Below are 115,343 nucleotides of genomic sequence, written 5' to 3' on the forward strand. Positions count from 1 at the left end.
CGGAATCCCGGCATCATGACCGGCACTGACCGTCTGTTTGATCATCCTCAGCACCGCCGGCTGGAAAGGATCGGGCAAGCTGGCAACATTCGGGTTACCGCGATCGGCCGCCATCACATATTGGGCGAGATCGTTGGTCCCGATGCTGAAAAAATCCGCGGCGGCGGCCAATTGATCGGCGCTGGCGACGGCGGCCGGAACTTCGATCATCACCCCGACCGAGATGGCTTCGTTAAAGGCGATCCCCTGAGAGCGCAGCTGTGCCTTGGCTTCATCCAGTACAGCTACGGCCTCCTGAAACTCGGCAAGGGTACTGATCATCGGAAACATGATCTTGATCCCGCTGCCGACGCTGGCACGCAGGATCGCCCGCAACTGGCGCAGAAACAGCTCTGGGTTGGCCAGGGTCAGGCGAATACCCCGCAGCCCCAGGAAAGGGTTCTCTTCCGGATCGCTGAAAACATAGGGGACCGGTTTGTCGCCGCCGATATCGAGGGTGCGGATAATCACCGGACGCTCCCCCATTTCCTCGGCAACGCGGCGATAGATGGCGCATTGCTCATCCTCATCCGGTTCGTCATTACGGTCCAGAAACAGGAATTCGGTCCGAAACAGCCCAACCCCTTCAGCGCCATTATCCAGCGCCGACTGCAGGTCCGCGGTTCCACCGATATTGGCCTCAATCCCGATGCGGACCCCGTCCGCGGTGACGGCCGGTTCCTGGCTGGTTTGCCGCTGGCGTTCCTGGATCCGCAACCAGTCGGCCTGTTTGTTCCGGTAGGTGGCCAGGACTGCACCGTCCGGGGCGGTCAGAATCCGCCCGGCTTCGCCATCCAGAATGACCAGCTGCCCGTCTTTGACCGCAGCCAGCGCCCCTTTGACTCCGACCACTGCCGGAATACCGCGGGCGGCTGCGATAATCGCCGCATGGGAGGTTCCCCCGCCGGTCGCCAGGCAGAGTCCCAGGACCTTGTCCCGGGGGAGGTCCGCCACTGCGGAGGGGGATAATTCCCGGGCAAAGACAATGACCGGTTCAGCAGGTGCAAAATGGGAACTGACTCCAGCGCCAAGCCGGAGCAGGACCGCTTGCTGAATATCGTAAACATCGGCAGCCCGAGCTCTCAGATAGTCATCGTTAACCGCTGCATAACTCTCGGCCACGGCATCGGTGACAGTTTTCCAGGCGTATTCGGCGCACTGCTGTTGCTCGCTGATCATTGCGATGGCCTTGTTAACAGTTTCTTCGTCCTGCAGCAAAAGCTTGTGGAATTCAAAGATCTCGGCCTGCTCCTTGCCGGCGCTGGCTTTGGTCTGGATCCGTAGCTGCTCGCTGTTTTTGACCGCGGCCTGCAGGGCGTCTTTGAACCGGTCGGTTTCCGCTGCGCTGTCGGCAACGGTCCGGGGTGTCACCTCAACGACGGTCGAAAGATAGGTCTGAACGGGACCGATGGCAATTCCCCTGGCCACTGGCACGCCGCTGAGGACACCTGCTTCGTCCCCCCCGGCAACGCTTTTCTCCGTGACCGGGACCGGGGCTGTTTGGCTTTCGGTTTCACCAAAGTTATCCGCATGCAGTGCTGCAACGGCCTGCTGTGCCGCCGCGGCATCCGCCCCGGCAAAGGTCAGGACCACCCGATCCCCTTTGCGGATTCCCAGGGTGGCGACCTGGTTGATACTTTTAGCGTTGGCCCGCGTGCCGTTTTTTTGAATCCAGATTTTCGCCGCGAACGAACCGGCACAGGTCACCAGGCGCGCCGCAGGGCGGGCATGGAGGCCGTTGGCATTCTGGATGACCAGTTCCAGTTCCAAGGTATCCCCGCTGGGCTCCTCGCCACTGGCGGCGCTTGAATCCGGACCGGTCTCCCCCAATTGCTGAATTTTGACCGTCAGTGCACTCTCCGCTTCCGCCGCCACCATCTCCAGATCAGCCCCCATGGAGGCCTGAATGGCGGCAGAGAGCGTTCCTTCCACCAGCGGTGCAGAACTCAGTCGCACTCGCTCCCGCGGCAGTTCCTCGAGAAAATCGAGGGCGGTTTCAGCACTGAGCAAAGCGCTGCCCAAATCCATCAGGACCAGGACACCGTCCGCTCCGCCCACCTGGTTGATCGCCTGAAGAACCTGCATGGGGTCGGTCCCGATCGGGTTTTCCGGATCGCCGGTCCCGCCGACATAAACGATATTACTCATTTCCGGAACCATCTGGGCAACCAGATCCTGCAGCCCGGCAACCAGGCTGTGACTATGCGAAACAACCACAATTCCGACCATACTTAACTGTCCTTCCACCTGCAAAAAAGCTGACCACTCGTATTCGTCAAGCGTCCAGCGTCTCCCACAACGCTTTCAGAATAAGATAGGAAGATGTTGCTCCCGGATCCTGATGCCCGATGCTTCTTTCCCCGAGATAACTGGCCCGACCTTTTTTGGCCAGCATGGGGATCGTCGCTTTCATAGCCGCTTCGGCTTCCTCAACACAGGCACTCAGGGTGGCCGCCAGATCCTGATCGTTCTCCTGGCTGGTGGTCTCGAAACAGGCGATGACCGGAGCCCAGACGTCATACATGGTCTTGTCGCCAAGATTCGGTTTGCCGCGCTGCAGAATACCTTCGCTACCGGCTTTAAACAGGGCCAGGACATCTTTGCAGTCGAGCTCTTCCTTGGCTGCCAGGGCCATGCCGCAACGCATGAAGAAGGTCCCGTAAAGCGGGCCGCTGGCGCCCCCGACACTCGACATCAGGGTCATCCCGGTGGTCTTCAGAATCGTTCCGATATCCCCCTGGGACAGTTCCGGCAGTTTTTCCTGCACCTTGCTGAAACCGCGGCTCATATTGATCCCGTGGTCAGCATCGCCGATGGCGGAATCGAGTTCGATGAGATACTCCCGGTTTTCTTTCATAACCATGGCAATCCGATCCAGCCAGGCGATAATCTGTTTTTTTGTGACAACCATCAACTCCTCCACAGCCGACGGATGGGACTGCCACCCGCCGGCGCTCGTTAAATTCTCTGTGACGTTACATTCCCCAGCGCAATCCCGGGGTGTTCACCGGGGCATCCCAGAACTTCAATATCTCGGCATCCGCTTTTAACAGGGTGATGGAGAAGCCCTGCATTTCCAACGAAGTGATGTAGGGACCGATCAGGTTGCGGACGATCTTGATGTTCTTTGCCGCACACAGCTGGTCCAGTTTACGATAGACCGCATACAGTTCCGACAGCGGAGTTCCGCCCATACTGTTGACAAAAGCGATCATTTCATCGCCCGGCGCAAAATCCTCATCCACCAGTTTTTTCTCTTCCCACTGGCTTGAATTGTTATCCCATTCCCGCACGGTCCGGCTGTAACCCTGGTCTTCAATGATCTGGGTAAAGAGGGTCTCGGTAATTTCATCGGCGGTTTGCATGGCGGCCTTCCGGATGCCGGGTTCACCATGAATCCCGATGCCGATTTCGATTTCATTGTCGCCCAGCTCAAAATTCGGTTTCCCTGCCGCAGGCACGGTGCAGGCGGTCAGGGCCATGCCCATGGAACGCCCGTTGAGGTTGACCTTTCTGGCCAGGTCCGCGCAAGCTTCCAGGGAATAGCCGGCTTCCGCGGCGGCGCCGACGATTTTCTCCATCAGCACGGTCAGCCCGACACCGCGCCGCCCGGCGGTATACAGGCTGTCTTTCACCGCCACATCGTCATCCACCAGGATGCTCTGAATCGGCATCCCTTCCGCGGCAACCAGTTCCGCTGCCGTTTCGAAATTCATCACGTCGCCGGTATAGTTCTTAACCAGGAAAAGAACGCCCTTGTCACTGCCCACAGCCTTGGCGCATTCATACATCTGGTCGGGAGTCGGTGAGGTAAAGACTTCGCCCGGGCAGGCCCCGTCCAGCATCCCGAAGCCGACAAAACCGCCGTGCATGGGTTCGTGACCGCTGCCACCGCCGGAAATAACCGCCACCTTGTCCCCTTTTTTCGCCCGGCAGATATAGTGCGGGGCGATATTCACCTGCAGTTCCGGGTGGGCAGCGGCCATCCCCTGTAATTGCTCAACTACAACCTGGTCGACATCGTTGATCAGTTTTTTCATAACGAATCCTCCTGTGGTGTGAAAGCGATGCGAAACGTCTTCCTTATAAACTTAACGAGATTATGACCAGGCCGGCAACTCCCCCTCCGAGGAGCGGACCGACCACTGGAATCCAGCCATACCCCCAATCCGATTCCCCCTTGCCGCTGATGGGCAGTAATTGATGAGCGATCCGTGGGCCGAGATCGCGGGCGGGGTTGATGGCGTAGCCGGTGGTACCTCCCAGCGACAAGCCGATCCCCCACACCAGCACGCCGACCAGAAACGGTCCCACTGCCGGTGCTACCGCTCCTTTGAAGATGGCCGCCACCCCGATCACCAGGACGATGGTACCAATGATTTCGCTGATCAGGTTGGGCCCGGTTTTGCGAATGGCAGGGCCGGTGGAAAAGACCGCCAGCTTCAGGCCCTGGCCTTCCGTCTCCTGCCAGTGGGGCAGATAATGGAGCCAGACGATGACCCCGGCGACGAAGGCACCGAGGACCTGAGCGAACAGATACATGGGAACCTGCGCCCAAGGAAACTTCCCGGCCACCGCCATGGCCACGGTCACCGCCGGGTTAATATGCCCGGGGCTGCCCAGGGCTACGGCCAGGAACACCCCGACCATGACGGCAAACGCCCAGCCGGAGGTAATCACCATCCAGCCCGCATTCTCGGCTTTGGAATTCTTCAGCAGAACCCCGCCGACCACTCCATCGCCAAGGATAACCAACATCATTGTTCCCAAAAATTCGCCTAGAAACCCATCCATAGCAGACCTCCCGTATGTTGGTGACACGCAGTTGGCAGGGCCTAACGGAATAATCGGTAAGCCAGGATCCCGCCCTCCTCCACGTGCACAGGTATCTACTAGCGGTACGGCGAAAAGGTTCTTTTTGCAAAAAAAAATCTTATTTTGTTTCACAAAAGAACAAAAAAAGCGCTAACGTTTCAAATCGAAACATTAGCGCTTGCGAAACTGCTCCAGTTCCAGGTTCATGTCTTTCAGACGCCGCCATAGGGTGGTCCTGCTGATTCCCAGCATATCGGCCATAGCTCCGGCGCGTCCCCCGGTCACCCAGGCTGCGCGCTTGATAGCTTCGCGCTGGGCTTGCACGGCAGAGAGGACCTGGTGGGCTGAGGTGGGGAGTTCGAAGACCCGCCCGGAACAAATAGCGTCCGGTAGGTCCTCGGGCCGAATCAGGCCATGGGAGCACTGTCCGGCGGCCTGTTCCATGGCATTCTCCAGTTCACGGGAATTGCCCGGCCAATGGTAGCGTTCCAGAACTTTTAAAGCCTCCTCGTCAATACTCAATTGCCGCTGCCGACTCTCCGCGAGCCGGGCAACACAACGCTGGGCCGAATAACGGATATCTTCCGGGCGCTCCCGCAAGGCCGGCACCACAATACTGAAAATGAAAAAAGCGTAGTAGAGGCGCCGGTTGAAGGAGCCATCCGCAACCTTTTTCTCCAGATCGCTCGAGGTCAGCGCAATGATCCGCACATCGACCGGAATCGGCTGATGGCTTTGCAGCCGCATCACGGTGCCGCTTTCGATCAGGTGAACCAGTGCTGACTGCATCTCCATCGAAAGGGTTTCCACCCGATCCAGCAACAGCGTACCACCGTCGGCCAGCTCGAATTTACTGGGCCGGCCCGGCAGCCCCTTGCCGCTGCCGACACCGAGGAATTCCGTTGCCATCAGCCCCACCGGAATGGCATTGCAGTTGATAGCCAGAAAGGGCTTCCCGGCCCTGGGCCCCTCGTTATGAATGGCCTGGGCCAGCTGGATCCGCCCGGTGCCATCATCGCCGCGGATCAGCACGGGAGCGCTGCTATGGGCCGCGGAGCGAGCCTGCTTCACGACCCGCATCATCGCCGGGGAATTGACCGACAAATCCTCAAAACGAAGCCGGGCCTGGGTTCCGGCCTGACGATTGACCAGCCGCCGGACGTCGGCAATATCCCTCAGCACCAACAGGAACCCCATGCCCCGGGAACTGTCGGCCCGGTACGGCAGCAGGCTGGCAAGAGCGGAAACATGCTGCTCTCCCACACCGAAGGTGGTCTCCACATCCTTGATGGCGCGCCCCTGCTCCCAGGCCTCTTTCAGCACCTCGGGCAAGCGGAGAATGGAGCCGATCCATTCTCCCTGCACCGAAGGGATGGCCAGCTGCAGCATATCCGCGGCAGTGGTATTGATATGGGTCACAATCCCGGATCCGTCCCAGACCAGGATACCGTCGGCGATGGAACTTAAAACGGCATTCATCTCGATCAGCCGGGAATTGGCTTCGCGCAGGCAATACTGGACCTGCATGCTGTTCTCTATGGCCCGGGAGACGGTCATGGTCATGGATAAGGCGTGGGGGGTGGCATCCTGAACCGGGGTCATCAGGGCGACAACCGCGATGATCCGTCCGCCGACATCATGGACCGGTGCGGCCGTGGTGGCCAGGCTGTGCATGCTGCTGAAAAAATGCTCGGCGCCGATCACCTGGGTCGGTGCGGCACTCTCCAGGCAGAGTGCGATCGCGTTGGTTCCGGCCACCGCCTCATCCCAGCAACTGCCGACCTTCCCGCCCAGCTGCGCGACATGGGCAAGCATGTCATGGTTGCCGATCACGTGGAGAAAATGGGCATCGCTGAAGGAAAGTGCCAGCACGCTTTTAGTCCCTTCCAGGTACTGGTGGCAATCTTCGAGGTGGGACAGGGCATCATTGAGCAAAAACTCTTTGTCAGGGGGGGGAATATTGATGGCCGCTGCGGAAGAGCTATGGTTTGCCGGACCGGATTCCGCAACCCGCCGCCCCAGGCAGCGCTGCCAGGAACGCAGCACAGCCGGATCGACACCGGAACATTGGGCCACGCTGCCCCCTTCACGCACCACGAGCTTCCAGCTCTCATACAGGTGATTGAGGTCGAAAGGATATCCGTTTGGCAGCATCTAACCACCCCCAGGTGTAGAGAAGAGAGGAACGGATCCGGGCTTTTTCAAATCAAGTCGGGCGTTTCCGGACAAAATCTCATGACATCTTCAGTTTACTCTTGAAGACATTTTTTTCATGCTTTCCGGAGCAAAAAACCACATGACCAGCGCAAAGCAGGATGCGACACCGCCCAGCACCACGGAACTCACCCCGAGGCCGACCAGCCCCATCAACCCGGTTACAAAGAGCGGGCCGCCGGTAAAACCGAGATCACAAACAAATCGCCAAACCCCCAGGAATTGCCCCCGGCATTCGGGCGGAGCCAGATCGGAACCAATGGACATGATCACCCCGGTGGCCAGGCCGTTGCCGAAAGCCATCAGCAATGTCCCGGCGATATAACCGGGGAGCGTGGGGAACAGAGCCAGGATCAGCAGGCTGGCCGCCATGAAGAAGGTCCCCGGAATCAGTGTGAACTTACGCCCCCATTTGTCCATGATATGGCCGGCCGGTAAAAACATGACGAATTCGAGGATGGTCGTTAACGAGGCGAAAAAACCAATCTGGGCCGCGGTCAACGCCAGGGCGCTACCGAACAGAGTGACCAGCAAAGGGCTGGCCCCGCGCAGGCTCATCAGCCCGAGGGTGCCAATACCGGAGGTCAGAAAAATTGTCCGGTTGGCGTTCAGGATGCTGACAAACGCATGGGGCTGGGGAGCGTTCGCCCGGTCCGGCGCGGTGCTGTCGCAACAGACCTGGCTGATAACAGCTGCCACCAGGGTCATTCCGGCAAGGGTAAGCAGGGCCGGGACATAGCCGAAATAGGTTGCAATGAAGCCGCCCCCGATCGGACCGATGATCCCCCCGACCCGCTGCAATCCGGCCATAAAGGCGATCACCCGGCCGCGCTCCTGCAATTCGCACTTTTCCCCGACGTAAGACAGCCTGGCCAGCATCATCACCGAAAAAGCCGCCCCGGACAGCAGCGCACTGCAAACATATATGACCGGCTGATCAAAAACCGCAAACAGCAGCAAGGACAGCGCGGCAGCGATGTTCCCCAGGACAATGCCCCCCTTGTCGCCGAGCCGTGCCACCAGAAACCCGGCGGGCACGTCCATGAAGAGCATGCCGATTCCGCGGATACTGATGATAAAGGCGGCAAAAGCCGGATCGTAGCCCCGCTCCAGCACATACAGCGGCAACAGGATCAAAGAGGCTCTCAGGCTTAAGAAGGCACAGAAAGTCGGTAAAAATATGGGCCAGAGCAATTGCTGAAATGTTTTTCGGATAGACATCGTTGTTCAACTTGGTCGGTATGAGTTAAAAGACAAGGTGTACCGAATGGCGCTAGTTTAAGAGTCGCTGGCAGCAAAACCGGGACTGTCCCCGCACGGGGGCTGTCCCAGGTCTTTGCGGTGTTAACCGCTACAGTTCCATGCCTCGCAAACTCTTGGGACAGCCCCCGATGCCCCTGGGGACAGTCTCGAGTTTGCTACGAAAGTGCTTAAACTAGCGCCATTCCAAGGACCACCCCGAACTGACCGGCAGCATCCCTGGCCAGCACCCCGAAAATCTCCACAGGATCTGCAAGAACTGACCGCACTGGACACTGACCTGGACAATATCGGGATATTGACCTGTTCACCATCATCGGGAAGGGACACGATGAACAGAGGGGGTGTATGCGCGCACTTGAAGCAAACCTGGCCGTTATTATAGCGCTTTTTAGCGGTCTTTGTCTGCCATTGATTTCCCCTGAAGAGCTGAGTTCAAAACCAGAACAGGACCCGGAGCAGGAAAGAAAAAGCGATGCAGAGTAGACCCGGGGAATGATAATATCATATGGTACTAAGTCAGATCGCATTCAATGGCTGAGCCCGACCTGTGCCACCACCGGGATCAGTCCGAGGTAGGCAAGATCACTCACAAGGAGTCCAACGTGAAGAAGCAAGAGATTTTCCGTTCCTGTCATGTCTATGAAACCTTTATGCCCCTGCAAAGCAATGAGAACATGATGGTCGATACCATGGAGGGATTGAGTGCCCTCAACTATTACCAGGCCGTTGAGACCGGTTTCTTCTTCGAGCCGGCAAACATCCGCCGGGTCCGCGACTATTGCCGGCAGAACAACTGGGAACTCACCATGTGGGCGACACCAACGCTGCTGGCCGAAAACCTCAACCTGAGCACCCTGGATGCCCAGTTGCGGGAAAAATCAGTGAAACGCACCATCGAACTGCTCAACTACGCCATTGAATGCGGAGCCGACAAGATCGGCCTGCCGAGCGGCAGCGACCCGGGCGAGGGGGAGCGGGAAGAAGCCAAAAAAGTTTTCTTTGATTCCATGTGCCGGATTGCCGACCACCTGGCCAGCGACCCGGAAAAACAGGTCCTGGTGGAACCGCTCGACCGCCATGCCCACAAGAAACAGCTGATCGGGCCGATCAGGGAAGCGGTGGAGTGGTTTGCGCCCCTCCATCAGCAATGCCCCAACACCTTTATCCACTGGGACAGCGCCCATGAAGCGCTGGGAGGAATCGATCTGATCGAATCGTTGCGCGTGGCCAAACCGTTCCTGTCCCAGTTGCACCTCTGTAACGCAGTGACCGATCCCAGCCACCCCATGTACGGCGACTGGCATATGGATATGGGGCAGGCGCCCGAATTCAAGAGCCCGGGGTATATGACTCCGGAACTGGGTGCGGCGATCCTTAAAGAGATCGCGTCCTGGCCGGTGACCGACGGCTGCAAAGCCACCTTCGTAGCCGTCGAGATGCGTTCCCATATGGGCGACGACATGTGGCACAAGGAACAGACCGCGCGGCGTTTCCTTGACCGCTGCCTGGAACTGGCGGCCTGACCCGGTACTGCGGAAGCTCAGCCGGACAACAGCGGCCTCCCAGCCTTTTCCGGCGGAGAATTCCTTCCATTGTCTCGAATGGCGCTCGTTTAAGCAACTTCGCAGTAAACTCGGGACTGTCCCCAGGATCATCGGGGGCTGTCCCAAGAGTTTGCGAGCCATGAAACTGTAGGGGTTAGCACCGCAAAGACCTGGGACAGCCCCCGTGCGGGGACAGTCCCGGTTTTGCTGCCATCTGCTCTTAAACGAGCGACATTCTCCATTGTCCCCGAGAAAAAGCCCTGCCATCATTGCAGGGCTTTTTCTCATCCATTCAGCTGTATCCTTATGCTATTTTAGCAATAGCAAATTCGATAGTTTCAACATCTATTTTCAGCCGGCCTGCGCCACTTAATTTCTTGTCCCGACCAGGAGGGAACCATGAAAAAGATTCTGCTTGTTATCTGTTGCTGCAGTCTGTTTGCCTGCGCCCCCTATGCTCCAACTCCGGCGCCGCTGAAAGATGGCATGATCACCCCTTTTCAGGCTGACGCTGCCATCAAGATCGTCAACAGTCAGAGCAAAGACGATTTCCGGATCACACGTTACGGTGGAGTGCCGGTCAACCTTAAGGAGACCACGGCGACGACCATCGCTTTTCTCCAGGCAGAGTTTGCCAAAAACGGCGTCCAGGTCAGCCCTGTTGCCGCCAAAGAGATCAAACTGTCGGTGGATGAGCTGTATCAGGTCCCCTATTCTCCGCCCATGACGGAAATCTGCCGGGTCAGCTGTACCCTGGAAACCGGGAGCGGCCTGAAAAAGCAATTCCGGGAGAATAATGTCTCCGGGCTGGATATCTTTCACGCCTGCAATTTCGCCCTGACCAAGGTTGTTGCGGCGATCGTCAATGATGAAGAGGTCAGACGCTTTATCGATCCACGGCTTGAGCGCTAAGCACTCCAAAAACAGTACAGCCCGGGCTCGCAGAGGCCCGGGCTGTACTGAAGTTTGGCAAGGATGACGGCTTCAGTTCATCCGGTCACCGAAGACCGGGGTCTCCATAAAGGCCTTGACTGCGGGCAGAGTGTCACAATTTCCCAGCGCCCACATCAGCTTCATCACCAACGCTTCGCTGGTCATGTCGCCGGCATAGATCACATCGTATTGGGCCAGATTCTGGCCGACCTCATAGACGTCCAAGTCCACCCCTTCTTCCAGGCACTGGGTACCGATGACCACGGCGATGCCGGCCTTGATCAGGTCCTCTATGGCGGACAGCAGGGTACCGGGGATACCACCAATCCCGAACCCCTCGATGACCACCCCCCGGCAGTTCTGTTTAAGGGGAGCCAAAAAGTCCGCTTTGATACAGGGGGAGATCTTCAACAGGAAGACATCGTCGCAGAAGGAGTTCCGCAAGTCGAAGGGGGCCGGTGAGCAGCTGTTCAGGGTGGCCGCATAGCCGTCCAGGGCCAAGACATTGTTGTAAATGACGCGGCCCAGCTTGATTTCGGCGACCAGGGGAAAATTAACGCTGGCAAAGGCATCCATGCTTTGGGTCTTGATCTTCTTGGCCCGGGTGCCGTTGATGATTTTACCGTCGAAAGCGACAAAGATCCCTGGCTTTCCTTCCAGCGCAAAACGGATGGCATCGCTGATATTCACTTTGGCATCGGTATAGCGGGCCTCGATGGCCAGCTGCGACCCGGTCACCACCACCGGTTTGCCGATATTCGGCAACATGTAGGTCAGGGCCGCCGAGGTGTAACCCAGGGTATCGGTGCCGTGGGTGACGATAAACCCGTCGTAGTCCTGGTAGTTCTGAAAAATCGTCTCGGCAATCCGGGCCATCCGCTCAGGGGTCATGTCGGTGCTATCGATGGCCATCAGTGAACAACTATCGATTTGGCATAGAGTATGGATATCGGGAAGATGCGAGAGTAACTGATCGGCACAAAAAACCGGGCTCAGCCCATCATCCGCTGCTGAGCAGGCGATGGTGCCGCCGGTGGCAATGAGCAATAACTTTTTCACGGGCAGGTCCTCGAAATGAAAAATTGAAAAACCTGCCGCAGCCGGCAACCCAGGGCTCCGGCTGCGACACAACGGGTAAATCAGGCGGCGTCCCGGTATTCTTCGACCTCCAGCGGGGTGCTCGTTTCAGTCCGCCACATGAACTTGTCGGTAAAGCCGAAGGCAATGGTCACGGCGATACAGGCGAAGGACAGCCACATATAGGGGAGATAATCGAGGGTGGCGACGCCAAGGATTCCGGCCATATAGATACCGTTATCGCTCCAGGGGACCATCCCCGAGGTCAGGGTGCCGCCGAACTCGGTATTCCGCGACAGCACCCGGCGGTGGTAACCGAGCTCGTCATATTTTTCGGCCATGATTTTGGGCGTCAGGATCAGGGAAACATACATGGCGCTGCCGAACAGGTTGCCGAGAAAGCCGACGATCACGGTGGTGATGGTCAGTGAACCGCCACTCTTAATCCCTTTTTCGATTTTATTGGCAAGCACCTTCAGGACGCCGATTTTGTCGAGCAAACCGCCGAAACCAAGGCCGAAGATGATGATCCCCACCGACCAGAGCATGGAGTTCATCCCGCCGCGGCTGAGAATGTTATCGATAAAGACCAGGCCGGTATCCTTGGGGATCTGGGTCCAGGCGGTACTGATGGCTTCCACCGGGGACAGCCCCTGAAAAATAATCCCCCAGACGATCCCGAGCACGGCACCGAAAGTAATGACCGGAATCGATGGCTTGCGCATGGCCAGCAGCACCACGACCAGGACCATCGGCAGCAGACAGAACACGCTGACGTTGAACATGTTGTCGATGGCCCCCATAACCGCATCGATCTGCCCCAGGTCCGCGTGGCCGCTGCCAACGGTGAAACCGGCCACAGTAAAGGCCGCCGCAGCCAGCAGATAACCGATGATGGAACCCGGCAACATCCCCTTGATGTGATCCATGACATCGATGCCGGACATGGAGGCGGTCAGGATAGTGCTGTCGGACAGCGGCGACAGCTTATCTCCAAAATACGCCCCGGACAGCACCGCACCAGCGGTCAGAGGCGCGGGAATCCCCAGTCCGGCCCCGATCCCCATCATGGCGATACCGGCGGTCCCGGCGGTTCCCCAGGAAGTCCCGGTGGCAATGGACGTCAGGGAACAGATGATCAAGGTGGCGAGCAGGAAGATGGACGGATGGATCACTTTGAGCCCGAAGTAGATCAGGCTGGGGACAATCCCCCCGGAAATCCAGGTGCCGACCAGGGCACCGACCGCCAGCAGGATGATGACGGCATCCATGCCGTTGCTGATCCCGCCGGTCAGGGCTTTTTCCAGATCCTGGTACTTGTAACCGACCTGTTTACCGACGGCAAAGGCCAGGAACCAGCCGGAGAAGATGGCCAGATGAATTTCGATGCCGAGGCTGGTAAAGGTAAAAGCCAGGGCCAAAAAGCCCCCAAGAACAAATAAAACCTGTAGCAGGCTCGGCAGTCGCGGTGTTTGCTGGTCAACGGTTGCGGATGTTTCCATGTTTTTCCTCCCGGATTTCGAGTGCGTGAAACTGATTGAAAGAACGGCTTCGGCCTGCGACAACCGGGCTGAAGCCTGCTAAGCATCCCGTGCGGCTGATTCACCACACGGGACACCAGGTCAGGAATGCATCATGTTTTCGGCTGAAAGCAGGAAATCGAGTTGTTCTTTGGAGAGCAGGTTTTTCTCCAGCACCAGGTCGTAGACCGAGCGATCGGTTTCCAGTGCCTCTTTGGCGACGGCCGTCGAATTTTCGTAACCGATGCTGGGATTGAGCGCCGTCACGATACCGATACTCCGCTCCACCATTTCCCGGCAGCGATCCCGGTTGGCGCTGATGCCGACCACACATTTTTGCGCCAGGACATCGCAAGCCCGGCCCAGCAGAGAGATCGACTGGAAGAGGTTGTAGGCGATCACCGGCTCCATGACGTTGAGCTCCAGCTGGCCGTTTTCCGAGGCCATGGTAATGGTGAGGTCGGCGCCGACCACCTGATAGGCAATCTGATTGACCACTTCGGGAATCACCGGATTGACCTTGCCCGGCATGATGGATGAACCGGGCTGCATTTTCGGCAGGTTGATCTCATTGAAGCCGGCCCGCGGCCCTGAAGAGAGCAGACGCAGGTCACTGCAGATTTTGGACAGCTTGACCGCAAACCGCTTGAGCACGCCGGAGATCTGCATGTAGGCCCCGGTATCCCAGGTTGCTTCCACCAGGTTCGCGGATGTCACCAGGGGAATCCCGGTGATTTCGCGCAGTTTCTCCGTAACCAGCCGGGTGTAGCCGGGCGGGGTATTGATCCCGGTGCCGATGGCGGTTGCGCCGAGGTTGATTTCGTGAATCAGGTTATGCACCTCGAAAACCCGCTCGATATCCTCACCGATGGTGGTTGCGTAAGCGGAAAACTCCTGCCCCAGGGACATCGGTACCGCATCCTGCAACTGGGTCCGGCCCATCTTGAGGACATCGACGAACTCCAGGCCTTTGCCGGCGAAAGCGTCCTGCAGGACTCCCATTTGCGTCATCAGCTGTTTCAGATCGGCATGCAGGGCCAGCCGGAAAGCAGTCGGATAGGCATCATTTGTGGACTGGGAACAGTTGACATGGTTATTGGGGTGGCAATAGGCATACTCCCCTTTGCTACGGCCAAGCAGCTCCAGGGCGCGGTTGGCGATAACCTCGTTGGCGTTCATGTTGGTCGAAGTCCCGGCGCCCCCCTGGAACACGTCGACCACAAAATGTTCATGCAAGCGGCCGCCAATCACTTCATCGCAGGCGCTGCCGATCGCCGCGGCAATTTCGGCCGGCAGCAGGCCCAGCTCCTCATTGGCCAGGGCCGCCGCTTTTTTCACCATGGCCAGGGCTCTGATCAGCTCCGGGTTTTTGGAAATCGGAGTTCCCGTAATCGGGAAGTTCTCCAGCGCGCGCAGGGTCTGAATGCCGTAATAACAGTCCGCGGGGACCTCTTTTTCGCCAATCAGATCATGCTCCAGTCGTGTCGTTTCTTTCATAAGCTCTCTCCTCGGTAACCTGGCCCTGGCAGCAGAACAACGGACTGTCGGGTCGACTTGATATCCAGCCATATCCATAACGGTGTTTGTGGACATGACGGATCCAACAGAGAGCAAAGGCGGTGCCAAACCGAAAAGATCGGCCCAACACATTGATATCTAAGGGCTTTTCAACAGAAAACCTGACCGCGGCCAGGTCCACAGGGGGGTATAACCAAACCGGGGAAAGAACCTTACTGGAAGGATCTTTCCCCGGTTTTACAGTTAGTTAGAAGTTACAACGAAGGGTTATAGGAGCCCGGCAGGTTATAAGGGCCTGCCCGCATGCGAAGTCATTCCTGCCCAGCGAGTTTTTTCAGGCGCTTGCTCAGCGCCGGCTGAGAAATCCCGAGCAGTCGACAAGCGATGGACTGGTTGCCGGCGGCCCGTTTCATGGCCTCCGCCACCAGCAGATCGGCAACTTCGTGGAGCTGCGGTAACTGAGTGACCGCGGCGAAGGGGCTCTCCTGCTGACACAGGGACTCATCATCCAGCCCGATATCCATGGCCCGTTTGAATACCCGCATGGAGAGCATCATCTCTTTGTGGACGCTCATGGCATCGTAAACCATGGCTTTCAGCTCGCGAATGTTGCCGGGGAAGGCATAGTTGGCGAGGAGCACCGGCAGTTCATTGGGAACGGTCGGGATTTTTTTCTCGAACTCGGCAGCGGCCTCTTCCAGAAAATGGCGAAACAGCAGCGGAATATCCTCCTTGCGCTCGCGGAGCGGCGGGATATGGATGTGATGGGTACGCAACCGATAGAAGAGGTCTTTACGGAACTCGCCGGCGGCATGCTTGGCGGCAAGGTCCTGATGGGTGGCAATCACAATTCGCGCCCGCAGCCGTTTCGGCCGGTCGCTGCCCAGGGGAAAATATTCACCTTCCTGCAGCAACCGCAGCAGTTTGATCTGCGAGGCGATACTCAGGTCACCGATTTCATCCAGGAACAGGGTCCCTTCGGCAGCCTGTTCGATCATCCCTTTGCGAACTTCGGCGGCACCGGTAAAGGCGCCCCGGGCGTGACCGAACAGGGTATCGGCAAAGACATTGTCGTCCAGCCCAGCCACATTGACGGACACCAGCGGCCCTTGCCGGCGACTGAGCTGATGGGCGGCCCGTGCGAACAGCTCCTTGCCAACCCCGCTTTCGCCGGTGATCAGGATGGGCAGATTGCTGCGCGACACCGCTTCGAGATATTGAAAGACCGAGCGCATCCCCTTGTTACGGGTCACAATGGCGCTGAACGCCTCCGGGTTTTCCAGCCGGTCCTGCAGAAACTGCTCGCGAATCTGCTGGTTCTCTCGTTGCAGTTCAAGCATGCGGATGGCTCTTTCCACGCCGCTGACCAGGCGGTCCGTTTCCACGGTTTTGACAAAATAATCGAAAGCGCCCTGTTTCAGGCAGGCCACCGCGGTTTCGACCTGATTGAGTCCGCTGACGATAATCACCACCACCTCCGGATGCTCTTCGACAATCAGCGGCAGCAGCTTCTCTCCGGACAGGTAAGGCATCGTCAAATCGAGCAGCACCAACCCGACATCCCGGGTCGCGAGGATCTCCATGACCTGCCGACTGTCCTCGCAGCGCAGCAGGTTGTTGATCCGCCCGGTCCGCTCCAGGGTCAGGCTCATGCTGCGCAAAAACGAAGGTTCATCATCGACCAGCAGTACGCTGAAGGACGGGGCGAGGGTCTTTTCCATCAGATCTCTCCTTGGTGGGCAACAGCCAGGCCGAGCAACACGCAGGTTCCCTCCCCCGGCACCGATGCAAAATCGAGGGAGCCGCCATGCTGTTCAACAATCGTCGCAGAGACCGACAGCCCCAGGCCGGTGCCGCCGGTCTCCCGTTTGGTGGTAAAGAACGGGTCAGTCACATGAGCCAGCTGATCCGGCTCGATACCGCAGCCTTCATCTCGCACCTCGATCAGGACCATGCCGGCGTCCCGGTCATGCCGGGTGGAGATGGAGATGGCCTGATCCGGGTCCTGCAGCGCCTGACAGGCGTTCAGCAGCAGGTTCACCACCACCTGCTCGATCCGCTGGGAGTTCCCGTTGACCAGGGGCAGTTCGGTGGCATAACTTTGACTGAAGTTCTGAGTCGCTTTATGGATTGAATTCTCCACCAGTCTGACCGCGGTCTTGACCAGGGCATTGATATCCAAGGTCTGGATGCAGATCGGCCCTTCCGGGCGGACAAAATCCTTCAGATCGTCGACGATCCGTTTGATCCTTTTCGCGCCGTCAAACATCTCCGTCAGCATCTGCGGCAATTCATCCCGCATGCGCGAATAATTGATGCCGGCCATGTTGAAATCATCGTTGTGTCGATAATACTCGTCCAGGATATCGCGGCTGTCTTCATGGGCCGCGATCACGATCGGCATATTCAGCAGGGCCAGGCTGTTGGGATTGTTGATTTCATGGGCCACCCCGGAAACCAGGATCCCCAACGAAGCCATCTTGTCGGCCTGGATCAATTGCTGCTGATGCTGCTGCAGTTCCCTGGCGCGACGGGCAACCTCCCGTTTGAGCATCCGGTTCCAAACCATGATGCTGAACAGGATCACCCCCAATATGCCCAGGGCTCCGCCCAAAATCGGCGCTATTTTTTTCCAGGGAATGCCGCGCGGCTCCAACGGACCGAGCCATTTATCGTAAAGCTGCTGGTGCTTACCGGTATTCTTGAGAATGGCCAGCCCTTCGCTGAAAATCGCCAACAGGTCTTCATTCCCTTTGACGACCGCATAGCCGTAGCGTTCGCCGGCGGTCACTTTTCCCACCGGTTCGATATTGGAAAGGCCCAGCTCCTTGCCCAGATACAGCCCCGGCAGATTGCCGACCAAGGCATAGTCATGCTCCCCGGAGGCCAGCAGGCGCAGTGCGGCGGCATGGGTATCGACAAAAAAGAATTTTGCGTCCAGTTTATGTTCGAGCAGATAATCGTACATAAAGCCGCTCTTCTGTACGATCAATTCTTTTCCGCTGAGTTGGTCCAGGGAACTGATGGAATACACGCCACGCTCAGTCTTACCGCGCCGCGCGAAAACCGACTCATGCAGGATGTTATGGGGCGGAGAAAAAGCATATTTCTGACTCCGCGACCTGGTGAAGACAATCCCCTGCAGCACATCGATCTGACCGGCATCAAAATCCCGCCGGATCTCCCCCCAGGGTCCCAATCGAAACTCGACTTCGACTCCCATCACCTCGGCGATGGCACGGGTCAGTTCGACATTGAATCCGGTCGGACGGCCGCCTTCGTCAAGATATTCATAGGGTGGATAATAACGATCCCCGCCAACAATAATTTTTGAGCCCGGCTGATGCCGATGCAGTCCTTCAGCGGCCTGGCCGAAAGAAGAGCAAACCATCAGGAGCACAAACCCCAGGCAGAGCTGAGCGAAAAAACGATAAGGAAACGAACAACTCAATGTTTGCACTCCTTTGGGCAAAATCGAGGATTCCCGGCAGCTGCGGATCACGACTGAGGCAATCGGCAGGGCTCGGCCAGATTGCCGCCGGGGCTCCGCCAAAACAGCTGAAGTCTATGCTAATCATTCAGCGACGGCAAGAGGCCGTCGCAAGCTATTCATGGATAACATTCATGAGCAGAGCCGAACCTCGCTGAATCTTTACCCGATCTTTAAGGTCGCTTGATCCCTGCGTTACAATAAAAAGGTATCCTTCGAACATGGGGTCGAACCCGACGGCGGACAAACCGAATGTTAACAAAGGATGGAGGTTTTTATGTATAGACTTAAACTAACCATTTTGATCTTGAGCTTGCTCATGGCAGGTTGTGCTCAGGAGCAGAACAAAGGGATGGCCGACAATATGGGGCAATCTATGGCGAATGATCATATGGAAATGTCAAACAATGACAGCATGAACATGCCGGCAGAGCAAATGCAAGAGCAGCCGGGCATGACCGACACAATGCCAATGGACAGAACCTATCAGATCCCCAGCAAGGAGCAATTGCGCCGGCAGCTCACTCCGCTGCAATACCGGGTCACCCAGGAAGAAGGCACCGAACCAGCATTTAATAATCAATATTGGGATAATAAACAAGCGGGGATTTATGTCGATATCGTTTCCGGAGAACCGCTGTTCAGTTCCCTCGACAAATATAAATCCGGAACCGGTTGGCCGAGCTTCACCAGACCGCTTGAACCGGACAATATCGTTACCAAAGAAGACCGCGGCTTCTTCACAACCCGGACCGAAGTGCGCAGCAAGCACGCCGATTCGCACCTTGGCCATGTTTTCGAGGACGGGCCGCCCCCGACCGGGTTACGCTACTGCATGAATTCTGCAGCACTGCGGTTTATTCCGCTGGCCGATCTGAAGAAGGAAGGCTACGGAGAATACCTGAAGCTGTTTCAAAAATAACCGCGCGGAAGAGCAAACGAACGTTTCGTGACGACAGCTTCAGCAAACAACGCCGGGGATGGCTGTGTCCCCGGCGTTGTTGGTTGTCTAAAGATTGCTGATGATCATGATCAACCACCAGGCATTCGGTCATCCCGCCACCCTACCCCCCCAGGGTCTGGTTGTTTTTGCGGGCGTTGGGACGGCCGGACACAGCAACTGCGGCATTGTGCAGGGTAGAACCGGGGTGTCCACTCCAGCTCTGACCGGAACGGGAATTGTCTATAAACGGTAGGCCGCTTTTGCCAGTTTGTAAGCCAGTTCATGGGCCAGAGTCAGCGCTTCAGTTTCATCCAGTTGATGTTCGCAGACCAACTCGGCCAGATAGCCGCAGTCGATGCGCCGGGCCATATCGTGACGGGCCGGAATGGTTAAAAAGGCGCGGGTGTCGTCGTTGAAGCCGACGGTGTTGTAGAAGCCGGCTGTTTCGGTGACCGAGCGGCGATAGAAGCGCATCCCTTCCGGGCTGTCGAAGAACCACCAGGCTGGCCCCAGCTTCAGCAGCGGATAGTGCCCGGCCAGGGGCGCCAGCTCGCGCGCCAGGGTGGTGCTGTCAAGAGTGAACAGGATCACGCTTAAATTGGTTTCATTGCCGAAGCGGTCGAGCAGCGGCTTGAGCGCTTTAACGTACTCGGTCGGCAAAGGGATGTCGGCCCCCTTGTCGAGTCCGAACTTTGCCAAAACCTGTCGGTTGTGATTGCGCGAAGCGCCCGGGTGAATCTGCACCACCAGGCCATCGTCCAAGCTCATGCGCACCATCTCGGTCAGCATCTGGCCGCGAAAATCTTCCGCTTCAGCCGGACTGAAATTGCCCTTCAGGATCTTGTTGAACAGCTTCTCGCAGCTGCTGCGATCAAAATCGCGGGTGGCTGCTGTGGGGTGGCCGTGGTCTGTTGCGGTGGCTCCCAGTCCGACAAAGAAGGCGCGGCGCTGGGCCAGGGCGTTCAGGTAGCCACTCCAGGTCTGACTGTCTTCGCTGGTTATTTCGCCCAGGCGTTCGACATTTTTGACAAAGCTTGGGTGCTCGGGATCGACCACCGGATCAGGACGAAAACAGGGGACGATTTTACCGTGCCAGCCGCTCTGCCGTAAAGACTGATGGGCGGCCAGATCATCCAGCGGCGAATCGGTTGTTGAAATGGCCTCAATGTTGAAGCGGTCGTAGAGAGCGCGCACCTTGAACTCAGGTGTTTTCAGCAGGGCATCAAGTTGGTCGTAAAGGCGGTCGGCATTGTCCGGACACAGCCGCTCATTGATGCCGAACAGATTACTCTGGACGGTTTCAAACCACATCCGCGACGGCGTACCGCGAAACAGGTGATAGTTCTCGGCAAAGATGCGCCAGATCTTGCGTGGGTCGTTTTCAGTCTGGCCGCCGTCGACTCTGGGTATGCCAAAGCTCTCCAGCTTAACGCCCTGGCTGTGGAGCATGCGAAAAACGTAGTGGTCCGGAATCAGAAACAGCTGGGCCGGGTCGGGAAAGTTGATGTCGTCGGCATACCAGCGCGGATCGGTGTGGCCGTGGGGGCTGATGATCGGCAGATCTTTCACTTCGTTATAAAGACTGCGCGCGACGGAGCGCACGCCAGGGTCAGCAGGTAGCAGACGATCAGGGTGCAGGTTGATTTCAGAGTGAGGCTGCGTCATGGGTTTGTGCTCCGTTTCTATGAGATGGGTCTTTGTTCAATCATTTGCTTCAGTGAACTCAGCCAGGATGGCTGAATCAATTTTCTCAGGTTCTGCTGGTGATTTTTTCCGACAAAAAGGCGGACAGGCTTTTGCCCCGGCCTGCCAAGAGCTGCTTGTCCAGAATGAAACTCTGCTTCGACTGCGTATAGATAATCAGCATTTTGAACAGGCTGATTACGGCTTTGATTTCCGTGTAATCGACCCGCGAACTTTTGCTGGCGTTGGCAATTTCAAAGCCGGTCTGCTGAAAAGTCATCTGCAGATCGTCCGGCATCTGGCCGACAATCTTGCGGCTGCGCAGGTAAATCACCAGCGGTTGCAGCACAGGGAACAGGCAGAGTCCGGCCAGCATCAGGATTCTGTAGACAACGCCGGCATCTGGCCAAAAGCGGTAAATCAAACCGGCCATGGAGATGGTGAAAATGATATTGATCACAGCCATCATGGATCTGTAGATATTGACCAGCGTCAGGATCCAGAGACTGACCGGCTTAACTCTGTAGCGAAACTTGAATTCCATGGCCCTGGGATGATCACATGAACACTGACGGCAGATACAGGCTGATCGCAGGGATAAACGTCAGTAACAGCAGAGTGATGATCATCAGCAGGTAAAAGGGTAAGATTGCTTTCACCAGTCTTTCGATCGAGACCTCTCCGACGGCCGATCCGATAAAGAGAACCGACCCGACAGGGGGCGTCAAGAGCCCTATGCCGCAGTTCAAAATCATCATGATGCCGAACTGAATGGGTGAAATCCCGATGCTTGTGGCAATGGGCAGCAGGATGGGGGTCGCAATCAGGATGATCGGCGCCATGTCCATGATGACGCCCAGAACCAGCAGAATCAGGTTCAGCAATAGAGCTAAAATAATCGTGTTGTCTGTCAGACCGAGAATGGCCTTTGCCGCCAGGCTCGGAACGTTCAGGCGGGTCAGCAGAAAACCGAAAATGCTGGACGTGGAAATCAGAATCAGGACGATCGACAAGGTGTTCACGCATTGATCCAGAACCTTCCAGACCCCCTTCCAGGTCATCCCCCGATAAATAAACACACTGACGATCAAACTGTAGAAGACGGCAATCGCGGCGGATTCCGTCGCTGTGAAGACACCGCCGACAACACCGACAACAACAATAAGCACGGCGGCAAGAGCCCAGAAGGAATGAGCGATCTGCTTAAACAAGTTCAAAAGATTGAACTTGTCTCCTTTGGGATAGTTGCGCTTGATCGAAATGATGTAGGAACCGACCATCAGGGTTCCCGCAAGAATAGCGGCGGGCAGATAGCCAGCCAGAAAGAGACTGCCGATGGAAACCCCGCCAGCGGTCGTCGCGTAGATAACCATGTTGTGGCTGGGGGGAACGAGCAGACCCTCGCAGGAACTGGTCACGGTTACGGCGGTCGCGAAGTCATCGTCATAGCCCTGCTCGACCATCATCGGAATCATGATGCTGCCCAGGGATGCCGTGTCAGCGGCTGCAGAGCCTGAAATGCCGCCGAAGAAATAGGAAGACACGATGTTCACCATGGCCATGCCGCCGCGCATCCAGCCGACACAGGCATTGGCCAACGCGATCAGCTTTTCGGAAATACCGCCTGACCCCATCAGGTAGCCCATGGTGATGAAAAAAGGCACGGCCATCAGGCTGAAGGAGCTGATTCCTTTCACCATCTGCTGCGCGACTGTCGTCAGAGGCAGGCCCTGATACAGCAGGCAAAGAATGGACGACAGTGCGACCGCGTAGGCAATAGGGAAGCGGATCAGGATAAAAACAAAAAAACTTCCCAGCAGGACAAAAATCGCCATACTACTTTCAATCATGCCTTAAGCTTCCTCCCCGAGAACCAGTTTTTTGATCCGGTTATAGATCATTTCCAATTCAAAAATGACCATGGCAACCCCGGCCAGCGGCACCGGGAAGTACATCCAGAACCTGGAGAGACTGGGCATGCTGACATAAAACCCTCTGGAACCCAGTCTTTGAGCGTAGCTCCAGCCAACAACGATCATGACGAATCCCAGCGCCAATATGGCGATATCGGCAAGCAGATCAAGGGCAACAAGGACCTTGGGGGGAAGATAGCGGTCAAAAGCAGTCATGCGGATATGGGAATTACGCCTGATTGCCAGTGCGGCAGAGAGGACCGCCATGTAGGCCATGCAGGAGAGGACCACCTCTTCGCTCCAGGCAGGGTCCGGAACAAAGGAAACGTATCGTCCGGTAACGGCCATGGCTGTAATGACAATATCTGTGATCAGAAGGATTTTGCAGATAAAAAGGACCAGTTTGTCGACATAGTCAAAAAACGGTTTAATTTTATCGACAGTATTAAACACCGCCTTCATTGAAACTCCGTCGTTCATAACAATGAGGCACTCGAAAGCTGGAACTTCGGTGCCGGATAATGTCAAGGACAGGATCCCCCTGGCCAGCGGATTGATGAGAATTCAGCCGGACAGGGGGATGGAACAGGGAGTCCTACTGCATATCAAGAATCTTCTGGTACAGGGCAGCGTTTTGGGCACTGGCTTCTTTGATGACTCCGGCGCAGGCTTTCTGCCAGGGGCCTTTGTCGGCAACAGGAACAACGGTTGCCCCTGCGGCGGCCAGTTCTTTCAGTACCTTCTGCTCGGCACCTTCAGACAGCTCTCTGTTGAAGGCGGAAGCAAGCTTGCCGGCTTCAACCAGAGCGTTCTGCTGGTTTGCAGACAGCTTGTTCCATGCTTCGTCGGTGATGATAACCTGAATTGCGCCCAGGGTATGGCCGTCGAGGATCATGTAGGGAGCAACTTCGTTGAAGGCTTTTGACTTGTAGTTGGCAATCGGCTGCTCGGCAGCGTCAACCACACCGGTCTGGAGCGCGGAGTAAAGTTCGTTGTAGTTAACAACGGTCGGAGAAGCGTCGAGTGCTTTGACCAGGCCACGCATAACGGGGTCGTTGGAGACGCGGATTTTCATGCCGGCCAGATCGGCCATTTTGTTGAGGGGCTTGGTCCCGAAGAAATGTCTGAAGCCTTCTTCTCCGTAGAACAGACCGCGAATGCCGGTACCGTTTTCATGGGGCTCGAGAAGGAACTCGGGAGCCAGATCGCTGGCGGCAAACTTCCAGAAATGATCTCTGCTGGTAAAGGTGTAGGGGATGGACAGCAGTTTGGATTTCTGCCCGCCGTAACTGGTCAGGGCAAAGGCCGAAATTCTGGACATGTCGATAGTTCCGCCGCCGCCGAGCATGGCGTCAAGGACATCCTGCTCAGCGCCGAGCACGCCGTTGGCCTTGATATCAAGAAGGACGGTGCCGCCGGACAGGCGCTCAACTTCCTCTTTGAACTTCTGGCCGGTCTGGCCGACGATGGAATCCATGGGGTTAACCTCGGCATAGACAAGCGTAACTGTCTTGTCAGCGGCCTGTGCCTGACCAGCAAATGTGCCTGATACGGCCAGCGCCATAACCATCAGCAGTAAGAGAGTTTTCTTCATGCAGTGTTCCTCCATTAGTTGATATGTGGTTATTTTCAAAGGTCGCCGGAAAGTCGGCTCCCCACGCCAAAACATCCTGGTTAACACAGAAAAACGATACCCCAGGTATTGGGGTTCAGCAAGTTCTCCCAGTATTTTAGCGCCATTTCTGACTGGACACCATCTTTATTCAGTGATTGAATTAAGCGGATAATAACGGCAGTTTATTTCAATGTCAATCTGATAAATTGTAATTTTTTACATTAATCCAATATGTTATGCATTCAGAATTTCATATGTCGATTATTTTTAACAACAAAATAAAGACTATTTCAGGAAGCCTTTAATACCGTGTAGCCAGCTTTTTAAGCTACGAAAGAGTTTCGTCATAAACACGCTGGACGAATCGACCGTCCGTGCCCTGAATCGTTACAAGGTGTGGTGCGCAGTCCGCAGCCATAGGCTTATCAATTTCTTTTGCCTGCAGGAGAAGCAGCCACCCCCCAGAATTCCTCGAAGAAGGCCGCCGAAAACTGAATCCATTCCAATAATCACATCTCAACCATCATCAAAAATGGGACTGCTATCCGAAAATACACTGAGTGAAGATATACAACTAATTACAAAACAATATCTTTTAATATTTTCATAGAATTAATTCTTTGACTAAAGTATTGTTTTTTGTCAGTAATCACCACTAGAGTTATCATCATTCAATTTACTTGCCAACACCAACGGAGTCGCTGCTGTGAGCATCATCAATAAAATCCCCTCTCTTGATAAAGCGAAGATGCGTTCAATCAACCGCATCAAGGTTCTCTGCACCATTCGCGATATGCAGCCGATTTCCCGCACCGCGATTGCCAAGGAGACGGGCCTGAGCCCTGCGGCCATCTCGGGGATCACCGGCGAACTGATCGAGGAAAACCTCCTGCTGGAAAAAGAGAACGGGGAATCGATCGGCGGCAGAAAACCTGTCCTCCTCACACTCAACCCGGAGGGGGCCTATACAATCGGCGTTTTTGTCTCAGTTCAGCGGATCACGGTTGTCATCGTCAACCTCCAGGCCCACATCGTCGCCGAGCATATGATGAATCATGAGGAGAAGGACACCACCCCGGAAGGGGTGGCGGAACAGATTGTCCAGGCCGTCCATCACTGCATGTGGAAAACGGAACTGACCAAAAGCCAGATATCAGGCATCGGCCTGGCCATTCCCGGACTGGTCACATATCCGGACAGGATGATCAAGTTCGCACTCAATTACAGCTGGCGTAACGTCAATTTCAAAGAGATTCTCGTGCGCAAGCTCGCCCTCCCCACCTATATCGAAAACAGCGTCCGCTGCATTTCACTGGCGGAGCAACGCTTCGGCGCCGGCAAAAATGTCGATAATTTCATTGTCGTCAGTCTGGCGCAGGGTGTGGCGATCGGCATTATTATCAATGGCCAGCCTTATATCGGCCATTCCGGCTGCGCCGGTGAGTTCGGCCACACCACGATCGACCCATCCGGCCCGCTTTGCCGCTGCGGCAAACGGGGCTGTTTTGAAACTTACTGTGGCAACCACGCTATTCTGGAAAAAGCGAAGCAACTCGCCCGGGAAAAGCGCTGGACTCCGGCTGTCGCGCTGGAAGAATTGACCATTGAAGATGTGATGGAAAAAGCCAGGGACGGAGAGCCTGCCTTGGTAGAACTTTATAGAGAGGCTGGAAAGGGGCTAGGAATCGGCATCGCTAATCTCATTGAGATCTTTAACCCGGAGAAAATTATTCTCTCCGGCAAGGGCGCACTCGCCGGAGATCTGCTCATCAAACCGATGCGAGAAACGATTCCTCAGTATCTGACCGCTAACAGCGACAGTTTAGTCGATGTCGTTGTGCGTCATTGGCAACACAGCGATGCAGCCAGAGGTGCCGGTGTGATGGTACTACAGGAAACATATCAGTTGACTCCGCAAGTCAATGCGTCGACAGCATCCGCGAACTCCCCGGCAGGTTGACATATCAAAAGGTGTAAATTCCCGTACTTGAAAAAATCCACGGAGGGACTTTTTCAACGACTTTTTTGCATCCCCTTTCAAAAGCCTGGTTTCGCTTCACTCACAACATTGAGCATGGCCCATCCTGCGCACGGACTAGGCTGACTCCTCGTCCGCAGACTCCTTGCGGATAATCACGCAGATATCTCTTTCGAAGGGATCGATCTTAAAACAGCGCCGGGTGGCATCGATGGAATTTTCATCAAACACCGAGCCTTTCTTGAGCAACAACACCCCGGTCCCGCTGTACAGATCGGTTTTCAACTGCATGCCGGGCTTCAGCTCCTTCGGTGAGACCATTTTTTCAGAGACTTCCGAAACCAGATTCAGGCTGGCGTAGATTTCCCGGGCTCCCTCTTCCAGCGCGGTCCGCAAGGCCGGATCAAGAACCGGCCCCCATTCGCCTTTGAGGTCAGCCAGGGCTTCGTCAAGGGCTTCGGACTGGGGATACTTGAGGAGCTTGTGCTCAAACAGGTTGGCCGCGCAGATCATCCTGGAACCGAGGGGGATGGCCTCCCCTTTGAGACCGTCGGGAAAGCCCTTGCCGTCAAACCGTTCATGGTGATGACGGACCATCTCGCCGATATCCCGTAACTCCGGCACCCGGTCAATGGCCGCCTGCCCCCGAATGACATGGGTTTTATATTCCTTGTATTCCTGGGGTGTCATATCGGCGACCGACTTGCCTAGAATCCGGTCGTTGATGCCGATCTTACCAATATCATGCAGCAATCCGGCGGAAATAATTTTTTTCTGTTGCAGGTCATCAAGCTTAAGGCGGCGCGCCATGACCTTCAGCAACTCGGAAATGTTTCGGCTGTGTCCCGGCGCCCGCTTGTGATGCAATTCGATCAGCCCGGCCAGGGCCTCAATGATTGCGGAAAAACTTTCCTTCAGCCGGGAATTGCTCTCGGCCAATTCGTCGCTTTTAGCCCGGATTTGTGAAGTCTGGTCCAGAACCCGCTGTTTGAGTCGCTTATTCCACTCCTCCAGTTCCTCTTTCTGCTTTCGAACCAGGGCATTAAGGCGCTTGTTTTCCTGGATCAGGGTAAAGTTTGCAGCAGCTTCGGCAACGGCCTGCAGCAGCGCGTCATCATCCCAGGGCTTGGTCAGGTAGCGAAAAATTCCGCCGCGATTGATGGCCGCGATGGACGCCTCGATATCCGCGTAGCCGGTCAACAGCATCCTCACCGCTTCAGGGGAGAGGTCCCGAGCCTGACGCAAAAACTCGACCCCGCTCATTCCCGGCATGCGTTGATCCGAAATAATCACGCCGCAATCCTGGTTTTCGCGCAGCAACAGCAAGGCGTCCTGCCCCGAATTCGCCGTCAACACCTGATAATGTTCGACGTCATTGAACAGACGCAGCAACGCTCTGGTGATATTGACTTCATCGTCAACCAACAGAATTTTAATATCCGCCTGCGGCGTCTGGTTTTCACTCATAGGTCACACCATGACTAAAGGATCAATGTTCTGCACTGAGTACAACGACGCACCCTTGCGACAATGTTTCATGCAGCCTTCTGACCTGGCAACGAAAAGGTCTCTCCCGGATCGTCACAATGGAGTTCGGGCAGAATCCGTCACTGAGCTGGTCAATCAGCTGATTGACCTCAGCGGAGAGGACGCTGCTGCGATCATGACCGAGGGGGCCCATCTCCGCGCTGGGAAACAAATCACAAGCCGCCTGGTTGCAATGGACAATCATGTCATCCGGGTCGATCCCGAGTACCGCAACCGGCAACACATCCAGAATAGCTTGGGAAATTTGCAGCACACGGTGACGAATTTCCAATTCTTCGGTTCTCAGTTCAACCAGGTCTTCCAAACGTTCGTTCACCGATTGCAGTTCGGCATTGACCTGTTTCAATTCTGCGTTCCTGATCTTCAGTTCCTGACTGAGTTTATTGTTTTCCCAGCGGAGCGACTGATGATCAAGGGCCGAGCCGATAGTCGAGAGCAGGTCCTCATCATTCCAGGGTTTGGGCAGGAATTTATAAATCTGCCCCAGGTTGATGGCTTCGACGACCGCAGCCGTATCGGCAAATCCCGAAAGAACAATCCGGATCGTTTCCGGCCAGCGCTCATTGACCTGGCGCAAAAACTCGACCCCGTTCATTTCCGGCATCCGATAATCGGAAATAATCAGCCTGATATCCTCCTCCTCTTCCAGTACGGCAAGCCCTTCCTGACCTGATTCAGCCAGCAGGATCTCATAGCTATCTTCTTCCATGAACAAGCGCCGCAACGCCTTGAGAACATTCTTTTCATCATCGACGCAAAGAATTTTTATCTCACCCGCCATACCCTGTACCTGTCCTCCATCTGCTGTAAAAAACCCCTCCGCCCCGGACGGAGAAAGTCCTGCGTTCAAGCATCGCTTCCGCTGATCGGCAAACGGATATGGAAAACCGTCCCTTGGCCTGGTTCCGTCTCAAAGCTGATGTCTCCGCCATGTTTCTTGATAATTTCATAGCTGATGCTCATCCCCAACCCGGTCCCCTGCCCCACGGGCTTGGTGGTAAAAAACGGCTCAAAGATCCTCGGCCGGTCTTCTTCCCTGATTCCGCAACCATTGTCGGAGATGCTGACCATAATGGCATCGTCTTCATGCCAGCTGCGGATCTTGATCAGCCCGTCTTTCTCAATGGCCTGGGCAGCATTGACCAGGATATTGGTAAAAACCTGGGTCAGTTCCTGGGAATTGCACTCCAGCTGAGGCAAGTCACCAAGGTCTTTGTCCAGCTGCGATTTATATTTGATTTCGTTCCACACGATGGACACTGTGCTTTCCAGGCATTCATTCAGATCGACCAACTGGGTGCCGGTCTGGTCAACCCGGGAAAAGGTCTTCAGATTCTGCACAATTTTCCGGACCCGCTCGGCACCGTCAAGGGATTCAGCGACAAGGTCCTTGCTGTCTTCGATCAGATAATCGATTTTCGCCCGTTTTCTGAGCGGTTCGAGTTCCTGCCAGGCTGGGCTGGAATGCTGCTGCAGCGCGGTTTCGAGCGTTTGCAGATAATCCGTGAATTTTTCAAGATATTTTTCCAGGCTGCGCAGGTTACTGGAGACAAAGCCGATGGGGTTGTTGATTTCATGGGCGACTCCGGCGGCCAACTGGCCAATGGAGGCCATTTTTTCCCGCTTCAACATTTGTGACTGCGTATTCTTCAACTCTGCATTCAAATATTCGAGATGCACGGCCATTTGGGTCGACTCCGCCACAGACCGTTCAAGTTCCTCCGCAATTTCTTTCTGCTGGGTGATATCTTCCTTGATGATAAGATAGTGGGTCGTGGTTTTATTGAGATGATCCTGAATGGGCGAAATAGCGACCCTCTCCCAGAAAAGCTCCCCGCTTTTTCGCCTGGAGTGAATATCTCCCCGCCATTCACGCCCAGCCCGCAGGGTCGCCCACATCGCGTCGAAATCAATAAGCTCGTTGCCCGCAGTGAAGACCTGGGGCACATGCCCCAACGCCTCTTTCCGGGAGTATCCCATACTCTCCGTATACTTTTGGTTCACATAGATAATTTCCCGGTCCGGGCTGGTAATCAGGATCGACGAAGGGCTCTGCTCAACAGCCAGCATCAGCAGCGCGGGATCGATGCTCTCAATAGCGCGCAACAGGGGATTGTTTTGCGTTGATTCAATCATCGCCACGCCTCCGGCAAGACATTATCACGGCAATCAGTTGGGAGGGGAAGCGTTTCAATCAGCAGAAGAGATCTCCCCCGGTCGGCGGTGAAGTCGCCCGGAGAATTGTGCGACAACGCAGCATACGGTCCGTTCAGGCCAGATGCATCATGTAACGCCGGGGGGACGCCGTTGGGTGGAGCAAAGATATTCCAGATAACAGTGGTCATCATGACTCCTGTTTATCAAAAAGAATGCCAGCCTTTCTTATTTTTTTTACATTAAGCCACTCTACTACAACTGTAACGGGAACACAAAATTTTATTCACAAGGTTTCGCCCATACAGAAGAGCCTCCTGTATAGCCCTCTTTGCAAAACGTCCAGATAGGCACCACGGTCAATGAACAGCCGCACCATATCCCCAGCTGCCAGCCCGCGCGACGCCGCATCCCGCGGATTCATTCTGCAGCCCTCAGTCCCGGGCCGTTTTTCCCGAACACCGTCGTCGGCGAAATCCCGGTAGGTGTTGACGGAGCGCACGTAACCATCCATGACACTATTCAGAAACCGGAGAATCTGGCTGGCTCTGGGCATACTGAAAGCGGTCGGCACGGAGCCAGCCATACGAGCCGCCGAACACGGCAGTTGGAGCATACAGCTGAATGACGATTGCCTCTATCACCCACCACTTAAAGAAGACAACCGCCCGCAAAAACCGGTTTCTTCTGGACAGAGCAAGAGATTCGTTTATGATTCCAGGGTGCTTGCAACTTTGAGAGGGCTGCTTATGTTTACCAAAACATCCGACCGGGATTATCTGCAACCGGCCGACAAAATCCGGATGAAAACCCTGGTCTATGGCGAGAAGACCCTGATGAGCGAGTTTCGTTTGGAACAAGGGGCACAACTGACTCGCCACAGCCACCCCCATGAACAGACCGGCTACCTGGTCAGCGGCGCATTGCGCCTGACCATCGGCACGGATCATTATGAGGTCAGTCCGGGAGACAGCTGGTGTATCCCGGCGGATGTTGAGCATCAGGCCGAAGCCGTGGAACAAGCTGTGGTCATTGAAGTATTCGCACCGCTAAGAAAGGACTATCTGCCCTGAGTCAGCACCGTCACGCCGGGATGCCCCGTCTGGTCGTTCTCGGCAGTCTATCCGCTCTGTTCTTCAGCAGTACCTTTATTTTCAACCGCGCCATCAGCCTGGCCGGCGGCCATTGGTTCTGGACGGCCAGCCTGCGTTATGTCTGGATGCTGGCGCTGCTCATGCTCTGGTATCTGTGCTCCGGCAAAATGAATTTGCTCGGGCAAATCTTCGGCCTGTTCAAGCGCAACTGGATTTTCTGGTGTCTGACCGGCAGCATCGGTTTCGGAATCTTTTATTCCCTGATCGCCTTCAGTTCCGGGTTTGCCCCGGGCTGGGTGGTTGCCACCACCTGGCAGATGACCATTCTGGCTTCACCGCTGGTCCTGCTGCTGTTTGGCAAAAAGGTCCCACTCAGGGCCCTGCTCTATACTTTGCTGATCTTTTGCGGCATCCTCCTGGTCAACCTGGGCCAATCAGAGACCGTTGCCTGGCAGGACCTGCTCTGGGGCGGGCTGCCGGTGCTGGTTGCGGCCTTCGCCTACCCTCTCGGTAACCAGATGCTCTGGGAAGCGCAACGTCAGGGCACCCGACGGATTCCGCATATCAAAGATCAGGTTCTGGAAGACCCCTTTGCCAGAATCATGTTATTGACCCTGGGGACAATCCCGTTTTGGGTCCTGCTTTACCTGCTGATGAGTCCGCCGCCGCCAGCGGCCGGACAATGGACCAGCACCTTTCTGGTGGCGCTGTTGTCCGGAGTGGTTGCGACGAGCTTGTTTCTCTATGCCCGCAATCTGGCGGGTGATTCCTATGAGATCGCCGCTATTGATTCCCTGCAATCGGGAGAAGTGTTATTTTCACTGGCGGGAGAGATTCTCTTCCTGAACGGAAGTTTCCCGGCAACCGGTGGTACGGTCGGGGTGATCCTGACCGTTGTCGGCCTGGGCCTGTACATGAGGGCACAGGTCGACCAAAACTGAACAGTTTAAAAGGAGTCGAGCATGCCGAAAATCTACCGTCACCGCATCACAGTCCCCGCCGATTCCATCGACGCCAACGGCCATGTCAATAATGTGGTTTACATTCAATGGATGCAGGATGTTGCGACCAGTCATTCCGATGCCCAGGGGTGTACCAGGTCGCTGTATGAACAACTCGGGAGCAGCTGGGTCGTTCGCGCCCACCGCATTGAGTACCTGAAACCGGCCTTTGCCGGACAGGAGATCGAGATCCTGACCTGGGTCAGCAATCTGCAACGGACCCGGTCGTTACGCCGTTACCGGTTCCAGAATGACGAAGGAACGGTCCTCGCCCGGGCGGAAACCGACTGGGTCTATATCAACGCAGCCAGCGGTCGCCCCTGCAGCGTTGCCCCGGAGGTCAGCCAGGCCTTTGAGCTGGTCCCGGAGGAGGAAGAACCCAGGGAATAAAAGCACTGTCGTCAAGGTTCACGCGCAGGTTAAAAAGACCAGGAGCGACCGTTCTGGGCGGAAAGGTCCGCAGCAAAAGCTAAAACACTCAGAAAAATGATATCCTTAGCACTGAAATCGTTTCGTCGACAGCCTGGCCGAGGCGGATCTGGTAACCGTTTCTATCTTGCAGAGGGTGGTTATGAGCAAACTGTTTAGCCCGTTGAAGATACGGGGACTGACTATTCCCAACCGGGTTTTTCTGTCCCCCATGTGTCAATACTCAACTCCGGACGGCAAGGCCGGCAGCTGGCATCAGGTGCACCTGGGAACGCGTGCCGTGGGCGGCTGCGGGCTGGTCATGACGGAAGCGACCGCCGTCAGTCCTGAGGGGAGAATCAGTCCTGACGATCTGGGCATCTGGAATGATGAACAGATGGCAGCGCTCATTCCAGTGGTGGATTTCATTCGCCGGCACGGTGCCGTCGCCGGTATCCAGCTGGCTCATGCCGGCAGAAAAGCCTCCACCGACGCCCCCTGGCGGGGCGGCAAACCGCTCTCAGAAGCTCAGCGCGGCTGGCAACCGCTGGCCCCAAGCCCGCTCCCTTTTGCGCCCGGCTCTGCGCTACCAAGAGAGCTGTCAGACGCCGATCTCGACAGCATTGAAGAAGCGTTTGTCTGCGCCGCCCGGCGCGCGCTGCAGGCCGGGTTTCAGGTTATCGAGCTGCACAGCGCCCACGGCTATCTGCTGCACCAGTTTCTGTCCCCGCTGAGCAATCACAGAACGGACGAGTTCGGCGGAACCTTGCAAAACCGAATGCGTTTTCCGTTGCGGGTCGCGGCCGCAGTCCGGGCGGAGTTGCCGGCTGAGATCCCCCTGTTTGTCCGCCTTTCGGCCAGCGATTGGGTGGCCGGCGGCTGGGATTTGAACCAGTCCCTGGAATTCTGCGCCGCCCTCAAACAGCAGGGGATAGACCTGATCGACTGTTCTTCGGGAGGCCTGGTCGCCACCGCCAAGATTCCGGCCGGACCGGGCTTTCAGGTTCCGTTTGCCGCAGCTATCAAAGCCAGGGCTGGCATGGCCACCGGAGCGGTCGGCCTGATCACCGAGCCGGCCCAGGCCGAGCAGATTGTTGCCACCGCCCAGGCCGATGCGGTCTTTCTCGGGCGGGAGCTGCTGCGCGACCCCTATTGGCCGCTACGGGCGGCTCGGGAGCTTGCCGTCGATGCGGTCTGGCCCGAGCAGTACTTGAGAGCCAAATGATCATGCCCCTAACACAGCGCCGGCCGCCCCGAAGATGCCCCGGCGTGCCGTTCAATCAACTGCGCAGAATCGCTGCTGCGGAAAAGCTATCACCATGAAAAAATGCCCCTTTTGCGCCGAAGAGATCCAGGACGCCGCCATTAAATGCAAACATTGCGGCGAGTTCCTGGCGCAACGCTCTCCTCTCGCCACCCCAGCCGGAGAGGAAAAGCTGCCCTGGTATTTCAAGACCACCTTTATCGTTATCGCCCTGGCCAGTGTCGGCCCCCTGGCTTTGCCGCTGATCTGGCTGCGCCCGCGGCTGTCCCGGAGCTGGAAAATCGGCTTGACCATCGCCATTCTGCTGCTCAGCTGGTTGTTGTTTGAAATAACCCTGAAATCGATTCAGAGCCTGGAAGAGTATTATCGCCTGTTGGACAGTCTGTAGTTCATGACCACGCCCCAGCGCGAAAAACCCCTTTGGGCAACATGAATTCTTGCAAAAAAAAAGCGCCTGGGGAAAATCCAGGCGCTTTTTTCAATCTGACTGCCAAAAAACTCAGACCGGCATGACCGTACGTCCGTAGACCTCGTTAATGACCTGGGCCAGAGCCGCATAAATCGCTGCCCCCCCACAAATAATCCCTTCATAGCCGGCAATATGCTTGATGGTCTCACTTTCCAGCAGATCGCCCAGCGCCAGCAGGAAAAAGAGGATGGTCAAAGACGCAAAAACAAACTGCAGCGCGCGACCGAGCTTGAGGGTGCCGACAAACAGGACCGCAGTAAAGATGCCCCACATGGCCAGATAAAAGACCATGGCCAAAGGATCAGGCTGTTCGACCAGGCCAAATTTCGGCAGGACAATCAGCACCACCAGAGACAGCCAGAAAAACCCGTACGAGGTAAATGCGGTCGTGCCGAAGGTGTTCCCCTTTTTCCACTCCATCATACCGGCCAGCACCTGGGCCAAGCCGCCGTAGCAGATGCCCATGGCCAGAATCATTGAGTTGAGGGAGAAGATTCCGGCATTATGGAGATTCAGCAGAACGGTGGTCATGCCGAACCCCATCAGCCCCAGCGGCGCCGGATTGGCCGTGATATCCGCCAGATTGATCCGAGACGTCTGCAGATCGCTATCTGCATGATTCAACACATTGCTCATCATTTTACCTTCTTTTCAAAACAGAGATTAAAGAAACGGCTCCGTCAGCTACAAATTCATGCAATTGCAGTTCGATCCTGATAAAAGCCGAGAGAAAATAACAAGTGGGGTGTATCCGCAAGGGGAAATAGCAGTCTGCGGTTAAAATGAGAGCGAAGGATATAGATAAGCTGATTTTTTTGCAACCAAAGAAGCGCTTTTTTTCACAAAAATCTCATTTATTCGAGACGGCCGGCAAGCGACGAGCCACTGCCACTGCCAGCTGGTCTTTTAGGCACAGGGAGGCTTGCTGTTCGACTCAACGGAAAGCGCCAGGCGCCCTCTCCGGGAAGAGGGCGTTCTCAGCTGCGGACCTGCTGTCACAACTCAGCGGGGTGAGTGTTGCAGAAAGACGGTCAGGTCGCGATGCAACTTTAGCAACAGCGGTCTGATCGCGTCCATATCCCGGCGCGACCAGACCGGCGCGACCATGCCGTGGCTGAAGTCTGCCCCCCCGGAGGCAGGCGGCGAGGCCAGTTGCAGATCGCGGAACGACGTATTGATCAGGCCGGGTTGCGCTGTCACCTTCATAGAGAAGAGGACTTTCCAGTTTGACTTGGTGAGGCAGCTTAACCAGGAGCAGGGATAATCGAGCTGCCCGTTGCCGATCACCGTCCCTTCCTGAATATCTTCAAAGGCGATCGGGCCTTTTTCCGAAGTAAAGTTCTCTTCCATCCAATCCTTGGTCGCACCGAACAATTGAAGCTGGTTCTTCCCCTTGATGTCGGAGCTGGCTTGAATGGTTTTCTCAGAATCCGGGATGCGGGTCAACTCACCTGCGCAACCGCTCAGCAGGAGAATCATTAACACGAAAGGGAGGTATTTCAACATGCGCAACTCCTTGGGAGAAATTCGGTAAAATTCAAAAAAGCGGAATTATTTTAAGTATAACCTGCTCCCGCTGCGCTGTCGTCAAAGAAAATGTTACAAAAAAATCAACCCGGAAAAAATGGGGTTGCAGAGTTTCAACGGGGCGTAGCAGTCCGTCCTAAGGCAGTCCGTCCTAAGGCAGTCCGTCCTAAGGCGGTCCGTCCGCCGAGCTACATGCGTTCAGACCAGCGGCCACCCGGTCAATGTTTTTGCCGATCAGCACCACAAACCGTTCGCCGTTATCGGCGCCGACCAAAGGGGAAAGCGTCTGCTCGCCAGGGACATACTGGTACACTTGCGGCTCAGCGTCTTCAGCAAACTGGACAATCCCTTTGGCGCGCAACAGCTCCGCTGGAAAAGAAGCCGTTGCGGCCAAAAATCGCTGTTTCGAGGGGCATTGTTCAAACAGCACCAGAGCGCTCCCGATCTCATCATCCTGATGGGTTCTTCCGCAACCGGAGCGATGCTCCAAATCCTGCGGAAAATTCATCTGTCCGGCAAAATTGACGCCATACAGCAGCGCCGGAGAGAAGTCGCCATGGTCAGCCCGATGAAGGGCGGCAAAGGGGTTCAACTGCTGCAGGTAGCGCTCCAACTCGACAAGTTGCGGTGCGGCAAGCCGGGACGCTTTGTTGACCAGCAGGACATCGGCCAAGGCCACCTGGTCCCTTGCCACTTGGTAATCCCTGAACGGGGCAAGGTGTCGGGCAGCATCGACAACGGTTGTCACTGAACAGAACTCCAGCCGGTCGCTCAGTTCACAGACTTCGCTCAGAAAATTAGCCGGGTTGGCCAGTCCGGTTGTCTCGATCACCACAAAGTCCGGCTGATACCCGGCGAGGATCTCCCCCAACGCCAGTTTCAGATTGCCGGCCAGGGTGCAGCAGACACAGCCTTCATCCATATCCGTGACCGCATAATGCTGCCCCACCATTCTGCTGTCGAGCCCTCTGGCGCCGATTTCATTCTGAATAATGGCGACAAAAGCGTTGCGGCTGGCCTGGTATTCAATGAAATGGTTCAGGAAACTGGTCTTCCCGGCGCCGAGGAAACCGGTCAGGACCAGCAGTTTCGGCTTTTCACTGATCCCCATGGTGATCTTATCGATACTGAATCCGGCCCCTGGAACCTGGGCATTCCACCAGGGCTCGGCCGCATAAGCGGCGGGAAGCGGCGCCCCCTGGCACCACTGGAGCTCGGGCTGGTCATGGAACCCGGCTGCGGCCGCGGAAATTTTGTCCCCACCCCAGCCAAGCGTCAAAAACCATTCATGGCTCCCGGGCAGCAAGGATTCCGCATACGCGCCAGACTGACTGTAGACCGCTTTTTTGCCGGCCCGCTGCCAGCGCAGCAACTGCTCCGGTCCGCTCCGTAGACAGAAACTGAAGGATGCCGCCAGCACCCGAAAAAACTCCAGCGCGATCGTCCAGGTCGGCAGATCCTGATCCGCAGCGCCGGCAGCGACCACCTCCCGAGCCCCGCTTTGCCCGCACATCCGGATCCCGTCCGCGCTGATCAGCAGTTGCCGTTCGGCCGCCGCCAGCCCCAGGTTGATCTGCCCGGAACGCGGCTCAATCTCAAGCAGCACCCGGCCGATTCCAAACAGTTCCAGCAGCTGCGGATGGGCAGTAAATTCCCGGACCTGATCGAGAAAATCATCCTGCAGCGCGACCTGACAGGCAGCAATGGAAAAGGCTTCAAGCAATTCCTCCGCCGGATCCGGAAAATAGTAGAGGCCGAACGCCGCGTATCCCCGGGACTCATTACCAGACGCATGCTCCCGCGCCAACCCGAACACCCCGCTTCGGCCCGCAACCTTGGCGGTGAGGCCGCCGCTCGTCAAGGAGCACTGGCGGAGCCCGCGCCAGCCGAGCCGTTGCCTGACCCCGGGGATAAAATTGACCCGCATCAGCACCGCCCAAGGCAACTCTGCGGCAGTGCGTTCGGCATTTTCAAGCACGGCGGGCGGTAGCAACTGCTCTAGTTCAGCGTTCATCAGGGTCTCCCTGTCACGGGCTCCCCTTTGGGGAAGCCCGTAATTTATTGCGACCGCTTCAACCAGCATCCGACCCAATTCTGCCCCTGGCCGCCGGTTGCCGATCGACGCAAATATCCGCTAACCAAAAGTAATCACGTCACCATTGCCAAGATAGGCCTTATCTTTGGAACGATGCCGGGCGCTCCCTTCAACCACCGGATATCCGGCGGAAATGAACTTTTTAGCACAGAGCACCCCAGTGCAGTGATTGCAGCCGATGTGATCGAAGTTGTAATTACGCAGGGAGATCACCAGGTCGTCATATTTGGGGTCCCAGTCATCAAAGGGGGAAATATGCAGTCCGCCGTAAATGCCGTGGAAGCTGTCGTTTTCATATTTCACTTCTTTGTAAGCGGTTTCCGCAAACTGGATGATCCCCTGATGGCAGCAGCCCGTCACACTGACCAGCCCCTTGCCGGCCACGTTGAAATAGAGCGACTGCTCGCCATAGACCCGGCAGATGATCGGAATCGGGAACACATAGCTGGCCATTCCCGGGATATAGGGTGTCAATCCGTTCTTCACGGTCACAACCCGCCCTTGATGCCCTGAATCCTTGAGGTACTGCAGCCCTTCCGGATAAAAACCTTCCGGAATATAGATGGTGATTCCCGGGTTGTACTTCAGGGTAACCGGCAAGCCCCAGAAATGATCGAAATGCTCATGGGAGATAATCAAGGCTTCGATTGCCCCAGCAGCCAGCATTTTATCGATCCCTTCCCGTTTGAAACTCTGCTGGATCCAGTCATAGCTCCAACCGCTGTCGAGCAGGAACTTCCGCTGCCGGCCGGACATTTCCTCCACTTCGATCAGGGCGGCAAAGCCACCGGCATTTTCCGGGTGGACGCTGTTCTTCAGGCAGATCTCCCAGGCCTCTTCCACCCGGTGCGGCAGCAAGTGTTTGATCTGTTCGATCCCTGCGGCATAGCTGCCTTTGCCAAGTCCCTGGCCGTTACCGAACGGAGGCCAGTTGTAATCGTACTGGTTGACCAGCAAGCCGCCGGCCCCTTTGATATCCCCCATCAGCACAGCATTTTCAAACCAGCTGGTTTCACTGATATTGGTCACCTTGACCTTACGGCAGACCCCGATATCGGTCATTTTCCGGGCCACTTCCGGAAAATGCCGCTTCCGCGCTGGAGAATAGGAATAAAAGCCCATGGCGGCAAGCACCCCCAGGCCGACCCCGGTCGTTGCCCCTTTAATAAAATCGCGGCGTTTCATATTGTCGGACATACGCTCCTCCCCTGCGTCATTATTTGATCAGATCGATACTGGCGTAGAAAAATGGCAGTGCCCAGACCGTGACAAAGTAAAACACCACACCCATCACGGCCCCGGCCCCAAGCCCGATACCGAAACGGCGGTTGGGCCGGATCTCCTCAATCCGGGCCTGCCGGTCCGCCTGATCCGCGGCGATCTCGTCAGCCGTTTTGGGCACCATTCTCCAGCCGGGCCAGTTATCCATGAACCAGTGGTGGACCAGCATCAGATTGACCAGCCAGATGGTCGGAATCATGGGGAACTGCTGCGGATGGGAGAGCCCTTTCTGGGTCCCTAGGAACAGGTGCGACGTCCGATAATAGAAGATGTAGAGCAGGATGCTGGCGAGCAGCACCAGCGCGGTGCGAATCGCAATATTGACCGGCATGCTGAATTTGCGCGGCCAGTTGCCACAATAAAAATTGAGGAACAGGGCCGGAACCAGAACAAAAATTGCCATCTCTCCAACGTGCAGCCAGCGCCAGTCCGGGGCGAAGTCGCGGCGCGTCCCGCGAATCGCTTCACCGAAGGTCAGCTCCTGGACAAAATAGAAGAAAAAGTGCATGGCCAAAGCGATCAGAATGATCCCGAAGAACGTTGCCAAGCGCCGCCCCCAGTCATGGCGGATCAGATTGAAGGGATAGCGTTCCCAGATGGTTTCCACCAGCCAGACCACGACGGTACAGCACATGATCCAGCCGATATGGAAATTGCCCGAAACCGTATCAGCAAAACGCTCCCAATACGGCGGGGCAATCGAAGTGAAATACTGCCAGGGATCGGATAGAATGCCCATGTGGGGATGCATGGTTACAAAATAAATCAGGGTCGACAGAAAAAAGGTGACCATCAGGATGGAAAAGCCTTTGGCCGGTTGAGACAGTTTCTGCCAGGGGGCTTCCTCAAATGCGACCACCCAGGCCGGAGACAGCCAGGACGCGATGGCGGCAAACATGAGAATGGCCAGCGAAGCATACTCGACGGCAAAAAAGTCGGTAATCCCGGGGATCTTCTGCAGCTGTCCAGGGTTAAAATAGGCCAGTCCGAAATTCCCCAGGAAACCCTGGAAGAAAACCTTGACCAGCACCAGCAGGATAGCGACGGAAACAAGGGTCAGTACAGCCCCTTTGTAGAGCGGGTGTGCCCTCTCCAACCAGTCTCTTTTAAAAGGCCAGTAGTTGAAAATATAAACCATCCAGATCATCATGATCAGCCACCAGCGACAATACATATACCCGACATACGGGGTATACATGCGCAGGTAACCGCGTGGATCCTGGAAAATCCACCAACTGACATAAAAAACCGTCAGCAGCAGGACCAGGCTGACCAAAGCCGGGGCAGGTCCTCCCCAACGCTTGGTCAGCTTCCGCTCCTCCAGGAACCCTGCTCCATATCTTTCCATAGCTGCCTCCTTTTCGGGAAATCTCCCCTCCACCAAACAGATGTTGCAGGCCGGATAACGTTTATCGGGGTTGTCGTTTCAGGTCTCGACTGAGCAAGGCCAAGACCTCCTCTCTGTTATGTGGATCAAGCCCGCGCCGGCGGGCTTCAAAAATCAGCAGATCCTGAGGCAGATCAGCGAGCAGGACGGAAACGGGTTCTTGGGGTGGAGTGTCTCCGGAGGAGGAGCAGGATTCGAGGAATACGCGGATCGGACGCACTGAGCGGCGAATGAAGAGATGAAGAAAATCCTGGCGGGTCAACTTGTCAGCCATGTTATCCCCCGTCGTTCACTTTTACGTTATGAAGCCGGCCAGCAAAGTGAAAGCAGCAGTAACCAACAAACTAACAGTTTGGAGCCCTGAATATACCGATAACCACATCTATTGATTATTTAGTAGAAATATACCCGGTGTTTTATCGTTGTCAATTCTAAGCTATTCAACGATATTTTATTGGTGAATTATCAACAGCCGGTTTCCACGCAAGACCTGTCCGCAGCAGGAATGAACGCTTGAATTCACGGGCAGACCCTTGTAAGATTCGGGCTGATTATTCAAATGTTAAGAGAATCAGGGAGTTCAACATGACTTTATCGCTTCGCAGCGCCTTTATCAGCTTGTCTTTGTTGCTTATCGCAACTGCCGGCTTTGCCGAAACCCGCTATATTTCAGATGTTCTGGTGGTGACAGTCAGAAGCAACACGGGAAATAATTATCAGACCGTCGACAACCTGAAAACCGCCACCCCGGTCGAAGTTCTGAGCGAGGACCAGACCTATGTCAAGGTTCGTACCCCGGAAGGCAAAGAAGGCTATATCCTCAGACAGTATGTCACCAAGGAACTACCGAAAGCGGTCCAGATCGATCGGCTCGAAAAAGAGACCGCTGCCCTCAAGGAACAGCTGCAGCAACAACAACAGAGTAGTGCCGATAAACTGGCCAATGCCGACGCCAACCTGGCCAAGATTGCAGAGTTGCAAAAACAGCTGCAGGTTGCCAACGACAACCTTGACAAGGTCAAAAATGAGTACGACAGCCTGCTGCAGAATTCGCAGAACGTCGTCAGCCTGAGTACCGAGAACGAAGATCTGATTGAACAGAATAAACAACTCAACAATGAACTGGTGGTGCTCCGTGAGGAAAATCGGAATTTCCATCGTTCCAATATGATCCAGTGGTTCCTGGCCGGTGGCGGAGTCTTTTTCGGCGGCTGGATTATCGGCAAGATCTCACGCAAAAAGCAACGCGGGTTTTCCCGATTGTAAAAGCAGCCAACGACCAACCAAGGCCATCTTGACCGTGGCTTAGCACCGTTTTGCGGCAGTACGGTTGGTCCTTCGCCTGGATTTTTTAGTCATACCTGCTTCAGGACGGGAAGGGGCCTTCCCCTCCCCGTCCTGAAGCAGGCAAATCGACCAGCCATGCCATTCCGAGTCAGCCCCCAACTCGCCAATACCATTCAAAAATCAATTCATCGTTCTTCTTTTTTTTAAAAAAAACCTTGATATCAGATATTTATCAGGTATTAATTTATGCATTGATTTATTCAGTCCGGTTCGCAGTCACGAGATAAGCGGAGCCCGAGCACCCTTAACGGCGAGCGCATCTCTTCTGCCAAGACAGCAAAGGAGGCCTCCATGCGTGGCCAACACCGGGAGCAATTGCGCTCACTGCTGGGAACCCGGGTACATAACTCGCGTGAGCTGACCCAGTTGCTGAGTATCAGTCAACCGACCTTGTCACGCCTGATCAACGACATGGGACAGGAGCTGGTCAGTATGGGCAAAGGCCGGGCGACCTGCTACGGCCTGCCGCGTAAAATTCATGACCAGGACAGCCGTTTTCCGGTCTACCGCATCGATCCGCGCGGTGACGCTCACCACTTCGGCACCCTGCTGGCCCTGCAGGGCGGGCAATACTGGTGGGAAGATGCCAACGAAGCGGGGGAGCTGTTCCCTCACCTGCCCTGGTTTCTTCTCGATCTGCAGATGTCCGGTTTCGGGGCCAGGATCTTTGCCTATCGCCATAGCGACAGTCTCAACCTGCCGCGAAAAATCAGCGACTGGAACAGCTCCGACCGGCTGTTTGCCATCAGCCGTTGCGGAGAGGACCGTAGCGGCAACCTGATTATCGGCGAACAATCCCTGGCTCGGTACTTTGAACAAGCCCGCCACGAACCGCAACTCATCGATATCGGCACCAAGTCCTGGGTCTATCCGCAGCTGGCCCAACAGGCGCTGTCCGGGGAACTCAATGCCGCCCAGGTCGGCGGTGAACAGCCGAAGTTCACCATCTGCATCAATGATCAGGGGACTCCTTGCCAGACCCTGGTTAAATTTTCACCTGCCGTCGACAGCAACGAGGCCCGCCGTTATGCCGACCTGCTGGTTTGTGAACACCTGGCCCTGGAGACCATTCGCCTGGCCGGCCGCTCGGCCGCGCGCTCACGCCTGATCACCGCAGGTCACCAGGTCTTTCTTTGCTTGAAACGCTTCGACCGGCGCGGCGCCATCGGCCGGTTGCCGCTGGTCTCCCTGCGTGCCCTGCATGAAAAGCTGCAGACCCCCTGCGATACCTGGGTCGATGCCGCCACCCGCCTGCACCACCACAAATTGATCAGTGCCGGCGATGCGGAAAAGATCCTCTGGCTGGCCCTGTTCAGCGACCTGATCGGTAACAGCAACCAGCATTTTGCCAATATCTCCCTGATTCCACACCAACAGGATTCTTTTTTGCTGGCCCCGGCCTACGGCATCCGCCCCACTCTTTACGAACCCGTGGCCGGCGAATTACCGGCCAGCCTGTTCACTCCGCCCGCAGTCCGCAACGAAGCCTCTGCACAATTGTCCAGCGCCCTGGATGCGGCCATCCTATTCTGGAAAAGTGCTGCGGTTGATGAACGCATCTCAGGCAATTTCCGCCAGATCTGCTATGAAAATTGCGAGCTGCTCAAACTGCAAAAACGGGGGCCCCAGCTGATTATCCCCAACCAGAAAAATTAAGTATCTGTTAACTTTTCTTCCAATCTGTGCCATACTCAGTCTGTTTCAGCCGGTTGCCAGGCACCGCCGGAGCCTCCTTGGGCAGACGATAGCCATCACTTCGTGTCGTCTGCGCGGTTGTTTTCAACCAAGCCGGAAGCAACAGGTTTCGGGGGTGATTCCGATCCCCGGATAAAAGCACCAACCAGTTTGACTCAGCAGGGCGGTCCGGCAGCGCAGCAGGGTCCGCACTGAACAGGACGTTATGGCATGAACAGAGATTTTCCCAGTATTCTTTTTGTTGATCCCCACCCTTCAACCCGCGCCGCTCTCAACCAACTACTCCATGATGAACCCTGGCACTGCCGCTTCGTGTCCACCACAAAAGAGGCCCTTGCAACACTCGAGACTGCGGTCATCGATCTGGTCGTTGCCGAAGTCGGCCTGGACGATAATGACGGAATCCAGCTATTTCAAAGAATTCAGCATAATTATCCCCACATCATCCGGATTTTCCTGACCGCCGGCAACGATCAAGAGGAGGTCATCAGTGCCCTGACCCATGGCCAGGCGCAACAACTGATCCCGAAGCCCTGGATCGACCAGGAGTGCAAAGAAATTCTTCGCAGCGCCTTGCGCCAGGCCAAACAGCAGAAAAAGCACAGCTTGGAATTTCAGCGCCTGATCAATTCGATCCCATTGCTCCCGGCCCTACCCACCAGTTACGCCAATATCCGCTCCTGTATACAACAGGACGATGTCGACATCGACCAAATGGCTGAATATATCAGCCAGGACGTTGCCCTTGCGGCGACGGTCCTGCGTTGGGCCAATTCGGCACTGTTCGGTCAGCGGTTCCAGGTCGACAGCATAAAAAAAGCCATCATCGTCCTCGGCACGGATATTGTCGAAAGCCTGGTCCTGACGGAAGCGGTCAACCGAACCGTGGCCGGTAAGATTCCGCTTATCAAAGGCTTTGATTTCAAAAAATTCCAGAAACATTCCATGGCCTCCGCCAGTATCAGCAGGCTGCTGATCAGAACCCTTTTCCCCGTCGACAGTGTTCGCCAGGACCGTGCCTTTATTGCCGGGCTGCTGCACGATCTGGGAAAACTCGTCGCCGCGAGCTTTTACTCCCAACAGTTTGCCCGGGCCATCCAGCTGGCGCGAAAAAAAGCGCTCTCGCTGAGCGAAGCGGAACGTGAGATTTATCAGTCCGACCATACCGAGCTGGGCAGTTTTTTAGCGGAATGGTGGGCACTGCCCCCCTTCATTGTCAATGCGATCAAGTTCCATCATAATCCTCAGAGCACGCCCCTTGATCCGGATATCATCATTGCGGCCTATTCGGCCAACCTGCTCAGCTACCAGTTCGGGTACGGCTCCAACGGAGACACCCTGCCACGGGAGCTTCCTGAAAATTACCGGGGAAAATTTTTCCTGACCGATGAGTCTATCGAAATTCTGCGGGCGGGTACGGACAAGGTGATTCGTTCTCTGCTGAACTAATGCCGGGCGGGTTGAACACGGCAGGACAGAATACGCTTAAAAATACCAGCGCAGCAACATTGCGCCGCTGTTTCCCACTGCCCCGAATTCACTGCGCACCAGAGCTTGCCCGGTATCGCCAGAAATCCTGGTCCGGTCACCGATGCCCCAGCCCCAGAACAGGTCGAGCTGCAGGTTGTCGGCCAGGGACAGGGTCAGCTGGGGACGCAACAGCAGGGAATCATCATCGAGATTCCAAATCACCAGTCCGTTTAAGGTGACCAGAGGATGTAGATCGTAAGAGGGGCCAAACAACAGATAGTTCCGTCCGCTCAGGAAACTGAGCCCTTCCCGGTACGGCGCGGAGGCCTGAATCAACGGATATTCCTGCGGGCGGTCTCCGCCGCTGCCATTGCGCAGATATTCGGCCAGCAGCACCAGGCCGTTGTCAAACCGATACCAGCTTTCCAAAGCGGCAATGGTGAAGCTACCATACAGGTCTCCCCAGGGCTGCCCGACCGCGGTCCCGCGATAGCGGGCCAATTCCCCTTTCAGGCCGACGTTGCCGAGTTCACCGGCCAGCCCGATCCCGGCCATGGGCCGACCGCGTAACCTTCCCGCCAGCAGCAGCACATCCACCCCGGCAATATTCTCCCCGAAGGTCAGCAGATAGCTATTGTGACGACGCTCATCGCCCAGCACCAGGGTTCCGCCGAGTTGACCGGCCAGACCGAAATAGCGCACCCCCCGGAACGCATCAACCCCGGGCCGGACCTCGGCATCCAGTACATCAGGGGCAAAGGGGGCAATCACATCAAGGGGGGAAAACAGGCTGATCCGCCCAAAACCAATCGCCTGCCGGCCGAGGGTCCACTGTACTCCCAGCGCTTCGGTATGCAAATTGAGCCGATCCAGCTGCAACAGACCGCCGGAACGTTCCCCTTCCCCCCAGGATTTATCCAGATCGAAGCGCCGATTGGCGGGAGAACCCCCGCTGATCGAGAGCCCGCGGCGGTTCGACCACAGCTGTTGCTGATCGACCGCCAGTTCCAGCAGCACAGCGGCCGGCAAGGTTGCCTGCAGATCGAGCCGGGCATGTTCGACCAGCAAGCCGCCGTCCGTATCGGGTCCGGCATAATTTTCACTGTAGAGATTCAGATTTTTGATGGATCCGTTGAGACGGACAGTCTCCCTCCAGTCGCCGGCACTGGCCACCCCCCAGCTGCTCAGCAACAGCGAAAAACACAGCAGGCCGAGCTTCACTGCGCCGTCTCCAAATGACCGTCAACCAGCTTGATCAGCCGGCTGGCATGGGCCATCACCAGAGGGTCATGAGAACTGACGATAAAGGTCACCCCGGACTCCCGATTCAGACGTTCCATCAGGGCGAGCAACTCCTCACTGGTCTGGGAATCGATACTGGCCGTCGGCTCATCCGCCAGGATAACGGCTGGATCAGACGCCAGCGCCCGGGCAATGGCGACCCGTTGCTGCTGGCCGCCGGACAGATCAGAGGGCTTCCGGTCTTCCAGCCCGGCCAGTCCCAGCTCGGCAAACAGTTCCTCGACCCTACGCCGCCGGGAGACCTTGTCGAGCCCTTGCAGCATCAGGGTGAATTCGGCGTTTTCCGCAGCGGTCAAGACCGGGATCAGGTTATAGGCCTGGAACACGAAACCGATCTTATGCAGGCGCAGGGCGGCCAGCTCCTTGCGCGCGGCGTGCCCCACTTCCTGCCCCTGCAGCCGGATTTCACCGCTGGTCGGCTGATCCAGACAGCCAATCAGGTTGAGCAGGGTGGTTTTCCCGCTGCCGGACGGCCCGGCCAGAACACAGAACTCGCCGGCCTCGATCTGCAGGGTAAAATTGTTAACCGCAACCACCTGTTGGCTGCCGAGGGGGTAGATCTTGGTGACGTCCGTCAATTCGATCAACGCCATAGCCCCGCTCCTTTCAATGATGCCGCATAGCATCGACAGGATTGATCCGGCCTGCTTTGATGGCGGGATACAGGGCCGCACCGAGCGTCAGGAACAACAGATAAACAGCGACCTGGAACATCCATGTCAGATCCCACTGCGCGCGCAGCACCGGATCGAACACCACCCCGCCGAACTCCAGACTCTGGTCGATAAAACTGCGCATATCGATCCCGACATCCTGCAGATACCAGGTGGCCAGGGAACCGAGGATGCTGCCGAACAGCATCGAAATCACCCCCAACAGCAGTGCCTCGAACAAAACCAGTGTTCGCAGCCGCATGGCGCTGGCACCGACAGCTAGAATAATACCGAACTCGTGAAAACGCTCCATCACCGACATCAACAGGGTGTTGACCACCCCGATAGTGACAATCAGCAGCATGATCACAAAGATGAATTTCTGGCTGGCATAATCGAGGCGAATCGCATTGAACAGGTTGGGCATGGCCCGCTCCCAACTGACCGCTTCGAGGCCGGGGAATTGGCTGATCAGCGCCTGCAGACGGGGATAAACCGTTGCTTCGGCATCCGGATTGTTAAGGATGATGGCCAGTTCGTGAATTTCATGACCGATTCCGGCCAGGGCCGCAGCGCGCTCACGACCAACCAGCAGCAGGGTGCTGTCAACATTCTTGATGCCGGTCTCGACCACGCCATGGACCCGGAACATCTCGCTGACCAGATCACCGGAGCGATGCTGCAGGGTAACGACAAACTTGTTGCCGGGTTTCAGCTGCAGTTCTTTGAGGAGCCTGCTGCCCAGAATCGCTTCGCGGCCGTTCAGCGAGGTCAGCATTTGCGCGTCTGGCAGCTTTTTCAAAAAGGGATTGATGCGGCGCTCAACCCGGGGATCGATGCCGGTCAGCAGCACCCCGCGGCTTTCCCGGCTGGACTGGGCCAAAGCCGGCAGATACAGCCGCGGGAGCACCGCGGCCACCCCGTCAAAACCGGTGATGGTGTCCGCCAGGCTGTCAGGATCAAAGGAGAGTTTTTCATCCCGGGCGGCCAGATAGCCCTGCCGGTAAATGGTCAGATGGCCGCTGCCGGCCCGGACGCCGCTGTCGATCATAGTTCGATAGACACCGAAAGACAGGTTGTGGGCAGCCTCAATCAACATCAGGCTCAGGCTGAGCGCAGCCAGGGTGATCAGCGTCCGCCGCCGGTTGCGCCAGAGGTTTTTCCAGGCCAGAGCGAGCAATTCCATGTCACTCCTCACGGATGGCATCAACCGGCTGCATGCGGGCGGCGCGGTTGGCCGGCAAAAAACCGGCCAGCAGGGACACGGCCAGCAGGCAGGAAGCCGGGATCAGCACATTCGACCATTCCAGCACCGCCCCCAGGCGCGGCAAAATCGTTCCGCCGGCATAGGTGATCGGAGTCAGAGTTCCGGACAGATCAATCCCGACCCGGGCCATGTACAGACTCAGGCCCACGCCGCCAAGAATGCCGAAGGCCAGCCCGAACAAGCCCATGAAAAAGGTTTCCAGGAAAATCAGCAGACGGATCTGCCCGGGACGCATCCCAATGGCGAGTAACACCCCAAACTCCCTGGTCCGCTCCATGACCGACATGAAAAAGGTATTGAGAATCCCCAGCCCGGTGGCCAGATACAGGATCGTCACCACAATCAGCCGCGAGACATTGTAACTGGCCACCACCTCACGCATTTCCGGCAGCAGGTCCCCCCAGGTCAGAATTTCCAGGCCGGCGGGCAACAACGGTCGCAGCTGCGCCGCGCCGGCCGCAGCCGCCAGCGGATCATCGATGTGCAATGCGGTCTCATGAATCTGCCCGGGCAACACCATGACCCGCTGCAACCAGCCCAGGGGGACCAGGACCAGGGAATTGTCGTGCCCGTAGTCACCGGTGGCAAACACCCCGCTTACGGTCAGCAGGTCGTTACCGATGGAGCCGTCGGCGGCCTGGGTGACAAAAACCAGTTCATCCCCTGGCCTGACCCCGAGCCGACGGGCCAAGCCGACCCCGAGGACCGCCCCGGCCGAGCTGTCTGTAGCCAGGTAGCTTCCGGTAACCAAGTGGTTCTGCAGACTGGTCACCTGTTCTTCCAGGGCCGGGATCACCCCGAGCAGTTCGGCAGGCGCGCTGTTGCGGGCAAAGGAGAGCAGCCCGAAACCGCGCAGGCGCAAGGAATACCCGGTGATCGTCTCTTTGCGCTGCAGAACCTTCTCAACGGCTTCAGGCGTATAACTGCGGTACATGTCGCGGTCATCCTGATACCCTTTGGCGCTGATCACCAGGTGGCCGTAATACTGTTCGGTTGCCGAAGCCAGCATATCCCGCAGCATGCCGGAGAAAACTCCGAGGGCAAGGATCAACAGCGCAGAAGAAACGACCATGGCCGACAAGGTCAACAGGGTGCGACGACGATTCCGCCAGATGTTCCGCAACGCCAGCCGGGTCAGCATCAGCGCCGCTCCTTCAGGCGGCCCAGGGAAAAGAAGCTTTTTTCCAGACCAACATTGAACTGCAGGCGGCGATATTGCAGTACGGTTTTTTCCGCCGGTTTTTCCACCGGCAGGACGGTCATGCGCAACGGAACCCAGCGACCGTTCACCAGCTGGACATCGGCAAAAACAATCTGCCTGACCAGGAGGTCTTCTTCGTCGAAATAGTCGATCCGCTCGGGGACCAGGGTTTCGGGATTCAGTTGATAAATAATTTTCCCCCAGATGACCGCCGCGGTCGGCTTGGGCAGAGCTTCGATAACCCAGCTGGCGGCATTCTGTTCGAGCAGTCGAAAATCATAATCCTCATCGATTTTATTCGCTTTGACCAGATCGTCATTGGTGATATGACTGCCCATCCAGGCGCCGCCCATCATCGATGGCGGGACCCGGATCACCCGATCGACCTTGGGCAGATAGTTCCAGACTTCATTGTCGACCTTAAGGGTCGCGACCCCTTTTTCCTTGGCCGGGGCAACAATCCTGACCAGAAAACGCTCCCGGCCAAGGGACCACAGTTCCATGGTCAGATGTCGCTCCCAGTGACCGGTTTCCACCGTCATTTCGACCGTCGCAATGGAAGATTCTCCGGTATATTGCCTTTCAACCTGCTGGATCAGTTGGCGCAAATCGGGTTGTTCGGCCAGGGCGGGAACCGCCACGGCAGAGAAAAAGAACAGCACCACCAGCAGCAGACGTGATAAAGTAACCATGCCAGCGCCCCTTCACTGAAAAGCCAAGACTCACGACCTTTATATTATTGTCGATTCAACGGAAGAACGCAAAAAAACAAGGCATTTTTTACGTCATCCTGAGCCGGGGGAACAGATTTCTTGCACCGAAATTCCGCACGTGCTATCAATATCTGACCGCAAAGGTATTAAATTACAGATCAGGGCTGTCATGAATATCGAACAGATGAAAATCGTACTGCAGGAGATCCTCACCAAAACCAACCTTACCCCCTGTGTCGTCGGCCACCGCGGGGTTGGGAAGACCGCCGGGATCATTCAGGTCTGCCGGGACATTGAATTCGCTTATGTGCCATTACGCCTCGGCCAGATGGAAGTCGGCGACCTGGTCGGCATCCCCTATCGTGAAGAGACCACCATGCACTGGTCATGTCCAAGCTGGTGGCCCGCAGCGGATGGCGCCCCAACGGTCGTGCATTGCGACGAACTCAACCGCGCCCAGCAGGAAGATACCCTGCAGGCCATCTTCCAATTCGTCGAGCCCCCGACCGAAGGCCAACCGCGCGCGCTGCATACCCACCAACTGGCTCCTCAGCATCGCGTCGTCGTTGCCATCAATCCGCCTGACGGCAGCTACCAGGTGGCTCCCCTCGATCGCGCCCTGCTCGACCGCATGGTGGTCATTCAGGTTGAAACCGATGCCGAGTGCTGGTTACGACATGCCGCTAAGGAAGGTTTTGACAGCCAAGTCCGCCAATTCATTGCCGCCAACCAACAGTTGCTGGCCCTGGGCAGTACCTCTTTTGACATGCAGATCGAGCCATCCGAACGGGCCTGGGAAATGATCAGCGTCCTGCGCCAGCACTGCCGTTTCCCCCGCCACCTGGAGATGGAAGTTTACAGTGGGATCATCGGCCGGGAAGCCGCTGTCAGCTTTCTCCAGTGGTGCACTGAACAGCGGACCCGGCCACTAAGTGCGGAAGATATCCTGACCCGCTGGCCGGAGGTTGCCGGTCAGGCGGCAGCCCAACAGGACGACATTCAAGCCGCCACCATGAGCGCGCTGATCACCTGCCTGCAGAACGACGGCCGGCTGGCCACAGCGGCCCAGGACAACCTGGTCGCCTATATCGATATTCTGCCGCGCGACATGCGCTTCGGCCTGGTCAAAGCACTGTTACGGATCCCGCCCGTTGCCGAGATCTTGTGTCTGGATAAGTATGACAATTCAATTCTCGACACCATCCGCCAGATTAGCCAGGATGTCGCCTGATCCACTGCGGCCGCTGCAGGACGCCATCGTCCGGTTGCTGAAAAGCCGCCCCTTTTATGGCCAGTTTCTGCTCCAGTTCAAACGCCTGCCCTATGCTGGAAACAAAGCGGTCGCCGTCACCATCGCCGATGCCATTCCAACCCTGCTGGTCAATCCGCAGCGCTTTATGCTCTTTGCCCAGGCTGAGCAGGAAGCGCTCCTCGAACACCTGATCAAGCATACCCTGCACCTTCACCCCTGTCGCCGCAAAGAGCGCCGGGCCAGGATCTGGGATCTGGCCTGTGATCTGGCCATCAACCCGGGGATTGCCAACCTGCCCCGGGAAGCCGTGCAGCCGGCCCGGCTGCGCCTTCCGGAAGGACTGGCCGCTGAAGAATACTATGCCCGCCTGCTGCAGCTGCCGGAACTTGGCAGTTTGAGCGGCAGCGGAGACGACCAACGCCCGCCCCAGGATAGCGGTGAACAGAACCCGGCCGCTGAGCAACGGTTGGAGATTATCGACGATCACATCCCCTGGCAGGATGCCGACCGTACCCCGGTGGCGCTGTCGGAGCAGGTGGTTCGGCAGATGGTCAGCAAGGCCCGACAGGGCGATCGGGAGGAGAGCACGGGGGAACTGGCCACCCTGCTGGAACCGTTCCTTACTCCGCCCAGCATCCCCTGGCAGCAGGTTTTGCGTCAATTCGTCGGTACCGCCGGGCGGGTCGGGAAAAGCTCAACCTGGTCACGCAGCCATCGCCGTTTCGACCGCCACACCCCCGGCCTGCGTAAAAAACAATATCTGAACCTGGTCGTCGCCATCGATGTCAGCGATTCGACAGATACTCAGCTGCTGCGCGAAGCCTTTGCCAACGAGCTGCTTCGCATTGCCCGGGGGCGACAAAGCCGGATCACCGTGCTTTACGCCGGTAGCCGCATTCAAAAGGTCGCAGCTTTCAGCGGGCAACCTCTGGTGGTCGACACCTATCGGGGGGGCGGCTTCACCGACTTTCGTCCGGCTTTCGAATATGCGCAGCAGCTGCAACCACGACCAGCGGCAATGATTTACCTGACCGACGGCTTCGGCCCGGCCCCGGCCAGCTCCGATATCCCGACCCTGTGGGTGCTTTCGCCGGAAGGCCGCAAGCCGGTCCCCTGGGGATTGGAACTGAGACTGCAGAACCACTGCCGCTAACCACCTTGCGCAGCGGCAAAGCCGCAGCCAAGCACAGCTTGCCCCGAGAGAACCCGGAGAAAGGAGACAACAGTGACTGAACAGCATCCCCCCATGTCGGAAGAGAGTATCCGCGAATACTTGGCCCAACAAGGAGCCCGGGTCATGAGCCGTTCCGGGCGTAACGAGCATTACGGGTCGCCGCGGGATTTTTCTTTCGAGGTCAAAGCGGTCTTTGCCAACGGCCTGGGCCTGCACATTATTGCCCGGCAATATAATTATCGTGACCCTTGGGAAGCGGACGGCCGCATTAACGATCTGGTCGACCTGCTCCTGCTCCATAACGGCCGGGGTAGCGAATTGCCCAAAGGCTATGCCTATTTCCAGGGCAGCGACTGCGAAGAAGGGGTTGACTTTCAGCTGTTTACCGATATTGTCAAAACAGTTGAATCGATCAATCCCAAACTGTTTATTCTACAATCCATGACCGGTGATTTTTAAAGCGGGGGAAGAAATTGCCAGATCTCAAAATTAAATTTGACTAACTCCATTTCTGCCGGCATAATACATGAGGGAAATCCCATAAATATATAGTAATGATAAATATTTCGGTCAGATCAGTTCCTCCATGCTTTTTGAGGTTTTCTTTTAATGGAACTACGCAGAAATCCGGTTATCCTGACGATAGACGATGAAGAGAACATAAGAGCCAGCTTTCGCCTGTTTCTGGAGGATTTTGACTTTCAAGTTCTTGAAGCCGCCAACGGCCGGGAAGGGCTGGAGATATTTGCCCGCGAACAACCGGACTTGGTCCTGTGTGATCTGCGTATGCCGGAAATCGACGGGCTGGAAGTTCTCGAAGAGATCAAGAGAACTTCTCCCGACACCCCGGTGATTGTGGTTTCGGGAACCGGGGTCATCGGCGATGCCATTGAAGCCATTCATAAAGGGGCCTGGAATTACCTCCTGAAACCGATCCAGGATATGTCGGCGCTGCTCCATGCCATCAATCAGGCCATCGAACGGTCACGGCTGATCATCGAAAACCGGGCCTACCAGGAGCATCTGGAGGAAGAAGTCACCAAGCGTACCGAAGCCCTCCAGAAAGCGGTCCGCGACCTCAATAATTCACACTTGCGGCTGAAAAACAGCGAAGAAAAATACCGCCTGATTTTCGAAAACCTGCAGGATGTTTATCTGGAAATGGGCTTTGACGGGACCATCATCGAGATCAGCCCCTCCATCTCCAATATCTCCTCTTATAAACGCAGCGAAGTCCTCAACCAAAATGTGCTGATGATTTTTCCGGCCGAGCAGGATCGCGGCCTGTTGTTTGCCCAGTTGCAGGAAAAGGACCGCATCGTTGATTTTGAAATCAACCTGCAGGACAAAGACGGCCGGCTGATCCCCTGTTCTTTAAACGCCAGCTTCCAAAAGGGCCTGGACCAGAACAAAGACAAAATCTGCGCAACCCTGCGCGACGTAACTGAGCGCAAGCAGGCGGAGGAACGGATCGAGTATCTGGCCTATTATGACGCCCTGACCGATCTACCGAATCGCCGCCTGCTTCTCAACCGCCTGGAACAGAACATTTCCCTGGTCCGTCGCTTCGGTCATTATGGAGCCATGCTCTATCTGGACCTGGATCGTTTCAAGAATATCAACGACTCGCTGGGTCATCCGGTCGGCGATGCCCTGCTCAAAGAGGTCGCCTCCCGCTTGACGATGGATCTGCGCGCCGAGGACACAGTTTCCAGACTGGGCGGCGATGAATTCGTCATGCTGCTCTCCGACCTGGGCAGTGACGCCACCAACGCTGCTGCCGCGGCCCAGTATAAGGCCGAAGCCATCAAGTCCCGTCTGGCCCGAAAATATCAGATCGCCGGACATGAATTACATATCACTCCGAGTATCGGGGTGGCCATGTTTCCGTCCGCGGACAAAAACCAACTCGACCAGGAATCCGGTATCGATATCCTGCGCTATGCAGACACCGCAATGTACCGGGCCAAGGAAGAGGGCCGGGACATGATCCGCTTTTTCCTGCCCAGCATGCAGGCCGCGGCGGACAGTCGGCTGGCCATCGAAAAGGAACTTCGCTATGCCCTGGAAAGAAATCAGCTGAGCCTGTATTTTCAACCTCAGGTCAACAGCGCCGGGCAGATTGTCGGCGCCGAAACCCTGATCCGCTGGGAGCATCCGGACAAGGGCTTTATTTCGCCAGCCATTTTTATTCCGGTAGCAGAAGTGACCGGGCTGATTCTACCCATCGGGGAGTGGGTTCTCCGCAATGCCTGCCTGCAAATGCGCCGCTGGCAGGAGTGCGGATTTCCGATTCCCCATCTGGCTGTCAATGTCAGCCCGCGCCAGTTCCGGCAGCCCCATTTTATCAACCAGGTCAAAAATATTCTTGATGAGACTGGAGCCGATCCGACGATGCTCGGCCTGGAACTGACCGAGGGGATGGTGATCGATAATATCGTTGATACCATCGACAAAATGCAGGGGCTGAAAAAGCTTGGTATCGAGTTGTCCATAGACGATTTTGGAACCGGTTATTCCTCCCTGGCCTATCTCAAAAAAATGCCTTTGGATATCCTCAAGATCGATCAATCTTTTGTCCGGGATATCGAAAACGACATCAACGACGCCGCCATTGTCGACACCATTATCTCCATGGCTAAACACCTGGATCTGAAAGTTGTCGCCGAAGGGGTGGAAACCGAATACGAACTCAATTTCCTCCAGGAAAAAGGCTGCTCCATTTTCCAGGGCTATCTGTTCAGCAAGCCCTTGCCCAATGACCGCTTTACCAAACTTCTCGAAGCCGGCACCATTTTCCCCTGAAATCGTACTTGAAATTCATTTCTTGATCACGGCATTATGTAGCTCCTGAAAAGTTCGCCGCAGTTCGTTTCGAACCACGGTGTCAACCTGAGAATTTACATTTTCGAAAAGGAGTATGCCAATGAGCACTCAACCCGTGGTGAAAGTCCAGACCAACAAGGGAGAGATCGTCATTGAACTGAATGCCGAAAAAGCCCCGATCAGCACTGAAAACTTTCTAAAATATGCGCGTGACGGTTTTTATGAGCAGACAATCTTTCACCGCGTCATTCCCGGTTTCATGATCCAGGGGGGCGGGTTTACCGCAGAGATGGCGCAGAAAAAAACCGCCGGACAGATTAAAAACGAAGCCCACAACGGCCTGAAGAATACCCGTGGCTCCATTGCCATGGCCCGCACTCAGGTCGTTGACAGCGCCACCTGCCAGTTTTTCATCAACCTGGTCAATAACAGTTTCCTCGACCATCAGGGCACCGCTCCCAATCAATACGGTTACGCCGTTTTCGGCCAGGTCACGGCAGGAATGGAGGTGGTCGATGCCATTGCCCAGGTTCCCACCGGCACCCAGGGTTACCACCAGGATGTGCCAAAAGAGCCAGTCCTGATCGAAAGCGTTTCCATTGAGCAGTAACATCTCTGCCGGGTTGTTCAGGGCTGCAGCACGCAGCCCTTTGCTTATTGCCGCCGCGGAGCGCATTACCAACGTCAGACAGCGCCGGTTTATTTTCTCACCGGGACCACTATACCTGGCCCATCTTACTCGATAAAATAAGTAGAAACTATGGACATTCTAACCCTGATCGGAATCGCCGTGGCCTTGGCCATGGACGCTTTTGCCGTGGCCTTGGCCGCCGGCCTGAGCCTGCCCAAACTGACCGGCCGGCACCTGTTTCGATTCGCTTTTCATTTCGGCCTGTTTCAGGCTCTGATGCCGATTCTGGGCTGGGCTGCGGGAATCAGCCTGCGCCGGCAGATTGAAACCTTTGATCACTGGCTGGCCTTTATTCTGCTGTTCCTGATCGGCGCAAAAATGCTCCGCGATTCCTGGCAAAAAGAAGAGGAGACAGAACCGGGAGATCCGACCCGGGGCCTGTCCCTGGTCATGCTATCCATTGCCACCAGTATCGACGCGCTGGCCGTCGGCCTCAGCCTGGCCGTGCTCGGAGTCGAGATCTGGACACCGTCCCTGGTCATCGGTTTCACCGCCTGCCTGCTGACCCTCTGCGGCATGCTGTTGGGAAGACGTTTGGGCAGCAGTTGGGGACCACGAGTGGAACGCCTGGGTGGCGCGCTGCTGATCGTCATCGGGCTGAAGATTTTAATCGAACATACATTGTTAAAATGACAAAAGGCAGCTCATTCATGGAAAAGACCCCTTATCAAATCCGTCGGCTTCCGGCCGAATGGGAAGAGCAAGATGCCGTGCTGCTGGCCTGGCCGCACCGAAATTCAGACTGGTGCGACCTGCTGGCCGAGGTGCAGCAGACCTACCTGGAATTGACTCGGCAGCTGACCAGGGTCAGCAAGGTCATCATCGCCACTCCGGAACCGAAGGCTGTTGAAAAAGTGCTGCGAGAACATGGCGTCGCCATGAACGCGGTCATGATTTTTGCAGTTGCTACCGATGACACCTGGGCCAGGGATTTCGGCCCGATCACGGTTTACGCCGGGGAGCAGCCACTATTACTCGATTTCGGCTTCAACGGTTGGGGATTGAAATTTGCCGCCGCGGCCGACAACCAGATCACCCGTAACCTGCATCAGGCCGGCTGTTTCGGGCAGACCGCACTGGAAACCATCGGTCTGATTCTGGAAGGGGGCAGTATCGAAAGCGATGGCAACGGCACCCTGCTGACCACCAGTGACTGCCTGCTCAACCCTAACCGCAACCCTCACCTGGGGCGGGAGCAACTCGCCGAACAGCTCACCGAACTATTCGGCACAGATCATCTCCTTTGGCTCGACCACGGCTGGCTGGCAGGTGACGACACCGATTCCCATATCGATACCCTGGCCCGGCTCTGCCCGGATGACAGCATTGTCTATGTTCGCTGTGACGATCCGGCGGATGAACATTTCCCGGCCCTGCAAAGGATGCAAGAACAGTTGCACAGCTTCACCACCAGAGCGGGGAAACCTTACCGACTCCTGCCCCTGCCCTGGCCGTCTGCCTGTTTCGATGACGGCGAGAGGCTGCCGGCAACCTATGCCAATTTCCTGGTGATCAATCAGCTGGTGCTGGTGCCGACCTATGCCGATAAGGCGGACAGCGAAGCCCTCGCGGTTATCGCCCAGGCTTTCCCCGGCTACGAAATCGTCGGCATTGATTGCCGCCCTCTGATCAGGCAACATGGCTCCCTGCACTGCATTACCATGCAGATCCCGAAAGGAGTTCTGAAATGAGAACCTTGCCCATCGGCCTCGTTCAGCACAGCTGCCAGGAAGACCGTCAGGCCAACATCGACAAAAGCCTCCAGGGAATTCGTCAGGCAGCAGCACAGGGCGCCCGGCTGGTTATTTTGCAGGAACTGCATTGCGGTCCCTATTTCTGTCAGACCGAAGATCCCGCGCTGTGCAATCTGGCAGAACCCATTCCCGGTCCGGCCACCGAGCAGTTCGGAGCGCTGGCCAAAGAGCTGAACCTGGTTCTGGTGCTCTCCCTGTTCGAAAAAAGAGCGGCCGGGGTCTATCACAACACCGCGGTGGTGTTAGAAAACGACGGCAGCATTGCCGGGAAATATCGCAAGATGCACATCCCGGACGATCCGGGCTACTACGAAAAATTCTATTTTACTCCCGGCGACCTCGGTTTCAACCCGATCCAGACCTCCCTCGGCAGGCTCGGGGTATTGGTCTGCTGGGATCAGTGGTATCCTGAAGCAGCCCGCCTGATGGCCCTGGCCGGAGCGGAAATCCTCATCTATCCGACGGCCATCGGTTTCGATCCGGCCGATTCCCAAGCAGAGCAACAGCGCCAGCGGGACGCCTGGATCACGATTCAGCGCAGCCACGCGGTTGCCAATGGGATCCCCGTGGTTGCGGTCAACCGGGTCGGTTTTGAAGCCGACCCCAGCGGCCAGACTGCCGGGGCCCGTTTTTGGGGTCACAGTTTCGTGGCCGGTGGACAAGGGGAAATCCTACTGCAGGCCGGTGATCAGGAAGACGTCCTGACCCTGGAACTCGATCTGGACCGAAGCGAACAGATCCGCCGGATCTGGCCGTTTTTGCGCGATCGCCGAATCGATGCCTATCAGGACATTTTGAAAAGAGTGCGGGATTAAAAGATTGAACAAGACAACCCCAAGGAGATCGTCTCCTTGGGGTTGCAAGTGTAGCAAAACCACGCTTTTGCGAAGTGTGTTTAGCAAAGACCAGGGCGGCCTTTGCCAATATCAATCATCACAACCCGGCGCGGGCCTTGATCGATTCGGCGCGATCAGTAACTTCCCAGGTAAAGCCTGGCAATTCCCGACCGAAATGGCCATAAGCGGCGGTCTGTCGATAAATCGGTTTGAGCAGGTCGAGCTGCTCGATGATGGCGGCCGGGCGCATATCGAACTCTTCCCGCACAATCCCGGCGATCGTATTGGACGGAATTTTGCCGGTCCCGAAGGTGTTGATCATCACCGACACCGGCTCAGCGACGCCGATGGCATAGGCCAACTGCACTTCACACTTCCGTGCCAGTCCGGCGGCAACGATATTTTTGGCAATATAACGGGCCATATACGAGGCGCTCCGGTCAACCTTGGAAGGGTCTTTGCCGCTGAACGCTCCGCCGCCATGTGAGCCGTGTCCGCCGTAGGTGTCGACAATGATTTTTCGCCCGGTCAGGCCGCAATCCCCCATCGGTCCGCCGACAACGAAGCGACCGGTCGGATTGATCAGGAAGCGGGTCTTGTCATCCAGCAGTTTAGCCGGCAGGGTCGGCTTGATCACCTCTTCGATAATCGCTTCCTGCAGCTGTTCATAGGTCACGTCCGGGTTATGCTGTGACGAGACAACGATGGTGTCGATACGGCTCGGTTTGTCATCGACGTATTGGACCGACACCTGGGATTTGCTGTCCGGCCGCAAAAAGGAAAGCTGACCGCTTTTGCGAACATCGGCGAGCCGTTTGGTCAATTTATGGGCGAAAGTAATCGGCATGGGCATCAGTTCCGGAGTCTCGTTGCAAGCGAACCCAAACATCAAGCCCTGGTCTCCGGCGCCCTGCTCTTTATAGAGACCCTCACCGGCGGTGACCCCTTGAGAGATATCCGGAGACTGCTGATCAATCGAGGTCATGACCGCGCAGGTCTCATAATCGAACCCCATGGCGGAATCGCAGTAGCCGATCTCCTTGATGGTCTGCCGCACAATAGCTGGCAGATCTGCATAGGCCGTCGTGGTAATTTCCCCGGCGATAAAAGCCATCCCGGTGGTCACCAAGGTTTCACAAGCCACGCGGGCATTCGGGTCCTGAGCCAGAATAGCATCAAGTACAGCATCGGAAATCTGATCGGCAACCTTGTCAGGATGTCCTTCGCTGACGGACTCCGAAGTAAAAAGAAAATCGGTCATGGCCATAGTGAATGTCCTCCTACTGACGTCTTAAAGTGTTAAAAACCTGCGGATACTAATGAGGTTAAGCCTCTTGAGTCAACCTTTTTTATATTCCTGGACCTGAAAATGATATCCGCTCATTTCAGATCGGTCAAAACCGGTCTGCTTCTGGCCGCTTGGCGATTTGATTTGATAGCAGCAACGGCTTAGATGATGGGGCGGTCAAAAATGTCCGGCAGCAGCTTGCGCATGTCTTCATCAATCTGGCAGGACACCTCTTTGCTGGTTGCCAGCTGCAGCAGTTTTTCCACCAGCAATTCACCATCGCGACGGGAAACTTGCCTTAACACCCGCTTAACCCGCGGTACGCAGGACGGATTCATAGACAGTTCATGAAAGCCGAGTCCGACCAGGACCATAGCGTAGAGCGGCTCACCAGCCATTTCTCCGCAAATACACACATGAATTCCGGCATTGTTGGCAGCATCGCAAGTCGCCTTCAGGGCCCGCAGGATGGCTGGATGCAGGGGGTCGTAAAGATAGGCAACATACTCATTCCCCCGATCCACGGCAAGGCAATACTGAATCAGATCATTGGTTCCGACGGAGAAGAAATCAACCTCCCGGGCCAGCAGCGGTGCAATCAATACAGCCGATGGCGTTTCAACCATGATACCAACTTCGAGATCGGGATCATATTTCAATCCTTCCTGCTCCAGTTCCACCGCCGCATCCCGCAGCATGCGTTTACAGGCCCTGATTTCCGCAACCCCGCTGATCATGGGAAACATGATACGGACCTTGCCGTAATGGGAGGCCCGCAGAATGGCCCGCAATTGAATCCTGAACAGGGTAACTTCCCGCAGAGAGAAACGAATCGCCCGCAGTCCCATGGCCGGATTACATTCATCAGCCAGATTCAATTCGGGAACGAATTTATCTCCGCCGATATCAAGGGTCCGGATCGTCACCGGATGCTCCGGCATAATCTGCAGCACCTGACAGTAAGTCTGGAATTGTTCCTCCTCGGAAGGGGGCGTACTGCGTCCCAGGTAGAGAAATTCAGTCCTAAACAGGCCGACCCCTTCCGCCGCATGCTTACATGCCAGGGCAAACTCTCCCGGTAGTTCCAGATTACCGCGCAGTGCTATGGTGCAGTTGTCCGTGGTCCTGCCAGGTAACTCACGAAGCCTCTCCAGTTCGCGCTCAAGGTCCTCGAAGGATTGCTTGCGATTGCGATATTCCTGCACAGTCGCCGGCGAAGGATTGAGGACCACGACCCCGCTGGAACCGTCAATGATGATCGGCATCCGCTCGGTCACCAGCGCGGTAATATTCTCCAGCCCGACAATGGCCGGGATATCAAGGGAACGCGCCAGAATAGCGGTGTGTGAAGTGCGCCCCCCTTTATCGGTCAGAAAGCCGAGAATATTGGAGCGGTCCATCTGCATGGTCTCTGCCGGGGACAGGTCATGGGCGACAACCAATGATCTACGCCCGATCTGCCCGAGACTACGCTCGCTGGCTCCGGCCAGGATCCGCAGCAACCGATCACCGACGGCATCGACATCGGAGCGCCGCTCACGCAGATACTCATCCTCAATATTGTCGAACAAAGCACGCAGCTTATCAAGGGTACGTGACAAGGCGGCTTCGGCATTAAGAAGCTTACGGATCGCCTGTTCCGTTCCCTTGACCAGCATGTCGTCATCAAGGATCAGCAAGTGCGTTTCCAGAATATACAAATGCTCCCGCAGATGCTCCTGCTTGGAAACGGCTCGCTTTATATTGTTCAGCTGTTCCCGGGCTTGGTTGAGTGCAGAGCGAAAACGTTGCAGTTCGGTATCAACCAGGTCGGGAGAGATCTCAGCGGCATCAATGGCCGGCCGACTGGCGAGCAGACAGACTTCTCCGATACTGATTCCCGGAGAAACCCCGATGCCGACCAGATAGGTATCCTGAGTGATCTCAATCTTCGCCAAAGCCATCCTCAATCAATGCGGCGATACGGACCATCGCCTGGTCTTCGTCACTCCCCGCTACGGTCACCTCGATATCCGTTCCCTGGGGCGCGGCAAGTAGAAGAATCCCCATAATACTCTTGCCGTTGACCTCGACCTCATCCTTGATCAGGGTCACTTCAGAGCTAAATTTATTGGCTGTCTGCACCAGTTGGGCAGCAGCCCTGGCATGCAATCCAAGACGGTTCTTAATCGTAAAATTTCGGCTTAACATTTATCGTCCTTACATTTCAAGCCACTGAATTACATCGGCCCAGAATAACCCGGCCATGAATATGATCAGTGCAATAATATAAATCATCCAAAGGGTGGACACCCCTTTTCTGGCAAGATACGCCAACAATACCATCGGTAGCAGGGTCAGCAGTCCTAACCAGGTCGCGAGAGACTGCCGTCCCAAATGAGAAAAAACCATGAAGGCACTCAACCCGCCCAGGACAACCACCGCAGCCTCCTTGGTATGGATGGCCCAGTCCGGCAGGCTGTTTTGTTGAATGAACTCTACCGAGTTCATTCCTTGCCGATAGCCCCGGGCAAAGAAAACAGTCCGGAACCAGAAGGGGACCAGGTTGAACAGCAGTAGAAAAACCAGGGAGGACCAGAGAAATCCTTTGACCGCGAAAAACAGGCTCACCCCTGCGGCCAGAGGTCGCAAACCGCCCCAAAACAAGGCATCGCCGATGGCCGCGTAAGGCGCCGCGACAATTTCCTTGAAATCATCGATATCCACTGCAGGGGTGTCGCCGGCCGCCTGTTTTTCCTCGAGCTTCAACACCGCCCCGGCCACCAGCGGGGTCAGGTAGGGGTGGGTATTGAAATAGCCGACATAGCGTCGCGCCACGGCCAGCAGCTGGCTTCCGGAATACAGTTTCCGCAACCCTGGAAGCAGAGCATAAAAGAACCCCAGTCCCTGGTGCCGTTCAAAGTTCCAGCTCGCCTGCAAAATCAGAAAGCGTAACCAGATATGAAGCCTTGTTTTCCAGGAAAAAGCCATCTTCACACCAGCCACATCAGCAAAAAAGCCATACCAAAAGAGGCACAGAACAGAGTAATGGACCGGCTGACATTAATTGTCCCCAAAATGACCGCAACACCGATCAGCGGCAACGCCAACTGGATCCAGCTGGACGAGTAAACCAACCCTTCCTCAATCAGCGGCCATAAAAACGGGATGATCAGCAGACCGCCCCCAAGAATGACGATATAGGTACTTAATGCAGCGACTGAGAAGCTCAACAACCCTTTTAAATGTTGCCGCTCCGCTCCCCGCAACGAGCCCCGTTCGATGGCCAGTTCCGCCAGTTCCGGCAGATGGTCGTTAAAACGCCGGGCCCGATGATCGAAATATTGTCCCAACTTTCCCAACGGCAGAGTCACCAGCAAACAAAACAGCGCCGGTTCCGGGCCGCTGATCGTGAACATGCGCGCCACCGTCACCGCCAGAACCGTTGCCGCAATGGAAACCTGCGTATCGTCAGGCGGAATCGCCGCGCCGACCGGAAGTCGCGCCAGCCACAACAGCTCCATCATGATCCCGACCTGCAGACCGATCAGTGGCTGGCCCAGCAACATCCCGGTCAACGGTGCGGCAACCAACGGTCGCGAGATCATGATCTGCAGAACCGCAACACGGTCCAATCCGCAGAGCAGCGCAACCAAAGCTCCGAGCAAGAGATCCTGAATAATCAATCCTTTTCCTTTATCAGGGGCGTCAATTTTTTCCAGGACCGTTCACTGTCTGCAGGGATACAGCGAGCGGAGATATCGACTCCCGCCTGATCAAGGAGTGCCAGGTCATCGACATCGGCTTCATCCAGAAAGACGGTGCAACACAGGCGGGCTTTGCCCTTGTCCGCATGCAGGTTACCCAGGTTCAAACGGTCGAATTCAAGACCGCTCCGATAAGCCCGCAGGGCATCGGCGGTGGTTCCGAACAATAGCAGAACCTTTTTGCGCTGGAGGGCTTCGGAGTTCAAAAGCGGGATAATTTCATCAATGGTGCCGATTTCCACCTGCAGCCGACTGGGAACTGAGGCCTGCATCATTATTTTTTTCAGTGGATTATGGGCCAGTTCATCATTGGCCACGACAATGCAATCGGCCTTGACAAACGGTACCCATGCTTCCAGGACCTGCCCATGGATCAAACGATTATCTATCCGTGTTAAAACCAGCGACATGTTTTCCCCTGTCAGGTTCTATCGATGTTACGCAACAATTCCATAGGTCTTATGATCGCATCCCGGGCATATTCTTTCAAGCGTCCAGCCAAATCTTCCAGAACCAATTCGTTTCTGGCTCCGGCACATTTGATCAGCATCGGCAGATTAACCCCGGTCAAAATTTCAATCGCCCCGGGCGCCAGAAACTCGGCGCTGATATTGGTCGGGGTCCCCCCGAACAGATCGGACAGGATCATCACCCCCTGGCCATCAATACCCACCTGGTCGATAGCCTGTTGCAATTCAGCCTTCGCATTGTCCACCGACATACTGCGATTGATGCTGATGGCCTTAACCTTGTCAAGCGGTCCCAAAATCAGTTCAGCGGCCTGCACCAGCTCAGCGGCCAGCCCGGCATGAGAAATCACCACAATACCTATCATGATTTACCCTTTATCGATATCACGATGATTCACTCTCAGCAGCACCTGTGTATCGGGAAACGCACCGTACAGGTCTTCGACAATCGATACGCTGCGATGCCTGCCCCCGGTACAACCGATGGCCAGAGTCAGATAACTCTTCCCCTCGGCCCGATAATGGGGAATCAGAAAAGCCAGTAGCGGATCCAGGTGCTTGCGAAACTCGCGACAGGTGGGCTGAGAGAGGACATAATCACGTAATACCGGATCAAGTCCGGTCAATGGTCTTAGCTCTTCAACATAATGCGGGTTGGGCAGAAAACGCACATCAAAAACCAGATCTGCGGCCGGCGGCAGGCCGTAGCGATAGCCGAAGGACTCCAGATTGACGATCAATAGCGGTTCCCGCTCTTCGCCCAGAAAAGACAGCACCAGATCCCGTAACTGCCGGGAGGTCAGGTTGCTGCTGTCAATCACCCTGGTGGCCGCATTTCGCAAGCGCAGCAGATATTGTCGCTCCCTCTGAACCCCGGCCTGGACCGACTCCGAATGGGCCAACGGATGAGAACGGCGGGTTTCCGAGTAGCGGCGCTGCAGGACCTCATCGGCGGCTTCGAAAAACAGGATATCCAGCTGATAGCCGGCCTCTTCCAACCCCTGAAAAATCCTGGCGTGGTCAACCAGAAAACCGCGATTACGGACATCAATGACCACCGCAAGGTCAGATTCGGCATTCAGCCCTTCTTCAGCGCGCCGCAAAAAATCCGGCAGCATCACCAGGGGCAGATTGTCGACTACGAAAAAGCCCTGATCTTCAAGTACACGCGCCGCCGTCGATTTTCCGGAGCCGGAAAGCCCGGTGATAATGACCAGCCGCTGGCTCATTCCAAATCATCTCCGATAATCGAATGGGAGTGCAGGTGGGCCGCTTCAGCCATACGTTTTTCCAACAATTCCTGAAATTCGCGGGCGCTGTGATAACCCATTTCTTTGAGCAGTTGGTTCCGCGCTGCAACTTCGACAATGGTGCTGATATTTCGCCCCGGTGCCACGGGGATACGGACAAACGGAAGCTCAACCCCATGCAGGTTGAAGGTTTGATCCTCCATCCCCAGGCGGTCGTACTCCTTATCATCCTCCCACTCGACCAGTTCCACAACCAGATCGATTTTTTTCCGCCCGCGAATTGCCGCGACCCCGAACAGATGTTTGATATTGAGGATACCGAGCCCCCGAACCTCCATATGGTGAGGCAGCAGATCCATCCCTTCGCCGAAAACAACGGAAGGCAGCTTGAATCTGACCTTGACAACATCATCCGCCACCAGGCGAAAACCACGTAAAATCAGTTCCAGCGCGCACTCGCTTTTGCCGATCCCGCTTTTCCCCTGAATCAGGACCCCCATGCCGAGGACATCGAGCAGAACCCCGTGCAGGGTTGAGGTCGGCAGTAACCGTTCCTCGAGAAAACGCGTGATCAGGGAAATAAAATGGGAGCTGAGATGGTCGGTCCGCAACAACGGAGTGCGCCCGGCATTGGCGCTTTCGAGGAGATAGTCGGGAACCTCCTGGCCTTTGGTAATCACCAGGCAGGAAAGCTGGTATTGACACAGCTTTCGAACCTGCTCGCGGGCTTTCTCTTCCGGCATATGCGCCAGAAAGCTCAGTTCGGTTGTCCCCAAAACCTGGACCCGGTCCGGATGCAGACTGCTCATGTAACCGGCCAGCGCAAGGCCGGGTTTTTGAATCCTTGGCACGGAGACACAGTTGTCCAAGCCAGCCCCCCCGGCCAACAGCTCCAGGTTCAGACCGGCTTCCTTTTCATCGAGAATGTCCTGTATCGAAAGCTTCGGCATAAGGTTCGGATTCAATCAACCACGGGCATGGCCCTAAAAAAGTTAGCGGATTCGGGAGGCAAGCATCAGGAAGGTTAGCCCTCTTCTTCAAGAATAATCTGGTAAATCGCATCCTGATCGGCAGCGTCCAGTAATTTTTTTCTCACCTTGGAGTCTTTCAGCAGCTTGGAAATCCTGGCCAGGGTTTTCAGATGAACGCCTACGGACTCCTCTGGAGCGATCAGCAGAAAAAACAGGTAGGCCGGCTGGCCATCCATCGACTCAAAATCGACCCCGCCCTTGCTCCGGCCGAACACCAGCTTCAGCTCCGGGATTCCCGCCAGTTTGCCGTGCGGAATGGCGACCCCATCACCGATCCCGGTGCTGCCAAGTTTTTCACGCTCCTCCAGAACAGCAATAACCTCATCGCGGTTCAGAGAGGGCTCACAGTCAATCAGCGCGTCCGTGAGTTCGGCAAGAGTTCCGGTCTTGTCCTTGGCCTTAAGATCAGCGACGATAGCCTGGGGATTCAGTAGTTCAGAAATGTTCATAATCACAATCTTATTCGGTCAGCAATAAAAAAGCACGGGTCTTTTCCCATTTCTGGGAAAAGACCCGCATCCACAAATATGGTTAACTTCCTTGAGGAACGATCAAACCGTAGTTGCCATCTTTGCGACGGTAAACCACATTCATCTCCTCGGAATGGTCATCGGTAAAAACCAGGAACTCTTTGTCCAGCAGGTCCATCTGCATCACCGCTTCTTCAACCGACATCGGTTTGACAAAAAACGAATGGCTGCGGATAATTTCCGGATTGCCGCCTCCGTCATCAACACTCGGTCCCGAGATAATCGATTTTTCAACCAGCCGCTGATTGGCCGTGGTTCCTTTATGTTCTTTTAATTTTTCCTTGTACTTTTTGAGCTGCCGTTCAATTTTATCGACCATCAGATCAATGGCAGCATACATATCATCTTTTTCTTCCATGCTTTTCATGGTCAGGCCCTTGGCCACCATGGTCACTTCAGCACGGTGATAGATTTTTTTCTGAACGGATAAAACAACTTGAGCGTCAATCGGCTCGTCAATATACTTTTTGACCCGGGCCAGTTTCTCTTCCACATAGCTACGAACGGCATCACTGCTTTCCATATGACGGAAGGTAACGGCAATTTGCATAAGACAACCTCCTTGCGGTAACAGGCTCCGGCCTAGTGCCAGGCTCTTCTTTGGATTATAGCGTAGAATGGCGCCTGAGACATCCTTCTATCCGCAACAGAATTCCTAATCCGTATTCAAAACAGCCGTTTTCGTTCCGTCGAGGAACCGAGCCCGAGCATTTCCCGGTATTTGGTGACTGTCCGTCGAGCGATATTGATATCCTGGTCTTTCAACAAGGCAACAATTTTCTGATCGGAATAGGGCTTCTTCGGATCTTCTGCGGCAATGATCTCTTTGATTTTGCTCTTCACGCTTTCGGAAGCAACGGCATCACCATCGGCGGTATTGATGCCGCTATTGAAAAAGAATTTCAGTTCAAAAAGCCCCTGTGGAGTCTGCACATATTTATTGGTCGTGACCCTGCTGACCGTGGATTCGTGCATCTCGATGTCCTCTGCGACATCCCTTAACACCAGAGGCTTGAGGTATTCGATGCCATGGTCGAAAAACTCTCTTTGAAATTTGACGATGCTTTTTGTGACTTTGTAGATGGTGCGCTGGCGCTGATGAATACTCTTGATCAACCAGACCGCGCTACGCATTTTATCCTGAATATATTCACCGGCCTTTTTGTCGACCGCATTCGAATCGGTCAGGGCGTTGCGATAAAAGGAGTTGATGCGCAGATTTGGCAGGCCCTCGTCATTCTGGGTGACCACATATTCGTCACCAACCTTATGTACGAAGATATCCGGAACGATGTAATGGACCTCTTCTTCATTGTAGGCCCGCCCCGGTCGGGGATCGAGATCGGAGATCAACTTGGCGGCACCGAGCACATCATCGAGCACATCATCGAGCGAAACCTTGAGCGCCTTGGCTATCGCCGGATATTTCCGGCCTTCCAGTTCGCTCAGGCAATCACGCAGGATGAGCGCAGCAAGGGAATCACCGAGGTCCATCCGTTCCAACTGCAGCAACAGACATTCCTGCAGATTACGGCAGGCCACCCCGGCGGGGTCAAACTGCTGAACCTTCTTCAGGACAGCCTCAACCTCTTCCGGGGCAGTTTGGGTGGAAGCGGACAATTCTTCCAGGCTGGCATGAAGATATCCCGACTCATCGAGGTTGCCGATGATCTCAGCGGCCAGCAGCCTCTCCTTCTCGGCAAAGGCCGACAACCCGAGTTGCCAGAGCAGATGATCATTGAGGCTTTCCTGTTTGGTTAACAGGCTTTCGTAAGAGGGGCGTTCCTCCTGATCCTCATAATTATCGCGGCTGTCGCTGCTGTTCAGACTGTAGCCTTCCAGATAGGTCTGCCAGTCAATGTCGTTCATCCCTTCCTCTTCACCCTTTAATTCCTGCTCCGGGGAAGCCTCGGTTACGGCACCGCTGTCCTCTTCCGTGGCAACGGTCTCATCGCGCTCCTCTTTCGGATCAAGCCCCTCCTCCAGCAACGGGTTTTCAGCCAACTCCTGTGTGACGACATCCACCAGCTCCATGCGCGAAAGCTGAAGCAGCTTGATGGCCTGCTGCAACTGAGGGGTCATCACCAGCTGTTGGCTGAGTTTAACTTGTAAACGAAGATCAAGAGCCATAATTTGTTTCAGTCCATGTCATGATCGATTAACAAACAGTCATTGGGTCACTGAAGACAATCTCATCCGCCTCAAGGTCAGAGCCGAAATTTGTCTCCAAGGTAAATTTCCCGGGCCACGGGGCTTGCCGCAATCGCCTCGGGAGTACCGAATTCAAGAACATGCCCTCGGTTCAGGATATAAGCCTGATCGCAAACCCCCAAAGTTTCGCGGACATTGTGGTCAGAAATCAGAATGCCGATACCCCGGTCCTTGAGCTGGGAAATAATATTCTGGATATCGATCACGGCAATCGGATCGATACCGGCAAAGGGTTCATCCAAAAGAAGAAACGCAGGATCGAGAACCAGTGAGCGGGCGATCTCAACCCGCCGCCGTTCCCCCCCGGACAACGCATACCCTTTTGAATTGCGGATATGACCGATATTCAGGTCTTCCAGCAACGCTTCCAGGCGCTGTTGCTGTTCGCCAGCGGTCAAGCGCAGGGTTTCAATAATCGCCAACAGATTCTCCGCAACCGTCAATTTGCGAAACACCGAGGCCTCCTGAGGCAGATAGGAGATCCCGGCGCGAGCCCGCCGATACATGGGCAGGTCGGTGATATTGCGGTCATCAAGGAAGACCGCCCCCTGATCTGGCCGCGCCAGCCCAACCACCATATAGAAACTGGTCGTCTTGCCTGCACCGTTCGGCCCCAGCAGGCCGATCACCTGGCCGGAAGCCACGCTCAGATCGACCCCGCAAACAACCTCCCGGCCGGCATAGGTCTTCCGCAGGCCGGTCGCCTTCAGCTGCCTTTTCACCGGGCGCCGTCCTGCTTCTTGGCGGGAATGATCAGCGCCTTGACCCGGCCGCTGCCGGAACTTTTGACGACACTCCGGTTTTCCTTAAGATAGACGGTGATCTCATCCCCGACAATCCGGTTTTCGCCCTGTTGCAGTTGTGCGTTCCCCTGCAGTTCCAGGACCTGCTCCGGTTGCTTGAAGATGGCTTTATCCGCAGTCGCGATCCGGCCCTGCTGGGTGATCTTGACCTGTCCGACCGCTTCCATACGCTCCACCTGGCTCTGGTCGGCATTGAAAAACACAGTCAGTTGCTTCGCGTTTAGCACAAAATCACCCTGCGTTGCAACCACATCCCCGCTGAAAACGGTCTTCCGCTCGGCTTGAAAAACTTCCAGCCGGGTGGAGGTCACTTCAACCGGTTGATCGGCCTGCAGCCCTGAAAAGGTCTGCGCCGCACCGGCAAAGGCAACCATAAGAAAAGGGATAAAAACCAGCAAAGCCAGCAGTCGTTTCAACATTTATCGTGATCCATTTGCAGCGGGCTGAAAAACCGCCCGAACGTTTTTTTTCACCAGCAGGTAGCCGCGGTCGATCTCCACATCCAACCCGACTCCAGTCACTTTCAAGCCGGGTCCCTGATAAACCAGCGGCTCATCCGTACTCAACCGGCGGGCCTGCTCATTGTAGTTCAGGCGTTCGGTGATCAGGTTGTCGCCGCGACTGGAGGTTACCTCAACATGCTCCCAGAGCTCAATCCGGTTGGTGTTCTGATCCAGCGTTCCCTGCCCGGCGGTGACATTCAATTCGGCAAACGGGCCGGCATCAAAAAAATCCAGATGCAACGCAGCCAGGCTGACCAACTGACTCTGCCGCTGATACTCGGCACTCTTGGCGTCGAGGACCCAGCGTTTTTGGCCGTCTTCATTATGCGTGTAGTGAAGATCGGTTAACGCCAGATCAACATCTCCCGGCATGGTCTCCAGGATCGCGGCCGGCTCCTGCTCCCGCAAATGACTCCAGATCACCGCTGCCAAAGTGCCGACGGCCACAATGATCACCAGCGCTAAAATGTGTTTTGCTTTCAAGAACACCGCTCCCGGACACAATCGCCGCCGGCGGTCTTTTTGCTGAAATCACTCGGCTCGAAAACGCCCATTATCCCGCTCAGGCTTTAAAATAGCGCTCGGTCAACTCCTGCCAAGCGCCGTTGGCGCGCAAGATCAGGTCACAGATTTCGCGCACCGCACCACGTCCGCCGGGGCGTGTGGTCACATAATCGACCAACGGCGGGACATCCGGAACGGCATCGGCCACCGTGGCGCTGAAACCGACCCGGCGCAGAATCGGCAGATCAACGACATCGTCGCCGACATAGGCTACCTGTTCGTCGCTCAGCCCCTGTTCGGCGAGAATCTCCTGATAGGGGCCAAGTTTGCTCAAGGCTCCCTGATAAAGGATCTCGATACCGAGTTCCTGGGCACGCTTGGCAACAACGGCGGAAGAGCGGCCGGTAATAATCCCGACTTTGACTCCGGACCGCTGCAGCAGTTTCAGCCCATGGCCGTCTTTGACGTCAAAGGCTTTCAGTTCGTTACCCTGATTATCGTAAATAATCCGTCCGTCCGTCAAAACCCCATCGACATCCAGCAGGAGCAGTTTGATTGCAGCCAGCTTTTTCTCCATCAGACCACTCCCGCCCGCAGCAGATCGTGCAGGTGAATGATGCCGACCGGAACTGTTTCCCCGTCATCGGCAAAGACAAACAGGGAGGTAATGGAATGGCTTTCCATAACCTGCAGCGCTTTGGCCGCCAGGTTGTGGCGCAGGATCCGTTTCGGGGACAGTGACATGAATTCGCGGATGGGCTGTTGCAGACTCTCCAACCCCTTCTCCATGATCCGCCGCAGATCGCCGTCGGTAAAGACGCCCACCAGAGCGCCCTGCTCGTCCACAATCCCGGTCACCCCGAGCTGTTTACTGGTAATTTCGAACAAGGCTTCGCGGACCAGGGTGGCGGGGCCGACCAACGGAACCTGATCGCCGGTGTGCATGATATCCTCGACCCTCAGCAGCAGTTTTTTTCCGAGCGCCCCCCCGGGGTGAAACATGGCGAAATCCTCGGCCTTGAAGCCACGCTCATTGAGCAGCGCCACGGCCAGGGCATCACCCATAGCCAGAGTCGCCGTGGTACTGGCCGTCGGCGCCAAGCCCAGCGGGCAGGCTTCTTCGGCCACACCGATATTCAGGTGGACGTCACCGGCGATCCCCAGGGTGCTTTTGGGATTGCCGGACATGGTGATCAGCGGCAGCCCCATGCGCTTGATCACCGGCAGAATCCGGCAGACCTCTTCGGTCTCCCCGGAGTAGGATACGGCGATGACCACATCCCCCTTGGAAAGCATGCCCAGGTCGCCATGGATACCTTCCGCCGGATGCAGGAAAAAAGTCGGGGTGCCGGTCGATGCCATGGTTGCGGCGATCTTCTGGCAGATCAGCCCGGACTTGCCCATACCGGTCACCACCACCTTGCCGTGACACTCGAGAATCATCTTGACCGCAGTCGAAAAATCGCCGTTGATCCGGTCTTTCAGAGCCAGAACCGCGTCAGCCTCAACCTGCAGAACATGCTTTGCCGTTTCCAGCATGGTTTCATCACTCATCGTTCGAGCCCTGTTTGAAAATCGCATCAATGGCCAGAACCTGTTCGAGCATGGTTTTGACCTTGGCCAGGGGCAGTGAATTGGGGCCGTCACAGAGAGCATGGTCCGGATCTTCATGGACTTCCCAGAACAAACCGTCGATGCCGGTTGCTGCCGCGGCACGGGACAGGGCGCCGACATACTGACGCTGGCCACCGGAGGCACCGCCAGCCCCGCCCGGCAACTGCACCGAGTGGGTGGCATCAAAGATCACCGGATAGCCCATCTCACGCATGATCACCAAAGAACGCATATCGGTGACCAGATTGTTGTAGCCAAAAGAAGCGCCGCGCTCGGTCAGCAGAATATTGTGGTTGCCGGTGGTTTCGATCTTTTTGACCCCATGTTCGATATCCCAGGGAGCCAGAAACTGCCCTTTTTTAATATTGATGGTTTTGCCGCTTTCGCCGGCGGCGACCAGCAGATCGGTCTGGCGCGACAAAAAGGCCGGAATCTGCATAATATCGAGAACCTCGGCAGCCGGTGCGACCTGGGACACATCATGAATGTCAGAGATGACCGGCAGTTCGAACTCCTTTTTGACCCGCTCGAGAATCCGCAACCCCTCTTCCATGCCCGGTCCTCTGAAGGACGTCACCGAAGTCCGGTTGGCCTTATCATAAGAAGCCTTAAAGACCAGCTCGCAACCCAGTTCCTGGGTCAGCTTTTTAAGGCCTTCGGCGATGCGCAAGGTCAACGCTTCATTCTCAATGGCACAGGGTCCGGCAATCAGCACCAACTGCTTAGCACCGCCAAAAACGACGGAACCGACATTCACTTTGTTCATTTATTTTTTCTCCTGGCCCTGCTTCAGGCAGGCACCGACAAACGATTCAAACAAGGGGTGCGGCTCCATCGGCCGCGATTTGAATTCAGGGTGGAATTGGCAACCCAGAAACCATGGATGATCGGTCAATTCAACGATTTCCACCAGTCCGGCCTCGGGGTTCATTCCCGAAAAAACCAGCCCGCAGGTCTGCAGTTTTTTCAAATAGCTGTTATTGAATTCGAACCGATGACGATGGCGCTCGGAAAGATGGTCAGTACCGTAAATCCGCCGTGCCAGGGTATCTTTTTTGAGGTCACAGGGATATGCGCCAAGACGCATGGTCCCCCCCTTCCCTTTGACTTTTTTCTGATCCTCCATGATGTGGATCACCGGATTTTTGGCCTCTTCATGGAATTCCGAGGAGTGGGCGTCTTCAATATTGCAGACATGGCGGGAAAACTCCACCACGGCCATCTGCATACCCAAGCAGATCCCGAAAAACGGGATATTGTTCTCCCGTGCATACCGAATCGCGGCGATCTTGCCTTCGCTACCGCGTTCACCGAACCCGCCGGGCACCAGGATTCCATCCACTTTGGCAAAAGCATCGCTGATGCCGTGGCGTTCCAGGGCTTCGGAATCGATATACTCCAGGTTGACCCGACAATTATTGGCGATCCCGCCGTGGGTCAGGGCTTCCGAAAGGGACTTATAACTCTCGGTCAAGTCGACATATTTACCGACAATGGCAATCGTCGTTTCCCCGGCCGGCTGTTTGACCCGCTCGACAATTCGTTCCCAGTCGGACAGATCGGGCGCTTTGGTCCAGATATTCAGATAATCAACGATCCGCTCGTCCAGCCCCTGCTCGTGGAAAGCCTGCGGACACTCATAGATGGTACCAACATCGCGCGCGGTAATGACCGCTGCTTCCGGCACGTTACAGAACAGCGCGATCTTTGCCTTCATTTCCCGGGGGATTTCACGGTCGCAGCGACACAGCAGAATATCGGGCTGAATCCCGATCTCCCGCAGATCCTTGACGCTGTGTTGGGTCGGTTTGGTTTTCAGTTCGCCGGCGGTGGCGATATAAGGGACCAGTGTCAAATGGATATAAAGGACATTTTCCCGGCCGCGATCAACCCGGAACTGGCGGATCGCTTCCAGAAACGGCAGCGACTCGATATCGCCGACCGTACCGCCGACTTCGACAATGGCGATATCGACCCCCTTGGCGTTGTCGAGGATCTTCTGTTTGATTTCATTGGTGATATGGGGAATCACCTGAACGGTTCCGCCGAGATAATCGCCGCGTCGCTCTTTGCGAATCACCGAATCATAAACCTGGCCGGTGGTAAAATTCGATTTGCGCGATAATTTGGCCGAGGTATAACGCTCATAGTGCCCAAGATCGAGATCGGTTTCGGCACCGTCATCAGTGACAAAGACTTCGCCATGCTGAAAAGGGCTCATGGTGCCGGGATCGACATTGATATAAGGGTCCATTTTCTGCATGGAAACACGCAGCCCGCGCGCTTCCATCAAAGCACCTATCGAGGCTGCGGAAAGGCCCTTGCCCAAGGAAGACACCACACCACCGGTTACAAATAGAAACTTGGTTTTCATCTATCCATCCATTCCTGCCTGAGAAAAATAATACTCAATGAGCCAGCCCACGACTGGCGATTCTACACACATTCAAGGCCGAAAGAAACCCTCAATGCAAAAAACTGTCCATATCCGGAAGATATGGACAACAGCCTGTTTTAATTATTTTTTTCTTTAGCCATCAAAAGTGCAACCCGCTCCAGGTCAGCAGGGGTATCAACCCCGTGGCAGGCATATTCCGTTTCTGCCACATAGAGTCGCACCCCGCGTTCCAGAGCCCGTAACTGCTCCAGGTTTTCCAGAGATTCCAGAGCTGTTTTCGGCCAGCGCGGGTAAGCCAGCAATAGATCCCGCCGGTAGACATAAAGACCGATGTGACGCAGCAGCCGCTCATGGGGCAGCGCCGCGGCCAGTTCATCCTGGCTCAGGTCTCTCGGCCAGGGAATCGGCGCCCGGGAAAAATAGAGGGCGAAGCCGGCTTCATCCTTCACCACCTTGACCACGTTGGGGCTGTAAAAATCAGCGAGTTCATCGATCCGCGCGGCCAGAGTTCCCATCTGGATACCCGAATCGTGCAACAGCGGCGTCACCGCCTGGTCGATCATCCGCGGATCAATCAACGGCTCATCACCCTGGACATTCACAATCAGCTCGGCATCGATCTGCGCCGCCACTTCCGCCAGGCGATCGGTCCCGGTCGGATGATCGGCACGGGTCAGCATAACCTCCCCGCCAAAACCCGCCACCACTTCGGCAATCCGCCGGTCGTCCGTTGCCACGATAACCCGCTCGACCGCTTGCGCCTTTGCCACGCGCTCATAAACATGCTGAATCATCGGCAGTCCGTTGATCAGCGCCAACGGTTTGCCGGGAAACCTGGTGGAGGCGTAGCGAGCCGGGACAATCGCTGTTGCTTTGTTCATGATAGACATCCTTTTCTCAATACGACAAAGCCGTGATACTTACGCGAATCTGGCTCGTTGTCAACGCTCAATTACGCCTTGAAAAAGCACTCAAAAAGTCACCTTTCCGGGCATAGTATTCAAGTCTGGACACAGACAGAAATGGAACTGAATCATCGCCGCCATTTAAGCGCGACGACGCCGGACGGCCAACAGGGCAATGAGAGCAGTCAGCGCCAGGCAGCCCCAGGCAAAGACATCTCCGCAGCGGGTGTAGAGAGTATGTCCAGCCCCCAGGCCAACGGTTCCGGTGAGAAAAAAATCCTTGAACAAGGGGCCAGAAGCGACAACCTTCCCGGCGGGTGAAATCAACGCGGAAATTCCGGTATTGGCGGCCCGGGCCAGCCAAATCCGGTTTTCGATGGCCCGGAAACGGGTCATGGCGAGAAGCTGGTAAGGGGCTGAGGAGCGTCCGAACCAAGCGTCATTGGTTATGTTGACCAGCAAATCGGCGCCGCCCTGAACATAGGCGCGAGCCAGCTCCGGGAAAATGGCTTCATAACAGATCAGGACGCCGAGCTGATGGCCGTTCAGGCGCAACGGCCGGATCGTGCCCGGAGAAAAATCGCCGACCCCGACGACCATTTTATCGACAAAGGACAAAAGCTTGCCCAAGGGAACATATTCGCCGAACGGGACCAGGTGAATTTTGTCGGACCGGCCGACCTCGCGGCCAGTGGCGGAGATCAGATAAGCGCTGTTGAAATACTCAAACTGTTCCGGGCCAACCTCCCGATAAGCCGGGCTCCCGATCAAAAAAGTGCTGCCCAGCTGTTGGGCCTCTCGTTTCACCCTCCTGGCCAAGGGAATCGGGTCTTGCAGATAAAACGGAGTCGCCGCTTCCGGCCAGACCACCAGGTCCGGGTGCTTCAGCGCGGCCTGCGCTGACAGATGAAGATATTTGTCGACATTCGTGCGCTGAAAAGCAGGGTCCCACTTTTGCGCCTGATCGATATTCCCCTGGACCAGGGCAACTTTGAGCGTCTCGGCCCGCTTGGCCAGGGGCTGCGACAGCCGCCAGAAGCCATAACCGAAATGACTGCAGCAGACCAGAACAACCAGCCCGAATCCGATCCGGGCTCGGCGGCTACGCGGTGCACTGATGATCCAGGCGAGTGCGCAATTCACCAGCACCAGCAAAAAGCTGACCCCATGGACGCCGGTGACATCCGCACTCTGGATCGCAACGGCGAAGTTCTGCTGAGAATAACCGAGCAAGGCCCAGGGGAAACCGGTCAGCAGCAGGCCGCGCAAATATTCCGCGGTCACCCAAAAAACCGGCAAGGTCAGCAGTACCGGCAGGTTGAGCAAGTCTTCGCAGCGGCAGGACAGCCAGACCGGCACAGCAAAATAAAGGGCCAGGTAAACCAGCAGAAAAAAATAGGCCAGCAGAGAAAAGATCGGTGCCAGACCACCATAAGTGGTCATCACGATATTCAGCCAGTAGAGAACCGCACCAAAAAAAAACAAGCCACAGGTGAAACCTGCAGCAAAGGGGCGCCGACGCATGGTCAGCAGCATTGGCAGCAACCCCACCCAGGCCAATGGATAGAAATCCGGCCTGGGAAAGGCAGCAGCCAACAGCAATCCGGACAGCCCGGCACTGAGCAAAACGCGGTCAATACGTGGCATAGAAATCAACTATCATCCTGGGCGGAAATAGATTCCTGGGGTGGGAAAATGCGAATTTTTCTGACCGCGCGCTGATCACCCTGTTCAATCAACATCTCCAGCCCATTGACGCGGACCCGCTCCCCGGTCGCAGGGACCCGCCCGAACTGTTCCACGATATACCCGCCGACTGTGTCGAACTTCTCCCTGGCGACTTCGATATCGTAGTGTTCCTCAAATTCTTCAATGGACAGCCGCCCGTCGACAACAATGGAGCCGTCACTGTCCTCAACCAGCCAGTCCTCTTCCAGATCGTATTCATCCTGGATATCACCGACAATCTCTTCGATCAGATCCTCAATGGTCACCAATCCCGAAGTGCCGCCGTACTCGTCGATAACAATCGCGATATGGACCCGCGTTTCCCGAAATTCCTTGAGCAGCACGCTGACCTGTTTTGACTCGGGGACCAGATACGGCGGGCGCAAGACTTCGGCCAGGGCGATATCATCGATGGGTCGCCCCCAGAACTGCAGCAGGTCCTTGGCGTAAACCAGGCCGATAATGTTGTCAATGTTCCCTTTATAAATCGGGATCCGGGAATGTCCGGAATCGAGAATCGCTTTGAGAGCCTCTCCCAACGGGGCATCGGCATCGGCACAGACCATGTCGGTGCGCGGGACCATGATCTCGCGCAGGATCGTTTCATCCAGCTCCAGTATCGACTGCAGCATCTCCCCTTCGTCTTCGTCGATGATGCCCTGCTGCTCAGATGCATCGATCAACTCGTGCAGGTCCTCTTCACTACAGGCCTGCGGCCTTTGAGCCAGTTTACGCGATAAGCGTTTCAACCAACTGTCAGGCTCCTGAGAATGTTCGGTGTCCACCGGTTTGATGTTCTCCTTTTATCTGGTTGACAAAGTTTCGTCGAGCTGAAATTCCTGGAGCAAGGCACTGAACACCTCCCGCTCCTTAGCTTCCATAAGCTCTGCGTCGCTGACGCTGCCCCGCTCGTGATCATAGCCAAGCAGGTGCAGAACGCCATGAACCAGCAGAAACCAGAGCTCGTGTTCAAAAGGTATCCCGGCCGCGTCGGCATCGCTGGCAGCCCGCTCGGCGGAGATCACCACGTCACCGAGAACCTGCGGTTGAACGCCACCGCCTTCGCCCTCCTGCATGGCAAAAGAGATCACATTGGTCGGCCGATCCCGCTGCAGGTAATCCCGGTTGATCACCTGAATGCCGGCATTATCGACAATCAGAATCGACAGCTCGGCATCAGGAAATCCCGAGACGTTTAAGATCTTCTGGGCTATCTTGCGCAGCTGTCGTTTCAGAATCTTGTGCCGGGTCTGTTGATTTTCGATCTGAATTCGCACTTTTTATCCTTGCTTTATCTTTAACCGGAGCCTTATCGACAACTTCGGTCTTTTCTCTGACAATGTGAACCGGTTCCGGATAGTCGACCCGGTGATGGAATGAACCGGACAGAACTCGATTGAAACTCCTGGCAATCAGGTTGAGATCCTTCAGGGTCAGGTCACATTCGTTGAGCTGTCCATCGATGAAAATATTGTTGATCAGCTTCTGGACCATGCCCTGAATCCGCGCCGGGGTCGGATCGGTCAGGGTCCGGCTGGCGGCCTCGATGGCATCGGCCAGCATGATCAGTGCGGCTTCCCGGGTCTGGGGCTTTGGCCCGTGATAACGATAATCGCGCTCGGAGATCTGCTGGACGCCGGGGTCGGCCTGGCTTTTGGCGCGATCATAAAAAAACTTGATCAGGGTGGTCCCGTGATGCTGCTGGATAATATCCATCAGCTCCGTCCCCAACTTGTGCTCTTTGGCCAATTCCACGCCGTCTTTAACATGGGAGGTCAAAATCAGCGCGCTCATGGACGGCGCAAGTTTATCGTGCTTGTTCCGTTGTCCACCCGAATTTTCAATAAAATACAGGGGCTTTTTGATCTTGCCAATATCATGATAATAGGCGGCCACCCTGGCCAGCAGCGGGTTGGCATTAATGGCCTCGGCGGCGCACTCGGCCAGGTTGCCGACCAGGATCGAATGGTGGTAGGTTCCCGGAGCCTCGATCATCAACTGCCGCAACACCGGCGAATTCATATTGGCCAGCTCCAGCAGTTTGATATCGGTGGTGTACTTGAACACGGATTCGACCAGCGGCACCGTACCGTTGACCACAACCGCACTCGCCAGCCCGCCGAGCAGCCCGAACCCCAGTTTCCAGAGCAGCTGCAGTTCAAAACTGCGCCCACTGAGAAAATGGATGCCGAGCAACAGAACCATATTAGTCAGGCCGATCCATAGAGCGGCACGGTATAAGGTTGCCCGCTGTTGACAGTGGCGCACACCGTGAGCACCGACCAGGCTGCCGGTTAACGCGAACAGTGCCATCATCAGGCTGTTACCGAACAAAACCCCGACCAGCAACGAGCAACAGACGGCAAACAGAAAAGCGGTCTCCGAATTGAGCACGATTCTGACCAGCATTGCCCCCAGGGCAAACGGGATCGCGTAGAAATAGGCCGATGAATCGACATAGGCAAAGGTATTCCCCACCCCTGTCGCAATGAAGATGGAGATCTTGATCAGCACAAACAGGACGATAAAGACCGCCGCCAAAAAGAGCAGATCGCGTGAGTCGGGCCGAAATTTGCTGATATTGCGGTAGCCGAACAGATAGCAGACATAAATCAGCAGCAAGGTACAGATCAGCAGACCGACCACGGTCTGCAGGTTGCGGTTATCGCGGCCGGAATCCCGGATCGCCTTCAACTTGAGAATCTGATCGGCGGTCACGCGTTCCCCTTCCCGGACGATCATTTCCCCTTTTTTGATCTGGAAAAGGACCGGGGCAACCTGCGCCCGCGCTTCCAGGCGGCGCTTGGCCGTTGCCTCCTCGTTAAACACCAGGTTGGGGCGCAACTGCTGTTGCACGACCTTTAGCAGGGTCTGCCGCTGGGCGGTGGAGACATCCAGCAGGGCCAGCTGCTGCTTGGCCTCGGCCAGGGCATCGTTCAGCCCCGTGACCTGACTGAGCAACTGCGGAGAGAGCTCTTTCCCCTCACTGCGATCCAACAGCTGCAGCCCTTCCTGCTGATGATTTTTAAAAGCCTGCAGATTGGCGACAATGGGCCGCTCAAAAACCGGCTTGAGCAACACCGTGGTGGAGCTGGCGATATCCTGGCTGAGGGGCATGTTCAGTAGCGGACGATATTCCTCGGCCGTCAACGGGACGCCGAAGTCGGCTTCCAGTTGGCGCAAAAAATCGTCCGGTTCGCCCTGGATGGGCGTTTGCTGATGCTGCAGGAGCAGATTCAGGCCGCTACTGATCCGCTTGATGGCCTGCGCTCCGGCAGCGACATCGAGATCATAGATAAAAGGAACCGCATTGGCCGCTTCATCACGCTTGGCCTCGGTCAGGGGAGCATCTTCAACCAACAGATCCCGCGGCGATTTGATGTCACGGGAAGCGATATCCCCCGGCGTACGATAAACCGGAATCAGGCCGCCTTTGGGGACGACAATCAGGGTCAGCAAAACCGCGACCGCCAGCAACAGCCAACCGGCCAGCTGACTGCGGTCTTTGTGGCGCAGCCCCTGTACCCCACAACCGAAAAAAATAGCTCGCCCGTGCAGAGCCTTGTTTTTCTCTTCTTTGGTCATAACCTCTCAGTCAACAACAGATATCAGCTGTTCGTCCGCCGCCCCTGATCGGCATCCCGCCGATCAGCGCGCTGGTAAGCCTGGACAATAGCCTGGACGATGGGATGCCGCACCACATCCACATCACTGAAATGGGTAAAAGCGATACCTGGAACACCGACCAGGACGTCAATGGCATGGAGCAGCCCGGAGCGGTTCTCCCGGGGCAGGTCGATCTGGGTTACATCCCCGGTGATCACGGCACAGCTGCCGAAACCCAGCCGGGTCAAAAACATTTTCATCTGTTCCACAGTGGTATTCTGCGCCTCGTCCAAAATGACAAACGCATCATTCAGCGTCCGGCCACGCATGAAAGCCAGCGGCGCGACCTCGACCACTCCGGTTTCAACCAGGTTTTTGGCCTTGTCAAAATCAACCATGTCATAGAGGGCGTCATAAAGCGGGCGCAAGTAAGGGTTGACCTTTTCAGCCAGGTCCCCGGGCAGAAAACCAAGTTTTTCACCCGCTTCCACGGCCGGACGAACCAGCATGATACGGCTAACTTCCTTACGCATCAAGGCCGCCACCCCCATGGCCATGGCCAGGTAGGTTTTCCCGGTCCCTGCCGGACCGACCCCGAACACCACATGGTTCTGGCGGATATTGTCGATATAACTTTTCTGGGCCAGGCTTTTCGGCGCAATTATTTTATTACGTGCAGAAACGAAAACCGTATCGAAGAAAATATCCTTCAGGGAAGCAGAGGAATCGGCGGAGAGAATGCGGCTGGCATAATCGATATCGGTCGGGTAGAGAGGCATACCATCGCGCAGCAGGGAGCAGAGTTCCTCAAAAAGGCGGAGAGCCACCTGAACCTGTGCCGGGTCTCCGGACAGACTGATGACGGTCCCCTGGCTCCCCAGGCGCACACCGAGTTTTTTTTCAATGAGTTTTAGATGCTTATTCTGCTGGCCGAACAGCTGTGCAGCCAACGCCGCATCGCCAACATCAAATCGTTCGCGCGGGCTCATAAGCAATTCGTTGTCCATATGTTCATATCTAGCTGGAAAATCTAGCACCAAAAAGAATGGAATGCAATAGACCTTGGCCCATTATTCAGTAACCCTTGTTGCAACGAATTTTGTTATAATCGTTTCAAAGAATTAGCTTCCCGGGATGAGAATGGAAAGAACCTTGTCAAAAGATATCAAAAGCTCTGTTTATACAGACCCTGACCGGCCCTTGTTGGCCCTGTTTCTCCAGGAGCTCAACATTGCCCGGCGCAACCTGAGCCTCTATCCCCCGGAACATCCGCGGATTACTGCCAGTATCGACAAGACTCTTGCCCTGCTGAATGAACTGTTTCATTCCGACCGGGTGGTGACCCTGGGCATTGCCCCCGAATCGATCTATTTTGCAGAAACCTGGCTCGATAAAAAAGATGCCGCCACCCGTGAGTTTGCCCGCTTCTTCTCCGCCCTCGGTATAGCCACCGTCAGTTTTTCCGCCGGGGTCAACGGTACGGAGCTGATCCGTTTCAACCAGTTGCTGCGCAGCGACCGCAATGCCCTGGAAGCCCAAGGCGGATTTGAGCAGCTGCTGGAACAACAGCAGATTAAAAATATTCAGGTGATCCCCATCGATTACGATGCCTTCCAGGCCAATGGGCGAATCCACCCCGACCATCCCCAGAGAACCGACACGCTCTGGGAGACCTTCCTGCATGGCCTGCAGCACGGGATCCTCGATTTCGGCCAACACGGGGATCAACTCGACATCTCAGCCATTGCCGAGTTGCTCAATCAGAAGAGCTCCACGGCTCGGGAAGATGGCGGCCAGTATCAGACTGCGGTGGAAGCCTTTGTCGAGCAGAGCGTCGTTAGTGCCGCCGAACCATTGCTGCAGACCAGAACCGGGCAAAGCCTGAACCTGCTGCTGGAAAAACTCACCCCGACAGCCCGGCAGGACGTTCTCAAAAACACTCTACAGGCCCTTGATCGGCATCCGGAGCCGGCCCGCAACATTCTTCCCGGCATTGACCCGCGTCATTTTCAGGAAGCACTGGTGCTGCTCAATCGCGAGGAGCTGCAGATTTCCTCCCGGCTGGTCAATCTGGTCCGCAATTTTACAGACAATAGCGGACCAGGGCGGCCAGGCCAGACAAAAAGGACGGCGCAGAACCTGTCCGGCAGCGTGGTCCGCGCGCGCCTCAATGAGCTGTTCAAGGAAGAACAACAGGAACGTTATCTGCCGGGCGCCTACCAGAGTGCTCTGGAAGATATTATGGCCAGCGGGACCGCAACGCCGCTGCCCGAAGAAGCAAAACTGGAACTTAAAGCACAGCTGGAAGAACAATCCATTGAACGCCAGACCGCAGCGATCATTTTTGAGATGCTTAACCACGCCCTGGACGCGGAGCAGGAAGCCGCGGTCCAGCGTCACCTCATCGAACTGTCGCGTTTTTTTCTTGATACCGGCGATTTTGTCAGCCTGCGCGAATGCTTTGAGAACTGGTCGGCATACTTGAACAGCGGTCGCGCCGGGGTGGACCTGTTCGGTGAGAAAGTCCTGGCCGCGCACACCCAATTGACCTTTCTGACGGAAGTGCTGGACGGCTTTGAGCTTTGGGAGGAGGAGGCTCATGATGCGCTCAGAGGATATATCGTCCGCGTCGGTGAGACCTATACCGACCTGATCATCGAGCGACTGGGGCAGGCAGCACACAAGGAGGAGCGGCTGCGCTGGCTGGGGATTCTTGAAGAGATCGCTCCTGCGGCCCAGGAAAAAATCATTCATGCCCTGGAGGATGAGCGCTGGTATCTGATCCGCAACCTGTTGATCGCCCTGGGCAAAGAGCGCAATCAGGCAACCCTTAAAAATAGTCTGAAATTTTGCGATCATCCGCACCCGCTGGTTCGCAAGGAAGCGATTCGCAACCTGTTCGGCTGTAACCCGGCCACCGCCAACCGCTATCTGCTCAAAGAGCTGCAGGCCGAGGACGCTGCAGCCCGGGAAGCGGCGGTGCAGTTGGCGGAGTTGAGCAGAGACCATGCGATCCTGGCCTTGCTGCACAAACGCCTGGAGCATGCACCAACCGATGATGAGGATCTGGAACTGCAGAAAAAGGTCATCGCCACATTGTCACGCATGGGGCAGCGGGAAAGCCTGCCGGTGCTGCGGCGGATTTTATTCAACCAGGGGTTGTTTGCTCCGCGCCGGGTCAAACAGCTGCAGCGGGAAGTCTTGCTCAACCTGCCGCGCTTCCCGCACCAGCTGGCCGCAAAACTGCTCCAGGAACTGTCCCGCAGTCGCTTCCGCAAACAGTTGCAAGCCGCTCAGGAACTGAACACCCAGGAGCGCCCATGAATAATCTTTCGCAAAAAAACCTGCAACATTTCATCCGCCTGCTGACCACCGCCGCGGCCAACGCAGCCCTTTATCATCCGGAACATCGCCAAGTGCTGCGCTTCAACAAACAGGCCCTGGTCGTGTTGCAGGAGTTGTTGAACGTGCATGGGGACCTCACCCTGAAGCTGATCGACGGACAGTTGATTCATGTCAACAGCCCGGTCGCTTCCAGCATGTCCGTGGAGCGACTGCTGGCCGCCATGACCCGGTTGGGAATCAGTTACCTGCGCATCGACGCAGGTGTGTACGCGGAAGAGTTGCTCGGTCTGATTCAGGTGCTCAGCAAAAACCGGGATCGCGACCCGGATATTGCCGACAGTGAGAATATCCACTTCGGCCAGGTGGAAGTCCGCTACCGCCAGCCACAGGTCAATCAGCTGGCCGCCTTTGGCCTGGAGGAGATCGCCGACCACGAGGCCGATCGATTTATGGATCTGTACCAGAATGTCCGCAGCCGCCGAAAAATCGAGATTTCCGGAATCAGCCAAATCGTCAACGGCTTCATCAACTCTTTCAGCACCCAAAGCGAAGCCTTTCTGGCTCTGGCTCCCTTGCGCGCTATCGACGAATACACCTACACCCATTCGACCAACATCTGTCTGCTCAACCTGGCCCAGGCCAGAGCCCTCGGCATTGAAGGGCAACTGCTCAACGATATCGGTATCGCCGCCATGCTCCATGATGTCGGCAAAATGTTCATTTCGCCGGATATTCTCGGCAAAACCAGTCAGCTGACCGAGGAGGAATGGGAGATCATGCAACAGCATCCCCGCCTCGGGGCCGAATACCTGCTCAACACACCCGGGGTCCCGCGGTTGGCGGTGATTACCGCTTTTGAGCACCATATGCGCTACGACGGAGTGGGCTACCCAAAAACCTCAAAGCCCTGGACCCAGCACCTGTGCTCGCTGATGACGGCCATCTCCGATACCTATGACGCCATGCGCACCCATCGTTCTTACGAAGAATCCCTGGATCTGGAGAAGATCGTTTCCATCATGCTCAACCTGGCGGGCAACAAGCTGCATCCACAGCTGACCTATAACTTCCTCAATATCCTCACCAGCCTGGACAAACAGGAATTGCTCCCGGCCGCCCCTTGAGCGATGCCACGGTAGCCACTGGACAACCGGCTGAAAAACATCACCCAGACATCCTGCCAGCACTGCGTGACCGACATTTCAGCTTATTTTATCGACAACTGCCTCTTGCGACGGGCCTTGCAGCGATGTTATACAGGCGCAAACTCCGGCGACTGCTAAAAAATCGATAAAAGGATAGTTATGAGCGAAGATACTAAAAAAATCATCTATTCGATGATGAAAGTCAGCAAGAGCTACAACAAGCAACCGATCATTAAGGACATCTCCCTGTCCTATTTCTATGGCGCCAAAATCGGCGTGCTCGGCCTCAACGGCTCGGGTAAATCGACTCTGCTGCGGATCATGGCCGGCGTCGACAAGGAGTTCAACGGCGAAGCGGTCCTCTCCGAGGGCTACAGCGTTGGCTACCTGGAGCAGGAACCGCAACTGGACGACAGCAAAACCGTCCGCGAGGTGGTCAAGGAAGGGGTGCAGGAAATTGTCGACCTGCTCGCCGAATTCGAAGAGATCAACAACGCCTTCGCCGATCCCGACTGCGACATGGACAAACTGTTGGCCCGCCAAGCCGTGGTTCAGGACCAGCTTGATGCCGCCGACGCCTGGGAGCTCGATTCACGCCTGGAACTGGCCGAAGAAGCCCTGCGCTGCCCGCCGCCAGACACCCCGGTCAAAGTACTCTCCGGTGGCGAAAAACGCCGCGTTGCCCTGTGCCGCCTGTTACTGAAAAAACCCGACATCCTGCTGCTTGACGAACCGACCAACCACCTGGATGCGGAAACCGTTGGCTGGCTGGAACAGCACCTGCAGCGTTATCAGGGCACGGTCATCGCGGTCACCCACGACCGCTACTTCCTCGATAATGTTGCCGGCTGGATCCTGGAACTGGACCGTGGCCACGGCATTCCCTGGAAAGGGAACTATTCCAGCTGGCTGGAACAGAAGCAAGAGCGACTGCGCAAGGAAGAAAAGGCGGAAAGCAAACGCCAGCAAACCCTCCAGCGCGAACTGGAATGGATCCGCATGTCGCCCAAAGGGCGGCACGCCAAATCCCAGGCGCGGATCAAATCCTACGAACAGTTGCTCGGCAATGCCGGCCTGGAAAAGGAGAAAACCCTCGAACTTTACATTCCGCCCGGACCGCGGCTGGGGAATATCGTGGTCGAAGCCGATCAGGTCAACAAAGCCTTCGGCGAGCGGCTGTTGATTGACAAGCTCAGCTTTAACCTGCCAGCCGGGGGTATCGTCGGCGTCATCGGTCCTAACGGTGCCGGTAAAACCACCCTGTTCAAGATGATCACCGGTCAGGAACAAGCGGACAGCGGCACCTTCAAGGTCGGTGAGACGGTCAAGCTCGGCTATGTCGATCAGGGACGCCAACTGGACGGTTCCAAAACCATCTGGGAAGAGGTCAGCGGCGGCCAGGACAACTTCATGATGGGCGGGCAATCCATCAACTCCCGCGCTTACGTGGCCCGCTTCAACTTCTCCGGCTCGGATCAGCAGAAAAAAGTCGGCGTGCTTTCCGGCGGCGAGCGCAACCGCGTCCACCTGGCCAAAATGCTGCGGGAAGAAGCCAATGTTCTGCTCCTGGACGAACCGACCAACGACCTGGATGTCAACACCCTGCGGGCTCTGGAAGAGGGGCTGGAAAACTTCGGCGGCTGCGCCGTGGTCATCAGCCACGATCGCTGGTTCCTCGACCGCATCGCCACGCACATTCTGGCCTTTGAAGGGGACTCTCAGGTGGTCTGGTTCGAAGGGAATTATTCCGAATACGACGAGGACCGCAAACGGCGCCTCGGCAAGGATGCCGACCAGCCGCACCGGATCCGATACCGGTCCTTGACCCGGCAATAAAAAAAACGGTTCAGCACGCTGGCGAAGCCAATCACCGGCGTGCTGAACCGTTCAGCACACGTTCTCCCCCTGCCCTCCCCAGAGCCTCCCCCCAGGAATTGACCAACTCGATTCCCGTGATACTGCAATCCAGTGTTGATGAATTGTTAAAAGTTAAGAATCCATAGGTAGACAAAGGCAACCATGAAAATTCTGCAGATGTCAGGCTGAGCTTGATCTTTAATTTCGACAATGATTGAGCTGAGAATCACGAGACGGCATGCGCCAAACCTGTGTTCAGGAGGTCCGTTCGCCGACAGATTTCTCCGGCACTCCAAACCCACCGCCGCCGGGAGTTTTGATGACGATCATGTCCCCGGCTTCGAGGTTGATTTCATCGTTTCCCTTAAGCATTTTTTCTGTTCCGTCAGGATAAATCACACTATTTTCACCACGCAGCCCCGCCTCGCCTCCATTCAGACCATAGGGTTCCGTCTCACGGTGGGAGGTCAACAGGGTGACCGTCATCGGTTCGAGAAAACGCAGCTTACGGATCACGCCATTGCCGCCGTTGTAACGGCCGCGACCACCAGAACCGGGGCGCAAGGCAAAGGATTCGACCCGGATCGGGAACCTCCATTCCAGAACCTCGGGATCGGTCATGCGGGTATTGGTCATGTGCGAATGGACACCGCTGGTTCCCGGATGATCCGGTCCGGCCCCGGTGCCGCCACAGATAGTCTCGTAATTCTGATACCTGGCGTTGCCGTAGACAAAATTGTTCATCGTTCCCTGCGACGAGGCGAGGACACCGACAGCGCCGAACAAGCAGTCAGTGATGGCCTGTGAGACCTCGGTGTTTCCTGAGATGACCGCAGCCGGATAAACCGGGCTGATCATGCTGCCTGACGGAATAATGATCCGCAGCGGCTTGAAGCAGCCCTCGTTCAGCGGAATCTCATCACCCACCAGGGTCCGGAAAACATACAGCACCGCAGCTTTGCAAACCGCCGTAGGAGCATTGTAATTGCCGCGATCCTGGGGGGAAGTTCCCGTGAAGTCGATGGTTGCCTCGCGCTGCTGCCTGTCGACACTGATCCTGACCCTGATCAACCGACCGCCATCCATGTGGTAGCTGAATTCGCCATCAGAAAGGCGATCGATGACGCGTCGCACCGACTCTTCGGCATTATCCTGGACATGCCCCATGTAGGCCTGGACGACCTCAAGGCCGAAGTGGTCGATCATTTTCTGCAGTTCCTGAAGCCCGGTCTCGTTGGCTGCCACCTGAGCTGCCAAATCGGCCATATTCTGATCGACATTGCGGCAGGGATATTTTCCCGAACCAAGCAATGCACGCGTTTCCTCTTCCCGCAGTTGCCCCTGATCGACCAGCAGAAAATTGTCGATCAACACGCCTTCGTCCTCGATATGGGTCGAATCGGGCGGAGACGATCCTGGCGTGCGGCCACCGATATCCGCGTGATGCCCGCGCGAGCCAAGGTAAAAGAGAACGTTTTGACCATCTTTGTCGAACACCGGGGTGATAACGGTCACATCAGGCAAATGGGTGCCGCCATTGTAAGGAGCATTCAGCATGTAGACATTTCCTGGCCGCATACTGTCGCAGTTTTCGCGAATCACTGTTTTGATCGATTCTCCCATGGACCCAAGGTGAACCGGCACATGCGGAGCGTTGGCGACCAGCTGCCCGACAGCATCGAAGATAGCGCAGGAAAAATCAAGCCGCTCTTTGATGTTGACCGAATAGGAGGTTTTCGCCAGGGTGGTGCCCATCTGTTCGGCAATCGACATGAACAGGTTGTTAAAAACCTCCAGCATAACCGGATCGACATTGGTACCGACTGCCTCAATTTTGGGCCGTTCCTTGTAGCGACTCATAACCAGGTGCAAACGGCTGTTCAGCTCAGCCTGCCAGCCATCTTCAACCACCACGGTGCCAATGGCTTCGGTAATGATAGCCGGGCCCTTGATCTGATGACCTGGCTTCAGGTCATCACGCCGATAAAGGGGAACCTTCGAGGTCACCCCAAGGCTGGACAACTGCACCTCATCAACCGCCTTTGGCGGATCATCGGCAGTGGCCAGAACATTTTCCGCATCGGCAACCGCCTCCGTCAGCCCAATGGCCTCAACACTGACGGCCTCGATCACCAGCGGCCGGCCAGGAACGATAAAACCGAACTGCTGACGGTGGGCCTGCTCAAAGGCCACGAGCATGTCCGCCTGAGTGCCGGCGTCCACCTCCAGAGAGGTATCCGTAGCCTGATAACGCAACAGCGCCCGGATGCGCACCTCGAGCTGGTCCTGAGAGACCCCCTGCTCAAGGACTTCTGCGCGCGCCTCTTCCACCAGGGTGGCGGCTGCCAGCTCGACTTGTTTTCCTGCATCTTCAGCAAAAGGCTTTTCCACCTGTATTTCACGCATGGCGCGCACATCGGCCAAGCCCATGCCATAAGCCGAGAGCACTCCGGCGAAGGGATGCAGGAAGACACGCCTCATTCCCAGTGCGTCGGCGACCAGGCAGGCATGCTGTCCACCCGCGCCACCAAAGCAGTTCAGAGTATATTCCGTCACGTCATAACCACGCTGAACCGAGATCTGTTTAATGGCATTTGCCATATTATTGACCGCGATCCGCAAAAAGCCTTCGGCCACCTCTTCAGGAGTCGGTTCCGGTGTGCCGGTGGCCTGGGCGATTTCGGCCGCCATCTGAGTGAACTTTTCCCGAACAATGATGGTATCCAGTGGCTGATCCGCATTGGGACCAAAAACTTTGGGAAAGTGATGCGGCTGGATCTTCCCGAGCATGACATTGCAGTCGGTAACCGTCAGCGGTCCACCGCGCAGATAACAGGCCGGGCCGGGGTTGGCTCCAGCAGAATCAGGCCCGACCCGATAGCGCGAGCCATCGAAATGAAGAATCGAACCGCCCCCGGCGGCGACCGTATGTATGTGCATCATCGGCGCGCGCATCCGCACCCCGGCCACCAGGGTATCGAAACTGCGTTCATATTCACCGTTGAAGTGAGCAACATCGGTCGAAGTCCCCCCCATATCGAAACCGATAACCTTGTGGTAGCCGCTCATTGCCGCGGTCTGCACCATGCCAACCACCCCCCCGGCCGGACCGGAGAGGATCGCATCCTTGCCCTGGAAGAGATGAGCATCCGTCAGCCCACCGTTCGACTGCATGAACATCAGCCGTGGGCCATCTCCCAGTTGCTCGGCAACCTGATTGACATACCGCCGCAGAATCGGCGAAAGGTAGGCATCGACAACCGTGGTATCACCCCGCGCCACCAACTTCATCAAGGGACTGACACGACTGCTGAGCGAAATCTGGGTAAAGCCGATCTCTTCAGCCAGATCAGCAAGTTGCTGTTCATGCAGCGGGTTGAGATAGGCATGCATCAGGGCAATAGCAACGGCCCTGATGCCTTCAGCATAAGCGTTTTGCAAACCGGCTCTGGCTGCTTCGACAGCCAACGGGCTCAGCACGTTCCCTTTGGCGTCCAGCCTCTCATCCACTTCCAATACTTTTTCGTAGAGCAATTCCGGCAGGACAATATGACGATCAAACAGCCTTGGGCGTGCCTGGTACCCGATTCGTAATGCATCACCAAAGCCGCGCGTCGTCACATAAAGAGTTCGATCACCCTGGCGTTCAAGAAGAGCGTTTGTGGCCACGGTCGTCCCCATCTTGACGTGTTCAATCGCCCCAAGCGGGATCGGATCATCTTTTTCAAGCCCCAGTAACTGGCGAATCCCATAAACCGCAGCATCAGGGTATTGCTCAGGATTTTCGGACAACAACTTATGTGTCACCAATTCGCCATCAGGCCGCTTGGCAACGATATCGGTAAAGGTGCCGCCACGGTCGATCCAGATCTGCCATTTTTTCATTGTCTGCGGTGCTCCATCGGGCTTGAACTCTATCTAGTTGCCATCCGGAAACTCCGGAGGGCAACGGCTAAGTTTTCAGATTGGAAACGAGCAATTTTTCGTTGTGGCAAGGACATCAAGGGGTTGCGCGGAGGCGTAGTGCTTTACGCCGCACAAGAAAATCCGCAGATTGACACCGCCACAGCGGAAAAGGGCCGTTTCCGGATGAAAACTATCTATGAGCTCTTCTTCCAGCATCATCAATGTTATCAAGGATAGGTTAAAAATATAATGTTGATTTTTTATTGATAATTTATCAAAATAAACAAAATGTTGTCAGTAGTCGTAAAAAATGTCAACAATCTCACCTGAGTTTTTGTGATTTTTAATCAGTAGATACACCTGACTGCCTTGTCATCGTTGACAAAGTCGTGGAAAATCCCCAGTAGCACCAGTGTCACAGCGTCGTGGCGTTATTCTGTTTCAGTTTCAGACCATTCATTTACTCGAGATAGGAGAGCTGCATGAAAACCAGAGGACTTAAGTTTTTATTGACCTGTGCCAGTTTCTTAGTTTTTCTCATTTTTTCCGGAACTGCCTCGGCAACCACCTGGGATATGCCGACCCCCTATCCGGACAAAACCTTTCACACCCAGAATATCAGTCAATTTGCTGCCGATGTTGAGAAAGCGACAGGCGGAGAATTGAAAATCAAGATCCATTCGGCCGGATCCCTCTTCAAACACCCGGAAATCAAAAACGCCATACGTGGGGGCCAAGTCCCTATCGGTGAGTTTTTCCTCTCTTTACTGTCTAATGAAAATGCCGTATTCGGGGCAGACTCCCAGCCTTTTTTGGCAACGAACTATGCCGATGCGGAAAAACTCTGGACCGCTCAGAAACCAATCGTCGAAAAGCTGCTTGATGCTCAGGGTCTGATGCCATTATTCGCTGTTCCCTGGCCACCCCAGGGCTTGTACACGAAGAAAGCAATCAACAAAGTCGAAGACCTGAAAGGGATCAAGTTCCGGGCCTACAATGCAACACTGGAGGCGTTCGCCAACCTCGTCGGAGCCGCCCCGACACAGGTTGAAGTGCCCGATATCCCGCAGGCATTCGCCACCGGACGGGTTGAAGCGATGATCACCTCGCCATCTACCGGGGCCAACTCCAAAGCCTGGGATTACATCTCCTATTACACCGATATTCAGGCGTGGTTGCCCAAGAATATTGTCGTCGTCAACAAGCGCGCCTTCCGCAAACTGGATCAACAAACCCAGCAGGCGGTACTGACCGCCGCTGCCGCTGCCGAACAGCGTGGTTGGAAGATGAGCAAGAAAGAGACGGCCGAGAAGACGGCCATCCTCAAGGAGAACGGGGTCAACATTGTCACTCCGAGTCCCGAGCTGATGGAAGGTTTGAAAAAAGCTGGTGCAGAAATGCTGAAGGACTGGGAAAAATCTGCCGGTGCCGAAGGGGCTGCTTTGCTGAAAGCTTATCAGAACTGAGCTTTCTGATTTGGAAATGAACAATTTTTCATCTCAGTGGAGACCCGAAAAGGGTCTCCACTGAAAACCACGCCACGCTTATGAACGCAAATATTCAAACACAGAGCAGTTCAGTCGTACGCCGCTGGCTGGAAGGGCTTTACCTTGCCAGCGGCTGGCTTGCTGCAACCTGTATTGGCATGATCTGTCTGCTGGTGCTATGCCAGGTGTGCCTGAATGCTATTGATCGCATCAGCGGTTTACTCACCGGCACGGCCATCGGCCTAACCATTCCTTCCTATGCGGATTTCACCGGTTTCTTTCTTGCGGCAGCCTCTTTCCTGGCATTGGCATACACCTTCCGCCAGGGAGAACACATTCGGGTCACCCTGTTTTTGTCCCGTTGCCAGCCCAGGACACAACACGTCTTTGAGATCTGGGGACTGCTCATGGCTTGCGGGGTCACTGGGTATTTTTCCTGGTATACCCTGCTGCTGGTTCGCGAATCATACATATACCATGACCTGTCACCAGGAATGATCGCAGTCCCGATCTGGATTCCACAGGCCTTCATGCTGTCAGGGCTGATTGTTCTTGCCATTGCCCTGATTGATGGCCTCATCAGTACAATTCTTAACGGGGTCACTCCTGCGGACAGTGAATCAGAGGAGCATCAAGCATGTCAGAAATAAGCATGACTCTGCTCCTGCTGATCGTCCTGTTCGTGCTGCTTGGCAGTGGCATCTGGGTCGCCTTTTCCTTGCTCGGCGTTGGCTTGATTGGTATGGCATTCTTTACCGACGCCCCTTTGGGTGAAGTCCTTGCCACCACCGTCTGGGGCGCCAGTAACTCGTGGTCCCTGGCGGCTCTGCCTCTGTTCGTCTGGATGGGGGAAATCCTGTTTCGATCGCGCCTGTCTGAAGATATGTTTGCCGGCCTGTCCCCCTGGCTGACCCATTTGCCCGGGCGACTGCTCCACGTCAACATTCTTGGCAGCGGGATCTTTGCCGCCGTTTCCGGATCTTCAGCAGCAACAGCTGCGACCATCGGCAAGATGTCGATTCCGGAACTTGGTAAACGTGGTTATCCCAAAAGTATGATCATCGGCACCCTGGCCGGGTCAGCGACCCTCGGCCTGTTGATCCCGCCGTCGATTATCCTGATTGTTTACGGAGTGGCGACCGAACAGTCCATTGCCCGTCTGTTTATCGGTGGGATCCTGCCAGGATTGCTGCTGGTTGCGATGTTCATGGGTTATGTGGTGGTTTGGTCTCTGCTACACCCCGAAGAGATCCCTGCCGGGGAGGAACAAGTTCCGTTTGCCGAGAAAGTGAAACATTCCCGCCGGTTGATCCCTGTCATCCTGCTGATTGCGGGTGTCATCGGTTCCATCTATTCCGGTATTGCCTCGCCGACCGATGCCGCGGCAGTCGGTGTGGCCCTGTCTCTGCTCCTGTCCAGGTTTACCGGAACCCTCAATCGCGAGACCTTCCTTGCCGGTTTACTGGGGGCCACGAAAACGTCGTGCATGATTGCGTTCATCCTCGCCGGGGCAGCTTTCCTGACCGTGGCCATGGCGTTTACCGGGATTCCGAGCATGCTTGCCAGCTGGATAGCAGCTCTGAACCTGTCGCATTACGCCCTGCTCGGCGCACTGACGATCTTTTTCGTCATTCTGGGCTGTTTTCTGGATGGGATATCGGTGGTCGTACTCACCACCTCAGTGATTATGCCGATGGTCGAACAGGCCGGAATCGATCCCTTCTGGTTCGGCATTTTTGTGGTTATCGTCGTTGAGATGTCGCAAATCACACCGCCGGTCGGGTTCAACCTGTTTGTCATTCAAGGGCTGACCGGCCTCGATATTCTGCGCGTGGCCTACGCAGCAATCCCTTTCTTTTTGTTATTGCTGGTTGCCCTCGCCCTGATCGTGATCTTCCCCGCCATTGTCACGGTGTTGCCAGATATGATGGGAGGTTGAGAAAAGCATCCCTTGCTTATAAAGACGCTGCCGCTCGAGAAGCCTGGTCGTAAAGCCCGGATAACAGGCGCAACAGGGATGCGGCTTCGCTGATCTCGGACCCTTCCCGTTCGAGGTTCCGATAGACGGAGGTCAGGCAGCGTTCCCGGACTTCGCGGTACAAGCGACATGCCTCGCTCCCTTCCGGAGTGGTTGAGTAGAATATTTCCTTACCCCGTTTTTCTTTCTGAATCAGTTCAAGCTTTATCAGTTTTTTTAAAGAATAATTGACCGTGTGACTGTCCTCGACATGCAGGACAAAACAGATATCAACCAACCGTTTTTCACGCTGGCGATGGTTAACATTATGCAGAACCAGCACGTCCAGCGGGCTGAAGTCCGGATACCCTGCCGCACTCATGCAGCGCACCATCCAACGGGTAAAGGCATGGTTGGCGATGATTATACCGTATTCAAATTCGCTGAGATGCCAGCTATCCGGTGAGGTGAGATGCTCGGATGATACGATGGGAACCACCGGTTTGAGATCATCATTCATAGTCGTGTATCCTTTTGTGCTATGTCCGACAGAAACAAAAGCCCGTTTTCAGGGTTTTCGTTGAAGGAGGCACTATCATAGTATACTGAGTCGGATTCTCCCAAAAAAATTTACTTTTACAAATTTTCCGGGTCGCAAATGGCATTTTTCAGTTTTAGATATAGCGATTTACTGATAAGGCAAAAAGATAAGGCACGACATGCCCACAGCCTGGGAGACTGCAGCATGTCATGCCATAAAAGAATACCGACAAAGTTCCCTGATTACGAATTCCTCTCAAAGTCAGCCAGCGAGATATTCAGTTCGAGAACTTCACAGTCATCCCGTTTATCAACCGACAATTTGATCTGATCCTCGCTGATCTGCACGTATTTGCGCACAACTTCAAGGATCTCCTGCTGCAGTTGGGGCAAAAAATCAGGAGCGCCGGACCTGCCTCGTTCGTGCGCAACAATGATCTGCAGCCGTTCCTTTGCCAGCGAGGCCGAGCCTGTTTTGCTGGATCGAAAAAAATCTAAGAAACTCATATCACTTACCAAATATGCGAGAGAAGAAACCGTTCTTCGGGGCGTCCATATAGCGGAACGGGCGTTCTTCGCCGAGAAACCTGTCCACTGTATCAAAATATGCCCCGCCTGCGTCGCTCTTCTCATCCAGAACGACCGGCACCCCGGAGTTGGACGCAACCAGCACCGACTTTGACTCAGGGATGACCCCGAGCAGAGGAACAGCAAGGATTTCCTGGACATCATCAACGCTCAGCATTTCACCCTTCTGGACGCGTAAGGGATCATAACGGGTCACCACCAGGTGTTCCTGAACGGCCTGCCCTTCCTCTGCCTTTTTGGTCTTGCTGGCCAGCATGCCGATTATCCGGTCCGAGTCGCGCACCGAAGAAACCTCGGGGTTGGTGACGACAAGAGCCTCATCAGCATAATACATAGCGGTAATGGCGCCCTTCTCGATACCGGCCGGTGAATCGCAGATGATATAGTCGAAGCGCTCCTGAAGTGCGTTGATGACTTCGCCGACGCCCTCAATGGTCAACGATTCTTTATCCCTGGTCTGCGAGGCCGGAAGAATAGCCAGATTCTCGATCCTCTTGTCCTTGATGAGCGCCTGGTTCAGCGAGCCTTCCTTATGGATAACGTTCAAAAGATCGTAGACAACCCTTCTCTCGCAGCCCATGACCAGATCGAGATTACGCAAACCGACATCGAAATCGATAACAACGGTTTTATATCCTCGTAATGCCAGTCCCGATGCAAATGCGGCACTGGTGGTTGTTTTGCCGACGCCACCCTTACCAGATGTTACAACAACAACTTTAGCCAAGGTTTAATCCTCCTTATGAGTGGAACATCCTCTTTTCATTTATTCTGGCAAGCTGTCGATGGAATCGTCAGTGCCCGAAACCTCTTCATATGCTGCGATCTTATATCTTCGGCTGCCGCAGCCCGAGGGAGCGGAAAATCAAGCCGTCTTTATCCAAACTGATCATGACGCTTTGATTAATAACCTTGCGGTCAAGCGATTCATTGACCATGTAATTGCCAGCAACAGCAATCAGTTCGGGGTTGCATTGGGCACAGAAAATCGCCACGGTCTCATCCCCTTCGATCCCTGCCAGGGCTCGTCCCCGCAGGGTTCCGTAGATATGGATATTCCCCCTGGCCAGAACCTCGGCTCCGGCATTGACCGAAGACAGCACAACCAGATCGCCCGGAGCAAAAATCTGCTGCCCGGAGCGGACCGTCCGGGTGATGATCTTGGTTTTGCCCGCTGTATTGTTATTTGGCTCGGCAGCGGCGTTCAGGCTCTCTTCCGGATTTGCGCCCTGCTGGTCATCCTCTTCCTCCCCGGAACCGGAAGAATGGGCCGAATTTTTCTGTTTTGGGGCCGACAGCACACCAAGTCCCGCCTCAATCGCCTGACCTTCAAGCTGAGCTCCCACGCCACGCACGGCAATTGGAGTCGCCCCCAATGACCGCAGGTACGTGATAAGACGCACAAGATCGAACTCCTGCTGCAGATCCTCATCAACCAGGGTCATATCGATAAGATACGGAATCCTGGAGAGTAAGGTGCTGCTCTTTGCTAATTTCTCTGCCAACTGTTCAAACAGAAGGTTCTGATCAGTTTCATTAATCCGCAATACCAGTACGGAAAGGGTGCTCCCCTTGATATCCACAGCTGCTGTTTTCAACAATTCCTGTCTTTCTGATTGATATCTGAACCAGTGAATGGATTCCCTATTGATTTGTTCTGCAGGCAGGTGACTGTCCACTTTCCATTTTCGCTGCGTATGTTGCAATTACACCAACGACGCATGCGTCACAAAGCTTCTCCCCTCGTGCGCGCCTGCCATCTCACCCCAAGAGTGCGAACGGGACAGGCGCTGAGTTCGTCAATATAGCGATGCAGAAAACAACGAACAAGTACATTTTCGGGATAATTTAAACTTTTTCGCAGAACAGGATGGATCATCAGTCGTCCCCCCCCCAGACTGCTACCGCAAACGGTATGCCCGCCACTCTCACAATTGCCACACGTTGTCATCCGGAAAAGTTGTCTGCTATGGCCCACTGGCGAATTCTTTCGGCTTCCTGTTCATCGATTCCAAGCGACATGAGAAATTCGTAGTGGGCCTGAGGAGAACGGACCTCGAATTCACGGTGCCAGCGCCGCATCGCCTGTTCATCCATACCGGCTTTTTCGAGCATGGCGACCCAGCTCTGTTTGTCCACCGGCATCTCGTTCGGAATGCGGCCTTGCTCCTTGATTAAGGCTGCGACGAGGTGCTGCTGCGTCCTGAGCTGCAGAATCTCGCGGCCGAGTTCAGCAAGGCGGTTCTCGAGAACATCCGCTTCAGGATGACGCGGTCCGGACAGAATTTTCCCAATATCATCAAGGGACAAGCCCGCCTGACGGTACAGGCAGATTCTTTCAAGGCGTGCGCGGTCTTTCTCAAAATAGACCCGGTAGCCGGCCAATGAGCGCCGCGAAGGGTACAAGAGGCCGATATGCTCATAATAAAGCAGCGTACTGCGGGACAGGCCATACTGTTTTGCCATTTGCGAAACAGACCATTGCTTCATTTTCGATGACCTCAAAACCGGGCCCGCCCGAAGACAGGCCCGATTTCTTTCAAAGCTCCCGGCGATCCGTTTAACTTCACCATTGAGGGTCGATCTCCCTCAACGAGGCACAACGGAAGCCAGACAGAGCAACATACGAAAGGTTAACGACTCGCCGTCCTGATGGCTGCGGCCTCTTCATCCGCAAGGCCCAGCCATTTCAGAAAACTGAGATGATCATCCGGATAGGTTGTTTCAAACAGCCGGTGCCATTGCTTCATCTGCTCTTCGCTCAGTCCGATCGCCTTGAACATATCCACCCATTCTGCTTTTCCCACGTTTTTGCTCATTGAATTATCTCCTTCAGATTGAGGTTTGTGATCTGTGTGGCGCCACAATCCCAAGGGATAAACCCTGCAGCCATAGACAGGTCAAATAAAAAAGAGGGGCCGGATAGAGGTTACAGACGGATGGAGCGGAATACCCGCTGACCTGCCCGTAGCTCGATATCGGGCAGCTGGATCTCCTGCTCTCCGCCAGTGTCCCCATTCACCAACAGAGTCAAGTCATGATGCCCTGGCGACAGCGGAACGCGCAGCAATGTCAATCGTCCCGGCAGGGTCTGCCAACAGCGGACATCGGGCTCTTCAAGTAGAAAAAGACCGAGCCGAACCGCAATTTCCGCCGCGCTGCCATGGTCTTTGCCAACCGACTGGGAAAGCGCCTCTTTGGCAGCAGCCCGGGCAGTTTCCCGGGCAATGATCTGCACCCGTCGCGCCTCCAGGGAGGACTGAGCCACGACAGCCATATCGGTTGAGACGGGTGCCAACATCCCCGCGACAGGGGGATCGACCCGCAACCAAGGCTGCAACGTATGCTGATCTTGATAGTAAGGAAAAGAAAAGCGGATCGACGGCGGCAGCACGAAATTTCCGGGCTGCTTGCGCGGAATCCGACCGTTGGCCACAAACAGGACCAGCTCAGAGCTTTCCGGCGCCAAGGGGCCCACAACATAGGGACGGTATTTTTCCACCTCATCCGGCATGCCCAACCGCCCGGCCAGGGTGACGATATCCCTGGCCACCGGAGCGGGATCGGGTAAATCCCGGGCCAGTTTACTATATTCCAGATAGGCGTCGTTATCTTCCCCGAGGTTGGCAAAACAGAGCGCGATCAATGCCCGGGTGAAGTAATCATCCTTTAACGCCTCCTGATGACGGCCCAGGACCTTGAGGGCCTGCTTGGCCTCGACCAAAGCGGAGTCGTATTCGCCGAGCAGCAGATAGTCCATCATCAGGTAGCTGTGCACCCAGAGCCGTTCGCTGTACTCACCTTTGTAGCGGGTCAGCCAATCGTTGGTGGCCAGGGCGGTGGCCTGTTCGCTGAGACTGATAAAATAAAACTGGTCGATCAGCTGGGCAGCCTGCAGCAATTGTTCGGTACTTTGCCGATAGTTGCCCAACTGATGTAGAACAAGCCCCTTTTCCATCAGGAACAGCAGCTCATTGCGGCTGCTGAAGCGCTCTCCTTTTTCGAGCAAGGCTAGAGCTTCCCGGGGCTGACCGGCATAATACTCCTGGCTGGCTTTATTGAGACGCCCGGCGCAGCCGTTGAGCAGGACCACCAGCCCCACGGCGAGCAACAGCCGGGAGCCAGCGGTCCGATTGACAAACAACGAAAAACACATCAGAGAAGGTCCCCGCACCAGCGGCCCGTCATCACCAGCCGATAAACGGTTTGGACGCTTCCCGGATCACTTCGGCACTGTCCGCCCATTCGATCAGCCCGGTCTGGATATCGGTCAATTCCAGGTTCAGGCTGTAATACATCAGGGTTTTCTTTTTGAACCGGAACTGGCGGGGCTGGTCCTTTTCCATGGAACGCAGGGTCCCGCTGAGCATATAGCGCGCACCAACCTGACGGGCTCTGGCGATCCGCGTCTCCGCCGCGACATTGCCGCCGTACTGATAACTGGTTTCATGCTGGATATTTTCCCGTTGGGTCTCGTTGACAAAACGAACCCGGCCGCTGGCCAGCAAGGCCTGACGGATATCATCGGTGATCGCGCTGGTGCTGATATGCTCGCTGGTCCGGTTGGCAATCCCATACACGATCAGCACCGGTCGATCCGTAGCCCGGTCAAGGGGATACTTGGTGAGCAAAGACTTCACCATGTCGGCAACAATGGTTTTCTTGTCGGAAAAGTGGTAACCCTCGTCATAAATAACCTTTTCGTCCGGGCTCACTTCACGGGTCGTGACTCGGCCGGTACAGCCTGCGGCCAGCAGCAGAAAAAACACGACAAACAGCAACAGGGACAACCGCCAGGGTGATTTCATATTCGAACCTCCAAACTGGTAAAAAAATCTTGCGCCGCTCCTGTCCGCACCGACCAGGCAGGAGCGCACTTGCTTCCTCAATGCTTGCGAATCAACCAGCAATTATGAATTCGCGGGTTGCGTTGAAAATCAAAGGGGATGGTCTTGGCCGAAATATCCTCGATCTCCAGCTCGGGCAACGCGGCACTCTCCATGCTGAACGTCCGCAGGTTGTTGGAAAAAATCAGCGTTCCCCCGGGCGCCAGCAGACCGCTGACCCGCCTCAACAAATCGACATGGTCGCGCTGAACGTCGAAAGTCGTGGTCATACTTTTGGAGTTGGAGAAACTCGGCGGATCGAGGAAAATCAAATCATATTCCCCTTTTGCCGTTTCCAGCCAGTGCAGGCAATCGGCCTGAATCAGCTCTTGCCGCTCAGGAGAAAAGCCGTTCAGACGGATATTCCTAGCCGCCCATTGCAGATAGGTTTTGGACATATCGACCGTGGTCGTTTCCCTCGCCCCTCCCCGTAAAGCGTGTACGGTCACTGCGCCGGTATAGGCGAACAGGTTCAGAAAACGGGTTCCCGCCGCCAGCTCCTGCACCAGCTTGCGGGTCAGGCGATGGTCAAGGAACAAACCGGTGTCGAGATAGTCAGTCAGATTCACCAGAAACCGGCAATCCCCTTCATGGACTTCCTTGAAAACACCTCGCTGGGCCTGTTTCTCGTACTGTTGCAGCCCCTTCTGGCGTTGCCGAACCTTCAGATGGATGTTCCCCTCGGGCAGATTCAGCACCTGCGGTAAAGCCGCCTGGACATCCTCCAGCCGCTGCGCCGCCTTGCGGGAATCAACCGTCTTGGGTGCGTGATACTCCTGCAGATGAACCTCGTCGCCGTACAGATCGACAGCTACCGCATACTCCGGCAGATCGGCATCATAGATCCGGAAACTGTCGGTTTGTTCGCGATCAGCCTGTTTTTTGAGTTTTTTCAAATTCTTCTGCAAACGGTTGGCAAACATTTCCGCGCCTGGGGAAAGCTTGCGTTTGACGGATTTCCCTGCCCCGTCGGCCAGGGATTGCCAATGATTGGTCTCATCCAACTCAAACTGCAGCAGGCTGCACTTCAAGGCTCCATTGTAGAGGACGTTGCTCTTGCCCGCCCGCAGCCCGATACTGCGCCCCAGTTGCAGATTGGAGGTGATCACCGCCGCCCGCCAGCCCTGGCAGTGTTGGGCCATTTTCTCTCCGAGCAGGTTGTACAGGGCCGGCAGCTCACTCTGTTCCCCGAGCCGTTCGCCATAAGGAGGGTTGACCACCAGCAGTCCGCTGGCGCAATTAGGCGGAGCAACCAGCTCGCGGACGGTCCGCCGCTCAAAATGAATTTTTTTGTCCAGCCCGGCCTTATAGGCATGGTCCCAGGCTGCTTTTACAGCGCGGCTGTCGGCATCGTAACCGATCAGGGGCGGAGTTTTAGCGGCCAGTCCGGTCTGGCGGCGTTGCCGGGCTTCCTCCAGCAATTCATCCCAGAGTGCGGCATCGTGCCCCAGCCAGCGGTTGAATCCGTAATAATCGCGCAACAGCCCGGGGGCCGTGTCGGTCGCCAGCAAGGCCGCTTCCAGCGGCAAGGTGCCGGAACCGCACATGGGATCGACCAACCCGCCGCCAGCGGCACAAATGGCTGGCCACCCGGCTCGGAATAAAATGGCCGCAGCAAGATTCTCCTTGAGTGGGGCATGCACCCCGTCAATCCGATAACCACGCCGATGCAGGCTCGCTCCGGAGAGGTCCAGACTGAGGGTCGCCTGATCGCGGTGAACGTGCAGGTTCAGACTCAAATCCGGCTGTTCCAGGGAGACCGACGGACGGCGATCATAACGGGAGCGAAACTGGTCGACAATGGCATCTTTGATGCGCAAAGCCGCGAAACGCGAGTGGGTGATCTTAGAGTCGATCAGGGTACAATGTACGGCCAGGCTGCCGTCCGGACTCAGCTGTTCGGCCCAGTTGATCCCCAGCCCGGCCTGATACAGGTCATCGGGATCTGCGGCGGGAAAAGTTGCCAGGGGCAACAGCACTCGGCTGGCCAGACGCGACCAGAGACAGGTTCGATAGGCGGTTTCCAGGGTCCCGGAAAAACTGACTCCGGCGCGCTCCGGTTTGATCTCCTGCGCACCGAAAGTGGCCAATTCGTCGGCCAGCAAAGGCTCAAGCCCAAGGGCCGCCGTTGCAAAAAAAACATCATTCATGAGGTATCAATTCCAGCAGTAAAAAGGGGACGGAAGCAGTTTCCGTCCCCACGTATGTTAGCACCTTCGGCAACGTCCTGAAAATCAGATTTTCCGGATCTCCAGTGCTTGTGATCCCAGTTCCTTATTCGCTTTGAGCAGGGCAGTCTCACCGGCCAGTACCGCGACCGAGCTCGTCCCGTTTTCCAGGTAGGTCCGGGCCACCTGCTGCAAAGCGGTCCGGTCGACGGCCAGCAGATCTTTGCGCATCCGGTTACGCATATCTGAGGTCATGCCCTGGCGGATATTAGCAAATTCATGGGCGCCGGCACCAGCCGGGGACAGTGGCTTATCCAGGTCGCTGAAGACCGCCAGGACAGCTTCTTTGACCGCCTCGTCAGAGAAGCCGCCGGTTGCCGCCCACTGCGCGGCATCATCATAAACCTGCAGGGTCCGCTTCAGCTGCGGATCGCGGTAAGAAAGCATACTGAACAGACCGGACTCGTTGTTATAGCTGGCCAGGCCACCGTAAGCGCCCCCCTTTTCCCGAATCTCACGATGGAGAAACTCAGCTCGCAGTAGCTTGGAAAGGACCGTCAAGGCAGCGCTGTCCGGATGATTGAAGGGCACCGCCCGAAAAACCCGTGCGACATAATTGACCGGCAGGGACCAGACCAGCCCCTGTTGCGACGGCTGCGGAGAAAATTCCGTTGCCTTCCCGGACAGGTTCGGAGCGGTCGCAGGAAGTTGCTCCAGAACGTCAGCCAGAGCGTCTTTAAAAGGGGCAAAGTTCGCTGCTTCAACCGTCACCGCAGTCTGCAGGCAAGCGGTCGAAAACAGAGCCGAGGCGATTCCAGTCATGAACTCGGCCAGCCCGCTCAACTCTGCAACCGGCTTGGCCGCCAGCTCCCGGACCAGCGCAATCTGAGAAAGTCCCGACCATTGTTCGCGTTGCAAAGCTGTGGCCGAAAGGCTGGAGGCAGCCATCCGCGCCGCGTAGGTGTGCCCTGATTGGGGAACCGAATTTTCCAGCGAAACCTGCAACTGGTTCAACACTGTATGCAACCGCTGCAGATCCTTGAAATCGGGAGTGCAGATAAAATCCCTCATCAATTCAAACAGAGCTCCTGCATTGCGCACCAGCGCTTTGCCTTTCACTTCGAACCCGGCAAAATTCCGTCCCAGATCGGTTGGGTCGTCGAGCAGTGAAGTTCGCGCCGAGACTCCCCCGGTCACGGCTTCCAACCTTGCAGCCATCTCCAGGTAGTCCCGTCCTCCGGCTCCGACCTGGGTTAGCAGACTGCCGAAAATTGGCAGGTATTGACACTGTTCAGCCGTCAAACCATCAAGACTGAAGTGCAGCGAAGCAACCCCAATGCCGTTGGTCGGCTGATCGAACCAATACTGCGTCACCCCGTTGACAGTTGCTGTTTCATGGGAAGCAATCCGTTCTTCAGCTGGGATGTCGGCCAGCTCGAGGGTCGGCAGGCAGGACAGGTCTTCGGGGCCTTCCTGCGCGGCCTTGAGTTCTGCGGCCTGTTTGATCAATGCGGATTTTTCAGCTTCGCTGAGCCGGTTTTTGATGGCTTCGAGGCGGGCCTGGGTCTCGGCTTCCTGGCGCGGACCAAGTTCTGGATCGGGCTTCAACAACAAAGTCACCCGGCGGGGATTGTTCAACAGCCGGGTACGGATCAGATCTTCAAAAAAGGATCCTTTGGCAAGTTCCTGCCGCAAACGGGCCAGATTCTCCTCGAAATTTAAAGCCGTCAACGGATCGCCCCCATGAATCCAAGGGCCGATCATGCGCATCAACAACAACAACGCGTACGGATAGCTGTCGCCGGTCACTTCACGGTTGGAAAATTCGAGGCGATGAATGGCCCCCTCAATCCGCTCTGCCGAAAAACCCTGCTCTGCAACCTGCTCCAGAGTTTTCAGGATCAGCGTCTCGATCGCTTCGCTCTGTTGCGGATCGGTCCCCTGCAGACCGGCGGCGAAATAGGTGGTGCGATTGTCATCATGATAACCGCTGCCCGGCGCCAGGTTTGCACCCAGCCCGGAATCGAGCAAGGCCTTGTACAAAGGAGCAGCCGGGTTACCCAGCAACAGGGTGGACAGCAATGACATGGCCAACTGCTCAAAGCTGTCGTTAATATCGCCGCCCAGCCAGCCGACTTCCACCATCGATCTCTTTTCCAGGGGTTCACCCGCATCGAGCGGATAGGTTTCGGTAACGCGCAACGGTTCTGTCATGCCGGTTTCGAGGGGGACCTGCGAATCGAGTTCGAGCTTGTTGAAATGCCGCAGCACCCGATCTTCAACAACCGCCAGCAGCTCCGGCAGATCCAGATTGCCGGAAGAGAAAAACCAGGCGTTGCTCGGATGATAATAGCTGGCATGAAAATCCCTGAGCTGTTGCCAGGTCAGGTCGGGAATATCTTCCGGCTCCCCCCCGGAGTTGTGGCCATAGGTGGTGGTCGGATACAGATGCTTGTCCATCCGCCGGGACAAAAGCGAAGACGGGTCGGACATCGCCCCTTTCATTTCATTGTAGACAACCCCTTTGTATTCAAGTGGAGACGCCGGATTGTCGGCCTCGGAAAACTCCAGCCGGTGCCCTTCCTGGCTGAAATCCCGTTCCGTAAGCCGCGGAAAGAACGCCGCATCCAGATAAATTTCCAGGAGATTATTGAAATCCTTGCGGTTCATACTGGAAAACGGATACATGGTCCAATCGCTCGCGGTCATGGCGTTCATGAAGCTGTTCAGGCTGCGCTTGAGCATGGAAAAAAACGGATCGCGGACAGGAAACCGCTTTGAACCGCACAGGGCGGTATGCTCCAGGATGTGTGCCACCCCGGTGGAATCATCCGGTGGAGTCCGGAAGGCAACGGAAAAGAGATGATTATCGTCATCTCTGTCCAGGTGCATGAAGCGCGCTCCCGTCTGCTCATGCCAAAGTCTGATCATGGTGGCATTGATGCTCGGCAGGGCATCGATTCTTTCAACGACAAACCCGTGCAGAGTCTGTCCGGGAATAAGATTGGTCTGTGTCATAACAAAAACCCAATATAAAAAGAATGAATAAAAATAAAGAGGTAAGAAGAATGATAGCCGACCCGGTCACAATTATCCAGTCAGCACAAAATTTTCATAGTCCAATTGCAGTAAACAAAGCAACGGGACCATAGCCGATTCTGCAGCTAAGTTCAACTTTCTCAAACATAGGACAAAGAATCACGTGCCTAGGATATTGAAAAAGCTTGGCAAGACCCTGAAGGGGTAAATTGGGACAATAGCCGAAGGCGAGGCGTTTGATTATTTAAGAGGGTGAGCAAAAACCATTTCACCTGGCCTGGAAACGATCCAAGCGGTTTTCCTCCGAAGCCAGTTGGCAGGATCGCACAAAAACCGAAATATTGAGGGTTGGAGAGAAAAAAAGATTGAAATCTTACCAGCTCCATGGTACCAATATGCCCCTTCGGAGCGTAGCGCAGCCTGGTAGCGCGCTTGGTTTGGGACCAAGATGTCGGAGGTTCGAATCCTCTCGCTCCGACCATTTAAACAAAAAAAGGGTTGGCTGTAAGCCGGCCCTTTTTCTGTTTATAGCCCGAGAGAGGATTCGAAGCAAAGCGAGCGCTGACTGAATGTCAGAAAAGCGGCCAGGACGGCCGCGGCAGCGAGCGCAGGGGAGCCGACGCAGGCTTGAACAGGAGGTTCAAACCGTAGTGGGCGAATCCTCTCGCACCGACCATTCCAACAAAAAAGGGGCGGCGATAAGCCGGCCCTTTTTCCTGATATCCACCAGAAAGAGTTTTTTGGTTAGTTAAATATGTCTGGTGGCTTACTTATGAAAAAGGCGATTCCTTTCGGAGCCGCCTTTTTTTGCTTAAAGCCCTCAACAATTCTCAAAAACTTTCCAGATCAGGCCATCGGCACTCCGCAAGTCTGATCTTTGATGAAATTCTCAACCGACCGGTCGTAGGTTTTCTCCCCTGCAGCGGTAAAAAAACAGCCCGGGATTTCCTTTCGGTCACGATGCCGTGCCACGCAGGGCCGACAGTCCCCCCAGGAAGGACAGGCGTTATTGGTGCAGGTACAATGACCGCTTTGCGAAGACTTCATTGGTTTCTCCTTTGAGCTGGCCATTTCGGCCAGTTGGTGGTGTTTTTCCCCTGAGATATTCGTAGGCGGTTTTTGAATATCTCGACTTCCTTGTCATAGGACAATTGCATAACGGTCACGACCGTCCACGGCTCTTCCCTTTCCAAGACATGGACATTCATTCACGCAACAGCTTAGTGTAAAGTTCCGCCAAGCTGGTAACGGTCAGCGTTGGTTCTATTCCCCAGGGATCAAAGACAGCAGCTTGCGAACGCCTTACCCATGCTGATTTCATCCCTGCGGAGACGGCTCCGATCACATCGAAAGGATTACTTGAGATCAGCCAGGCATCTTCTGCTACCGAATCTGTTTGATCCAGAAAGTAGCTGTAAACATCCGGATTCGGTTTGAATGACCGGGTCTCATTCACACTGACAACTCCTTGAAATAGGCTCCGTATTCCAGCGTTGGTCAGTAATTCCTCAAGCGCTTCCGGTTCGCCATTGGAAAATGCAAAGAGACGAAAACATGTAGACTTCAGACGCGACAGACATTCCTGAACATCGGCGAATGCCGGAAGAGCCCGATAACGGCGCAAAAGGTGCTCTTTTCTTTCCAGGCTCAAGTTAGCGTCATGAACGGCGCAGGTAAAATCAAGGGCCTGGCGAGTACATACGGAAAATGGTTCGTACTTCCGCATCAGGCCTTTGCGGAAGGAATATTCCAACTGCTTTTCCCTCCACGTATGTGAAAATGCCGGAGCTTTTTCGCCGACCAGCTCTTCCAATTCGGCCAGAAGCCCATGCGTGTCTATCAGGGTTCCATAAACGTCGAAAGCCAGAGTTATCATCGGTAACTCCCGTCAAAGTTCATTGTCTTTGTGTGACTAATCCGCGGTATGTTCTTTTCAGGATGACATCCTTTTCGCGACCTGCAAACAGGCAACCATTAAATTATGCGGCAGGTTGCCAGGCAAATTTCCTGAAGACCTCGTCAACAGGCGTCTTGGCGATATGATTGACGTAATTGCTCATCACTTTTTGTGCTACCCCCAATATAATTTCCAGCAACTGCCGTTGCTCATATCCCGCAGCCCAAAAAGCTTCAAGGTCTTCGTCCGACAGGTCACCGCGTTTTCTTACGATGGCCAGGGTTGTGTCATGCAATGCCTGCAGTTTCGCCGTTGGCATCGGCCCTTTGTTTCTGAGGGCTTCCGTCAGTGCGGGAGCCACGTTCATCATCTGGGCAATGCCCGTGTGAGCGGGTACGCAGTAAGTACAACCATGTTCGACGTTGATGGTCTGCCAGACCACGGTCAGCTCTTCCGCATTGAACGAGGATTCCTGAAACAGCTTGTGCAACAGTTGGTAGCCTTCAAGCAGGCCGGGAGCTTCGGCCATGACGGCATGCAGACCGGGAATTCTCCCGAAAGCCTTTTGCGAGTTTTCCAACAACACCCTGCTCTCCTTCGGGGCGGAATCCAAATCATGCTTTTTAAATACTTTCATAACGTTCTCCTACTCGTTGATTGTTGCGTTTTCGGTCATCGCACGAAGTCTGGAATCAAAATCAACTTGAATGAGCGTTCAAGTTAAGCCTACCCAGAAGCTACTGTCAACATTTATTTTGAATGATCGTTCAAGTTCGTATATAGTGAGGCTTACCCGAACATTTCAAAACAACCAGCGAGATCGCCAAATGGCAAGAGCACAATTCGACCGCAGTAAAGTCATCGAGCAGTCCACCAAGCTGTTTTGGAAACACGGCTTCAGCGCCTCATCCATGCAGCAGGTGGTCAAAAACACCGGCCTTAAACCAGGGTCCATCTACCTGGCCTTCGGCAGTAAGGAGGGGTTATTCCAGCAAGCGCTGGAGACCTATGCCCAGAAATCCCTAGCGCGCATCCGCAGTACTTTGGACAGCGCACCAAGCATCGGGGAAGGAATCTGCACACTCCTGGAGATGTTCGTGGCAGAATCAACCAGGAAGGATTACTGCAGTTGCTTTCTGGTCAAAACTCAACTTGAACTGGCGACCGAGGGGGGAGAACTCCATAAATTCGCGTCCTCAAAACTGGATGAGATCGAAACCTTGTACCGGAGCTACCTTGAACGTGAATTCGACAGCATGGTCAGCCGGCAACGGGCGACCAGCATCATGCTGCATATTTTCGGAGTGAGGGTTTACGGCTATCAACAGGGATCCGCCGAACGTATGCGTGAAGGATTACGCGTCGGGCTGCCCTGGCTGCCCTGGCCGACGCAGCGTCAAGTGCCCTGAAAGCACGGAATTCAAACCGGGAGGGAGGCTGTGGCAAGTACGCTGTCAGCCCGGGCCACGCCGGATGGCGCGACAGGTGATCGCCAACCAAAGCAATCCCGCCGTTCGCTCAACAACAGCCCCCCCCCTCCCAGTCAAACCTATTTGGCGATATTCGCCACCGTCCCCATCAGGGCGACATTGGTCACAAAACCGCCTTTGATGCAGGAATACTCGGTGGCGCTTTCAAATTTTTTATCCTTGGTAATCGTATAGATATCGATCACAGCATTTCCGCCCTCCTTTGCAGCCCGATCCTGCAAAGCCATGAGCGCTGAGATAAAGACTCTGTCACAGGCCTGCTGGGCTGATTTTCCGAACCCGTTGGTGCGCTGGTTGGTTTTATACTCCCCCATGGTTTTCATAACCTTGGGGTGATCCTGCCCTTTCATGTAAAGTCCGATTTCCGGTCGTAACTTTTCCTGCCCCAAAGCGCTCTCCTTGGCATCCTGTACAGACAGCTGATGCCACTCATCTTTGGCCTGCGCCTTGGTCACAATTGCTCCGCAGCAAAACGTACTCAATAGGATTCCCAAAAACAATGTCCTCATCATATGGCTCCTTCCTGTGGTTTATGTGGTGATTTTCGAAATACCCCAGAAGACGCAGGCGGAGTCTGTTGTTCAGCCTGCTTCATCAAAGACAACAGCAATGCGCCTCCAGGGCCTCAATAAGTATATGAAGAACAATCCAGAGAGCAAGCTTATCGAGGCCGTAAAATCAAAAAAAAGCCAGCGACAAATGGCTGGCTTTTTATTCTGCGTGTTCTTTTAAAGTGGTTACTGCACGGATTTGCGGCCTTCCATCTCAGCAACTTTCTTCTGCATCAGTGCCAGCAACCCTTCATAGCCATCACGCCGGATAATTTCGCCATAACTCGACCGATAGTTACGAATCAGGCTGACACCTTCGATAACCAGGTCGAAAACCTGCCAGGAGCCGTTTTCGTAAATCATTTTATACTGCACGGGAATTTCCAGGTCCTTCTGGACGATGGACGTATCGACAATCGCCTTGTCGTCTTTGACCCGCTGCATCAGATATTTGACGGTCCCGTTGGAATAGTCGTCGATCCGGTTGAGATAGGTGCCCTCAAGCACTTTGAGAAACAGATCGGAAAACTGCTGCCGCTGCTCTGCGGTGGCACCGGCCCAATAGGGGCCAAGGGTTCTTTCCGCCATGGACTGAATATTCAGGAACTTCTGCACCCGACCGCTGACCATAGCTTTTTTCTGGGCCACATCAAGATCGGTCCGCTTGAGGACTTCAAGGACAGAATCGACCATCTTGGCGACTTCCTTCTGCGGGTCCGGCAAAGCAAAAACAGTCGCGGTACAGATCAACACCAATAACAAGCTCAAAAATAATTTTTTCATCAGTCAAACCCAAACCATTCAAAAGGATTTAATAGATCACTGTCAAATACAGGACCTTCAAAGATATTCATATTATAGCTCTCTTTGCCAACCTGTGCTTTACGTCGCTGGGCGTAGGCCCCGCGCATAAACAGGTAAGGATCAAGCGAATCCTGGACGATCCCTTCGTAGGTATCGTGATCCAGAGACAAACGGTTCTCCACATCGAACCATTTCACACCAAGATATTCCATAGTCCTGAGGTCGGCATAGCGCAGCGGATCGGCAAATGAGTCGGCAAAGCTGCCGATTCCATCGCGCAGACTGGACGGTCCGACGATGGGCAGAACCAGGTAGAAGCCATGCCCGATACCATAAAATCCCATGGTCTGACCAAAATCCTCGGTCCGCTGTTTGACCCCAGCAACCGATTCCGCAGGGTCGAAAAAGCCCAACACTCCAAAGGTGGAATTGATGGCAAAACGATAAATCTCAGTGCCAAAGTCGTGGAACTTCAGCTGCAATAAAGCATTTCCCGCCCGAATCGGGGTTGTCAGGTTAGAGAAAAAGTTACGGACCGACACCCGCGCCGGCCGCGGCAACACCAGCCGGTAGCCTCTGGCGATCGGCTTAAACAGATAAAAATACAGTTTGTCATTGACCCAGAAGACCCCGCGATTCACCGGCTCGAAAGGGTCATTGATGAGAACTTCATCTGCCGGTCTGCCGGAGCTGAAATCATCAGAGAAAGCAGCATCGAAATCGTCAAACCCGGCTCCTGATCGAGCATTTGCCGCAATGTTCACAGCGGGGTCCGGCTGAGCAGCCGACACGTCCGCAATACATAGCGTGCAGGCAAATAAGGTCAAAAACAGGATACGATATAACATGAAATCAGTCCTCTTCAGCGGCTTAATCTCTTTTTTCAACAACCAAAAGAAAAGGGGCCTGGGAACGATTGGTCACGCGGACCTGCAATACCTGGTATGAGCACTCCCCAAGCCCGCTCAAAAACTCCGAAACCGTGGCGGCTTCTTCAGCCCCGCCGGGATGTCCCGGATAAACGACAACGGCCAGTCGACCACCGACCGCCAAGGCCTGAAGAGCCTGGTCAAGAGCGGCGAGCGTCGAATCCGGCCGGGTGATGATCTCCCTGGCTCCGCCCGGCAGAAAACCCAGGTTGGCAATAATACCCCGAGGAGTTCCACTGATGACCCGGGCGAAGTTCTCATGCCCGAGCAGCACCAGATCAACCCCGGCGGCTTGCTCCAGTGGTTCGTCCCAATCATAGTGAAAACGGACTGGAGCGGCCAGTTCTTTGACTTTATCCGCTGTCGCGCTCAGAGCCTGGGTTTGGATATCAAATGCGACAACCTGGCCGGCCGGACCGACCATATGCAACAGAGCCAGAGTGTCATATCCGTTTCCGGCGGTCAGATCGACGACAAGATCCCCGGCACCGACAACTTCGGCCAGCAGTTCATGCCCCCATTGAATCACCTTGGTCAGGCTGGGTTTCACGAATGCGCCACTTTCAACTTGGCTTCGATCAGTTGCCGATGTGAAAGACCGATCAGCGATCCCAACTGCCTCATCAAGGCGTCTTCGAATCGATCCAGACGACCGTCGGCATAAACCAGCTGCCAGACCGCTTCAATAATACGCTCTTTCTCTTCCTGAGAGAAAGCCCAGTTGATATCACGGGTAAACTGATGCAGATCGGTACTATTTTGCCGGGTGATCTCTGCGAATTCAAGAAGTCCGCTCACGGAATCCGCGGACACGGCAAAATGTTTCTGCAGCAATTCGCCGATCAGGGCCTGTTCCGCGGGATGAAATTCTCCATCGCTATGGGCCACTTCCAACAGAAGAACCGCCGCGGCTAGAGGAATCCGTTCCTGCCGCGCCTCTTCCTCTGCTTCTTCCGGCGCAAAAACCTGTAGCAATCTTTTTAACATAACTCAATCCGTTATTCTTTGTAGCGGATGACACGCGCCCTTTCGAGAGTAATCATACCGCCTTGCAGCATCCCGTCCAACTGAGGAATGATTTTGTCGATTTTTTCCTCATTGTCGACAACCTCAATAACCAGGGGGAGATCCTGCGAAAGGCGCAGCAGCCGATCCGTATGCAAGTGCGACCTGGCCCCGAATCCGGCAACTCCTTTGAGAACCGTGGCTCCGGCGAAACCTTCTTTCCGGAACAGCTCCAGCAGAGCTTCGTACAGCGGCCTGCCCTGGTAACGATCCGATTCCCCGATAAACACCCTCATCAGACTCTGTTCACCATCCAGTCGTTGCATAAGACCCTCGCTCATAGTGTTGTCATATGACGGGCCAGCCATATCCCGACAAAAACAAAGACCAGACAGAATGTCAGGTTCAGCAGAATATTGGCCCCGGCCTGCCAGAAACTTCCCTCTTCGATCAGCCGCATCGTTTCATAGGCAAATGTCGAAAAAGTGGTAAATCCCCCCATAAACCCAACCGTCATCCCAACCCTGAGCTCTGGAGACAACAAACTGCTGCGCAATGCAAAAGTCATCAGGAACCCCAGCAGGAAAGACCCGAGGACATTCACCAGCAGAGTTCCGAAAGGAAGCGAACGGCCAACCAACTGGTAAGTCCAGCCGGACGCCAGATAACGGGCGATGCATCCCAGCCCGCCGCAAACACCAATAAAAATTACTTGCATGTCATTTCCCGTTCCTAGCACAAAACCAAATCATCTTATTATTGATGAGGCCGGAACAACTGTCAATTACGTAGTGAACCAGACCCCGCCCCGCAGCCAGGGCCAAAAGGCGTTGCCGATACGCGGGCAAACCCGCCCGAAGGATCCCTGAGTGCCGAAAAAAAAGAAACCAACAACCAAAAGCAACCGGAAAAGAAACACAGCGGTTGCCTCATCATGAGCGGGCTTAACTAATGAAGTACAGGATAAAATTGGTCGTTCCCGCCTTGTTCCAGCAAGATCAATTGACAAAAACCTGCGGATTCCGTAGCTTCTTGTGAGCCTTCAATACTCATAGAAGAGGAATCAAGAATGAAACAACTCATCAGATACACCATATTACTCGGCATCTGCGCTCTTCTCGCCGCTTGCGGCGGATCGAAAGTCAAACCGCAGGACGATGCACAAAAATATTTTCAGCAGGGAGAACGTTACTTCGAAGGCCAACTCTACGACGATGCCATCGCCTCCTGGGAAAAAGCCAGGGACACTTTCTATTCACCCGAGCTGAACATGTTGGCCGAGCTCAAAATCGCCGAAGCGTATTTCGTTTCCAAGCGCTATGCGGAAGCAGCCTCGGCCTACAAGGATTTCCTGACCCAGCATCCGAACGACCCGCGCGAAGGCTCTATCATGTTTCGGCTGGGATTGAGCTATTACTATCAGATTCTTTCCGCAGACCGAGATCAGACCTTCACGGAAAATGCGCTGCAGACATTGCAGCAGTTTGTTGCCCGCTACCCTGATCACGCCCGCGCCCAGGAAGCAAAAAATCTGATTCTGCGCTGCCAAACACGCTTGGCGGACCACGAAGTTTACGTCGGTCGTTTTTATCTCAAAAAGGAGCAGTTCAAACCTGCCATCCATCGCCTCGAGAAGGTCCTGCAGGACTACCCCGACTACTATTATCGCGATGAAGCCTATTTTTATCTGCTGAAAGCCTACCTGGAATCAGGCCAGGCCGAAAAAGCCCAACCACTGCTGGACAAGTTGGTCAAAGAATATCCGAGCAGCGAGATGACCGAAGATGCACGCGAACTGATGGCGGATCACTAGCCGCACCGACCGGTTCCAACCAAACGTTCCCCGAGCGGCCGTCACCGATGAACCCGCCCCGTAGCCCTGAATACAATCGAAAAGGCTGCGGGGTGTTTGTTATTGGCATTAAACCGGTCCGCACTATTCTCCTACCATATAGGCCATCAATCAGACCACCAATGATATATTTTCTTGACTTGACCATTTGCCCGCTTATGATGGGCACCGTTTGTACAGGTCATTTCCAGCAAGAGCATCTTGCTCTGGAGCCTATTCCCTCGTAATTTTCACGACATCAGGTAAGCACCATAACAGCTGCCCATCCGTCGTCTAACTCAGGGGTGAACTGTTTCTCCGCCTTATTTCAATAAGGCCCAAAAACTCTTTCTTTCCTTTTCAATTTTCTTAATTCA

Annotated in this window: 105 protein-coding genes, 1 tRNA gene and 1 pseudogene (1 of these 107 cut by a window edge); 30 read left to right on the top strand and 77 right to left on the bottom strand. The window is 55.5% G+C overall.

The features are described 5' to 3' along the window. The 6 genes from ptsP (N909_RS0101760) to N909_RS0101785 all read right to left on the bottom strand — a co-directional run. Positions 1-2,268 carry the 5' portion of a phosphoenolpyruvate--protein phosphotransferase gene (gene ptsP, locus N909_RS0101760; protein WP_029910467.1) on the bottom strand. 225 nt of this gene lie to the left of the window's left edge, so only the first 2,268 of its 2,493 coding nucleotides appear in the window; the start codon lies at positions 2,266-2,268; its stop codon lies beyond the left edge, outside the window. Positions 2,269-2,314: 46 nt separating this feature from the next. Further along, complete coding sequence (dhaL, locus tag N909_RS0101765) at positions 2,315-2,950, bottom strand: dihydroxyacetone kinase subunit DhaL (protein WP_029910470.1); 636 nt, start codon at positions 2,948-2,950, stop codon at positions 2,315-2,317. A 64-nt stretch (positions 2,951-3,014) separates the two neighbouring features. Next, the gene (dhaK, locus tag N909_RS0101770) at positions 3,015-4,079 is read right to left on the bottom strand and encodes a dihydroxyacetone kinase subunit DhaK (RefSeq protein WP_029910473.1); all 1,065 of its coding nucleotides are present in this window, start codon (positions 4,077-4,079) and stop codon (positions 3,015-3,017) included. A 43-nt stretch (positions 4,080-4,122) separates the two neighbouring features. Next, complete coding sequence (locus tag N909_RS0101775; RefSeq protein WP_029910477.1) at positions 4,123-4,833, bottom strand: MIP/aquaporin family protein; 711 nt, start codon at positions 4,831-4,833, stop codon at positions 4,123-4,125. A 192-nt stretch (positions 4,834-5,025) separates the two neighbouring features. Continuing rightward, a complete protein-coding gene (dhaR, locus tag N909_RS0101780; protein ID WP_029910480.1) occupies positions 5,026-7,008 on the bottom strand; it encodes a dihydroxyacetone kinase operon transcriptional regulator DhaR in 1,983 nt (660 codons plus the stop codon). 90 nt (positions 7,009-7,098) lie between these two features. After that, positions 7,099-8,289, bottom strand: coding sequence for an MFS transporter (locus N909_RS0101785; RefSeq protein ID WP_084167342.1), 1,191 nt, complete (start codon positions 8,287-8,289; stop codon positions 7,099-7,101). A gap of 644 nt (positions 8,290-8,933) precedes the next feature. Here N909_RS0101785 and N909_RS0101790 point away from each other — a divergent pair. Together N909_RS0101790 and N909_RS0101795 are read left to right on the top strand one after the other, a co-directional pair. Then, positions 8,934-9,854 (top strand): sugar phosphate isomerase/epimerase family protein, encoded by a 921-nt coding sequence (locus N909_RS0101790; protein ID WP_029910485.1) that lies wholly within the window; start codon positions 8,934-8,936, stop codon positions 9,852-9,854. A gap of 420 nt (positions 9,855-10,274) precedes the next feature. Beyond that, positions 10,275-10,787, top strand: a complete 513-nt coding sequence (locus N909_RS0101795) for a YajG family lipoprotein (protein WP_029910488.1) — start codon at positions 10,275-10,277, stop codon at positions 10,785-10,787. A gap of 72 nt (positions 10,788-10,859) precedes the next feature. Here N909_RS0101795 and N909_RS0101800 read toward each other — a convergent pair whose 3' ends face one another. The 5 genes from N909_RS0101800 to N909_RS0101825 form a co-directional block, all read right to left on the bottom strand. Beyond that, positions 10,860-11,867 (bottom strand): asparaginase, encoded by a 1,008-nt coding sequence (locus N909_RS0101800; protein ID WP_029910491.1) that lies wholly within the window; start codon positions 11,865-11,867, stop codon positions 10,860-10,862. An 80-nt stretch (positions 11,868-11,947) separates the two neighbouring features. Further along, positions 11,948-13,387 (bottom strand): Na+/H+ antiporter NhaC, encoded by a 1,440-nt coding sequence (nhaC, locus tag N909_RS0101805; protein WP_029910493.1) that lies wholly within the window; start codon positions 13,385-13,387, stop codon positions 11,948-11,950. A 120-nt stretch (positions 13,388-13,507) separates the two neighbouring features. After that, a complete protein-coding gene (gene aspA, locus N909_RS0101815; RefSeq protein WP_029910495.1) occupies positions 13,508-14,902 on the bottom strand; it encodes an aspartate ammonia-lyase in 1,395 nt (464 codons plus the stop codon). Between the two features lie 332 nt (positions 14,903-15,234). Next, positions 15,235-16,644, bottom strand: coding sequence for a sigma-54-dependent transcriptional regulator (locus N909_RS0101820; protein WP_029910496.1), 1,410 nt, complete (start codon positions 16,642-16,644; stop codon positions 15,235-15,237). Further along, the gene (locus tag N909_RS0101825; RefSeq protein WP_425415845.1) at positions 16,644-18,383 is read right to left on the bottom strand and encodes a transporter substrate-binding domain-containing protein; all 1,740 of its coding nucleotides are present in this window, start codon (positions 18,381-18,383) and stop codon (positions 16,644-16,646) included. Before N909_RS0101825 ends, N909_RS0101820 begins: the two co-directional genes overlap by 1 nt. A gap of 532 nt (positions 18,384-18,915) precedes the next feature. Here N909_RS0101825 and msrB point away from each other — a divergent pair. Continuing rightward, positions 18,916-19,335, top strand: a pseudogene (gene msrB / locus N909_RS23525) (peptide-methionine (R)-S-oxide reductase MsrB); the annotation flags it as partial. Positions 19,336-19,435: 100 nt separating this feature from the next. After that, a complete protein-coding gene (locus N909_RS25510) occupies positions 19,436-19,609 on the top strand; it encodes a hypothetical protein (RefSeq protein WP_155005838.1) in 174 nt (57 codons plus the stop codon). On the opposite strand, the gene uxaC is transcribed toward N909_RS25510, so the two are convergent. The 5 genes from uxaC to N909_RS0101865 form a co-directional block, all read right to left on the bottom strand. Then, on the bottom strand, positions 19,597-21,021 hold the full coding sequence (uxaC, locus tag N909_RS0101845; RefSeq protein ID WP_029910515.1) for a glucuronate isomerase: 1,425 nt from the start codon (positions 21,019-21,021) through the stop codon (positions 19,597-19,599). The two genes, N909_RS25510 and uxaC, sit on opposite strands and share 13 nt — an antisense overlap. An 85-nt stretch (positions 21,022-21,106) precedes the next feature. Beyond that, positions 21,107-21,583, bottom strand: coding sequence for a YcxB family protein (locus tag N909_RS0101850; RefSeq protein ID WP_029910518.1), 477 nt, complete (start codon positions 21,581-21,583; stop codon positions 21,107-21,109). Between the two features lie 13 nt (positions 21,584-21,596). Continuing rightward, positions 21,597-22,889: a TRAP transporter large permease gene (locus N909_RS0101855; RefSeq protein WP_029910521.1), complete on the bottom strand. Its 1,293-nt coding sequence runs from the start codon at positions 22,887-22,889 to the stop codon at positions 21,597-21,599. A 3-nt stretch (positions 22,890-22,892) separates the two neighbouring features. Further along, the gene (locus N909_RS0101860) at positions 22,893-23,414 is read right to left on the bottom strand and encodes a TRAP transporter small permease (protein WP_029910524.1); all 522 of its coding nucleotides are present in this window, start codon (positions 23,412-23,414) and stop codon (positions 22,893-22,895) included. Between the two features lie 133 nt (positions 23,415-23,547). Next, complete coding sequence (locus tag N909_RS0101865; protein ID WP_425415846.1) at positions 23,548-24,516, bottom strand: TRAP transporter substrate-binding protein; 969 nt, start codon at positions 24,514-24,516, stop codon at positions 23,548-23,550. A gap of 757 nt (positions 24,517-25,273) precedes the next feature. Between N909_RS0101865 and N909_RS0101870 the strand changes: the two genes are divergently transcribed. Further along, positions 25,274-26,527: an ROK family protein gene (locus tag N909_RS0101870; protein ID WP_029910529.1), complete on the top strand. Its 1,254-nt coding sequence runs from the start codon at positions 25,274-25,276 to the stop codon at positions 26,525-26,527. A gap of 135 nt (positions 26,528-26,662) precedes the next feature. Here the strand turns inward: N909_RS0101870 and nosR are convergent, their stop codons facing one another. The 4 genes from nosR to N909_RS0101895 form a co-directional block, all read right to left on the bottom strand. Further along, on the bottom strand, positions 26,663-28,012 hold the full coding sequence (gene nosR / locus N909_RS0101875; protein ID WP_029910533.1) for a response regulator c-di-GMP phosphodiesterase, NosR family: 1,350 nt from the start codon (positions 28,010-28,012) through the stop codon (positions 26,663-26,665). A 22-nt stretch (positions 28,013-28,034) separates the two neighbouring features. Then, positions 28,035-28,874 carry a response regulator gene (locus N909_RS0101880; protein WP_029910535.1) on the bottom strand — a complete coding sequence of 280 codons (840 nt, stop codon included), beginning with the start codon at positions 28,872-28,874 and terminating at the stop codon, positions 28,035-28,037. 65 nt (positions 28,875-28,939) lie between these two features. Next, positions 28,940-30,229 carry a sensor histidine kinase gene (locus N909_RS23530; RefSeq protein WP_051689448.1) on the bottom strand — a complete coding sequence of 430 codons (1,290 nt, stop codon included), beginning with the start codon at positions 30,227-30,229 and terminating at the stop codon, positions 28,940-28,942. Between the two features lie 304 nt (positions 30,230-30,533). Next, positions 30,534-30,749 (bottom strand): molybdopterin dinucleotide binding domain-containing protein, encoded by a 216-nt coding sequence (locus N909_RS0101895; protein ID WP_342672676.1) that lies wholly within the window; start codon positions 30,747-30,749, stop codon positions 30,534-30,536. A 247-nt stretch (positions 30,750-30,996) separates the two neighbouring features. On the opposite strand from N909_RS0101895, the gene N909_RS0101900 reads away from it, so the two are divergent. The 5 genes from N909_RS0101900 to N909_RS0101920 all read left to right on the top strand — a co-directional run bounded on the left by N909_RS0101900 (position 30,997) and on the right by N909_RS0101920 (position 34,402). Next, entirely contained in the window at positions 30,997-31,320 is a 324-nt protein-coding gene (locus tag N909_RS0101900) for a cupin domain-containing protein (protein WP_029910543.1), read from the top strand. Between the two features lie 20 nt (positions 31,321-31,340). After that, positions 31,341-32,282: a DMT family transporter gene (locus N909_RS0101905; RefSeq protein WP_029910546.1), complete on the top strand. Its 942-nt coding sequence runs from the start codon at positions 31,341-31,343 to the stop codon at positions 32,280-32,282. 21 nt (positions 32,283-32,303) lie between these two features. Then, complete coding sequence (locus tag N909_RS0101910; protein ID WP_029910548.1) at positions 32,304-32,732, top strand: acyl-CoA thioesterase; 429 nt, start codon at positions 32,304-32,306, stop codon at positions 32,730-32,732. A 181-nt stretch (positions 32,733-32,913) separates the two neighbouring features. Beyond that, on the top strand, positions 32,914-33,975 hold the full coding sequence (locus tag N909_RS0101915) for an NADH:flavin oxidoreductase/NADH oxidase (RefSeq protein WP_029910551.1): 1,062 nt from the start codon (positions 32,914-32,916) through the stop codon (positions 33,973-33,975). A 94-nt stretch (positions 33,976-34,069) separates the two neighbouring features. Then, complete coding sequence (locus N909_RS0101920) at positions 34,070-34,402, top strand: zinc ribbon domain-containing protein (RefSeq protein ID WP_029910556.1); 333 nt, start codon at positions 34,070-34,072, stop codon at positions 34,400-34,402. A gap of 111 nt (positions 34,403-34,513) precedes the next feature. Here N909_RS0101920 and N909_RS0101925 read toward each other — a convergent pair whose 3' ends face one another. From N909_RS0101925 to N909_RS0101950, 6 genes are all read right to left on the bottom strand, one after another. Continuing rightward, positions 34,514-35,119, bottom strand: coding sequence for an acetate uptake transporter (locus N909_RS0101925; RefSeq protein WP_051689466.1), 606 nt, complete (start codon positions 35,117-35,119; stop codon positions 34,514-34,516). A 366-nt stretch (positions 35,120-35,485) separates the two neighbouring features. Further along, entirely contained in the window at positions 35,486-35,989 is a 504-nt protein-coding gene (locus tag N909_RS0101930; protein WP_029910563.1) for a DUF4468 domain-containing protein, read from the bottom strand. Positions 35,990-36,176: 187 nt separating this feature from the next. Then, on the bottom strand, positions 36,177-38,024 hold the full coding sequence (locus N909_RS0101935) for a CobW family GTP-binding protein (RefSeq protein ID WP_029910565.1): 1,848 nt from the start codon (positions 38,022-38,024) through the stop codon (positions 36,177-36,179). Positions 38,025-38,144: 120 nt separating this feature from the next. Beyond that, positions 38,145-39,302 carry an MBL fold metallo-hydrolase gene (locus N909_RS0101940; RefSeq protein WP_029910568.1) on the bottom strand — a complete coding sequence of 386 codons (1,158 nt, stop codon included), beginning with the start codon at positions 39,300-39,302 and terminating at the stop codon, positions 38,145-38,147. Between the two features lie 19 nt (positions 39,303-39,321). After that, on the bottom strand, positions 39,322-40,734 hold the full coding sequence (locus tag N909_RS0101945; RefSeq protein WP_029910569.1) for a hypothetical protein: 1,413 nt from the start codon (positions 40,732-40,734) through the stop codon (positions 39,322-39,324). A gap of 61 nt (positions 40,735-40,795) precedes the next feature. Further along, positions 40,796-41,047, bottom strand: coding sequence for a hypothetical protein (locus N909_RS0101950; RefSeq protein WP_029910571.1), 252 nt, complete (start codon positions 41,045-41,047; stop codon positions 40,796-40,798). A gap of 311 nt (positions 41,048-41,358) precedes the next feature. On the opposite strand from N909_RS0101950, the gene N909_RS0101955 reads away from it, so the two are divergent. The 3 genes from N909_RS0101955 to N909_RS0101965 all read left to right on the top strand — a co-directional run bounded on the left by N909_RS0101955 (position 41,359) and on the right by N909_RS0101965 (position 45,264). Continuing rightward, entirely contained in the window at positions 41,359-42,039 is a 681-nt protein-coding gene (locus N909_RS0101955; RefSeq protein WP_029910572.1) for a TIGR04211 family SH3 domain-containing protein, read from the top strand. Positions 42,040-42,411: 372 nt separating this feature from the next. Beyond that, the gene (locus N909_RS0101960; RefSeq protein ID WP_029910574.1) at positions 42,412-43,776 is read left to right on the top strand and encodes a HipA domain-containing protein; all 1,365 of its coding nucleotides are present in this window, start codon (positions 42,412-42,414) and stop codon (positions 43,774-43,776) included. Positions 43,777-44,025: 249 nt separating this feature from the next. Further along, positions 44,026-45,264, top strand: a complete 1,239-nt coding sequence (locus N909_RS0101965) for a response regulator (RefSeq protein WP_029910576.1) — start codon at positions 44,026-44,028, stop codon at positions 45,262-45,264. 36 nt (positions 45,265-45,300) lie between these two features. Here N909_RS0101965 and N909_RS0101970 read toward each other — a convergent pair whose 3' ends face one another. Genes N909_RS0101970 through N909_RS0101990 form a run of 5 tightly spaced genes read right to left on the bottom strand, consistent with a single transcriptional unit; the run spans position 45,301 to position 50,400 of the window. After that, positions 45,301-46,506, bottom strand: a complete 1,206-nt coding sequence (locus tag N909_RS0101970) for a hypothetical protein (RefSeq protein WP_029910578.1) — start codon at positions 46,504-46,506, stop codon at positions 45,301-45,303. Continuing rightward, positions 46,503-47,180: an ABC transporter ATP-binding protein gene (locus tag N909_RS0101975; protein WP_029910581.1), complete on the bottom strand. Its 678-nt coding sequence runs from the start codon at positions 47,178-47,180 to the stop codon at positions 46,503-46,505. The genes N909_RS0101970 and N909_RS0101975 overlap by 4 nt, the downstream gene beginning before the upstream one ends. 13 nt (positions 47,181-47,193) lie before the next feature. Beyond that, entirely contained in the window at positions 47,194-48,426 is a 1,233-nt protein-coding gene (locus tag N909_RS0101980; protein WP_029910584.1) for an ABC transporter permease, read from the bottom strand. Position 48,427: 1 nt separating this feature from the next. Beyond that, positions 48,428-49,648, bottom strand: coding sequence for an ABC transporter permease (locus N909_RS0101985; RefSeq protein WP_029910587.1), 1,221 nt, complete (start codon positions 49,646-49,648; stop codon positions 48,428-48,430). Further along, positions 49,648-50,400, bottom strand: a complete 753-nt coding sequence (locus N909_RS0101990; protein WP_029910591.1) for an outer membrane lipoprotein-sorting protein — start codon at positions 50,398-50,400, stop codon at positions 49,648-49,650. The genes N909_RS0101985 and N909_RS0101990 overlap by 1 nt, the downstream gene beginning before the upstream one ends. A 190-nt stretch (positions 50,401-50,590) precedes the next feature. On the opposite strand from N909_RS0101990, the gene N909_RS0101995 reads away from it, so the two are divergent. From N909_RS0101995 to N909_RS0102030, 8 genes are all read left to right on the top strand, one after another. Beyond that, on the top strand, positions 50,591-51,652 hold the full coding sequence (locus N909_RS0101995; RefSeq protein WP_029910593.1) for a hypothetical protein: 1,062 nt from the start codon (positions 50,591-50,593) through the stop codon (positions 51,650-51,652). After that, a complete protein-coding gene (locus tag N909_RS0102000; protein ID WP_245613556.1) occupies positions 51,600-52,826 on the top strand; it encodes a vWA domain-containing protein in 1,227 nt (408 codons plus the stop codon). Before N909_RS0101995 ends, N909_RS0102000 begins: the two co-directional genes overlap by 53 nt. A 72-nt stretch (positions 52,827-52,898) precedes the next feature. Next, a complete protein-coding gene (locus N909_RS0102005) occupies positions 52,899-53,306 on the top strand; it encodes a hypothetical protein (protein WP_281174802.1) in 408 nt (135 codons plus the stop codon). Positions 53,307-53,456: 150 nt separating this feature from the next. Continuing rightward, on the top strand, positions 53,457-55,652 hold the full coding sequence (locus tag N909_RS0102010; protein WP_029910603.1) for an EAL domain-containing protein: 2,196 nt from the start codon (positions 53,457-53,459) through the stop codon (positions 55,650-55,652). Positions 55,653-55,767: 115 nt separating this feature from the next. Further along, positions 55,768-56,283, top strand: a complete 516-nt coding sequence (locus N909_RS0102015) for a peptidylprolyl isomerase (RefSeq protein ID WP_029910606.1) — start codon at positions 55,768-55,770, stop codon at positions 56,281-56,283. Between the two features lie 150 nt (positions 56,284-56,433). Then, positions 56,434-56,997: a manganese efflux pump MntP gene (locus N909_RS0102020; RefSeq protein ID WP_029910609.1), complete on the top strand. Its 564-nt coding sequence runs from the start codon at positions 56,434-56,436 to the stop codon at positions 56,995-56,997. Positions 56,998-57,014: 17 nt separating this feature from the next. After that, complete coding sequence (locus N909_RS0102025; protein WP_029910612.1) at positions 57,015-58,055, top strand: agmatine deiminase family protein; 1,041 nt, start codon at positions 57,015-57,017, stop codon at positions 58,053-58,055. Continuing rightward, the gene (locus N909_RS0102030; protein ID WP_029910615.1) at positions 58,052-58,933 is read left to right on the top strand and encodes a carbon-nitrogen hydrolase; all 882 of its coding nucleotides are present in this window, start codon (positions 58,052-58,054) and stop codon (positions 58,931-58,933) included. Before N909_RS0102025 ends, N909_RS0102030 begins: the two co-directional genes overlap by 4 nt. Positions 58,934-59,051: 118 nt before the next feature. On the opposite strand, the gene metK is transcribed toward N909_RS0102030, so the two are convergent. The 25 genes from metK to N909_RS0102155 all read right to left on the bottom strand — a co-directional run bounded on the left by metK (position 59,052) and on the right by N909_RS0102155 (position 82,548). Beyond that, positions 59,052-60,221 carry a methionine adenosyltransferase gene (metK, locus tag N909_RS0102035; protein ID WP_029910618.1) on the bottom strand — a complete coding sequence of 390 codons (1,170 nt, stop codon included), beginning with the start codon at positions 60,219-60,221 and terminating at the stop codon, positions 59,052-59,054. A gap of 182 nt (positions 60,222-60,403) precedes the next feature. Continuing rightward, a complete protein-coding gene (ptsP, locus tag N909_RS0102040) occupies positions 60,404-62,185 on the bottom strand; it encodes a phosphoenolpyruvate--protein phosphotransferase (RefSeq protein WP_051689450.1) in 1,782 nt (593 codons plus the stop codon). Further along, entirely contained in the window at positions 62,166-62,432 is a 267-nt protein-coding gene (locus tag N909_RS0102045) for an HPr family phosphocarrier protein (RefSeq protein WP_029910623.1), read from the bottom strand. Before N909_RS0102045 ends, ptsP (N909_RS0102040) begins: the two co-directional genes overlap by 20 nt. Before the next feature lie 9 nt (positions 62,433-62,441). Beyond that, positions 62,442-63,212 (bottom strand): PTS system mannose/fructose/sorbose family transporter subunit IID, encoded by a 771-nt coding sequence (locus N909_RS0102050; RefSeq protein ID WP_029910626.1) that lies wholly within the window; start codon positions 63,210-63,212, stop codon positions 62,442-62,444. 2 nt (positions 63,213-63,214) lie between these two features. Next, positions 63,215-63,907 carry a PTS sugar transporter subunit IIC gene (locus N909_RS0102055; protein ID WP_029910628.1) on the bottom strand — a complete coding sequence of 231 codons (693 nt, stop codon included), beginning with the start codon at positions 63,905-63,907 and terminating at the stop codon, positions 63,215-63,217. After that, positions 63,904-64,398: a PTS sugar transporter subunit IIB gene (locus N909_RS0102060; RefSeq protein ID WP_051689451.1), complete on the bottom strand. Its 495-nt coding sequence runs from the start codon at positions 64,396-64,398 to the stop codon at positions 63,904-63,906. Before N909_RS0102060 ends, N909_RS0102055 begins: the two co-directional genes overlap by 4 nt. An 11-nt stretch (positions 64,399-64,409) precedes the next feature. Then, complete coding sequence (locus N909_RS0102065) at positions 64,410-64,823, bottom strand: PTS sugar transporter subunit IIA (protein WP_036682648.1); 414 nt, start codon at positions 64,821-64,823, stop codon at positions 64,410-64,412. Positions 64,824-64,826: 3 nt separating this feature from the next. After that, on the bottom strand, positions 64,827-65,687 hold the full coding sequence (gene rapZ, locus N909_RS0102070; protein ID WP_029910637.1) for an RNase adapter RapZ: 861 nt from the start codon (positions 65,685-65,687) through the stop codon (positions 64,827-64,829). After that, positions 65,684-66,658 (bottom strand): HPr(Ser) kinase/phosphatase, encoded by a 975-nt coding sequence (gene hprK / locus N909_RS0102075; RefSeq protein ID WP_029910640.1) that lies wholly within the window; start codon positions 66,656-66,658, stop codon positions 65,684-65,686. Before hprK ends, rapZ begins: the two co-directional genes overlap by 4 nt. 74 nt (positions 66,659-66,732) lie before the next feature. Next, the gene (locus N909_RS0102080; protein WP_029910643.1) at positions 66,733-67,188 is read right to left on the bottom strand and encodes a PTS sugar transporter subunit IIA; all 456 of its coding nucleotides are present in this window, start codon (positions 67,186-67,188) and stop codon (positions 66,733-66,735) included. Positions 67,189-67,270: 82 nt separating this feature from the next. Continuing rightward, on the bottom strand, positions 67,271-67,819 hold the full coding sequence (gene hpf, locus N909_RS0102085) for a ribosome hibernation-promoting factor, HPF/YfiA family (RefSeq protein WP_029910647.1): 549 nt from the start codon (positions 67,817-67,819) through the stop codon (positions 67,271-67,273). A 116-nt stretch (positions 67,820-67,935) separates the two neighbouring features. Next, positions 67,936-69,399, bottom strand: a complete 1,464-nt coding sequence (gene rpoN, locus N909_RS0102090; protein ID WP_029910650.1) for an RNA polymerase factor sigma-54 — start codon at positions 69,397-69,399, stop codon at positions 67,936-67,938. A 77-nt stretch (positions 69,400-69,476) separates the two neighbouring features. Then, positions 69,477-70,202 carry an LPS export ABC transporter ATP-binding protein gene (gene lptB, locus N909_RS0102095; RefSeq protein ID WP_029910653.1) on the bottom strand — a complete coding sequence of 242 codons (726 nt, stop codon included), beginning with the start codon at positions 70,200-70,202 and terminating at the stop codon, positions 69,477-69,479. Next, positions 70,199-70,702, bottom strand: a complete 504-nt coding sequence (gene lptA / locus N909_RS0102100) for a lipopolysaccharide transport periplasmic protein LptA (protein WP_029910654.1) — start codon at positions 70,700-70,702, stop codon at positions 70,199-70,201. Before lptA ends, lptB begins: the two co-directional genes overlap by 4 nt. Then, the gene (gene lptC / locus N909_RS24295) at positions 70,703-71,269 is read right to left on the bottom strand and encodes an LPS export ABC transporter periplasmic protein LptC (protein ID WP_029910658.1); all 567 of its coding nucleotides are present in this window, start codon (positions 71,267-71,269) and stop codon (positions 70,703-70,705) included. Between the two features lie 79 nt (positions 71,270-71,348). Then, a complete protein-coding gene (locus N909_RS0102110; protein ID WP_029910661.1) occupies positions 71,349-71,867 on the bottom strand; it encodes a KdsC family phosphatase in 519 nt (172 codons plus the stop codon). Continuing rightward, positions 71,867-72,844 (bottom strand): KpsF/GutQ family sugar-phosphate isomerase, encoded by a 978-nt coding sequence (locus N909_RS0102115; protein WP_245613557.1) that lies wholly within the window; start codon positions 72,842-72,844, stop codon positions 71,867-71,869. Before N909_RS0102115 ends, N909_RS0102110 begins: the two co-directional genes overlap by 1 nt. Next, the gene (gene kdsA / locus N909_RS0102120; protein WP_029910667.1) at positions 72,837-73,670 is read right to left on the bottom strand and encodes a 3-deoxy-8-phosphooctulonate synthase; all 834 of its coding nucleotides are present in this window, start codon (positions 73,668-73,670) and stop codon (positions 72,837-72,839) included. The genes N909_RS0102115 and kdsA overlap by 8 nt, the downstream gene beginning before the upstream one ends. Continuing rightward, the gene (locus N909_RS0102125; protein ID WP_029910669.1) at positions 73,671-75,278 is read right to left on the bottom strand and encodes a CTP synthase; all 1,608 of its coding nucleotides are present in this window, start codon (positions 75,276-75,278) and stop codon (positions 73,671-73,673) included. Between the two features lie 140 nt (positions 75,279-75,418). Next, a complete protein-coding gene (gene kdsB, locus N909_RS0102130) occupies positions 75,419-76,183 on the bottom strand; it encodes a 3-deoxy-manno-octulosonate cytidylyltransferase (protein ID WP_036682653.1) in 765 nt (254 codons plus the stop codon). A 165-nt stretch (positions 76,184-76,348) separates the two neighbouring features. Continuing rightward, on the bottom strand, positions 76,349-77,854 hold the full coding sequence (gene lnt, locus N909_RS0102135) for an apolipoprotein N-acyltransferase (RefSeq protein WP_029910675.1): 1,506 nt from the start codon (positions 77,852-77,854) through the stop codon (positions 76,349-76,351). A gap of 5 nt (positions 77,855-77,859) precedes the next feature. Continuing rightward, positions 77,860-78,720: a hemolysin family protein gene (locus tag N909_RS0102140; RefSeq protein ID WP_051689452.1), complete on the bottom strand. Its 861-nt coding sequence runs from the start codon at positions 78,718-78,720 to the stop codon at positions 77,860-77,862. 18 nt (positions 78,721-78,738) lie between these two features. Continuing rightward, positions 78,739-79,212, bottom strand: a complete 474-nt coding sequence (ybeY, locus tag N909_RS0102145) for an rRNA maturation RNase YbeY (protein WP_029910680.1) — start codon at positions 79,210-79,212, stop codon at positions 78,739-78,741. After that, positions 79,112-81,520 (bottom strand): HD family phosphohydrolase, encoded by a 2,409-nt coding sequence (locus N909_RS0102150; RefSeq protein ID WP_051689453.1) that lies wholly within the window; start codon positions 81,518-81,520, stop codon positions 79,112-79,114. The genes ybeY and N909_RS0102150 overlap by 101 nt, the downstream gene beginning before the upstream one ends. Before the next feature lie 23 nt (positions 81,521-81,543). Next, positions 81,544-82,548, bottom strand: a complete 1,005-nt coding sequence (locus N909_RS0102155; RefSeq protein ID WP_245613558.1) for a PhoH family protein — start codon at positions 82,546-82,548, stop codon at positions 81,544-81,546. Between the two features lie 145 nt (positions 82,549-82,693). Between N909_RS0102155 and N909_RS0102160 the strand changes: the two genes are divergently transcribed. The 3 genes from N909_RS0102160 to ettA all read left to right on the top strand — a co-directional run bounded on the left by N909_RS0102160 (position 82,694) and on the right by ettA (position 87,867). Then, on the top strand, positions 82,694-84,865 hold the full coding sequence (locus N909_RS0102160) for a hypothetical protein (protein WP_162179098.1): 2,172 nt from the start codon (positions 82,694-82,696) through the stop codon (positions 84,863-84,865). Beyond that, positions 84,862-86,010, top strand: a complete 1,149-nt coding sequence (locus N909_RS0102165) for an HD-GYP domain-containing protein (protein WP_029910686.1) — start codon at positions 84,862-84,864, stop codon at positions 86,008-86,010. The genes N909_RS0102160 and N909_RS0102165 overlap by 4 nt, the downstream gene beginning before the upstream one ends. Positions 86,011-86,190: 180 nt before the next feature. Continuing rightward, positions 86,191-87,867: an energy-dependent translational throttle protein EttA gene (gene ettA, locus N909_RS0102170; RefSeq protein ID WP_029910688.1), complete on the top strand. Its 1,677-nt coding sequence runs from the start codon at positions 86,191-86,193 to the stop codon at positions 87,865-87,867. A gap of 276 nt (positions 87,868-88,143) precedes the next feature. Here the strand turns inward: ettA and N909_RS0102175 are convergent, their stop codons facing one another. Continuing rightward, positions 88,144-91,773 (bottom strand): hydantoinase B/oxoprolinase family protein, encoded by a 3,630-nt coding sequence (locus N909_RS0102175; protein WP_029910690.1) that lies wholly within the window; start codon positions 91,771-91,773, stop codon positions 88,144-88,146. Between the two features lie 503 nt (positions 91,774-92,276). On the opposite strand from N909_RS0102175, the gene N909_RS0102180 reads away from it, so the two are divergent. The 3 genes from N909_RS0102180 (at position 92,277) to N909_RS0102190 (ending at position 95,220) form a co-directional block, all read left to right on the top strand. Continuing rightward, the gene (locus N909_RS0102180; protein ID WP_029910692.1) at positions 92,277-93,260 is read left to right on the top strand and encodes a TRAP transporter substrate-binding protein; all 984 of its coding nucleotides are present in this window, start codon (positions 92,277-92,279) and stop codon (positions 93,258-93,260) included. An 80-nt stretch (positions 93,261-93,340) separates the two neighbouring features. Beyond that, on the top strand, positions 93,341-93,931 hold the full coding sequence (locus tag N909_RS0102185; protein ID WP_051689454.1) for a TRAP transporter small permease: 591 nt from the start codon (positions 93,341-93,343) through the stop codon (positions 93,929-93,931). Then, positions 93,919-95,220, top strand: coding sequence for a TRAP transporter large permease (locus N909_RS0102190; RefSeq protein ID WP_029910696.1), 1,302 nt, complete (start codon positions 93,919-93,921; stop codon positions 95,218-95,220). The genes N909_RS0102185 and N909_RS0102190 overlap by 13 nt, the downstream gene beginning before the upstream one ends. A gap of 16 nt (positions 95,221-95,236) precedes the next feature. Here N909_RS0102190 and N909_RS0102195 read toward each other — a convergent pair whose 3' ends face one another. The 10 genes from N909_RS0102195 to N909_RS0102240 form a co-directional block, all read right to left on the bottom strand. Next, a complete protein-coding gene (locus N909_RS0102195) occupies positions 95,237-95,758 on the bottom strand; it encodes a winged helix DNA-binding protein (RefSeq protein ID WP_029910698.1) in 522 nt (173 codons plus the stop codon). A 263-nt stretch (positions 95,759-96,021) separates the two neighbouring features. Then, on the bottom strand, positions 96,022-96,285 hold the full coding sequence (gene minE, locus N909_RS0102200) for a cell division topological specificity factor MinE (RefSeq protein ID WP_029910701.1): 264 nt from the start codon (positions 96,283-96,285) through the stop codon (positions 96,022-96,024). Position 96,286: 1 nt separating this feature from the next. Then, positions 96,287-97,093, bottom strand: coding sequence for a septum site-determining protein MinD (gene minD, locus N909_RS0102205; protein WP_029910703.1), 807 nt, complete (start codon positions 97,091-97,093; stop codon positions 96,287-96,289). Positions 97,094-97,193: 100 nt separating this feature from the next. Then, positions 97,194-97,964 carry a septum site-determining protein MinC gene (minC, locus tag N909_RS24300; protein WP_051689455.1) on the bottom strand — a complete coding sequence of 257 codons (771 nt, stop codon included), beginning with the start codon at positions 97,962-97,964 and terminating at the stop codon, positions 97,194-97,196. A 349-nt stretch (positions 97,965-98,313) separates the two neighbouring features. Then, positions 98,314-98,832 carry a MerR family transcriptional regulator gene (locus N909_RS0102215; RefSeq protein WP_245613559.1) on the bottom strand — a complete coding sequence of 173 codons (519 nt, stop codon included), beginning with the start codon at positions 98,830-98,832 and terminating at the stop codon, positions 98,314-98,316. A gap of 167 nt (positions 98,833-98,999) precedes the next feature. Continuing rightward, a complete protein-coding gene (locus N909_RS0102220; protein WP_029910712.1) occupies positions 99,000-99,185 on the bottom strand; it encodes a MerR family transcriptional regulator in 186 nt (61 codons plus the stop codon). A 110-nt stretch (positions 99,186-99,295) separates the two neighbouring features. Next, entirely contained in the window at positions 99,296-100,522 is a 1,227-nt protein-coding gene (locus N909_RS0102225; RefSeq protein ID WP_029910715.1) for a COG3014 family protein, read from the bottom strand. Positions 100,523-100,553: 31 nt separating this feature from the next. Then, the gene (locus tag N909_RS0102230; protein WP_155005840.1) at positions 100,554-101,174 is read right to left on the bottom strand and encodes a penicillin-binding protein activator LpoB; all 621 of its coding nucleotides are present in this window, start codon (positions 101,172-101,174) and stop codon (positions 100,554-100,556) included. 77 nt (positions 101,175-101,251) lie between these two features. Beyond that, complete coding sequence (gene rlmKL / locus N909_RS0102235; protein ID WP_029910719.1) at positions 101,252-103,402, bottom strand: bifunctional 23S rRNA (guanine(2069)-N(7))-methyltransferase RlmK/23S rRNA (guanine(2445)-N(2))-methyltransferase RlmL; 2,151 nt, start codon at positions 103,400-103,402, stop codon at positions 101,252-101,254. An 84-nt stretch (positions 103,403-103,486) separates the two neighbouring features. Then, positions 103,487-106,438, bottom strand: coding sequence for an insulinase family protein (locus N909_RS0102240; RefSeq protein ID WP_029910721.1), 2,952 nt, complete (start codon positions 106,436-106,438; stop codon positions 103,487-103,489). Positions 106,439-106,863: 425 nt separating this feature from the next. On the opposite strand from N909_RS0102240, the gene N909_RS0102245 reads away from it, so the two are divergent. After that, positions 106,864-106,940: transfer RNA gene (locus N909_RS0102245), tRNA-Pro, on the top strand. Positions 106,941-107,305: 365 nt separating this feature from the next. Here N909_RS0102245 and N909_RS0102250 read toward each other — a convergent pair. From N909_RS0102250 to N909_RS0102265, 3 genes are all read right to left on the bottom strand, one after another. Next, a complete protein-coding gene (locus N909_RS0102250) occupies positions 107,306-107,506 on the bottom strand; it encodes a DUF6485 family protein (protein WP_029910724.1) in 201 nt (66 codons plus the stop codon). 157 nt (positions 107,507-107,663) lie between these two features. Further along, positions 107,664-108,335, bottom strand: a complete 672-nt coding sequence (locus N909_RS0102260; RefSeq protein ID WP_029910726.1) for a haloacid dehalogenase type II — start codon at positions 108,333-108,335, stop codon at positions 107,664-107,666. 103 nt (positions 108,336-108,438) lie between these two features. Further along, positions 108,439-108,993, bottom strand: a complete 555-nt coding sequence (locus N909_RS0102265) for a carboxymuconolactone decarboxylase family protein (RefSeq protein ID WP_029910729.1) — start codon at positions 108,991-108,993, stop codon at positions 108,439-108,441. 190 nt (positions 108,994-109,183) lie between these two features. Here N909_RS0102265 and N909_RS0102270 point away from each other — a divergent pair, with 190 nt between their 5' ends. Next, entirely contained in the window at positions 109,184-109,765 is a 582-nt protein-coding gene (locus N909_RS0102270; protein ID WP_029910731.1) for a TetR/AcrR family transcriptional regulator, read from the top strand. Positions 109,766-109,905: 140 nt separating this feature from the next. Here the strand turns inward: N909_RS0102270 and N909_RS0102275 are convergent, their stop codons facing one another. The 7 genes from N909_RS0102275 to crcB all read right to left on the bottom strand — a co-directional run bounded on the left by N909_RS0102275 (position 109,906) and on the right by crcB (position 113,853). Then, the gene (locus N909_RS0102275; RefSeq protein WP_211253908.1) at positions 109,906-110,358 is read right to left on the bottom strand and encodes a hypothetical protein; all 453 of its coding nucleotides are present in this window, start codon (positions 110,356-110,358) and stop codon (positions 109,906-109,908) included. A 225-nt stretch (positions 110,359-110,583) separates the two neighbouring features. Continuing rightward, positions 110,584-111,180, bottom strand: coding sequence for an MlaC/ttg2D family ABC transporter substrate-binding protein (locus tag N909_RS0102285; protein ID WP_029910737.1), 597 nt, complete (start codon positions 111,178-111,180; stop codon positions 110,584-110,586). Next, positions 111,180-111,965: an MlaA family lipoprotein gene (locus N909_RS0102290; protein ID WP_162179099.1), complete on the bottom strand. Its 786-nt coding sequence runs from the start codon at positions 111,963-111,965 to the stop codon at positions 111,180-111,182. Before N909_RS0102290 ends, N909_RS0102285 begins: the two co-directional genes overlap by 1 nt. A gap of 106 nt (positions 111,966-112,071) precedes the next feature. Next, on the bottom strand, positions 112,072-112,680 hold the full coding sequence (gene mnmM / locus N909_RS0102295) for a tRNA 5-(aminomethyl)-2-thiouridylate-methyltransferase MnmM (protein ID WP_051689458.1): 609 nt from the start codon (positions 112,678-112,680) through the stop codon (positions 112,072-112,074). Beyond that, complete coding sequence (locus N909_RS0102300) at positions 112,677-113,117, bottom strand: tellurite resistance TerB family protein (protein ID WP_029910744.1); 441 nt, start codon at positions 113,115-113,117, stop codon at positions 112,677-112,679. Before N909_RS0102300 ends, mnmM begins: the two co-directional genes overlap by 4 nt. Positions 113,118-113,128: 11 nt before the next feature. Then, positions 113,129-113,461 (bottom strand): DUF190 domain-containing protein, encoded by a 333-nt coding sequence (locus N909_RS0102305; RefSeq protein ID WP_029910747.1) that lies wholly within the window; start codon positions 113,459-113,461, stop codon positions 113,129-113,131. A gap of 11 nt (positions 113,462-113,472) precedes the next feature. Continuing rightward, entirely contained in the window at positions 113,473-113,853 is a 381-nt protein-coding gene (crcB, locus tag N909_RS0102310) for a fluoride efflux transporter CrcB (protein WP_029910749.1), read from the bottom strand. 351 nt (positions 113,854-114,204) lie between these two features. On the opposite strand from crcB, the gene N909_RS0102315 reads away from it, so the two are divergent. Next, positions 114,205-114,948, top strand: a complete 744-nt coding sequence (locus N909_RS0102315; protein ID WP_029910751.1) for an outer membrane protein assembly factor BamD — start codon at positions 114,205-114,207, stop codon at positions 114,946-114,948. Positions 114,949-115,343 lie beyond the last annotated feature (395 nt).

This window comes from Pelobacter seleniigenes DSM 18267 (assembly GCF_000711225.1).
GTDB lineage: Bacteria > Desulfobacterota > Desulfuromonadia > Desulfuromonadales > Geopsychrobacteraceae > Seleniibacterium > Seleniibacterium seleniigenes.

What these genes read in the sequence shown, in the direction of transcription:
- nhaC (WP_029910493.1), bottom strand. Translation starts at nt 13,387, where the DNA reads ATGGAAACATCCGCAACCGTTGACCAGCAAACACCGCGACTGCCGAGC.
- N909_RS0101995 (WP_029910593.1), top strand. Translation starts at nt 50,591, where the DNA reads ATGAATATCGAACAGATGAAAATCGTACTGCAGGAGATCCTCACCAAA.
- N909_RS0102270 (WP_029910731.1), top strand. Translation starts at nt 109,184, where the DNA reads ATGGCAAGAGCACAATTCGACCGCAGTAAAGTCATCGAGCAGTCCACC.
- N909_RS23530 (WP_051689448.1), bottom strand. Translation starts at nt 30,229, where the DNA reads ATGATTGAATCAACGCAAAACAATCCCCTGTTGCGCGCTATTGAGAGC.
- N909_RS0101820 (WP_029910496.1), bottom strand. Translation starts at nt 16,644, where the DNA reads ATGGAAAAGACCCTCGCCCCGTCCTTCAGCGTACTGCTGGTCGATGAT.
- N909_RS0101990 (WP_029910591.1), bottom strand. Translation starts at nt 50,400, where the DNA reads ATGGTTACTTTATCACGTCTGCTGCTGGTGGTGCTGTTCTTTTTCTCT.
- ptsP (WP_051689450.1), bottom strand. Translation starts at nt 62,185, where the DNA reads ATGGCTTTGGCGAAGATTGAGATCACTCAGGATACCTATCTGGTCGGC.
- N909_RS0102250 (WP_029910724.1), bottom strand. Translation starts at nt 107,506, where the DNA reads ATGAAGTCTTCGCAAAGCGGTCATTGTACCTGCACCAATAACGCCTGT.
- N909_RS0102195 (WP_029910698.1), bottom strand. Translation starts at nt 95,758, where the DNA reads ATGAATGATGATCTCAAACCGGTGGTTCCCATCGTATCATCCGAGCAT.
- N909_RS0102220 (WP_029910712.1), bottom strand. Translation starts at nt 99,185, where the DNA reads ATGAGCAAAAACGTGGGAAAAGCAGAATGGGTGGATATGTTCAAGGCG.
- uxaC (WP_029910515.1), bottom strand. Translation starts at nt 21,021, where the DNA reads ATGACGCAGCCTCACTCTGAAATCAACCTGCACCCTGATCGTCTGCTA.
- N909_RS0102110 (WP_029910661.1), bottom strand. Translation starts at nt 71,867, where the DNA reads ATGGAGAAAAAGCTGGCTGCAATCAAACTGCTCCTGCTGGATGTCGAT.
- N909_RS0102045 (WP_029910623.1), bottom strand. Translation starts at nt 62,432, where the DNA reads ATGTTAAGCCGAAATTTTACGATTAAGAACCGTCTTGGATTGCATGCC.
- crcB (WP_029910749.1), bottom strand. Translation starts at nt 113,853, where the DNA reads ATGCAAGTAATTTTTATTGGTGTTTGCGGCGGGCTGGGATGCATCGCC.
- N909_RS0102015 (WP_029910606.1), top strand. Translation starts at nt 55,768, where the DNA reads ATGCCAATGAGCACTCAACCCGTGGTGAAAGTCCAGACCAACAAGGGA.
- N909_RS0102265 (WP_029910729.1), bottom strand. Translation starts at nt 108,993, where the DNA reads ATGAAAGTATTTAAAAAGCATGATTTGGATTCCGCCCCGAAGGAGAGC.
- N909_RS0102225 (WP_029910715.1), bottom strand. Translation starts at nt 100,522, where the DNA reads ATGTGTTTTTCGTTGTTTGTCAATCGGACCGCTGGCTCCCGGCTGTTG.
- N909_RS0101960 (WP_029910574.1), top strand. Translation starts at nt 42,412, where the DNA reads ATGCGTGGCCAACACCGGGAGCAATTGCGCTCACTGCTGGGAACCCGG.
- N909_RS0102000 (WP_245613556.1), top strand. Translation starts at nt 51,600, where the DNA reads ATGACAATTCAATTCTCGACACCATCCGCCAGATTAGCCAGGATGTCG.
- N909_RS0102115 (WP_245613557.1), bottom strand. Translation starts at nt 72,844, where the DNA reads ATGAGTGATGAAACCATGCTGGAAACGGCAAAGCATGTTCTGCAGGTT.
- dhaL (WP_029910470.1), bottom strand. Translation starts at nt 2,950, where the DNA reads ATGGTTGTCACAAAAAAACAGATTATCGCCTGGCTGGATCGGATTGCC.
- N909_RS0102030 (WP_029910615.1), top strand. Translation starts at nt 58,052, where the DNA reads ATGAGAACCTTGCCCATCGGCCTCGTTCAGCACAGCTGCCAGGAAGAC.
- N909_RS0102260 (WP_029910726.1), bottom strand. Translation starts at nt 108,335, where the DNA reads ATGATAACTCTGGCTTTCGACGTTTATGGAACCCTGATAGACACGCAT.
- N909_RS0101920 (WP_029910556.1), top strand. Translation starts at nt 34,070, where the DNA reads ATGAAAAAATGCCCCTTTTGCGCCGAAGAGATCCAGGACGCCGCCATT.
- minE (WP_029910701.1), bottom strand. Translation starts at nt 96,285, where the DNA reads ATGAGTTTCTTAGATTTTTTTCGATCCAGCAAAACAGGCTCGGCCTCG.
- N909_RS0101855 (WP_029910521.1), bottom strand. Translation starts at nt 22,889, where the DNA reads ATGATTGAAAGTAGTATGGCGATTTTTGTCCTGCTGGGAAGTTTTTTT.
- N909_RS0102285 (WP_029910737.1), bottom strand. Translation starts at nt 111,180, where the DNA reads ATGAAAAAATTATTTTTGAGCTTGTTATTGGTGTTGATCTGTACCGCG.
- N909_RS0102125 (WP_029910669.1), bottom strand. Translation starts at nt 75,278, where the DNA reads ATGAAAACCAAGTTTCTATTTGTAACCGGTGGTGTGGTGTCTTCCTTG.
- N909_RS0102185 (WP_051689454.1), top strand. Translation starts at nt 93,341, where the DNA reads ATGAACGCAAATATTCAAACACAGAGCAGTTCAGTCGTACGCCGCTGG.
- rlmKL (WP_029910719.1), bottom strand. Translation starts at nt 103,402, where the DNA reads ATGAATGATGTTTTTTTTGCAACGGCGGCCCTTGGGCTTGAGCCTTTG.
- N909_RS0101955 (WP_029910572.1), top strand. Translation starts at nt 41,359, where the DNA reads ATGACTTTATCGCTTCGCAGCGCCTTTATCAGCTTGTCTTTGTTGCTT.
- N909_RS0101980 (WP_029910584.1), bottom strand. Translation starts at nt 48,426, where the DNA reads ATGGAATTGCTCGCTCTGGCCTGGAAAAACCTCTGGCGCAACCGGCGG.
- hpf (WP_029910647.1), bottom strand. Translation starts at nt 67,819, where the DNA reads ATGCAAATTGCCGTTACCTTCCGTCATATGGAAAGCAGTGATGCCGTT.
- N909_RS0101860 (WP_029910524.1), bottom strand. Translation starts at nt 23,414, where the DNA reads ATGAAGGCGGTGTTTAATACTGTCGATAAAATTAAACCGTTTTTTGAC.
- N909_RS0102060 (WP_051689451.1), bottom strand. Translation starts at nt 64,398, where the DNA reads ATGTCGCTGGTTTTAACACGGATAGATAATCGTTTGATCCATGGGCAG.
- rpoN (WP_029910650.1), bottom strand. Translation starts at nt 69,399, where the DNA reads ATGGCTCTTGATCTTCGTTTACAAGTTAAACTCAGCCAACAGCTGGTG.
- N909_RS0101915 (WP_029910551.1), top strand. Translation starts at nt 32,914, where the DNA reads ATGAGCAAACTGTTTAGCCCGTTGAAGATACGGGGACTGACTATTCCC.
- aspA (WP_029910495.1), bottom strand. Translation starts at nt 14,902, where the DNA reads ATGAAAGAAACGACACGACTGGAGCATGATCTGATTGGCGAAAAAGAG.
- N909_RS0102080 (WP_029910643.1), bottom strand. Translation starts at nt 67,188, where the DNA reads ATGAACATTTCTGAACTACTGAATCCCCAGGCTATCGTCGCTGATCTT.
- lptA (WP_029910654.1), bottom strand. Translation starts at nt 70,702, where the DNA reads ATGTTGAAACGACTGCTGGCTTTGCTGGTTTTTATCCCTTTTCTTATG.
- N909_RS0101910 (WP_029910548.1), top strand. Translation starts at nt 32,304, where the DNA reads ATGCCGAAAATCTACCGTCACCGCATCACAGTCCCCGCCGATTCCATC.
- N909_RS0102165 (WP_029910686.1), top strand. Translation starts at nt 84,862, where the DNA reads ATGAATAATCTTTCGCAAAAAAACCTGCAACATTTCATCCGCCTGCTG.
- N909_RS25510 (WP_155005838.1), top strand. Translation starts at nt 19,436, where the DNA reads ATGATCATGATCAACCACCAGGCATTCGGTCATCCCGCCACCCTACCC.
- N909_RS0101935 (WP_029910565.1), bottom strand. Translation starts at nt 38,024, where the DNA reads ATGAACGCTGAACTAGAGCAGTTGCTACCGCCCGCCGTGCTTGAAAAT.
- N909_RS0101930 (WP_029910563.1), bottom strand. Translation starts at nt 35,989, where the DNA reads ATGTTGAAATACCTCCCTTTCGTGTTAATGATTCTCCTGCTGAGCGGT.
- N909_RS0102315 (WP_029910751.1), top strand. Translation starts at nt 114,205, where the DNA reads ATGAAACAACTCATCAGATACACCATATTACTCGGCATCTGCGCTCTT.
- N909_RS0101785 (WP_084167342.1), bottom strand. Translation starts at nt 8,289, where the DNA reads ATGTCTATCCGAAAAACATTTCAGCAATTGCTCTGGCCCATATTTTTA.
- lnt (WP_029910675.1), bottom strand. Translation starts at nt 77,854, where the DNA reads ATGCCACGTATTGACCGCGTTTTGCTCAGTGCCGGGCTGTCCGGATTG.
- N909_RS0101965 (WP_029910576.1), top strand. Translation starts at nt 44,026, where the DNA reads ATGAACAGAGATTTTCCCAGTATTCTTTTTGTTGATCCCCACCCTTCA.
- N909_RS0102065 (WP_036682648.1), bottom strand. Translation starts at nt 64,823, where the DNA reads ATGATAGGTATTGTGGTGATTTCTCATGCCGGGCTGGCCGCTGAGCTG.
- N909_RS0102180 (WP_029910692.1), top strand. Translation starts at nt 92,277, where the DNA reads ATGAAAACCAGAGGACTTAAGTTTTTATTGACCTGTGCCAGTTTCTTA.
- N909_RS0101775 (WP_029910477.1), bottom strand. Translation starts at nt 4,833, where the DNA reads ATGGATGGGTTTCTAGGCGAATTTTTGGGAACAATGATGTTGGTTATC.
- N909_RS0102275 (WP_211253908.1), bottom strand. Translation starts at nt 110,358, where the DNA reads ATGATGAGGACATTGTTTTTGGGAATCCTATTGAGTACGTTTTGCTGC.
- dhaR (WP_029910480.1), bottom strand. Translation starts at nt 7,008, where the DNA reads ATGCTGCCAAACGGATATCCTTTCGACCTCAATCACCTGTATGAGAGC.
- dhaK (WP_029910473.1), bottom strand. Translation starts at nt 4,079, where the DNA reads ATGAAAAAACTGATCAACGATGTCGACCAGGTTGTAGTTGAGCAATTA.
- N909_RS0101925 (WP_051689466.1), bottom strand. Translation starts at nt 35,119, where the DNA reads ATGAGCAATGTGTTGAATCATGCAGATAGCGATCTGCAGACGTCTCGG.
- kdsA (WP_029910667.1), bottom strand. Translation starts at nt 73,670, where the DNA reads ATGAACAAAGTGAATGTCGGTTCCGTCGTTTTTGGCGGTGCTAAGCAG.
- N909_RS0101975 (WP_029910581.1), bottom strand. Translation starts at nt 47,180, where the DNA reads ATGGCGTTGATCGAATTGACGGACGTCACCAAGATCTACCCCCTCGGC.
- hprK (WP_029910640.1), bottom strand. Translation starts at nt 66,658, where the DNA reads ATGCCGAAGCTTTCGATACAGGACATTCTCGATGAAAAGGAAGCCGGT.
- N909_RS0102300 (WP_029910744.1), bottom strand. Translation starts at nt 113,117, where the DNA reads ATGTTAAAAAGATTGCTACAGGTTTTTGCGCCGGAAGAAGCAGAGGAA.
- N909_RS0102190 (WP_029910696.1), top strand. Translation starts at nt 93,919, where the DNA reads ATGTCAGAAATAAGCATGACTCTGCTCCTGCTGATCGTCCTGTTCGTG.
- ettA (WP_029910688.1), top strand. Translation starts at nt 86,191, where the DNA reads ATGAGCGAAGATACTAAAAAAATCATCTATTCGATGATGAAAGTCAGC.
- rapZ (WP_029910637.1), bottom strand. Translation starts at nt 65,687, where the DNA reads ATGAGCCAGCGGCTGGTCATTATCACCGGGCTTTCCGGCTCCGGAAAA.
- N909_RS0101940 (WP_029910568.1), bottom strand. Translation starts at nt 39,302, where the DNA reads ATGTCCGACAATATGAAACGCCGCGATTTTATTAAAGGGGCAACGACC.
- N909_RS0102010 (WP_029910603.1), top strand. Translation starts at nt 53,457, where the DNA reads ATGGAACTACGCAGAAATCCGGTTATCCTGACGATAGACGATGAAGAG.
- N909_RS0101985 (WP_029910587.1), bottom strand. Translation starts at nt 49,648, where the DNA reads ATGCTGACCCGGCTGGCGTTGCGGAACATCTGGCGGAATCGTCGTCGC.
- N909_RS0102025 (WP_029910612.1), top strand. Translation starts at nt 57,015, where the DNA reads ATGGAAAAGACCCCTTATCAAATCCGTCGGCTTCCGGCCGAATGGGAA.
- N909_RS0102175 (WP_029910690.1), bottom strand. Translation starts at nt 91,773, where the DNA reads ATGAAAAAATGGCAGATCTGGATCGACCGTGGCGGCACCTTTACCGAT.
- N909_RS0102240 (WP_029910721.1), bottom strand. Translation starts at nt 106,438, where the DNA reads ATGACACAGACCAATCTTATTCCCGGACAGACTCTGCACGGGTTTGTC.
- nosR (WP_029910533.1), bottom strand. Translation starts at nt 28,012, where the DNA reads ATGAGTGAAAACCAGACGCCGCAGGCGGATATTAAAATTCTGTTGGTT.
- kdsB (WP_036682653.1), bottom strand. Translation starts at nt 76,183, where the DNA reads ATGAACAAAGCAACAGCGATTGTCCCGGCTCGCTACGCCTCCACCAGG.
- metK (WP_029910618.1), bottom strand. Translation starts at nt 60,221, where the DNA reads ATGGCCATGACCGATTTTCTTTTTACTTCGGAGTCCGTCAGCGAAGGA.
- N909_RS0101795 (WP_029910488.1), top strand. Translation starts at nt 10,275, where the DNA reads ATGAAAAAGATTCTGCTTGTTATCTGTTGCTGCAGTCTGTTTGCCTGC.
- N909_RS0102230 (WP_155005840.1), bottom strand. Translation starts at nt 101,174, where the DNA reads ATGAAATCACCCTGGCGGTTGTCCCTGTTGCTGTTTGTCGTGTTTTTT.
- N909_RS0102215 (WP_245613559.1), bottom strand. Translation starts at nt 98,832, where the DNA reads ATGGCAAAACAGTATGGCCTGTCCCGCAGTACGCTGCTTTATTATGAG.
- N909_RS0101945 (WP_029910569.1), bottom strand. Translation starts at nt 40,734, where the DNA reads ATGGAAAGATATGGAGCAGGGTTCCTGGAGGAGCGGAAGCTGACCAAG.
- N909_RS0101900 (WP_029910543.1), top strand. Translation starts at nt 30,997, where the DNA reads ATGTTTACCAAAACATCCGACCGGGATTATCTGCAACCGGCCGACAAA.
- N909_RS0101865 (WP_425415846.1), bottom strand. Translation starts at nt 24,516, where the DNA reads ATGGCGCTGGCCGTATCAGGCACATTTGCTGGTCAGGCACAGGCCGCT.
- N909_RS0102150 (WP_051689453.1), bottom strand. Translation starts at nt 81,520, where the DNA reads ATGACCAAAGAAGAGAAAAACAAGGCTCTGCACGGGCGAGCTATTTTT.
- N909_RS0102155 (WP_245613558.1), bottom strand. Translation starts at nt 82,548, where the DNA reads ATGGACAACGAATTGCTTATGAGCCCGCGCGAACGATTTGATGTTGGC.
- N909_RS0102050 (WP_029910626.1), bottom strand. Translation starts at nt 63,212, where the DNA reads ATGGCTTTTTCCTGGAAAACAAGGCTTCATATCTGGTTACGCTTTCTG.
- N909_RS0101905 (WP_029910546.1), top strand. Translation starts at nt 31,341, where the DNA reads ATGCCCCGTCTGGTCGTTCTCGGCAGTCTATCCGCTCTGTTCTTCAGC.
- N909_RS0101880 (WP_029910535.1), bottom strand. Translation starts at nt 28,874, where the DNA reads ATGGCGGGTGAGATAAAAATTCTTTGCGTCGATGATGAAAAGAATGTT.
- N909_RS0102305 (WP_029910747.1), bottom strand. Translation starts at nt 113,461, where the DNA reads ATGCAACGACTGGATGGTGAACAGAGTCTGATGAGGGTGTTTATCGGG.
- N909_RS0102020 (WP_029910609.1), top strand. Translation starts at nt 56,434, where the DNA reads ATGGACATTCTAACCCTGATCGGAATCGCCGTGGCCTTGGCCATGGAC.
- N909_RS0101950 (WP_029910571.1), bottom strand. Translation starts at nt 41,047, where the DNA reads ATGGCTGACAAGTTGACCCGCCAGGATTTTCTTCATCTCTTCATTCGC.
- N909_RS0101850 (WP_029910518.1), bottom strand. Translation starts at nt 21,583, where the DNA reads ATGGAATTCAAGTTTCGCTACAGAGTTAAGCCGGTCAGTCTCTGGATC.